The organism is Saccharopolyspora indica (assembly GCF_027853965.1).
Lineage (GTDB): Bacteria > Actinomycetota > Actinomycetes > Mycobacteriales > Pseudonocardiaceae > Saccharopolyspora > Saccharopolyspora indica.
In genome coordinates this window covers 1-94,519 of sequence record NZ_JAQGLB010000028.1, presented here as the reverse complement: position 1 = coordinate 94,519, position 94,519 = coordinate 1, and the positions used below count along the sequence as shown (strand labels likewise).

At 70.7% G+C, this 94,519-nt stretch carries 95 protein-coding genes and 1 pseudogene; 50 read left to right on the top strand and 46 right to left on the bottom strand.

Annotation, left to right across the window (positions count from 1 at the left end; genetic code table 11):
• Positions 1-148 precede the first annotated feature (148 nt).
• Positions 149-1,672, bottom strand: a complete 1,524-nt coding sequence (locus OU416_RS36715; RefSeq protein ID WP_270931687.1) for an FAD-dependent monooxygenase — start codon at positions 1,670-1,672, stop codon at positions 149-151.
• Between the two features lie 73 nt (positions 1,673-1,745).
• Here OU416_RS36715 and OU416_RS36710 point away from each other — a divergent pair, with 73 nt between their 5' ends.
• Complete coding sequence (locus OU416_RS36710) at positions 1,746-2,453, top strand: TetR/AcrR family transcriptional regulator (RefSeq protein ID WP_270931686.1); 708 nt, start codon at positions 1,746-1,748, stop codon at positions 2,451-2,453.
• Here the strand turns inward: OU416_RS36710 and OU416_RS36705 are convergent.
• From OU416_RS36705 to edd, 4 genes are all read right to left on the bottom strand, one after another.
• The gene (locus OU416_RS36705) at positions 2,446-2,919 is read right to left on the bottom strand and encodes a GNAT family N-acetyltransferase (protein ID WP_270931685.1); all 474 of its coding nucleotides are present in this window, start codon (positions 2,917-2,919) and stop codon (positions 2,446-2,448) included. The genes OU416_RS36710 and OU416_RS36705 overlap by 8 nt on opposite strands.
• A gap of 35 nt (positions 2,920-2,954) precedes the next feature.
• Positions 2,955-4,301: a polysaccharide deacetylase family protein gene (locus OU416_RS36700; protein WP_270931684.1), complete on the bottom strand. Its 1,347-nt coding sequence runs from the start codon at positions 4,299-4,301 to the stop codon at positions 2,955-2,957.
• A gap of 137 nt (positions 4,302-4,438) precedes the next feature.
• Positions 4,439-5,062: a bifunctional 4-hydroxy-2-oxoglutarate aldolase/2-dehydro-3-deoxy-phosphogluconate aldolase gene (gene eda / locus OU416_RS36695; protein ID WP_270931694.1), complete on the bottom strand. Its 624-nt coding sequence runs from the start codon at positions 5,060-5,062 to the stop codon at positions 4,439-4,441.
• A gap of 138 nt (positions 5,063-5,200) precedes the next feature.
• Positions 5,201-7,033, bottom strand: a complete 1,833-nt coding sequence (edd, locus tag OU416_RS36690; RefSeq protein ID WP_270931683.1) for a phosphogluconate dehydratase — start codon at positions 7,031-7,033, stop codon at positions 5,201-5,203.
• 176 nt (positions 7,034-7,209) lie between these two features.
• Between edd and OU416_RS36685 the strand changes: the two genes are divergently transcribed.
• Together OU416_RS36685 and OU416_RS36680 are read left to right on the top strand one after the other, a co-directional pair.
• Positions 7,210-7,827, top strand: coding sequence for a transporter substrate-binding domain-containing protein (locus OU416_RS36685; protein WP_270931682.1), 618 nt, complete (start codon positions 7,210-7,212; stop codon positions 7,825-7,827).
• A 160-nt stretch (positions 7,828-7,987) separates the two neighbouring features.
• Positions 7,988-9,457 carry an MDR family MFS transporter gene (locus OU416_RS36680; RefSeq protein WP_270931681.1) on the top strand — a complete coding sequence of 490 codons (1,470 nt, stop codon included), beginning with the start codon at positions 7,988-7,990 and terminating at the stop codon, positions 9,455-9,457.
• 61 nt (positions 9,458-9,518) lie between these two features.
• Here the strand turns inward: OU416_RS36680 and OU416_RS36675 are convergent, their stop codons facing one another.
• Positions 9,519-10,244 (bottom strand): TetR/AcrR family transcriptional regulator C-terminal domain-containing protein, encoded by a 726-nt coding sequence (locus OU416_RS36675; RefSeq protein WP_270931680.1) that lies wholly within the window; start codon positions 10,242-10,244, stop codon positions 9,519-9,521.
• A gap of 36 nt (positions 10,245-10,280) precedes the next feature.
• On the opposite strand from OU416_RS36675, the gene OU416_RS36670 reads away from it, so the two are divergent.
• Positions 10,281-11,750 (top strand): FAD-dependent oxidoreductase, encoded by a 1,470-nt coding sequence (locus tag OU416_RS36670; RefSeq protein WP_270931679.1) that lies wholly within the window; start codon positions 10,281-10,283, stop codon positions 11,748-11,750.
• A 6-nt stretch (positions 11,751-11,756) separates the two neighbouring features.
• Here OU416_RS36670 and OU416_RS36665 read toward each other — a convergent pair whose 3' ends face one another.
• Entirely contained in the window at positions 11,757-13,265 is a 1,509-nt protein-coding gene (locus tag OU416_RS36665) for an MFS transporter (protein ID WP_270931678.1), read from the bottom strand.
• A 134-nt stretch (positions 13,266-13,399) separates the two neighbouring features.
• On the opposite strand from OU416_RS36665, the gene OU416_RS36660 reads away from it, so the two are divergent.
• The 4 genes and pseudogenes from OU416_RS36660 to OU416_RS36645 form a co-directional block, all read left to right on the top strand.
• Entirely contained in the window at positions 13,400-14,515 is a 1,116-nt protein-coding gene (locus OU416_RS36660; protein WP_270931677.1) for a questin oxidase family protein, read from the top strand.
• A 9-nt stretch (positions 14,516-14,524) separates the two neighbouring features.
• Positions 14,525-17,164, top strand: coding sequence for a LuxR family transcriptional regulator (locus OU416_RS36655; RefSeq protein ID WP_270931676.1), 2,640 nt, complete (start codon positions 14,525-14,527; stop codon positions 17,162-17,164).
• 66 nt (positions 17,165-17,230) lie between these two features.
• Positions 17,231-17,776, top strand: coding sequence for a hypothetical protein (locus OU416_RS36650; RefSeq protein WP_270931675.1), 546 nt, complete (start codon positions 17,231-17,233; stop codon positions 17,774-17,776).
• Positions 17,777-17,796: 20 nt separating this feature from the next.
• Positions 17,797-17,967, top strand: a pseudogene (locus tag OU416_RS36645) (helix-turn-helix domain-containing protein); the annotation flags it as partial.
• 364 nt (positions 17,968-18,331) lie between these two features.
• Here OU416_RS36645 and OU416_RS36640 read toward each other — a convergent pair.
• The 3 genes from OU416_RS36640 to OU416_RS36630 are packed head-to-tail and all read right to left on the bottom strand — an operon-like array spanning position 18,332 to position 19,097.
• Entirely contained in the window at positions 18,332-18,661 is a 330-nt protein-coding gene (locus OU416_RS36640; RefSeq protein ID WP_270931674.1) for a hypothetical protein, read from the bottom strand.
• Positions 18,658-18,930: a hypothetical protein gene (locus tag OU416_RS36635; protein WP_270931695.1), complete on the bottom strand. Its 273-nt coding sequence runs from the start codon at positions 18,928-18,930 to the stop codon at positions 18,658-18,660. Before OU416_RS36635 ends, OU416_RS36640 begins: the two co-directional genes overlap by 4 nt.
• Positions 18,855-19,097 (bottom strand): zinc finger protein, encoded by a 243-nt coding sequence (locus OU416_RS36630; RefSeq protein ID WP_270931673.1) that lies wholly within the window; start codon positions 19,095-19,097, stop codon positions 18,855-18,857. The genes OU416_RS36635 and OU416_RS36630 overlap by 76 nt, the downstream gene beginning before the upstream one ends.
• 142 nt (positions 19,098-19,239) lie before the next feature.
• Here OU416_RS36630 and OU416_RS36625 point away from each other — a divergent pair, with 142 nt between their 5' ends.
• Both OU416_RS36625 and OU416_RS36620 read left to right on the top strand, forming a co-directional pair.
• Positions 19,240-20,112: a helix-turn-helix domain-containing protein gene (locus OU416_RS36625; RefSeq protein ID WP_270931672.1), complete on the top strand. Its 873-nt coding sequence runs from the start codon at positions 19,240-19,242 to the stop codon at positions 20,110-20,112.
• The gene (locus tag OU416_RS36620) at positions 20,087-20,287 is read left to right on the top strand and encodes a DUF397 domain-containing protein (RefSeq protein WP_270931671.1); all 201 of its coding nucleotides are present in this window, start codon (positions 20,087-20,089) and stop codon (positions 20,285-20,287) included. Before OU416_RS36625 ends, OU416_RS36620 begins: the two co-directional genes overlap by 26 nt.
• Before the next feature lie 50 nt (positions 20,288-20,337).
• Here OU416_RS36620 and OU416_RS36615 read toward each other — a convergent pair whose 3' ends face one another.
• The 4 genes from OU416_RS36615 to OU416_RS36600 form a co-directional block, all read right to left on the bottom strand.
• Complete coding sequence (locus OU416_RS36615) at positions 20,338-21,201, bottom strand: amino acid ABC transporter permease (protein ID WP_270931670.1); 864 nt, start codon at positions 21,199-21,201, stop codon at positions 20,338-20,340.
• A complete protein-coding gene (locus OU416_RS36610; RefSeq protein WP_270931669.1) occupies positions 21,198-21,848 on the bottom strand; it encodes an amino acid ABC transporter permease in 651 nt (216 codons plus the stop codon). The genes OU416_RS36615 and OU416_RS36610 overlap by 4 nt, the downstream gene beginning before the upstream one ends.
• Positions 21,849-21,911: 63 nt before the next feature.
• A complete protein-coding gene (locus OU416_RS36605; protein WP_270931668.1) occupies positions 21,912-22,811 on the bottom strand; it encodes a glutamate ABC transporter substrate-binding protein in 900 nt (299 codons plus the stop codon).
• Positions 22,812-22,839: 28 nt separating this feature from the next.
• Positions 22,840-23,568: an amino acid ABC transporter ATP-binding protein gene (locus OU416_RS36600; protein ID WP_270931693.1), complete on the bottom strand. Its 729-nt coding sequence runs from the start codon at positions 23,566-23,568 to the stop codon at positions 22,840-22,842.
• 242 nt (positions 23,569-23,810) lie between these two features.
• On the opposite strand from OU416_RS36600, the gene miaB reads away from it, so the two are divergent.
• Both miaB and OU416_RS36590 read left to right on the top strand, forming a co-directional pair.
• On the top strand, positions 23,811-25,286 hold the full coding sequence (gene miaB, locus OU416_RS36595; protein WP_270931667.1) for a tRNA (N6-isopentenyl adenosine(37)-C2)-methylthiotransferase MiaB: 1,476 nt from the start codon (positions 23,811-23,813) through the stop codon (positions 25,284-25,286).
• A 5-nt stretch (positions 25,287-25,291) separates the two neighbouring features.
• Positions 25,292-25,750 (top strand): Rv2732c family membrane protein, encoded by a 459-nt coding sequence (locus OU416_RS36590; RefSeq protein ID WP_270931692.1) that lies wholly within the window; start codon positions 25,292-25,294, stop codon positions 25,748-25,750.
• A gap of 52 nt (positions 25,751-25,802) precedes the next feature.
• Here OU416_RS36590 and OU416_RS36585 read toward each other — a convergent pair whose 3' ends face one another.
• Complete coding sequence (locus tag OU416_RS36585) at positions 25,803-27,128, bottom strand: DUF349 domain-containing protein (RefSeq protein WP_270931666.1); 1,326 nt, start codon at positions 27,126-27,128, stop codon at positions 25,803-25,805.
• A gap of 494 nt (positions 27,129-27,622) precedes the next feature.
• On the opposite strand from OU416_RS36585, the gene OU416_RS36580 reads away from it, so the two are divergent.
• From OU416_RS36580 to OU416_RS36560, 5 genes are all read left to right on the top strand, one after another.
• Entirely contained in the window at positions 27,623-28,153 is a 531-nt protein-coding gene (locus tag OU416_RS36580) for a class III extradiol ring-cleavage dioxygenase family protein (protein ID WP_333779678.1), read from the top strand.
• An 83-nt stretch (positions 28,154-28,236) separates the two neighbouring features.
• Positions 28,237-29,148 (top strand): tRNA (adenosine(37)-N6)-dimethylallyltransferase MiaA, encoded by a 912-nt coding sequence (gene miaA, locus OU416_RS36575; protein WP_270931664.1) that lies wholly within the window; start codon positions 28,237-28,239, stop codon positions 29,146-29,148.
• A 10-nt stretch (positions 29,149-29,158) separates the two neighbouring features.
• Complete coding sequence (gene dapF, locus OU416_RS36570) at positions 29,159-30,001, top strand: diaminopimelate epimerase (protein ID WP_270931663.1); 843 nt, start codon at positions 29,159-29,161, stop codon at positions 29,999-30,001.
• Positions 30,002-30,137: 136 nt separating this feature from the next.
• Positions 30,138-31,604, top strand: coding sequence for a GTPase HflX (gene hflX, locus OU416_RS36565; RefSeq protein WP_372907137.1), 1,467 nt, complete (start codon positions 30,138-30,140; stop codon positions 31,602-31,604).
• Complete coding sequence (locus OU416_RS36560) at positions 31,601-32,626, top strand: NHL repeat-containing protein (RefSeq protein ID WP_270931662.1); 1,026 nt, start codon at positions 31,601-31,603, stop codon at positions 32,624-32,626. Before hflX ends, OU416_RS36560 begins: the two co-directional genes overlap by 4 nt.
• Before the next feature lie 71 nt (positions 32,627-32,697).
• Here OU416_RS36560 and lexA read toward each other — a convergent pair whose 3' ends face one another.
• Complete coding sequence (gene lexA / locus OU416_RS36555) at positions 32,698-33,414, bottom strand: transcriptional repressor LexA (RefSeq protein ID WP_270931661.1); 717 nt, start codon at positions 33,412-33,414, stop codon at positions 32,698-32,700.
• 213 nt (positions 33,415-33,627) lie between these two features.
• On the opposite strand from lexA, the gene OU416_RS36550 reads away from it, so the two are divergent.
• The 5 genes from OU416_RS36550 (at position 33,628) to OU416_RS36530 (ending at position 39,438) form a co-directional block, all read left to right on the top strand.
• A complete protein-coding gene (locus OU416_RS36550; protein WP_270931660.1) occupies positions 33,628-34,065 on the top strand; it encodes a LysM peptidoglycan-binding domain-containing protein in 438 nt (145 codons plus the stop codon).
• Between the two features lie 276 nt (positions 34,066-34,341).
• Positions 34,342-34,824, top strand: a complete 483-nt coding sequence (gene nrdR / locus OU416_RS36545; protein WP_270931659.1) for a transcriptional regulator NrdR — start codon at positions 34,342-34,344, stop codon at positions 34,822-34,824.
• Between the two features lie 163 nt (positions 34,825-34,987).
• On the top strand, positions 34,988-37,810 hold the full coding sequence (locus OU416_RS36540; RefSeq protein ID WP_270931658.1) for a vitamin B12-dependent ribonucleotide reductase: 2,823 nt from the start codon (positions 34,988-34,990) through the stop codon (positions 37,808-37,810).
• 194 nt (positions 37,811-38,004) lie between these two features.
• A complete protein-coding gene (locus tag OU416_RS36535; RefSeq protein WP_270931657.1) occupies positions 38,005-38,733 on the top strand; it encodes a hypothetical protein in 729 nt (242 codons plus the stop codon).
• A 123-nt stretch (positions 38,734-38,856) separates the two neighbouring features.
• Positions 38,857-39,438 carry a hypothetical protein gene (locus OU416_RS36530; RefSeq protein WP_270931656.1) on the top strand — a complete coding sequence of 194 codons (582 nt, stop codon included), beginning with the start codon at positions 38,857-38,859 and terminating at the stop codon, positions 39,436-39,438.
• Positions 39,439-39,473: 35 nt separating this feature from the next.
• Here the strand turns inward: OU416_RS36530 and OU416_RS36525 are convergent, their stop codons facing one another.
• Positions 39,474-40,433 carry an oxidoreductase gene (locus tag OU416_RS36525; RefSeq protein ID WP_270931655.1) on the bottom strand — a complete coding sequence of 320 codons (960 nt, stop codon included), beginning with the start codon at positions 40,431-40,433 and terminating at the stop codon, positions 39,474-39,476.
• Positions 40,434-40,526: 93 nt separating this feature from the next.
• Between OU416_RS36525 and OU416_RS36520 the strand changes: the two genes are divergently transcribed.
• Positions 40,527-41,135 (top strand): TetR/AcrR family transcriptional regulator, encoded by a 609-nt coding sequence (locus OU416_RS36520; RefSeq protein ID WP_270931654.1) that lies wholly within the window; start codon positions 40,527-40,529, stop codon positions 41,133-41,135.
• Between the two features lie 78 nt (positions 41,136-41,213).
• Here the strand turns inward: OU416_RS36520 and OU416_RS36515 are convergent, their stop codons facing one another.
• The 4 genes from OU416_RS36515 to OU416_RS36500 form a co-directional block, all read right to left on the bottom strand.
• On the bottom strand, positions 41,214-42,212 hold the full coding sequence (locus tag OU416_RS36515; RefSeq protein ID WP_270931653.1) for a hypothetical protein: 999 nt from the start codon (positions 42,210-42,212) through the stop codon (positions 41,214-41,216).
• A 12-nt stretch (positions 42,213-42,224) separates the two neighbouring features.
• Positions 42,225-43,505 carry an aminotransferase class I/II-fold pyridoxal phosphate-dependent enzyme gene (locus tag OU416_RS36510; RefSeq protein ID WP_270931652.1) on the bottom strand — a complete coding sequence of 427 codons (1,281 nt, stop codon included), beginning with the start codon at positions 43,503-43,505 and terminating at the stop codon, positions 42,225-42,227.
• A gap of 289 nt (positions 43,506-43,794) precedes the next feature.
• Positions 43,795-44,208, bottom strand: coding sequence for a hypothetical protein (locus OU416_RS36505; RefSeq protein WP_270931651.1), 414 nt, complete (start codon positions 44,206-44,208; stop codon positions 43,795-43,797).
• 128 nt (positions 44,209-44,336) lie between these two features.
• A complete protein-coding gene (locus tag OU416_RS36500; protein ID WP_270931650.1) occupies positions 44,337-45,263 on the bottom strand; it encodes an NAD-dependent epimerase/dehydratase family protein in 927 nt (308 codons plus the stop codon).
• A gap of 195 nt (positions 45,264-45,458) precedes the next feature.
• Here OU416_RS36500 and OU416_RS36495 point away from each other — a divergent pair, with 195 nt between their 5' ends.
• From OU416_RS36495 to OU416_RS36475, 5 genes are all read left to right on the top strand, one after another.
• A complete protein-coding gene (locus OU416_RS36495; RefSeq protein WP_270931649.1) occupies positions 45,459-46,055 on the top strand; it encodes a TetR/AcrR family transcriptional regulator in 597 nt (198 codons plus the stop codon).
• 70 nt (positions 46,056-46,125) lie between these two features.
• Positions 46,126-47,307: an MFS transporter gene (locus tag OU416_RS36490; protein WP_270931648.1), complete on the top strand. Its 1,182-nt coding sequence runs from the start codon at positions 46,126-46,128 to the stop codon at positions 47,305-47,307.
• 268 nt (positions 47,308-47,575) lie between these two features.
• Positions 47,576-48,661 (top strand): class I SAM-dependent methyltransferase, encoded by a 1,086-nt coding sequence (locus tag OU416_RS36485; RefSeq protein WP_270931690.1) that lies wholly within the window; start codon positions 47,576-47,578, stop codon positions 48,659-48,661.
• Between the two features lie 96 nt (positions 48,662-48,757).
• Positions 48,758-49,519, top strand: coding sequence for an SDR family oxidoreductase (locus tag OU416_RS36480; protein ID WP_270931647.1), 762 nt, complete (start codon positions 48,758-48,760; stop codon positions 49,517-49,519).
• A 44-nt stretch (positions 49,520-49,563) separates the two neighbouring features.
• Positions 49,564-49,917: a hypothetical protein gene (locus OU416_RS36475; RefSeq protein WP_270931646.1), complete on the top strand. Its 354-nt coding sequence runs from the start codon at positions 49,564-49,566 to the stop codon at positions 49,915-49,917.
• Here OU416_RS36475 and OU416_RS36470 read toward each other — a convergent pair.
• The gene (locus tag OU416_RS36470) at positions 49,883-50,182 is read right to left on the bottom strand and encodes a hypothetical protein (RefSeq protein ID WP_270931645.1); all 300 of its coding nucleotides are present in this window, start codon (positions 50,180-50,182) and stop codon (positions 49,883-49,885) included. The genes OU416_RS36475 and OU416_RS36470 overlap by 35 nt on opposite strands.
• Positions 50,183-50,339: 157 nt before the next feature.
• Between OU416_RS36470 and OU416_RS36465 the strand changes: the two genes are divergently transcribed.
• Together OU416_RS36465 and OU416_RS36460 are read left to right on the top strand one after the other, a co-directional pair.
• Entirely contained in the window at positions 50,340-52,121 is a 1,782-nt protein-coding gene (locus tag OU416_RS36465; protein WP_270931644.1) for a Xaa-Pro dipeptidyl-peptidase, read from the top strand.
• Between the two features lie 244 nt (positions 52,122-52,365).
• A complete protein-coding gene (locus tag OU416_RS36460; protein ID WP_270931643.1) occupies positions 52,366-53,481 on the top strand; it encodes a DUF4192 domain-containing protein in 1,116 nt (371 codons plus the stop codon).
• A 41-nt stretch (positions 53,482-53,522) separates the two neighbouring features.
• On the opposite strand, the gene galE is transcribed toward OU416_RS36460, so the two are convergent.
• The 3 genes from galE to OU416_RS36445 form a co-directional block, all read right to left on the bottom strand.
• Positions 53,523-54,485, bottom strand: coding sequence for a UDP-glucose 4-epimerase GalE (galE, locus tag OU416_RS36455; RefSeq protein ID WP_270931642.1), 963 nt, complete (start codon positions 54,483-54,485; stop codon positions 53,523-53,525).
• Positions 54,486-54,557: 72 nt separating this feature from the next.
• Entirely contained in the window at positions 54,558-55,736 is a 1,179-nt protein-coding gene (gene galK, locus OU416_RS36450; protein ID WP_270931641.1) for a galactokinase, read from the bottom strand.
• The gene (locus OU416_RS36445; RefSeq protein ID WP_270931640.1) at positions 55,733-56,428 is read right to left on the bottom strand and encodes a metal-dependent transcriptional regulator; all 696 of its coding nucleotides are present in this window, start codon (positions 56,426-56,428) and stop codon (positions 55,733-55,735) included. Before OU416_RS36445 ends, galK begins: the two co-directional genes overlap by 4 nt.
• A 123-nt stretch (positions 56,429-56,551) precedes the next feature.
• Between OU416_RS36445 and OU416_RS36440 the strand changes: the two genes are divergently transcribed.
• Genes OU416_RS36440 through OU416_RS36425 form a run of 4 tightly spaced genes read left to right on the top strand, consistent with a single transcriptional unit; the run spans position 56,552 to position 62,281 of the window.
• Complete coding sequence (locus tag OU416_RS36440) at positions 56,552-57,403, top strand: sulfurtransferase (protein ID WP_270931639.1); 852 nt, start codon at positions 56,552-56,554, stop codon at positions 57,401-57,403.
• A gap of 60 nt (positions 57,404-57,463) precedes the next feature.
• Entirely contained in the window at positions 57,464-58,639 is a 1,176-nt protein-coding gene (locus OU416_RS36435) for an acetoin utilization protein AcuC (RefSeq protein WP_270931638.1), read from the top strand.
• A complete protein-coding gene (locus OU416_RS36430) occupies positions 58,608-61,328 on the top strand; it encodes a bifunctional acetate--CoA ligase family protein/GNAT family N-acetyltransferase (RefSeq protein WP_270931637.1) in 2,721 nt (906 codons plus the stop codon). Before OU416_RS36435 ends, OU416_RS36430 begins: the two co-directional genes overlap by 32 nt.
• A gap of 41 nt (positions 61,329-61,369) precedes the next feature.
• Positions 61,370-62,281: an alpha/beta hydrolase family protein gene (locus OU416_RS36425; RefSeq protein ID WP_270931636.1), complete on the top strand. Its 912-nt coding sequence runs from the start codon at positions 61,370-61,372 to the stop codon at positions 62,279-62,281.
• An 84-nt stretch (positions 62,282-62,365) separates the two neighbouring features.
• Here the strand turns inward: OU416_RS36425 and OU416_RS36420 are convergent, their stop codons facing one another.
• The gene (locus OU416_RS36420; RefSeq protein ID WP_270931635.1) at positions 62,366-63,613 is read right to left on the bottom strand and encodes a YeeE/YedE family protein; all 1,248 of its coding nucleotides are present in this window, start codon (positions 63,611-63,613) and stop codon (positions 62,366-62,368) included.
• Positions 63,614-63,883: 270 nt separating this feature from the next.
• Between OU416_RS36420 and OU416_RS36415 the strand changes: the two genes are divergently transcribed.
• On the top strand, positions 63,884-64,219 hold the full coding sequence (locus OU416_RS36415; protein WP_270931634.1) for a hypothetical protein: 336 nt from the start codon (positions 63,884-63,886) through the stop codon (positions 64,217-64,219).
• Between the two features lie 123 nt (positions 64,220-64,342).
• Here OU416_RS36415 and OU416_RS36410 read toward each other — a convergent pair whose 3' ends face one another.
• Entirely contained in the window at positions 64,343-65,998 is a 1,656-nt protein-coding gene (locus OU416_RS36410) for a fumarate hydratase (protein WP_270931633.1), read from the bottom strand.
• A 199-nt stretch (positions 65,999-66,197) separates the two neighbouring features.
• Here OU416_RS36410 and OU416_RS36405 point away from each other — a divergent pair, with 199 nt between their 5' ends.
• Positions 66,198-66,926 (top strand): tyrosine-protein phosphatase, encoded by a 729-nt coding sequence (locus OU416_RS36405; RefSeq protein WP_270931632.1) that lies wholly within the window; start codon positions 66,198-66,200, stop codon positions 66,924-66,926.
• A 552-nt stretch (positions 66,927-67,478) separates the two neighbouring features.
• On the opposite strand, the gene OU416_RS36400 is transcribed toward OU416_RS36405, so the two are convergent.
• From OU416_RS36400 to OU416_RS36385, 4 genes are all read right to left on the bottom strand, one after another.
• On the bottom strand, positions 67,479-68,450 hold the full coding sequence (locus OU416_RS36400; RefSeq protein WP_270931631.1) for a sigma-70 family RNA polymerase sigma factor: 972 nt from the start codon (positions 68,448-68,450) through the stop codon (positions 67,479-67,481).
• Between the two features lie 289 nt (positions 68,451-68,739).
• Positions 68,740-69,165 carry a D-aminoacyl-tRNA deacylase gene (gene dtd / locus OU416_RS36395; RefSeq protein WP_270931630.1) on the bottom strand — a complete coding sequence of 142 codons (426 nt, stop codon included), beginning with the start codon at positions 69,163-69,165 and terminating at the stop codon, positions 68,740-68,742.
• Positions 69,162-70,679 carry a DUF7782 domain-containing protein gene (locus tag OU416_RS36390; RefSeq protein ID WP_270931629.1) on the bottom strand — a complete coding sequence of 506 codons (1,518 nt, stop codon included), beginning with the start codon at positions 70,677-70,679 and terminating at the stop codon, positions 69,162-69,164. Before OU416_RS36390 ends, dtd begins: the two co-directional genes overlap by 4 nt.
• A gap of 50 nt (positions 70,680-70,729) precedes the next feature.
• Positions 70,730-71,260, bottom strand: coding sequence for a GNAT family N-acetyltransferase (locus OU416_RS36385; protein ID WP_270931628.1), 531 nt, complete (start codon positions 71,258-71,260; stop codon positions 70,730-70,732).
• A 98-nt stretch (positions 71,261-71,358) separates the two neighbouring features.
• On the opposite strand from OU416_RS36385, the gene OU416_RS36380 reads away from it, so the two are divergent.
• Positions 71,359-71,916: a GNAT family N-acetyltransferase gene (locus OU416_RS36380; RefSeq protein ID WP_270931627.1), complete on the top strand. Its 558-nt coding sequence runs from the start codon at positions 71,359-71,361 to the stop codon at positions 71,914-71,916.
• 8 nt (positions 71,917-71,924) lie between these two features.
• Here OU416_RS36380 and OU416_RS36375 read toward each other — a convergent pair whose 3' ends face one another.
• The 7 genes from OU416_RS36375 to OU416_RS36345 form a co-directional block, all read right to left on the bottom strand.
• Positions 71,925-72,830, bottom strand: a complete 906-nt coding sequence (locus OU416_RS36375) for an aminoglycoside phosphotransferase family protein (RefSeq protein WP_270931626.1) — start codon at positions 72,828-72,830, stop codon at positions 71,925-71,927.
• A gap of 29 nt (positions 72,831-72,859) precedes the next feature.
• Positions 72,860-73,474, bottom strand: coding sequence for an SRPBCC family protein (locus OU416_RS36370; RefSeq protein WP_270931625.1), 615 nt, complete (start codon positions 73,472-73,474; stop codon positions 72,860-72,862).
• The gene (locus tag OU416_RS36365) at positions 73,471-73,833 is read right to left on the bottom strand and encodes an ArsR/SmtB family transcription factor (protein ID WP_270931624.1); all 363 of its coding nucleotides are present in this window, start codon (positions 73,831-73,833) and stop codon (positions 73,471-73,473) included. The genes OU416_RS36370 and OU416_RS36365 overlap by 4 nt, the downstream gene beginning before the upstream one ends.
• Before the next feature lie 43 nt (positions 73,834-73,876).
• Positions 73,877-74,599 (bottom strand): hypothetical protein, encoded by a 723-nt coding sequence (locus OU416_RS36360; RefSeq protein WP_270931623.1) that lies wholly within the window; start codon positions 74,597-74,599, stop codon positions 73,877-73,879.
• 178 nt (positions 74,600-74,777) lie between these two features.
• The gene (locus OU416_RS36355) at positions 74,778-75,662 is read right to left on the bottom strand and encodes an NAD(P)-dependent oxidoreductase (protein WP_270931622.1); all 885 of its coding nucleotides are present in this window, start codon (positions 75,660-75,662) and stop codon (positions 74,778-74,780) included.
• 198 nt (positions 75,663-75,860) lie between these two features.
• Positions 75,861-76,178 (bottom strand): helix-turn-helix domain-containing protein, encoded by a 318-nt coding sequence (locus OU416_RS36350; protein WP_270931621.1) that lies wholly within the window; start codon positions 76,176-76,178, stop codon positions 75,861-75,863.
• Positions 76,175-76,537: a type II toxin-antitoxin system RelE/ParE family toxin gene (locus OU416_RS36345; protein WP_270931620.1), complete on the bottom strand. Its 363-nt coding sequence runs from the start codon at positions 76,535-76,537 to the stop codon at positions 76,175-76,177. The genes OU416_RS36350 and OU416_RS36345 overlap by 4 nt, the downstream gene beginning before the upstream one ends.
• Positions 76,538-76,615: 78 nt before the next feature.
• Here OU416_RS36345 and OU416_RS36340 point away from each other — a divergent pair, with 78 nt between their 5' ends.
• Positions 76,616-77,197, top strand: coding sequence for an HhH-GPD-type base excision DNA repair protein (locus OU416_RS36340; protein ID WP_270931619.1), 582 nt, complete (start codon positions 76,616-76,618; stop codon positions 77,195-77,197).
• A 50-nt stretch (positions 77,198-77,247) separates the two neighbouring features.
• The gene (locus tag OU416_RS36335; RefSeq protein ID WP_270931689.1) at positions 77,248-77,793 is read left to right on the top strand and encodes an RNA 2'-phosphotransferase; all 546 of its coding nucleotides are present in this window, start codon (positions 77,248-77,250) and stop codon (positions 77,791-77,793) included.
• A gap of 7 nt (positions 77,794-77,800) precedes the next feature.
• Here the strand turns inward: OU416_RS36335 and OU416_RS36330 are convergent, their stop codons facing one another.
• Positions 77,801-78,472, bottom strand: coding sequence for a lysophospholipid acyltransferase family protein (locus OU416_RS36330; RefSeq protein WP_270931618.1), 672 nt, complete (start codon positions 78,470-78,472; stop codon positions 77,801-77,803).
• A 157-nt stretch (positions 78,473-78,629) separates the two neighbouring features.
• On the opposite strand from OU416_RS36330, the gene OU416_RS36325 reads away from it, so the two are divergent.
• Both OU416_RS36325 and OU416_RS36320 read left to right on the top strand, forming a co-directional pair.
• Positions 78,630-78,956, top strand: coding sequence for a DUF3099 domain-containing protein (locus OU416_RS36325; protein ID WP_270931617.1), 327 nt, complete (start codon positions 78,630-78,632; stop codon positions 78,954-78,956).
• 49 nt (positions 78,957-79,005) lie between these two features.
• On the top strand, positions 79,006-79,254 hold the full coding sequence (locus OU416_RS36320; protein ID WP_093157479.1) for a DUF3039 domain-containing protein: 249 nt from the start codon (positions 79,006-79,008) through the stop codon (positions 79,252-79,254).
• 38 nt (positions 79,255-79,292) lie between these two features.
• On the opposite strand, the gene OU416_RS36315 is transcribed toward OU416_RS36320, so the two are convergent.
• Positions 79,293-80,429: a YihY/virulence factor BrkB family protein gene (locus tag OU416_RS36315; RefSeq protein ID WP_372907136.1), complete on the bottom strand. Its 1,137-nt coding sequence runs from the start codon at positions 80,427-80,429 to the stop codon at positions 79,293-79,295.
• A 228-nt stretch (positions 80,430-80,657) separates the two neighbouring features.
• Here OU416_RS36315 and OU416_RS36310 point away from each other — a divergent pair, with 228 nt between their 5' ends.
• Positions 80,658-82,433, top strand: a complete 1,776-nt coding sequence (locus tag OU416_RS36310; RefSeq protein ID WP_270931615.1) for a DEAD/DEAH box helicase — start codon at positions 80,658-80,660, stop codon at positions 82,431-82,433.
• 3 nt (positions 82,434-82,436) lie between these two features.
• On the opposite strand, the gene OU416_RS36305 is transcribed toward OU416_RS36310, so the two are convergent.
• The gene (locus OU416_RS36305) at positions 82,437-83,648 is read right to left on the bottom strand and encodes an MFS transporter (RefSeq protein WP_270931614.1); all 1,212 of its coding nucleotides are present in this window, start codon (positions 83,646-83,648) and stop codon (positions 82,437-82,439) included.
• A 72-nt stretch (positions 83,649-83,720) separates the two neighbouring features.
• On the opposite strand from OU416_RS36305, the gene OU416_RS36300 reads away from it, so the two are divergent.
• The gene (locus OU416_RS36300; protein ID WP_270931613.1) at positions 83,721-84,533 is read left to right on the top strand and encodes a TetR/AcrR family transcriptional regulator; all 813 of its coding nucleotides are present in this window, start codon (positions 83,721-83,723) and stop codon (positions 84,531-84,533) included.
• 96 nt (positions 84,534-84,629) lie between these two features.
• Positions 84,630-85,838, top strand: a complete 1,209-nt coding sequence (locus OU416_RS36295) for a cysteine desulfurase-like protein (RefSeq protein WP_270931612.1) — start codon at positions 84,630-84,632, stop codon at positions 85,836-85,838.
• 65 nt (positions 85,839-85,903) lie between these two features.
• Here OU416_RS36295 and OU416_RS36290 read toward each other — a convergent pair whose 3' ends face one another.
• The 3 genes from OU416_RS36290 to ppgK form a co-directional block, all read right to left on the bottom strand.
• Entirely contained in the window at positions 85,904-86,089 is a 186-nt protein-coding gene (locus OU416_RS36290; RefSeq protein WP_093157581.1) for a DUF7455 domain-containing protein, read from the bottom strand.
• 467 nt (positions 86,090-86,556) lie between these two features.
• Complete coding sequence (locus OU416_RS36285) at positions 86,557-87,942, bottom strand: RNA polymerase sigma factor (protein ID WP_372907135.1); 1,386 nt, start codon at positions 87,940-87,942, stop codon at positions 86,557-86,559.
• A gap of 252 nt (positions 87,943-88,194) precedes the next feature.
• Complete coding sequence (gene ppgK, locus OU416_RS36280) at positions 88,195-88,953, bottom strand: polyphosphate--glucose phosphotransferase (RefSeq protein ID WP_270931611.1); 759 nt, start codon at positions 88,951-88,953, stop codon at positions 88,195-88,197.
• An 87-nt stretch (positions 88,954-89,040) separates the two neighbouring features.
• Here ppgK and OU416_RS36275 point away from each other — a divergent pair, with 87 nt between their 5' ends.
• Positions 89,041-89,844 (top strand): inositol monophosphatase family protein, encoded by an 804-nt coding sequence (locus OU416_RS36275; protein WP_270931610.1) that lies wholly within the window; start codon positions 89,041-89,043, stop codon positions 89,842-89,844.
• A 51-nt stretch (positions 89,845-89,895) separates the two neighbouring features.
• Here the strand turns inward: OU416_RS36275 and cei are convergent, their stop codons facing one another.
• Positions 89,896-90,600 carry an envelope integrity protein Cei gene (cei, locus tag OU416_RS36270; RefSeq protein ID WP_270931609.1) on the bottom strand — a complete coding sequence of 235 codons (705 nt, stop codon included), beginning with the start codon at positions 90,598-90,600 and terminating at the stop codon, positions 89,896-89,898.
• Between the two features lie 461 nt (positions 90,601-91,061).
• Here cei and OU416_RS36265 point away from each other — a divergent pair, with 461 nt between their 5' ends.
• Positions 91,062-91,361, top strand: a complete 300-nt coding sequence (locus tag OU416_RS36265) for a DUF4193 domain-containing protein (protein WP_270931608.1) — start codon at positions 91,062-91,064, stop codon at positions 91,359-91,361.
• A gap of 85 nt (positions 91,362-91,446) precedes the next feature.
• On the opposite strand, the gene OU416_RS36260 is transcribed toward OU416_RS36265, so the two are convergent.
• On the bottom strand, positions 91,447-91,953 hold the full coding sequence (locus OU416_RS36260) for a DUF3093 domain-containing protein (RefSeq protein WP_270931607.1): 507 nt from the start codon (positions 91,951-91,953) through the stop codon (positions 91,447-91,449).
• Positions 91,954-91,977: 24 nt separating this feature from the next.
• Here OU416_RS36260 and dut point away from each other — a divergent pair, with 24 nt between their 5' ends.
• From dut to OU416_RS36240, 4 genes are all read left to right on the top strand, one after another.
• Entirely contained in the window at positions 91,978-92,469 is a 492-nt protein-coding gene (gene dut / locus OU416_RS36255; protein ID WP_270931606.1) for a dUTP diphosphatase, read from the top strand.
• A 4-nt stretch (positions 92,470-92,473) separates the two neighbouring features.
• Positions 92,474-93,106, top strand: a complete 633-nt coding sequence (locus tag OU416_RS36250; RefSeq protein WP_270931605.1) for a DUF3710 domain-containing protein — start codon at positions 92,474-92,476, stop codon at positions 93,104-93,106.
• 205 nt (positions 93,107-93,311) lie between these two features.
• Positions 93,312-93,689 carry an OB-fold nucleic acid binding domain-containing protein gene (locus OU416_RS36245; RefSeq protein WP_093355104.1) on the top strand — a complete coding sequence of 126 codons (378 nt, stop codon included), beginning with the start codon at positions 93,312-93,314 and terminating at the stop codon, positions 93,687-93,689.
• Positions 93,686-94,423 carry a DUF3159 domain-containing protein gene (locus OU416_RS36240; RefSeq protein ID WP_270931604.1) on the top strand — a complete coding sequence of 246 codons (738 nt, stop codon included), beginning with the start codon at positions 93,686-93,688 and terminating at the stop codon, positions 94,421-94,423. The genes OU416_RS36245 and OU416_RS36240 overlap by 4 nt, the downstream gene beginning before the upstream one ends.
• The last annotated feature ends 96 nt before the right edge of the window (positions 94,424-94,519 follow it).

Sequence of the window (94,519 nt, the reverse complement as noted above, 5' to 3'; positions counted from 1 at the left end):
CGCAGGCTTAGACAACCTCAGCGATAACAAGAACCCGCCCTGCATTTCAGCACCTGAACCCCACCCGTGATGATCTTGAGCCCATATCACAACCACCCAACCCAAGATCCAAAACAGCCTCTATAGCACCACAAAGCACTCACGGGCATCAGCGGCCGGTGACCGCGGCGAGCACCTTGTCCAGCACCGCGTCGTCGGCGTTCTGATCGGTGCGCCAGGCGATGAAGCCGTCCGGGCGCACCAGCAGCGCTCCGCCGTCGTCGAGCCCCACCGAACGCGCCCACTCCGCGTCGAGCCGAGCGGTGCGCACCTCTAGTCCCCGGGCTGCCGCCACGCGCTGCGCCGCTTCGCACCACGGTTCACCGGCCGGGCCGGTGAGCACCGCGAACCGGGACTCGGGGAGGTCGAGCGTGGAGGTGTTGTCGTCCAGCCACCGGTGCGGCAGCAGGGATCCGGGTGCCCCGTCCCGGCTCGCCACGACGTCCTCTGTGGACGGAACTGCGGTGATCGGGTCGACGACCGCCGATGAGTCGTAGCGGTAGCCCATGAGCACCACCGGTGCGTTCCACATGCCCGCCGCGGCGCGTTCGGCCGCCGCCGCCGGATTCCAGTGCGGCGCGGGGTTCTCGCGGCGCAGCAGCGCCTGCTGCGTCACCAGCTCGGCGACGGCGTGGCGTTCCTCGTGGTAGCTGTCCAGCAGCCGGTCGCCTGCCTGCTCGCGAAGCACCATGGCGAGCTTCCAGGCCAGGTTGTGCGCGTCGGCGAGGCCGGTGTTCAGGCCGAACGCGCCCAGCGGGGAGATGGTGCGCGCGGCGTCGCCGACGAGGAAGGCCCGCCCCGCCCGGAATTCGTCTGCCATGCGCACGTTCGCCCGCCAGGGCAGCGGGTTGACGATCTCGACCGGTACGTCCGCACCGATGGCCGTGCGGACCAAGGTGGCGCAACGCTCCTTGGAGAAGTTCTCCCCGGTGGGGGAGACCACGTGCAGCACCCACCGCTGCTCGCCGACGGACAGCAGCATCCCCGATGCTTCGGGGTGGCTGATCTCGGTCATCACCGGCATCGAACCGAAGTAGCCCACCAGGTCGGCGTTGAACAGGATGTTGATCGTGGTGTCGCCGATCTCGCCGGGCCCGGTCGTGCTGATGCCCAGCAGGCCCCGGACCGCGCTGCGCGCCCCGTCGGCGCCCACCAGGTAGTCGGTCCGGACGACTCGGCCGTCGGAGAGCGCGACGGAAACACCATCGTCGTCCTGCTCGACACCGGTGACTTCGACGCCGAACTCGATGGTCGCGCCGCGTTCCCGCGCAGCAGGGAGGAGGACCGAATCCAGCAGGTCCTGCGGGTAGTGCCCGCGGGTGGCTTCCGGCGAGGCGGTGCGGTCGAGGTGCGGCTCCGGGCGGGGGACGCTGCGGTCGATCTCGGCGACGGTGCGGACGTCGGCCTTCCACAGCTCGGTCGAGCGCACCGCGACCGCGTCCACCGCGTCGCGAATCCCGGCCTCGCGGAAGAACTCCAGCGTGCGCGGGCTGATCCCGAGCGCTCTCGGGTGGTTCGACGGCTCGGCTCGGCGTTCGACGACCAGCGACGGGACGCCGTGGTGTCCGAGGAACACCGCGGTGGCCAGGCCGACGGTGCCGCCGCCCGCGATGACGACCGGGTACTGGTTCATGGCTGCCTCCGCTCAAAATTGGGAACACTGTTCCCGCTATAGGAACACCGTACCCGATGGGTACAGTGTGCCCATGTCTGCTCGATCACAGCCCCCGGCGCTGGTCTGGATGCGCGACCGGCCGCGCGGCAGCCGCCCGGCGCTCACCGAGGAGAGGATCGTGCGCACCGCGATCGACCTCGCCGACGCCGAAGGCATCGACGCGTTGTCCATGCGGCGCATCGCCTCTGAGCTGGGATCCGGCACGACATCGCTGTACCGGCACATCACCAGCAAGGACGAGCTGATCGAGCTCATGGCCAACGCCGCGTTCGGCGAGATGGAGATCCCGGAACCCTCGGGCGACTGGCTGGCCGAGCTGGCCGCCCTCGCCCGCGGTTTCCGGGCCGCGCTGCTGCGTCATCCCTGGCTCGCCCAGCAGGCGATGCGGCGCCAAGCGCTCGGCCCCGACGTCATCAGGCGAACCGACCACATGCTCGGAGTGGTGAGCAGGGCGACCGATGACGCCTCCCGGGTCGCCATGGTGGTGGACTCCGTCAACACCTTCGTGCTCGGTTCGGTGTCGGCGGAGCTGTCGGAGCTGGAGGCGCAACGCCGGACCGGGATGACCGAGGTCGACTGGCAGCACGCCGTCGGCGAGTACGTCCAGCAGGTGATCGACACCGGGCAGTACCCGCACTTCAACCGGCGGATCCTGGAAGCCGACGACCGCGACTACGAGGCCCGCTTCGAGTTCGGCCTCGGCTGCCTGCTCGGCGGTATCGCCGCCGAGCTCACCTGAGGCTCGAGCCGCGGGGCCGGACGGTTTCGAGGTAGCGCCGGAAACCTTGCGCCCGCGATTCGAACCCGCAGGACTCGTAGAAGGTGTGGACGTACTCGTCGTCGGCGGCCAGCAGCTGCATCTTGTAGCAACCGGCCGTGCGCCCCAGGTCCGCGGCGGCGTCCAGCAGTCGCCTGCCGACGCCGAGCCGCTGGTGGGAGCCGGAGACCACGACGTTCTCCACGAACATGACGGACCGGCCGCCGCGGGTGAGGTTCGGCAGGACGATGCAGTCGGCGGTGCCGGCGACCGCGCCGTCCGCCTCGGCGACCAGCACGGTGCGCCCCTGCTGCGCCGAGATCTCCGCCCAGATCGCGGCCGCGGATTCGCGGGGAATCCGCTCCTCTCCGGGGTAGAACTCGTCGTAGAGCAGGACGAGCAGCGCGGGCAGATCGGTCTCGACAGCGGGCCGCACGGTGATCTCCACGCGCCGGAGTCTAGGAGAACGCGGCCGCGAGGACCTCAGCACAGCCAGCGCAGCAGCGGCGTCCACGGCAGGCGCTCGCACAGCCGCTCGTGGCGGACCTGGGGATGCTCCTGCAGCCCGTAGTCGTCGGTGGTCAGCGATCCCGGTGCCGACAGCGCGAGCCCGAAGCTGAGCCCGGTCGTGCCGGGTGGAGCCGCGGGGGTCGTCCACGTCGCCGCGGTCCACTCGTCGGCCGGGGCGAAGAACGGGCTGGTGGTCCAGTAGCGCCAGAACCCGGACCGGTCGCGGTGGTAGACGGCGAACTGCGCCGGTGCGGTCGACCTGTACCAGGCGCTGAGCGTGTAGGTGTTGTCCTCGTGCGCGAGCGGCGCGAACTCGCCCATGTCCATCCGCTGCAGGAGCTTCGCATCGCCGCTGACCTCGCCCGCCAGGTCGAGCCGCTGCGCCCACCGGCCGCTGCGGGCGTCCGGCACCAGCGTCCACTTCGGACTGCCCTGCCCGGAGCTGCTGGTCGTCCAGCCGCGCGGCCCGGGTTCCTCCAGCGAGGGGTTCACCAGCCCGGCGCGCGGTTCCGGGGCCGGCGGCCGGACCAGCGGCCTGGATTCCCCGCGCACCACCTGATCGACGGTGCGCACCACGGTGCCGTTGGCCTCCCTGGTGGCCAGCCAGGACGCGAACTGGTCCAGCACCCGCGGGCTGATGGACAGCGAGCCGCAGAAGTCGCAGGTCTGGTGCAGCACCAGCGGAACCCAGCCCCCGCCGTCGGCTTCCGCGTCGCGCACCAGCTGCTTGAGCTCGTCGAGCGTCCAGCTCGGGTCGATCATGCCGGTGCCGCGCACCGCCATCGGGTTCGGCGGCGGGATGACCTCGGCCGGCGGGCAGGTGTCGCAGCCCCGCGCGGTCCGGATGCTGCCGGTGATGCGGGCGCTGTTGTAGCCGCAGTCCTGCGCGGCCCGCTGAGCGCTGCGGTCGGCGGTGCCGAAGGGGTAGGCGAAGGACGTGACGCGGAATCCCCAGCCGGTGAGGTTGGCGCGGTCCTGGCAGATCTCGCGCCGGAGCTCGTCCGGGCCGACGGTGCCGATGTCGGGGTGGTTGACCGTGTGCCCGCCGATCTCGTGCCCCGCCGCGGCCATCCGGCGCAGGTCGTCCATGCCCAGGTAACCGGGCTGGCCGATGGAGCCGGAGACCACGTAGAACGTGCCGCGCATCCGGTGCTCGCTGAGGATGCGGGCGCCCGCGGACTGCGAGGCGGTGCCGTCGTCGACGGTGAAGCTCACGACCGTCCGCGGCGGCGCTGCCCCGGCCGGCGGGCTCGACAACAACACCAGCAGCACGACCCCGGCGCAGGTGAGGGCCCGGTCCAGCAGCTTCCGCGCATCCATCACCTGACCACCAACCGGAGTTGATCCATCCGACTCCCGGCACGCTACGGCGGGTGGAGGAGGCGGTGGATCCAGCGCGTGAGGTGCGCTTGATACCCCGTTGTGCGGAGGTGGCGGGCGGCCACCTCCGCAGCCGATCAGCGCAGCGCGGCGGCCTCGCGGGCCAGCTGCTCGACCTTCGCCCAGTCGCCCGCGGCGAGCAGGTTCTTCGGCGCGAGCCAGGAACCGCCGACGCAGCCCACGTTCGGCAGCGCGAGGTAGTCCGGCGCGGTCTGCGGGCTGATGCCGCCGGTGGGGCAGAACCGCAGCTGCGGCAGCGGCCCGGCGATCGCCTTGAGGAACGGCACTCCGCCGCTGGGCTCGGCGGGGAAGAACTTCATCGCGCTGGCCCCGCGCTCGGCCAGCCGCATCGCCTCGGACACCGTGCCCGCCCCGGCCAGGAACGGCACGCCGGAGGCCTCGACGTCGTCGAGCAGCCGGTCGGTGGTGCCCGGGGTGACCAGGTAGCGCGCCCCGGCGTCGGCGGCCCGCTTGGCCTGGCCGGGCTCGGTGATGGTGCCCGCCCCGGCGACCATCTCGGGGACCTCGGCGGCGATCCGCTCGATCGCGGGCAGCCCGGCCGGGGTGCGCAGGGTGACTTCGATGGTCCGGATGCCGCCGCGCAGCAGCGCTTCGGCCAGCGGAACGGCGTGCGCGACGTCGTCCAGGGCGACGACCGGCACCACCGGGGAGAGGTCGAGCACGTCAGCTGCAGTGTTGATCAAGGTCGTTCATCCGTTCCGGGTGCGCGATTTCAAGGGAAATCAGGCGTCTGACTTCCCTTGAAATCGCGTCTCCTTGCCTGGGTGCGTGCGGGGCCGTGAGCGCGCAGCAGTACTCGAACACCGCTGCGCGCCCCCTCATGCTGGCACGTCGCTGGGCTGGGGCTGAAGCTGCGCGAAGACGCTGGCGCCGCGGTCGGCCCGGCCGACCGCCTGGCGGAAGGCGGAGAACAGCTCGCGGCCGGTGCCGAACGGCGCCCGGTCGGCACCGGCCGCGGGTTCCCGCGCGGCCAGCTCGTCGTCGGGCACCAGCAGCTCCAGCGTTCCGCGGTCGGCGTCGAGGCGGACCACGTCGCCGTCGCGCACCCGCGCCAGCGGGCCGCCCGCGCTGGCCTCCGGGGTCAGCTGGATCGCCGCCGGGATCTTGCCGGAGGCACCGGACATGCGGCCGTCGGTGACCAGCGCGACCTGGTGGCCGCGGTCCATCAGCACGCCCAGCGCCGGGGTGAGGCCGTGCAGCTCGGGCATCCCGTTGGCCTGCGGGCCCTGGTTGCGGATCACCACCACGACGTCGTGGTCGATCTCGCCGGCCTGGAACGCGGCGGTGAACGCGTGCTGGTCGTCGAACACCCGCGCCGGAGCGGTGACCGAGCGGTGCTCGGCGGCGACCGCGGACACCTTGATCACCGAGCGACCCAGGTTGCCCTCCAGCACCCGCAGCCCGCCATCGGGCGCGAACGGCTCGTCGACACCGCGCAGCACGTCCGGGTCCAGGCTCTTGCGGGGCGCATCCCGCCACACCAGCTCGCCGTCGACCAGGAACGGCTGCTGGCGGTAGCGGTCCAGACCGGGCCCGGCGACGGTCTTGACGTCGGCGTGCAGCAGGCCCGCGTCCAGCAGCTCGCCGACCAGCGTCTGCACGCCGCCCGCCGCGGCGAAGTGGTTGATGTCCGCCGCGCCGTTCGGGTACACCTTCGCCAGCGATGGCACGACGGCCGACAGCTCGGCGAAGTCGTCCCAGGTCAGCTCGATGCCTGCGGCGGCGGCGATGGCCGGGAGGTGCAGCGTGTGGTTGGTCGAGCCGCCGGTGGCCAGCAGCGCGACCACGGCGTTGACGATCGCGCGCTCGTCCACGACCTCGCCGATCGGGGCGTCGAGCGAGACCACGCGCCGCGCGGCCTCCTCGGTGAGCGCCTTGCGCAGCGGAGTGCCCGGCGGCACGAAGCTCGACCCGGGCAGGTGCAGGCCCATGACCTCCACCACGAGCTGGTTGGAGTTCGCGGTGCCGTAGAAGGTGCAGGTGCCGGGGGAGTGGTAGGACGCGGACTCGGCCTCCAGCAGGTCTTCGCGGGTGGCCTTGCCCTCCGCGAACAGCTGCCGGATGCGGCTCTTCTCCCGGTTCGGCAGCCCGGAGGGCATCGGCCCGGCGGGCACCAGCACGGTCGGCAGGTGCCCGAAGGCCAGCGCGCCGATGAGCAGCCCCGGCACGATCTTGTCGCACACCCCGAGCAGCAGCGCCCCGTCGAACATCTCGTGGGAGAGCGCGACGCCGGTGGCCATCGCGATCACGTCGCGGGAGAACAGCGACAGCTCCATGCCGGTGCGGCCCTGGGTGATCCCGTCGCACATCGCGGGCACCCCGCCTGCGAACTGCGCGACGCCACCGGCCTCGCGCACCGCGTCCTTGATCCAGGCCGGGAACTCGGCGTAGGGCTGGTGCGCGGAGAGCATGTCGTTGTAGGCCGACACGATCGCCACCCCGGGCTTCACGGCACCGCGCACGGCGATCCGGTCGGGGCCGCTGCAGGCCGCGAACCCGTGCGCGAGGTTGCTGCACGGGAGCTCGGTGCGGGCCGGGCCGACGGCGGCCGCGGCGCGGATGCGTTCTAAGTACGCGGAGCGGGTCGGCGCGCTTCGCTCGGTGATGCGCTGGGTGACCTGCTGGACGACGTGCTGCACTGACCGCGCCATGGATCGCCTCCGGATGAGAGCTCGAAACCGGGCGGCAACGCTGGCGCCACATGACTGCCATCACACTAACGGGTGTGTTCTGGATTTCACAATCGATCCAGCTTCCGCGGAATCGGCCCCCGCTCTGTCGGACCGGTGCGCGATCATCGGGCAGTATCGGGTGAGCGGGAGGAGTGATGATGCGGATTCGGGTGCTCGCACTGGTGTCGCTGACCGCCGTGCTCGCGGCGTGCGGTCAGAACCCGGAGGTCTCGCAGAACCTGCTGCCTCCGCTGCCGCCCGCCCCGGCCACGTCCGCCGCGCCACCGGTGCCGTCGGCGGGCACCTCGGTGGAGCTGTCCACCTCGCCGACCCTGGTGCGCGTCCAGCAGCGCCGCAAGCTGCTGGCCGGCGTGAGCATCGACACCCCGCCCGCCTACGTCAGCCGCGATCCGGCGGGCGGCGGCTACCAGGGCTTCGACGTGGAGATCGCGCGCGAGCTGGCCCAGCGCATCGGCCTGCGGCCGGAGGACGTGCAGTTCCGGCGCCTGCCGCCGACCCAGCTGCGGAGCGCGGTGCTCTCCGGTGACGTGGACCTGCTGCTCGGCGGCACGGCCGACATCCCGTCGCTGACCGCGGTCGGGCCGTACGCGATCACCGATTCCGAGCGGAACCTGGTGATCAAGGCCGACGACCGGCTGCTGGCCGGGGAGCTGCAGCGCATGCTCGACGCGGCCGTCGCCGACGGATCCTGGCAGCGCGCCTACGAGAAGACCCTCGGTGCGGCCGGAATCGAGGCCCGGCCGGGCTCCTGATCGCTCGCGCCGAAGTGAGCTTGCCTGCTCTCGGCGAAAAGAACGTGCCGATTCCGCGGCTGATGCGCAGACTTGAAACCACGTCGCGTTCGACGGTGCGCGGCCCCGCTCGGGCCGCGCCGGCCGGACCGATCGATCACTTGCGAGGTGCAACCCAACCATGACCGATTCCGCGACAGCGGACGTCGCCCGCAGCACCACACCACTGCGGGCGCCAGTGCTGATAGGTGTGCTGGTCGTCTCTGCGTTCGTGATGATCCTCAACGAGACGATCCTGAGCGTCGCGCTGCGCGACCTCACCATCGACCTCGAGGTCAGCACCACGACCGTGCAGTGGCTGACCAGCGGTTTCCTGCTGACCATGGCGGTGGTCATCCCGACCACCGGTTTCCTGCTGGAGCGCTTCACCCCGCGCCAGATCTTCCTGGCCGCCCAGACGCTGTTCAGCGCGGGAACCCTGTTCAGCGCGCTCGCGCCGGGCTTCGAACTGCTGCTGGTCGGCCGCGTCGTGCAGGCCTGCGGCACCGCGGTGATGATCCCGCTGCTGATGACCTCGGTGATGCGCCTGGTCCCGGCGGACAAGCGCGGCGCGACGATGGGCACGATCACCATCGTCATCGCCGTCGCCCCGGCGATCGGCCCGACGATCGGCGGCGCCGTGCTCGGTTCGCTGGGCTGGCGCTGGATGTTCTGGATCGTGCTGCCGCTGGCGCTGATCGCGCTGGGCATCGGCGCGGCCTGGATGCGGCTGGACAGCGACACCCGGTCGGTCCCGCTGGACCTGTTCTCGGTGCTGCTGTCGGCGCTGGGCTTCGGCGGCCTGCTCTACGGCCTGTCCTCGATCGGTGAGTCCAGCGGTGAGCACCAGGTGTCGCCGTGGATCCCGATCGTGGTCGGGGTGATCTCGCTGGCCGGGTTCGGGGCGCGGCAGGTCCGCCTGCAGCGCCAGGACCGGGCCCTGCTGGACCTGCGGCCGCTGGCCAACCGGTCCTTCAGCGTGGCCCTGCTGCTGAGCGCGCTGCTGTTCATGTGCCTGCTCGGCGCCGGTGCGATCCTGCTGCCGCTGTACCTGCAGACGGTCCTGCACGAGTCGACGTTCGTCAGCGGTCTGGCGGTGCTGCCGGGCGGTCTGGTCCTGGGTCTGCTCGGGCGGCCGGTGGGCCGGTTGTTCGACCGGGTCGGCGCGCGGCCGCTGGTGATCCCGGGCGCGGCTGCGATGGCGGTGTCGCTGTGCCTGTTCGCCACCCTGGGCCCGGACTCGTCGCTGGCGGCGGTCATCGCGATCCACGTGGTGCTCATGTGCGGTCTCGGGTTGATGATGACCCCGCTGATGACCGCGTCCCTGAGCGCGCTGCCCGATCACCTGTACTCGCACGGCAGCGCGATCCTGGCGACCCTCCAGCAGGTCGCGGGCGCCTTCGGCACGGCGGTGTTCGTCACCGTCTCCGCCCTGGCCAGCACCGGCACGTCCGGTGCTCCGGACGCGGCCGGGCTGCGCACGGCGTTCATCGTCGCGGGCGGCATCGGCGTGCTGGCGTTCCTCACGTCGCTGTTCATCCGGACGCCTGCCAAGGCCGCCGCGGACGAGGAGGCGGAGGAAACCGGCAGGGAGCCGGCCCCGGTGCACTGACCGCGTTCCAGGAAGCGGCCCGGCCGTCTCGTCCGACGAGGCGGCCGGGCCGCTTTCGCGTTCAGGCCCGGCGTTCTTCGGCGAGGCGCTGCAGGCCGTCGAGCTGCCACTCCAGCTGCTGCTCGAAGGTCACCATCTCGGCCATCGGGTCCGGTTCGGCCAGCCAGCGGATGTAGTGCGGGTACCGGCCCTCCGCCTTGATCCGCTCCAGGTAGGGCCGGGCGGCGTCCGCCAGCTCGTCGTCGGAGGCGAGTCCGGTCCGCCTGCGCATCGCGAGCTCTTCCAGCAGCGCGAGGCCGGAGCTGAAGACCTGCCCGAGCACCGTGTTGATGAAGCCGACTCGGGCGGCTGCTTCCAGGCCGAGCTCGTCGACCGCGGCGAAGGCGGAGTCGTAGAGGTGCAGCGCGTTCGGGCCCAGCGGCGGACGGCTGAACGACATCCGCGCGAACCACGGGTGCCGCTGCACCGCGGCCCACGCGGACAGCCCCATCCCGCGCAGGCAGGCGCGCCAGTCGCCGGGCGGCGGCACGGTGATCTCGCCGTACACCTCGTCGACCATCAGGTCGGTCAGGCCGTCCTTGCTGCCGACGTAGCGGTACAGCGCCATCGGGCTGCGGGTGCCGAGGCGGCTCGCGATCGCCCGCATGGTGATCTCGCCCGACGAGCTCTCGTCGGCCAGTGCGATCGCGGCGGCGACGACTCGTTCCCGGCTGAGCTGGTCGGTGGCGGGCGGGGGTGGCGGCTCGTCGAACCAGACCAGGCCGCCCGGTGGTTTAGCGGTACTCATTTGCCACGGATGGTAGCTGCGTGTACAACGTACATCGTGAATGTACAACGTACACTCGATGGTCAGGTGCTCGTGGTGGGCGGCGGCCTGGTCGGCCTGACGACCGCGCTCGTCCTGCGTCACCACGGCGTCGAGGTGACTCTCGTGGAGAAGCGCGCGACGACGTCGCCGCAACCGAAAGCCCGCCGCTTCCACGTGCGCAGCCTGGAGATCTTCCGCGAGCTCGGGCTCGCGGCGGTGGTCCGCGAAGCCGCGCGCGACCTCGCCGAGCACCACCACATGGCGACCGGGCGCACCCTCGCCGAAGCCCGGCAGCTGCCGCTGTGGCAGCCCCCGGGACCGGACGATCCGATGGAGATCAGCCCGGAGCTGCCGTGCCTGGTCGCCCAGGACGTGCTGGAACCGGTCCTGCGGCAGGCGGCCGATGACGCCGGTGCGCGGGTGCGGTTCCAGACCGAGCTGATCTCGTTCGCCCAGGACGCGGACGGCGTGCTCGCCGAGCTGCACGACCACCGGACCGGCCAGGACACCAAGCTCCGGGCGGCTCACGTCGTCGCCGCGGATGGTGCGCGCAGCCCGGTGCGGTCCGCGCTGGGGATCGGCCGCTCCGGGCGCGGCGCCGTCGGCGAGCCCAGCGTCAACGTCTACTTCCACGCCGACCTGTCCGACGTGGTCCGCGACCGGGAGTTCAACCTGTGCAGGCTGGAGCACCCGGCGCTGCCCGGCGCGCTGGCCTCGGTGGACGGGCGGTCCCGCTGGGTGTTCATGACCGGTGGCGAGGTCGAGCAGGACTGGCCCGCGCTGCTGCGCACCGTGCTCGGCGTGCCCGCGCCGGATCTCGAAGTCCGCAGCGTCCTGCCCTGGCAGGCGGAGATGCTGGTCGCCGACCGCTATTCGGACGGGCGGGTGCACCTCGCCGGAGACGCCGCGCACGTGATGCCGCCGTTCGCCGCGCTCGGCGCGAACACCGGCATCGCCGACGCGCACAACCTCGGCTGGAAGCTCGCCGCGGTGCTCTCCGGTGCGGCCGCGCCCGCGCTGCTGGACAGCTACGACGCCGAGCGGCGCCCGGCCGGGTGGTTCACCGCCGACCAGTCGAGCCGCCGGACGTGGGACGTGACGACCGCGCCCGATCCGGGGCTGGCCGATCCGCTCGTGCTGGCCGCAGGCGCGTTCCAGTACCCGGCAGGGGCCTTCGCGGACGGCGCTGACGATGCCGAACCGGTCACCGAGTTCGCCCCGGCCGGGCGGGTCGCCACCCGGGTCCCGCACCGCTGGCTCGGCACCGGTCTGTCCACACTGGACCTAGCTGGGCCGGGATGGGCGCTCGCGGTGGCCGACGATCCGCAGCGCTGGGCGGCCGGGGGAATCCCGGCCCACCGCCTGGACGCCGACTTCCTGGTGCCCGGAGAGGGACTCCTGATCCGCCCCGACGACGTGATCGCCTGGCGCGGCACCGATCCCGCGGCACCGGCCGCGGTCCGCGAGAAGCTGCTGGCGGGTTGAGGATCTTCACCGCTTGCGCTGGGCGGCTCTCCACACCAGGAGCGCCGCCCCGATCAGGACCGCGGTGCCGACCGCGGTGCTGACGTGCAGCGCTGCGGTCCAGGCCTCGCGTGCTCGGTCGAGGAGCTCGCCGCCTTCCGCGCGAGGTAATCGGGCGGCGAGCTCGACCGCTGCACCGATGCCGCCGCGTGCGGCTTCAGCGGCTTCCGCGCCCGCCGTGCCGGGCACCGCGTCGCCCAAGCCGCTCCGGTAGGCGGCGGCGCCGATGCTGCCCAGAACGGTCACGCCGAGTGCGATTCCGAGCTCGCCGCAGGTCTCCTTGAGAGCGGTCGCCGAACCCGCGCGCTCCGCGGGCACCGCGTCGATGATCGCGCTCGTGCTGGCCGTCATGACCGGCACCGCTCCGAGGCGGAGCACGATCATGCCGATCACCAGGAGCACCGGCGCGGCCGGGCCGTCGGCAACGGCGAGCAGCCCGGTTCCGGCGGCCGCGACGAGCAACCCGGCCGTCAGCAGAACGGTCGGGCGGAATCGGCGCGTCAACGCCGAGGAAGCGGCGGACAGCGCGATTCCGGCCACAGTGGACGGCAGCAGCCAGATCGCCGCCTGCAGCGGCGGCAGGCCCAGCACGCCCTGCAGGTGCTGTGCGAGGAGCAGCGTCGTGCCCGCCGTGGTGAAGACCATGAGGGTGACCGCCAGCAGCGGCGCGGTGAACGCCCGGTCGCCGAGCAGCGAGAGGTCGAGCATCGGCTGCGGAGATCTGCGCTGGCGGCGGACGAAGGCCCAGCCGAGGACGAGCCCGCCGAGGATCGCGAGCCCGGGCACCAGCCGCCCGGATCCGGTCGACAGCTCCTTCAAGCCGTAGACGAACAGCACCACGGTGGCGGCCGACAGCAGCGAGCTCGTGAAGTCCGGCTTCCCGCCCGTGCGGTCGCGCTGCTCCGGCAGCAGGAACGGGCCGGTGACCAGCAGCAGCGCCAGCACCGGAACGCCCAGCAGGAACACCGACCGCCAGCCGGCGAGCTCCAGCAGCAGCCCGCCGGCCACCGGGCCGAGCACGTTGCCCGCGATGAAGCCGGTCACCCACCAGCTGATCGCGGCCGCGCGCTGCTCGGGCACCTGGAACATCGCGCGCAGCAGCGCGAGCGTCGTGGGCATCAGCGCCGCACCTGCCGCACCGGCCAGCGCCCGCGTCAGGACCAGCACCTCGGCGCTGGGCGCGAACGCGGCGAGCACGGTGGCGGTGCCGAACGCCGCCGTCCCCGCCAGCAGCAGCCCGCGGTGCCCGATCCGGTCGCCGAGCGATCCCATGGTGATCAGCAGCGCCGCCGTGGCGAAGCCGTGCGCGTCGACGATCCAGAGCAGCTGCGGGCCGGTGGCGGCGAGGTCCGCGCTCAGCGTCGGCAGCACCAGGTGCAGCGCGGAGTTGTTGATCGACAGCAGCAGCATCGGGAGGGAGAGCACGGCCAGACCGGCCCACTCCCGCCGTCCGGCACGGGATCGCGTGGTTCGCACAGCCGCCGACGCTAGGCAGCCGCGGCGGCCGGTCGCCTCCGTCGGGCGACCTGGTCGCCCGGAACCCGGTCGGTCGACGGAGGCGAGGTGGCGCTGGGACTTCCTAGCGTTGGCGGAGGTGGAAGGAGCGGCCGATGAGCGGATACGAAGCGACCGTCAACGAAGCGCTGGACCGGGTGGCGAACCTCGGCTACGAGCGCACCGGGGGAGAGCTGGCGAACCACGCGCCGATGGGTGCGGAGACCATCGCGGTGCTCGGCTACTACGACGCGGTGGGGCCGTGGATCGAGAACTACCGCCGGGGGCAGGAGCACTACGATCCGCCGGAGTCGTCGAACCGCATCGACGCGGCGGACGAGTCCTCGTGGCGCTCCGCGCTCGGCGTGTTCGGCCGGGCCGGGGACTGGGAGCGGCTGTTCCGCCGCGAGCTGGCCGACGAGCCGTGGCGCGCGGTGCTCGCCCGCTGGTGGCCGCGGCTGATCACGGGCGTCTTCGCCGGTATGACGCACGGGGTGATCCGCACCGCGCACGCCGTGCGCGGCCTGGCCGCGGTCGCCGAACCGAGCCCGCTGCAGCTCGACGAACTCGCCCGCGGCATGGCCTACTGGGCCGCTCGGTTCGTGCACCTGCCCGGCAACGCGACTTTCGAGGCGTCGGGCGGATTCGTCGCGGCCGTCGCGGCGTTGCCCAGGGAAGGCCTCGCCGAGGCGAACAACATCGACGAGCTCCGGCAGGCGTGGTCCCGGATGGACGAGGTCCCCGGCTACGCGGAGGCGCTGAGCGCGCCGGGACCGGCCGAGGCGCAGTGGCTGCTCGGTGAGATGACCGCCGAGTTCGCCGGGGTCTTCCTCGCGCACCCCGAGTTCGTCCCGGCTCCGGCGCTGGTCCACGCGGTCACCGCACCGGCGGCCGTGCGGCTCGTGCTGCCGCACCTCCCGGCCGAGCAGCACCTGGCTTCGGTGGGCGAGCTGTGGAAGATGCAGGCAGCGCTGCTGACGACGTTCACCGTCGGCCGCCAGGGCGAGGACGCCGCGCGCACGCTCGCCGGTGAAGCGGAGCAGCTGGGCTTCGCCGAACTCGTGGCGCGGGCCGTGGAGCACGGCGACGAGCACGTCATCAAGTTCACCGAGGCCTGCATGCGCGAGCACGCGCTGCGTCCGGACGCGCGCTACGCCGCCGCGGTTCTCTCGGCGCAGCAACGGATTCCGCGAGGTGCCGGGACGAACGCCCGCCGCCTGGTCTCCGGCTAGCCTTGCGACGTGATCAGCGGGCGGGTGGACGAGTTGGCGGCCATCACCGGAGTGCTGCGCGCTGCTCGTTCCGGGAGCGGCGGTGCGCTCGTGATCCGCGGTGAGGCCGGGATCGGGAAGAGCGCACTGCTGCACCACCTCGACGACGACGGGATGCGGCTGCTGCGGGGGAGCGGCGTCGAGGCCGAGTCCGAACTGCCCTATGCGGGACTGCACCTGCTGCTGCGCACCGCCGCGCACCGCTTCGACGAGCTCCCGGCCGAGCAGGCCGGGGCGCTGCGCACTGCGTTCGGGGCGGGCGACGCCGACCGCTTCCTGGTCGGCCTGGCGGTGTTGACGCTGTTCGGCATGCTGGCCGCCGAGCGACCGCTGCTGTGCGTGGTCGACGACGCGCACTGGCTCGACGCGGCATCGGCGGAGGCCTTGCTGTTCGCCGCGCGCAGGCTGGACACCGAGCCGGTGGCGCTGCTCTTCGCCGTCCGAGAGCCGCACGCGCCGGAATTCCCGGCACCGGGCGTGCCCGAGCTGCACCTCGACGGGCTCGACGACGCGGCCGCGGATGCACTGCTGCCCGCTGATCTGCTCGACGACATCCGCACCCGGATCCTGGGCGAGGCGCGCGGAAACCCGCTGGCGCTGCTCGAACTCCCCGCGTTCCGGACCGCCCTCGGCTACGAGCCCGCTCCGCTGCGCACCCCGGTCCAGCGGATGCTCGCGGCCCGGATCGCCGGACAACCGCCGCGCACCAGGACGTTGCTGCTGGTCGCAGCCCTGGTCGACACCGGAGAAGCAGCGGTGGTGCTCGACGCCGCCGAATCGCTCGGAGCCTCCATCGAGGACCTCGCCCCAGCAGAGCGCGCAGGCCTGCTCCACCTGGTCGGCGGCACGTTCGTCTTCGGCCACCCGCTTCTCCAGAGCACTGCCTGCTGCGGGGCCGAGGTGGCGCGCCGACTCGAAGCGCACCGGGCGCTCGCCGACCGGCTGGACCGGGGCAGGCGGGCCTGGCACCTGGCCGCCGCGACCGTCCAGCCGGACGAGGAGATCGCGGCCGAACTCGAGGAGAGCGCGGCAGAAGTGCGCCGCCGCGGCGGATACGCCGCTGTCGCCGCGCTCTGCGAACGCGCGGCCGCACTCACCCCGGACCGGCGGCAGCGGGGTCGGCGGCTCATCGCGGCGGCGAAGGCGGCCGCCGACGCCGGACGGCCGGAACGCGCCGCCGGATTCGTCGCGGACACGGCCGGATTCCTCACCGACCCCGTCGACCTGGCCGAAGCCGCCGGCGTCGACGCGCTCCTCGCCCAAGAACGGGGCGGCCAGCCCTACCGGGCGTTGATCGAGGAGGCGGCGGACGTCGCGGCACGGGCTCCGGAACTGGCCGGGCGCCTGCTCTTCCGGGCGGCCAAGAACGCCTGGGAATCCGGCGATCTGGCCGCCGTCGTCGACGCCGCGCGCAGCGCGGACGCGCTCGGCCGGACCAACTCGGACCTGGTCGCCGCGCTGGCCCGCGCCGCGACCGGCTTCCACCGGCTCACCAGCGGCGGCGCCACCGACGGCGTCGCGGCGGTGCGGGAGATGCGCAGCGCGCTGGGACCGCCGGCGGGCCCGCCGCGCAAGCGCGTGATGATCGTGTGGTCGCACGTCTGGCTCGGCGATTTCCGGACCGCCCACAGCCTCGCCTCGGCCCTGGCCGACAGCTGTCGCGCCGAAGGCGCGCTGGGGGCGCTGCCCGACGCCGTGGCGGTTCTCGCCCTGACGCAGATGCAACTCGGGATGCACGGCGAGGCCTGGACCAGCGGGACGGAAGGACTGCGCCTGGCCGAAGAACTCGGCCACGCGTCGGCAACCGGAGTGCTGACGGTCGTCCTCGCCCACCTGGCCGCCATCGAAGGCGACGACGAGCGGTGCCGCAGCCTGCTGTCCGAGGCGCGGAAGCACGGTGTGCCGCCGGTCGCGCTCCGGGCCACGCGCGCGCTGAACCTGGCCGACCTGGCCGCCGGACGTCCGGAGGCCGTCGTGGCCAGGGCCGACGACATCGCGGCCGGCCTGACCAGGATGGATGCCCGAAACGGTCTGCCGGACCTGGTCGAGGCGGCGGTCCGAACCGGCCGACCGGAACGCGCGCAGGAACCGTGCGACTGGTACGTGGACTGGGCAACGCACATCGGCCGCCCCTGGGCCGCCGCGATCGCCCAGCGCTGCCGAGCGCTGCTCAGCGAGGACCCCGAGCCGCACTACGCGGCGGCCGTGCGACTGCACCGGGACGGCGACGAGGTGCCGTTCGAACGCGCTCGCACCGAACTGCTCTACGGCGAGTGGCTGCGCCGCCGACAGCGCCGCGTCGACGCCCGCGTGCAGCTGCGCTCAGCACTGGAGAGCTTCGAGCGGCTGAGCGCGCGTCCCTGGGCGGAGCGCGCCCGCGAAGAACTGCGCGCCACCGGGGAAAGTCGCCCGCCCACCGAGCAACCCCGGCTGACGCCGCAAGAACGCCAGGTGGTCCGCCTAGCAGCGACCGGCCTGACCAACCGCGACATCGGCGCCCAGCTGTTCCTCAGCCCGCGAACGGTCGGCTACCACCTGTCCAACGCCTACGCGAAGCTCGGCGTCACCTCCCGCCTCGAACTCGCCCACCTGCCCGGCCTCGCGGGCTGACCAGCCCGACCACGTTTTCACCGGCTCGCGTCCAGGGACGGGTTCAGCGGTGCGAAACTGTTCGTTGTGACCGGTGACGTTCGGCTTGAGGCCGATGAACTCCTCCAGGCGCGTGGTCTGCTGGCCCTGGCCAGTGATGTCGGAGAGACGTTCGTCGGCGGAAGCTACCACTCCGACTTGATGATCTGGCGTGACTTGGACATCTACATCAGGGCGCCTGAGCTGAGCGTTGCCGAGTACTTCGAGTTCGGCGGCCGGGTTGCGCAGCTCGTGGACGCGCGCAGCGCCTCGTTCCGGGACAACTGGGCAGGCGCTGTCCCTGATCTGCCGCACGGCCTCTACTTCGGTATCAAGCAGGGCGATCCGCGGCGAGGCGCGTGGAAGCTCGACCTGTGGGCCTTGGACGACGCCGACTTTGAACGTACCCGCGCAACGGCACGCGCGTTCACCGCGCGGCTGACACCAGAATCACGGGCCGCCATCCTGGACATCAAGGCTGCCTACTGGGTGGATCCCCGCTACCGAGATACCGTCACCAGCACCATGATCTACGAAGCGGTGCTCACGGCCGGCGTGAACACCCCTGAAGAGTTCAGGCGCTGGCTCGGCTGACTCCGTAGGAACGTCAGGTCGTCCGGCTGGCGGCGACCGGCCTGACCAACCGGGACATCGGCGCCCAGCTGTTCCTCGGCCCGCGAACGGTCGGCTACCACCTGTCCAACGCCTACGCGAAGCTCGGCGTCACCTCCCGCCTCGAACTCGCCCGCCTACCGGAGCGAATCACCGGGTCAGGGGAGAGGTGAAGGGCACCTTTCACCCACTTACTTGGTGAAAGGTGCCCTTCACGCGGAAAAACTCACCCGCGCTCGCGCCGCGCGGGGCGGTGCTGCGCTCGGATGGGTGGTAGGTGAAGGGCACCTTTAGGCAAGTAACTTGCTAAAAGGTGCCCTTCACCTCGAAAAGTTCGCTCCGTCGTGGTGCGCCCCCGGCGCGAGCCGGTCGGGATCGGCGTCGCGCCGGGGGCGGGTGGATGGCCGGGCAGTGTCGGGGAGGGCGCTGCTGCCCGGCCATCCGCGTGCCCGGCCGTCCGGGGGCCGACGGCGTGCGGGCACGGGGGCGGCGAGGACACCGGGGCTGGGAGGGGGACCTCGGTGCTCTCGCCGAGCTTCACAACCGTTGGAGTTCGGCGAGAATCCGGCGCAGCGTCCACGGATGCCTCGCCATCGCAGCGGTGTCGTCGAACGGCAATCCCGCCTCGGCCCGGGGAAGCACTTGCGTCACCGAGTCATCGAATGGATCGCCCCGGTTTTCGGGTTCGCGGAGCCGATGCCTGCCACCGCGCGTGGCCTCGGCTCGGGCTTGGGCCAGCAGCTGGTGCACGGTCAACGCGCCAGCGCCCGATCCGGCGTGCTTGCCCTGCTCGGCGAACTGCCGCACCGAGAACCAGGCGACGAGAGCAACGACGGCGACTGCGGAGGAAACCAGCACGATGATCAACGATCTGCCCTCTCGGCTCGAATGGTGATGACTGCGTTGTCCGTGCGCAGCGCCCCGGCCAGCCGTTCCAGGCAGCTCGCCAGCCGCTCGCGCTCAAAAGCCGTGCACTCGCCCGATTCCAGGTCCGCAACCGCACCGTCCAGCGCGAAGATCGCCCCACGAGCCAGGTAAGCGAGCTGCGGACGCCCGGCACTCATCGCCCACCGGCCAACGGCGGAAGCCCGGCCAGCACCCGCGCCGCCGCGTCGCAGTCCGGGCACGTCGGCCACAACCAAGCCATATCGCCGGTTTCGGCCTTGACGACCTGATCGCACAACGTCGTCAACTCGGTGCCATCGGGATAGACCAACGCACCCGGCGGATGCGCATCAGCGCTCGCATGCCGCTGACCGCCTGCGGGACTCCAGTGGAACGGGTGGGGGCTGTATCCGGGCATGGCGACCTCCGTCCGATAGGTTGCTGCCAGATGGAACCGTGGTGCCAACTGGACCCATTAAGAATGATCGACGGTGCCGATTGGCACAATGCACCTTTGTGGTGAACTCATCGCTACCGTGGGCGTCGCTATCCTGTGGCACATGGCTGGCACCACCCCGAAAGCAGTGGCGATCGGCTCCGAACTCCGCCGCGCCCGCGAAGACGCTGGACTCAGCGCCCGGCAACTCGCCGACAAACTCGGGCTCTCGCACACGACCATCGGCCGCTGGGAGAAGGGCGAGCGCTCGCCACGACCCGTCGACGTCGCGACCGTGCTCAGCGCTCTCGGAGCGGACAACGCGATACGCGAGGAACTCGTAGAGCTGGCACGCGACACCGATGGATCACATTGGGTGGCCACCAGCCTGCCCGAGCAGCAGCGACAAACCGCCGCGCTGCTGGAGATCGAGCGCGATGCAACAGCGATCACCGCCGTTTCGGCGATGCTGATCCCTGGCCTGCTGCAAACCGGGAACTACGTGCGGGCGATCATGACCGCTGGCGGTGTTCCTGACGCCGACATCGAGACGCGCGTAGCGGTCCGCCTCGGCAGGCGGGATGCCATTACGCGCACCAGCAAGCCAGCCATTCTGTCCGCCTTCGTCGACGAGAGCGCGCTCTACCGCCTGATCGGCGGCCACCAGGTGATGCATGAGCAGCTGCAATGGCTGCTCCACGTCATGGAATGGCCCACTGTTGACCTACGCGTAGTGCCGATGGGCGTGGGCTGGCATCCAGGACTCGAGGGCGCATTCGACCTGGTCGAGCGCGGCGTAGATCACGCACCAGTGGTCCAACTGGAAACAAGGCGGTCTTCCTTGTTCCTTCACGAAACCGCCGATGTCGCCACGTACCAGGAAGCGGCTGCGAAGGTGAAAGAGGTTGCGCTGAGCCCGGACGCCACATCCGAGCTCATCGCCGATGTGATCAACAGAATGGATGCGAAACATGACGGTACAGCAGGAACCGACTAACTGGCGGAAGTCCAGCCGATCGGTGAACGGCTCCAACTGTGTCGAGGTCGGGCGCGTTGAGGGTGGCGCTGCGGTGCGCGACACCAAGGATCGTGCAGCCGGGTACTTCACCACGACTTCTGGTCAGTGGGCCTCGTTCATCGCAGCGTTAAAGAACGACCGCTTCGACGGCTGAAGACGAAGGAGGGCACCGCCGTCGGCGATGCCCTCCTCGTGCAGCAGTGCTCAGTCGCCGACGGCGGTTTCCGCCAGCGGCTTGGCGGCCGGGGCCAGCTGCTTGGTCTTCTTGGTCCGGCGGTTGCGCCGGTCCAGGTAGGTGGCGAACCACGTCAGCAGCAGGCACATCGAGATGTAGATCGCCGCCACCACCAGGCTGACCGGGATGATCGGCCGGTCCAGCGTCGGGATGCCGCCGAGGTAGCGCGCGTAGTACAGCAGCTCCTGGTAGGTGATCAGGAAGCCGAGCGCGCTGTCCTTGAGCAGCACCACCAGCTGGCTGACGATCGCGGGCAGCATCATGCGCACCGCCTGCGGCAGCACCACGGTCCGCATGACCTGGTTCTTGCGCATGCCGATGGAGTAGGCGGCCTCCATCTGCCCCTTCGGCAGGGCGGCCACGCCGGCCCGGAACACCTCGGCCAGCACCGAGCCGTTGTACAGCGTCAGACCGAGCACGACCGACCAGTACTGGCCGAAGCTCACGCCCAGCTGCGGCGCCGCGTAGTACAGGAAGAAGATCAGCACGACCAGCGGGATCGCGCGGAAGAGCTCCACGACCGCGGCGGAGGGCAGCCGGATCCACTTGTGGTCGGAGAGCCTGCCGAGCGCGAACACCGCGCCGAAGACCAGCGCCAGCACCGCACCCGTGAGGAACGCACGAACGGTGTTCCACAGCGCGCCGAGCAGCTCCACCTGGATCTGCTCGTAGAGCAGCCACTCCCACTTGCTGGCGTCGAACTGCCCGGTGGCGTAGAAGCGCAGCACCACGTATCCCAGCAGGCCCAGCACCACGAGGGCGCTGATGATGCTGATCAGCCGGTTGCGCGCGCGGGCGCGCGGACCGGGGGTGTCGAACAGGACGCTGCTCATCGGGACACGCTCCACCGTTTCTCGAAGCTGCGCTGCACCAGGGTCAGCGGGATGACCAGGATCAGGAACCCGACGGCGATCCACACGAAGGCGTTCAGCGTCGGCTCACCCTGCTCGTTGAGGTACGGGATGACCGCGCCGACCTCGTTCACGCTGAACCCGGCCGCGACCGTGGTGTTCTTCAGCAGCGCGATCAGCACGCTGACCAGCGGCGGAACCGTGGCGCGGAACGCCTGCGGCAGGATCACGTTGGTCAGCGACTGGCCGAAGCCCAACCCGATGGAGCGGGCCGCCTCGGCCTGCCCGACCGGAACGGTGTTGATCCCCGCGCGCAGCACCTCGCAGACGAAGGCCGAGGTGTAGATCGTCAGCGCGATCACCGCGGCGGTGAAGAACGGGAACTGGACGAGCTCCAGCTTGGGGTAGGCGAAGACGAAGAAGAAGAACACCAGCGTCAGCGGGGTGTTGCGCAGCAGCGTCACGTACCCGGTGCCGACCGCCCGCAGCGCCGGGATCGGGCTGACCCGCATCGTGGCCAGGAGCGTGCCCAGCACCAGCGACCCCACCGCGGACAGCAGGAAGAGCTCGATGGTGCTGAGGAAACCCCTGGCGAGGACGTCGCCGTACTCCACCAAGATGTCGAACAATGCGTACTCCAGGAGGAATCGGGTGCCCGGGACCGCGCACGGCCCCGGGCACCCGATGACGGATCAGTAGCGGTCGACCTTGGGCGGCTCAGCGGTGCTGCCCGACTTGCCGAGGGTCGCGTCGTAGACGCGCTTCCACTCGCCGCTGGTCGCGGCCTGCTCCAGGATGTCGTTGACCTTGGCGCGCAGCGCGTTGTCCTCGCGGGACAGGCCGACGCCGTAGGGCTCCTCGGAGAAGACCTGGCCGACGACCTTCAGCTTGTCCGGGTCCTGGGCCGCGTAGCCCTTCAGGATCGCGTCGTCGGTGGTGACGGCGTCGATCTGGCCGTCGAGCAGCTGCTGGACGCACTCGGAGTAGCGCTGGAACTCGACGATGTTCTGCGGCTCGGTCAGCTGGTCGGCCTTGACCTTCTGGATCGGGGTCGATCCGGTCGCCGAGCAGACCTTCTTGCCCTTGAGCGAGTCCTTGCCGGTGATGTCGGTGTTGTCCGAGCGCACCAGCAGGTCCTGGCCCGCCATGTAGTACGGCCCGGCGAAGCCGACCTGCTCCTTGCGCTTGTCGTTGATGGTGTAGGTGCCGACGTAGTAGTCGACCTCACCGGTGGAGATCGCCTGCTCGCGCGCGGTCGACGGGATCGGCTTGTACTCGATCTTGGTGTTCGGGTCGAAGCCGAGCTGCGCGGCGATCAGCCGGGCGATCTCGATGTCGAAGCCGGAGTACTGGTTGGTCACCGGGTCGCGGAAGCCCAGCCCCGGCTGGTCCTCCTTGACGCCGATCACGACGCGGTCCTTCTGCTTCATCCGGTCGAACGTCGGCGATCCCTCGACCTGCACGTTCTGGGCGATGTCCTGCTGGACCTGCGGTTCGCCGCCGCCGGGGGCGCCTTCCCGGCCGCAGCCGGTCAGGGCCAGCGCCAGCGAGGCGGCCAGCACGGTCACCAACCGCATCTTCTTGGCTCGCATTACCTCTGCCTTTCTACGCAGTGGGCACTCAGTGGGTGAGGATCTTGCCGAGGAAGTCCTTGGCGCGGTCGCTCTTCGGGTCGTCGAAGAACGCGTCCGGCGCGGCGTCCTCGACCACCTCGCCGTCGGCCATGAAGAGCACCCGGTGCGCGGCGCGGCGCGCGAAGCCCATCTCGTGCGTGACGACCAGCATGGTCATCCCCTCGGCCGCGAGGTCGGTCATGACGTCCAGCACCTCGTTGACCATCTCCGGGTCCAGCGCCGAGGTGGGTTCGTCGAACAGCATCACCTTCGGCTTCATCGCCAGCGCCCGCGCGATCGCGACGCGCTGCTGCTGGCCACCGGAGAGCTGCGCCGGGTACTTGTCCGCCTGGTTGGCGATGCCGACCCGCTCCAGCAGCTGCAGCGCGGTCTCCCGAGCCGCTTCCTTGCTCTGCTTGCGGACCTTGACCGGCCCCAGCGTGACGTTCTCCAGGATCGTCTTGTGCGCGAACAGGTTGAACTGCTGGAACACCATGCCGACGTCGGAGCGCAGCTCGGCCAGCGCCCGGCCCTCGGCGGGCAGCGGGACGCCGTCGATCTCGATGCTGCCGGAGTTGATCGGCTCCAGCCGGTTGATCGCCCGGCACAACGTCGACTTGCCGGACCCGGACGGCCCGAGCACCACCACGACCTGCCCGCGGGGGACTTCCAGGTCGATCTCCCGCAGCACGTGCAAGGAACCGAAGTACTTGTCGACCGCGGACATCCGGATCATCGGAGCGTCCGTGGAAGCTGCCGTCATTCGAACTCCTGAACGCGTCAAAGTGGATTCGTTGGCCGAAACTTAAGCCTCATTCGGGGGATAGTCCAGACGGAACGGACCAAGCGATGTTGCAACTAGGTTACGCTCCGCAGTCGCTTTTCGTGGGTGATCACTGACGCTCGGTAGCCGAGCTGAGCGCGACCTGCTCGCCGGGCGGGTGAATCCGCGATCTGACCAGGAGCTACCGTGGAGCGGTGAGCACGAGGACGTACGAGATCCGCACCTTCGGCTGCCAGATGAACGTGCACGATTCGGAGCGGCTCGCGGGCATGCTGGAGGACGCCGGGTACGAGCGCGCCGGATCGGGTGACGCCGATGTGGTCGTGTTCAACACCTGCGCGGTGCGGGAGAACGCGGACAACCGCCTCTACGGCACCCTCGGCCACATGCGCCCGGCCAAGGACCGCAACCCGAACATGCAGATCGCGGTGGGCGGCTGCCTGGCGCAGAAGGACCGCGACACGATCGTCAAGCGGGCCCCGTGGGTGGACGTCGTCTTCGGCACCCACAACCTCGGTTCGCTGCCGACGCTGCTGGAGCGCGCCCGGCACAACGAAGAGGCCGAGGTCGAGATCCTCGAAGCGCTCGACGTCTTCCCCTCCACGCTCCCGGCGCGCCGCGAATCGGCCTACTCCGGCTGGGTGTCGGTGTCGGTCGGCTGCAACAACACCTGCACGTTCTGCATCGTGCCCGCGCTGCGCGGCAAGGAGAAGGACCGTCGGCCGGGCGAGATCCTCGCCGAGGTGCAGGCGCTGGTCTCCGAGGGCGTGCTCGAGGTGACGCTGCTCGGCCAGAACGTCAACGCCTACGGCGTCGAGTTCGGCGACCGCTTCGCGTTCGGCAAGCTGCTGCGCTCCTGCGGGCAGATCGAGGGCCTGGAGCGGGTCCGCTTCACCTCGCCGCACCCGCGCGACTTCACCGACGACGTGATCGAGGCGATGGCCGCGACGCCGAACGTGTGCCCGCAGCTGCACATGCCGCTGCAGTCCGGCTCCGACCGGATCCTCAAGGCGATGCGCCGCTCCTACCGCTCCGAGCGATACCTGAACATCCTGCGCAACGTGCGCGAGGCGATGCCGGACGCGGCCATCACCACCGACATCATCGTCGGCTTCCCCGGTGAGACCGAGGAGGACTTCGAGGCGACGATGGAGGTCGTCCGGCAGGCCCGGTTCTCCAGCGCCTTCACCTTCCAGTACTCCAAGCGCCCCGGCACGCCCGCCGCCGAGCTGCCCGACCAGCTGCCGAAGGAGGTCGTGCAGCAGCGCTACGACCGGCTGATCGAGCTGCAGAACGAGATCTCCTGGGCGGAGAACAAGAACCTCGTCGGCCGCCCGGTGGAACTGCTGGTCGCCGAGGGCGAGGGCCGCAAGGACGCGGAGACCCACCGGCTCTCCGGCCGCGCCCGCGACGGGCGGCTGGTGCACTTCACGCCGACCGGCGCCATCGACCGCGAGATCCGGCCCGGCGACGTCGTGCACACCACCATCACCCGCGCCGCCCCGCACCACCTGGTCGCCGACACCGACATCAGCTCGCACCGGCGCACCCGGGCGGGCGACCACTGGGAGGAGGGCGTGCGGCCGAAGACCTCGGGCGTCACGCTCGGCCTGCCGTCCTTCGGGGCCCCGGCCCCGCAGCCGAACGCCGAACAGGGATGTGCGTGTTGAGCGGAGTGCAGGAAGCGATGATGAGCGAGGCCGAGGACCAGCGCCAGCAGCGGGCCTGGCTGCGCCGAATCGACCCGGGCGCCCGGGCGATGGTGATCGCGCCGGTGATGCTGGTGCTGGTCGTCTCCGCGATGCTGCCCTGGGCCGGTGACGCCGCGGGCTGGGAGGTGCTGACCGGTCAGGCGGACCCGGCGCTCAAGATCGGCCTGCTGCCGTGGCTGTTCGCGGTGAACTCCACCGTCGTCGGCCTCGGCTTCGGCACGCTGGCGCTGATCACCCGCCGCTGGCTGTTCGCCTTCGTGGCAGGCCTGGCCGGGCTCGTGGTGGCCTTCGAAGGGGTGATCGCGATCTGGTCCCGCCAGACCAGCGGTCAGCACGGCCCGGCGTTCGGCCTGGTCATCGCGGCGGTCTGCATGGTCGTCCTGGCCATCCAGTGGATCAAGGTCATCTGGTCCAGGGACTGACGTCCAACGCGCGAAAGGGCCCCTCCAGCCGGAGGGGCCCTTCGCACATCCGCTACCTGCTGGCGATCGCCTGCTCGGCGGCCGACAGCCACTCCCGCCACTGGTCGGCCTGCTCCTGCGCCTTCTTGGCGCGGCGCTCGTCGCCCGCGGCGCGCGCCTTCTCGGCCTGCGCCTCGAACTGCTCGACCCGCTCGCGGAACTGCTCGACCCTGGCCTGCGCCTCCGGGTCGGTGCGCCGCCACTGCGCGTCGGCGGCGTTGCGGACCTTGTCGCCCACCGCCCGCAGCCGGCCCTCCAGATCGCGCATCCGCTCGCGCGGCACCTTGCCGATCTCGTCCCACCGCTCCTGGATCCGGTGCAGGTGCGCCTGAGCGGCCTTGAGGTCGGCCGACGGATCGATCTGCTCGGCCTCGACGAGCAGCTCCTCCTTCAGCTTCGCGTTCGCGGCGAACTCGGCGTCGCGCTCGGAGAACGCCTCCGAGCGGCGGCTGAAGAACCGGTCCTGCGCGGCGCGGAACCGCTGCCACAGCGCGTCATCGCTGTCCTTGGGCGCCCGCCCGGCCGCCTTCCACTCCGCCATCAGCTGCTTGTAGCGGTTCGCCGTGTCGCCCCAGTCGGTGGACTCGGTCAGCGACTCCGCTTCCTCGACGAGCTCCTGCTTGTGGGCCTTGGACGCCGCGCGCTGCCGGTCGAGCTCGGCGAAGTGCGAACCCCGGCGGCGGCTGAACGCGTCGCGCGCCTTGGAGAACCGCCGCCACAGCTGCTCGTCGGTCTTGCGGTCGACGCCGCGGACCTTCTTCCACTCCTCCAGGATCTCCCGCAGCCGGTCGCCGGCGCTCTTCCAGTGGGTGGCCTCGGCCGCGATCTGCTCGGCCTCGGCGACCAGCGCTTCCTTGCGCGCGATCGCGTCCGCGCGGGCCTGCTCCTTCTCGTGCTTGGCGCCTTCGACGGCCTGCTCGGCCCGCACCAGCAGGTGCTCGATCCGGGTGTTGAGCGCCGCGAGGTCACCGATGACCGCGGCCTCGGCCAGCGATTCGTGCAGGTGCTTGGCGTTGGTCAGGGTGTGCTTCGGGTCGCCGGCGTGGGTGCGCAGCCGGGTCTCCAGCAGCTCGACCTCGGTGAGCAGGTCGTCGAACTTGCGGGCGTAGAGGGCCAGGCCCTCGGCGGCGTCACCGGCCTGCCAGGAGCCGATCGCCCGCTCGCCGTCGGCGGTGCGGACGTACACCGTGCCGTCGGCGTCCACCCGCCCCCACTTGGTGGGATCGGTGGACGCGGTCGGCACCGCGGGCGCGACCGCGGCTGACCCGGTGGTGCCGGTGGTCGAGTCCTCGGTCGCCTTGTCAGCGACCGGCTCGGGGGTCGTGTCCTGGTGCGTCATGGCCGGCTTCCTCCTTGCGTGCCCGCTCCGATGCCCGTGCCGGGCACGGGCGCCCCGCATGCACGGGGCCCAGCAAGCGGCGACCCGGACCCATCGGCGGTCCGGCCTCCGCTGGCGCATTCAAACAGGTCAGGGCGCGAATCGGTACTCCGTCGCGAAATCGACGCGCCGGAGCAGCGGTTGACCACCCGCAGCGATCCGGTGACCTGCACGGCTTCATTGTCATCAAGCACCTGTTCGGGCGCAGCGGGCAGGGGTGGGCAAGCCCGCGTCGCCGCCGGTCTCGGTGCCATTCGCCAGTGCCTCTACCGTGCACGGATGTGATCGCCTGTATCGCTGTGGTGCCGTACCCGCCGTTGCTGGTTCCCGCGCTGACCGTGCGTGCCGATGCGGAAACCGCGCGCTTGCGGGGCGCCTGTTCGCGCGCCGTGTCCAGTCTGACTGAACGTGCAGCCGAATGGGTGGCCGTTGGCGTAGATCGGACGGGTCCGACCGTGCTGGGACCCGACACGGCGGGCACGTTCGCGGGCTTCGGCCGGGACGTCCGGGTGACGCTGGGCGGCACCGCCGCCACGGACCCGGAACTCCCGCTACCGGCCCTGATCACCGGTCTGCTGCGCGAGCAGGCCGGTGCCGGTTCCGCATCGGTGCGCCTGCTCGCGCCGGACACCCCGGCGGAGGAGAGCTGGCGGCTGGGGGAGTCGCTGGCGGCGGAAACCGACGGCCTGCTCGTGCTGGCGGACGGCTCGAACTGCACCGACGAGCGCTCGCCGCACCCGCCGGACGAGCGCGCGAGCGGGCTCGACGAGCAGATCCGCACGGCCCTGGCCGAGGTCGACACCGCACAGCTGCAAGCCCTGGACCCGCAGCTGTGCGCTGAACTCGGCGTCGAAGGCCGCGCCGCGCTCCAGGTCCTGCCGGGAGCGGTGGCGGCCAGCGGCGGAACCTGGCGCGGCGAGCTCCTCTACTCGGCGACCCCGTACGGCGTCACCTACCACGTAGCGACCTGGACCAGGCAGCCCTGACCTGGGCGGCCGGTCCCGTCCAGTTCGCCGCCCGCACCACGGCCTGATCCGGCAGGTCGGAGGCCAGGAACTAGGGTCGGGGTGTGCAGTGCCTTCCCCACCTGGTGGCGATCATCGGTCCCACCGCAACCGGCAAGTCGGACCTGGCCGTGGAACTCGCGCAGGACCTCGGCGGCGAAGTGGTCAACGCCGATGCCATGCAGCTCTACCGGGGGATGGACATCGGCACCGCCAAGCTCACCGAGGCCGAGCGCCAAGGCGTCCCGCACCACCAGCTCGACGTCCTCCAGGTCACCGAGACCGCATCGGTGGCGGCCTACCAGCGGCACGCCCGCGCCGCCGTGGAGGACGTCCTGGCCAGGCGCCGCACCCCGATCCTGGTCGGCGGCTCCGGCCTCTACGTGCAGGCCGTGATCGACGACCTCACCTTCCCGGGCACGGATGCGGAGGTCCGGCGCAAGTACGAAGCGGAGCTGGAGCAGGTCGGCCCCGCGGTGCTGCACCAGCGGTTGGCCGAGCTCGACCCGGCGGCCGCGCTGGCCATCCTGACCAGCAACGGGCGGCGCATCGTGCGGGCGCTGGAGGTCATCGAGATCACCGGGAAACCGTTCTCGGCGAACCTGCCGAAACCCGGTCCGCCGCGCTACGGCGCGGTGCTGCTCGGCCTGGACCGCCCGGTCGAAGACCTCGACGAGCGCGTCGACCGCCGGGTGACCCGCATGTTCGACGCCGGTCTGGTCGAGGAGGTCCGGCGGCTGGAGGAGATCGGACTGCGCTCGGGGCGCACCGCCAGCCGTGCCCTCGGCTACCAGCAGGTCCTCGCCGAACTCGACGGCGAGGAGGACATGGCGGCCGCCGCTGCGGAGACCGCGAAGCTCACCCGCCGCTTCGTCCGGCGCCAGCGCTCCTGGTTCCGCCGGGACGCGCGGATCCGCTGGTTCGACGCCGCCGACCCGGCCCTGGTCGCCGACGTCCGGGCCGCGCTCGCTCCGTAGACTCGTCGACGTGCGCACTTCTCAGGGACCCGAGTTCATCAAGGGGCACGGCACCCAGAACGACTTCGTCATCCTGCCCGACCCGGACGGCGCGCTGGAGCTGACCGGCGAACGCGTGCGGGCGCTGTGCGATCGCCGCCGCGGTCTCGGCGCGGACGGCGTGCTGCGGGTGGTCCGAGCCGGTGCGCTGCCGGACGCTCCCGCCGACGTCCCGGCGGACGTGTGGTTCATGGACTACCGCAACGCCGACGGTTCGATCGCTGAGATGTGCGGCAACGGCGTGCGCGTGTTCGCCCGCTACCTCGCCGACTCCGGGCTGGCCACCACCGGTGAGCTGCCGGTGGGCACCCGTGCGGGCGTGCGACCGGTCCGGATCCGCGAGGACGGGCAGGTGACCGTCGACATGGGTGCGGCGAAGATCTTCGGGGAGTCCACCACCAGCGCTTCGGGCCGCACCTTCAGCGGAGTCGCCGTCGACGTCGGCAACCCGCACCTGGCCTGCGTGAGCGATGCCGAGCTCGAAGACCTCGACCTGGAGACCCGGCCGCCGCACGACCCCGACCTGTTCCCGAACGGCGTGAACGTCGAGTTCGTCCGCCCGCTGGAGGGCGACCACGTGCAGATGCGCGTGTACGAGCGCGGCGTCGGGGAGACCCGCTCCTGCGGGACCGGCACGGTCGCCGCGGCGGTGGCGGCGCTGCGCGCGGCCGGTGCGGACACCGGGCGTCGAGTGGTGCACATCCCCGGCGGCACCGTCGAGGTGGAGGTCACGCCGACGACCGCCACGCTCACCGGACCCGCGGTCCTGGTCGCCCGCGGGCACCTCGACCTGGACTGGTGGCAGACCGCTTGACCGCTGCCGGTGACTGCCGCCAGCGTGCTGGCGCCCCTCAGCGGCGGCCGCTGGCGCCCCTCGCGCGAGCGCAAACGGGTCACCGCGGGTTCGAGGCGTGAAAATGGGTCGCGAGCCGTGGGACAATGGCCTTGATATGAAAAATTCTTTGACCCGATCCGCCGAGCTCGACCACGACGTGGTCGAAGCCGACGAATACGAACCCATTCCCTCCGTCGAGCCGTCCACGGGTGAGATGGAGCTCGCCGAGCGCGCGTCGCTGCGGCGGATCGCGGGGTTGTCCACCGAGCTCGCGGACATCACCGAGGTCGAATACCGCCAGCTCCGCCTGGAACGCGTGGTGCTGGTCGGCGTCTGGACCGACGGCGATGCCGCGCACGCCGATGCCTCGCTGACCGAGCTGGGCCGACTGGCCGAGACGGCCGGTTCGGAGGTGCTGGAGGGACTCATCCAGCGCCGCGACAAGCCGGATCCCGGTACCTACATCGGCTCCGGCAAGGTGCTCGAACTCCGCGACATCGTCGTCTCGACCGGTGCCGACACCGTGATCTGCGACGGTGAGCTCTCACCCGGCCAGCTGCGCCAGCTGGAGGAGAAGCTCAAGGTCAAGGTGGTCGACCGGACCGCGTTGATCCTGGACATCTTCGCCCAGCACGCCCGCTCCAAGGAGGGTAAGGCGCAGGTGGAGCTGGCCCAGCTGCAGTACTTCCTGCCGCGCCTGCGCGGTTGGGGCGAGACGATGTCCCGGCAGGCCGGTGGCCGCGCCGGGGCCAACGGCGGCGTCGGCACCCGAGGTCCCGGTGAGACCAAGCTGGAGACCGACCGGCGGCGCATCCACAAGCGCATCAGCAAGCTGCGCAAGGACCTGGCCGCGATGCGCACGGTGCGCGGCACCAAGCGCGGGCGCCGGGAGGCCAACGAGGTGCCGGGCGTGGCCATCGCCGGCTACACCAACGCGGGCAAGTCCAGCCTGCTCAACGCGTTGACCGGTGCCGGTGTGCTGGTGGAGGACGCGCTGTTCGCCACCCTGGATCCCACCACCCGGCGGTCCACCACCCCGGACGGGCGCGCCTACACGCTGACCGACACCGTCGGTTTCGTGCGCCACCTGCCGCACCAGCTGGTCGAGGCCTTCCGCTCCACGCTGGAGGAGGTCAGCGGTGCGGATCTGCTGGTGCACGTCGTGGACGGCTCCGAGGCCGCGCCGCACGACCAGGTCGCGGCGGTGCGCGAGGTGCTCAACGACATCGGTGATGAGCACGAGTCGGGGATGCCGCCGGAACTGCTGGTGGTGAACAAGATCGACGCGGTGGACGAGACGCGCATCGCCGAGCTGCGCAGGCTGATGCCGGACGCGGTGTTCGTCTCCGCGCACAGCGGTGTGGGCGTGTCCGAACTGCGCGAGGTCATCGCCGATCGGCTGCCCCGACCGGACGTCCTCGTCGACGCGCTGGTGCCCTACACCCGCGGCGAGCTCGTCGCGCGCGTCCACGCCGATGGCGAGGTCGTCGAGGAGGAGCACACCCCGGACGGCACCCGCCTGCGGGCCAAGGTCCGACCCGACCTGGCCAGCGCGCTGGAGCCGTTCACCGGGAAGGAGTGAGCGCTGCCGGTGCGGTTGCCGCCGCACTGCTGCTGGTGACGCCGGGCGCCGCTGCGGCGGCACCAGCAGTCGCGCCACAACCGGTCGAGCAGTGCCGGATCCAGGACGAACGCCTGGACGAGCTCTCGGGCCTGGCCTCCGACGGCCGGGCCTGGTACGCCGTCAACGACGGTGGCCGCTCGCTGCGGGTCCACGTCCTGGATCCGGCCGACTGCTCGGTCCGCGACGTCCGCACGGAGTCGAACGATCCGTACGACGTGGAAGATCTCGCGCTGGGCCGCGACGGTTCCCTCTGGCTGGCCGACATCGGCGACAACCGTCGCCGCCGCGACACCATCGCGCTGCACGTGATGGCGCCGGGCGGTGGTCTCACGCTGCACCGGCTGGCCTACCCGGACGGCGCGCACGATGCGGAAGCGCTGCTGCTCGACCGGGCGGGCGTGCCCTTCATCGTCACCAAGGAACCACTGGGGCGGGCGGGCGTCTACCGGCCCGCCGAACCGCTGGACGCCGAGCGGACCGTGCCGCTGGAGCGAGTCGGCTCGGTGACGGTGCGCTCGACCAAGACGCCGGGCGGCCCGCTCTCCGGGAGCTTCGGCTCGACGCTGGTGACCGGAGGCTCGGTCAGCCACGACGGCACGGCCATCGCGATCCGCACCTACACCGATGTCTACCTCTACAGCGCACCGGACGGCGACGTGGCGGCCGCGCTCCAGCGGGAACCGCTGCACATCCCGCTGCCGAACGAGCCGCAGGGCGAGGCGATCGCCTGGGACCCCGACGGCACCCTGCTGTCCGCGTCCGAAGGCCAGGAACCCGTCCGCCGCATCCCGGGAGCGGCGGGGCTGCTGGCCGAAAGCACCACTGCACCGGCCGAGGACGCTGAACAGCCCTCGAAGCCCGCCGACGGAACCGAGCCCGCCACCGGGGCCGGCACGTCGACCGGCCAGGCGCTGCTGTTCGCCGCCGTGCTGGCCGGGCTGCTCGTCTTCCTCGCGGGCCGACTGCGCCGCAACCGCTGACCGGGTTTCCCCGAACCCGGTACCAGGGCTGCTCGGCGCCGCGGGAAGCTCCGCGGCCGCGGCGACCTGCGTCAGAGCCGGCGCAGGACCGCGACCACCTTGCCGAGGATCGCCGCGTCGTCGCCCAGGATCGGCTCGTAGGCGGTGTTGTGCGGCAGCAGCCAGACGTGCTCGTCGGTGCGCTTGAAGGTCTTCACCGTCGCTTCGCCGTCGATCATCGCGGCCACCACGTCGCCGTTCTCGGCGTCCGGCTGCTGGCGCACCGCGACCCAGTCGCCGTCGGTGATGGCCAGGTCCACCATCGAATCGCCGACGACCTTGAGCAGGAACAACGTCCCGTCGCCGACGATCTCCTTCGGCAGCGGGAAGACGTCCTCGATCGACTCCTCGGCCAGGATCGGGCCGCCGGCCGCGATGCGGCCCACCACCGGCACGTAGGCCGGCTTGACCTGCCCGGAGCCCTCCAGCTCCGGTTCGCCGCCGACCAGCACCCCCACGGTGCGCGGCCGGTGCGGGTCCCGGCGGAGGTAGCCCTTCCGCTCCAGCACGCGGAGCTGGTAGGCGACCGAGGAGGTCGAGGTGAGCCCGACGGCGTCCCCGATCTCCCGGACGCTCGGCGGATAGCCGTGCTCGCGCATCCACTTGCGGATGGCCTCCAGCACCCGGAGCTGCCGATCGCTGAGCTCCTCGGTTCCGCGGGCCTGTTCGGGCAGGGTGTGCACGTCGGCCTGGGAATCCTTGACGTCGTGTACCCGGCCCTTGATCGAGCCGGTCGCATTGCTCGCCACCGCTGCCTCCTGTCCGTCTGAACTGCGGTGCTGATCACGGGGGCCGTTCGGTCCGCCCGCTTTCCACAGTAGACGCGCAAAACTCGGAGATCAAACACCTGTTCGAGTTAATTTTGGCCCCGGGTATCGCGCTGCGGCGCACTCTTGGTACACAATCGCACGCAGGTTCGATCGAACATCTATTCGATCATGGTTTCCGGTGCGGGAGGCGGCATGACCACGTTCATCGATGCGGCGGGGCGGACGCGCCAGGTCGAGCGGCGGTCGGCCGCCCGGCGGCGGGTGGATGATCCGGCCGAGGTGAGCCGGCCTCGCGACGGCGAGCAGCGGCTGGTCAGCGGGGCTGCGGCGCGGCCGGCCGCCCGCGTCCGGGCGCGCCGGAGCGGCGAATGGCTTTGGCTGACCTCGGTGGCGATCTTCACTTTCCTCATTGTCATGCTGGTGGGGTTGTTCGGCGTTCGCGACGCGCCGACGACCAGTGGTACGGCCCTGGTTGAGGTACGACCGGGTGACACTCTGTGGGGGATCGCCGACCGGGTGGCGCCGAACAGCGACCCGCGGGCGGTGGTCGCCCGGATCGCGGAGCTCAACGGTCTCGACGCCACGTCCGTCCGGACCGGGCGGCTGCTGGTGGTTCCGGTGTCCGGCTGACCCGTCCGGCACGGCGGTCCTGATCACCCGGGCGCGGCGACCTGGGGGTTTCCGCGGGGGTTCCGCGAGGGGGTCGGCCACGCCGCTCCGAAGGCCCTCCCGGGTTTGCGTCGCGATGGGGCGCGGTTTAGAGTCGACCACAACATCTAGTAGTTACGTCCGTGTATTTAGTCCACAGGTTGGGCTTGTAAGGTGTTCGCGCACCCACGGAGCGTGAGTGGTCGTCGACTGCCGCGGGGCGGGCGGCGGCGAACTGGGGAAGGGGGGTGAGTGCCGGTGCGGTGCCCATTCTGTCGCGGGGAGGACTCCAGGGTCGTCGACTCGCGCGAGGTCGAGGAAGGCCAGGCGATCCGGCGCAGGCGGTCGTGCTCGACGTGCGGTCGGCGCTTCACGACCATCGAGGAGCTGGTGCTCTCGGTGGTCAAGCGCTCCGGTGTCACCGAGCCCTTCAGCCGGGAGAAGGTGGTGCGCGGCGTGCGCCGCGCGTGCCAGGGCCGTCCCGTCGAGGAGGACGCGCTGCAGCAGCTGGCGCACCAGGTGGAGGAGACCGTCCGGTCCCTCGGCGTGGCCGAACTGCCCAGCCACGAGGTCGGCCTGGCGATCCTCGGACCGCTGCGCGAGCTGGACGAGGTCGCCTACCTGCGCTTCGCCAGCGTGTACCGGGCGTACTCCTCGGTGGAGGACTTCGAGAAGGAGATCGCCGACCTGCGCGCGGCGCGCGAAGCCGCGCAGGCCGGTGTGGAGAGCGACCGTGAGTAAGGCCCGTCGGCGTGCGGTTCGCCGCAGTGCCGGAAACGCAAGACGCCAGCCGGCGCCCCAGCCAGGGGAGCGGCTGGAAGGACAGCCACGACCGAACCGGACGGGGAGCCCGGACGGGGCCGACCAAGCACGACGAGCGAGTGACAAGGAAGAGGGTCAGGTCATGACAGAGACCGTCGGTAGCCCGGCCGGCGCAGCGGGGGAGCCGGAAGCAGGTGCTCGCGAGGGCATCCGGGTGCAGCGCGTCTACACCACCGAGGGGGTGCACCCGTACGACGAGGTCAAGTGGGAGCACCGCGATGTGGTGATGACCAACTGGCGGGACGGGTCGGTCAACTTCGAGCAGCGCGGCGTCGAGTTCCCCGACTTCTGGTCGCTGAACGCGGTCAACATCGTCACCAGCAAGTACTTCCGCGGTGCGGTGGGCACCGACGAGCGGGAGAGCAGCCTCCGGCAGCTCATCGACCGGGTCGTGAAGACCTACGTCGCCGCCGGTGTCGAGCACGGCTACTTCGCCAGCGACGAGGACGCGGAGATCTTCGAGCACGAGCTGACCTGGATGCTGATGCACCAGGTGTTCAGCTTCAACTCCCCGGTGTGGTTCAACGTCGGCACCAGCTCGCGCCAGCAGGTCTCCGCCTGCTTCATCCTGTCCGTCGACGACACGATGGAGTCGATCCTCGACTGGTACAAGGAAGAGGGCCTGATCTTCAAGGGCGGTTCCGGCGCCGGGCTGAACCTGTCCCGCATCCGCTCCTCGCGCGAGCTGCTGTCCTCGGGCGGCACCGCTTCCGGTCCGGTCTCGTTCATGCGCGGTGCGGACGCCTCGGCGGGCACCATCAAGTCCGGCGGTGCGACCCGCCGCGCGGCGAAGATGGTCGTGCTGGACGTCGACCACCCGGACATCGAGGAGTTCATCGAGACCAAGGCGCGCGAGGAGCACAAGATCCGCGCGCTGCGCGACGCCGGTTTCGACATGGACCTCGGCGGTGCGGACTCCAACTCGGTGCAGTACCAGAACGCGAACAACTCGGTGCGCGTCTCCGACGAGTTCATGCGCGCGGTGGAGAGCGACGGCAAGTTCGGGCTGCGCGCCCGGATGACCGGTGAGGTGCTCGACACGGTCCAGGCCCGCGACCTGTTCCACAAGCTGGCGCACGCGGCCTGGGAGTGCGCCGACCCGGGCATCCAGTACGACGACACGATCAACGACTGGCACACCTCGCCGGAGACCGGCCGGATCACCGCGTCCAACCCGTGCTCGGAGTACATGCACCTGGACAACTCCAGCTGCAACCTGGCCTCGCTGAACCTGCTGAAGTTCCTGCGCGACGACCTGACCTTCGACGCGGAGCTGTTCGAGAAGGCCGTCGAGTTCGTCATCACCGCGATGGACATCTCGATCTCCTTCGCGGACTTCCCGACCGAGTCCATCGGCATCACCACCCGCAAGTTCCGCCAGCTGGGCATCGGCTACGCGAACCTGGGCGCGCTGCTGATGGCCACCGGCCACGCCTACGACTCGGACAGCGGCCGGGCCTTGGCGGCGGCGATCACCTCGCTGATGACCGGTACCGCCTACAAGCGGTCGGCCGAGCTGGCCGGTGTGGTCGGCCCGTACGAGGGCTACGCCCGCAACGCCGAGGCGCACCAGCGCGTGATGCGCAAGCACGCGGCGGCCAACGACCTGGTCCGCACCTACCACCGCAACGACGCCACCGTGCACAAGCTGGCGACGAAGGTGTGGCAGGACGGCCTGGAGATCGGTGCCCGCAACGGCTGGCGCAACGCGCAGGCGTCGGTGCTGGCCCCGACCGGGACCATCGGCCTGATGATGGACTGCGACACCACCGGTGTCGAGCCGGACCTGGCGCTGGTCAAGTTCAAGAAGCTGGTCGGCGGCGGCTCCATGCAGATCGTCAACCAGACGGTGCCGCGGGCGCTGCAGGCGCTGGGCTACCAGGACGAGCAGATCGAGGCGGTCGTCGAGTACATCGCCGAGCACGGCCACGTGGTCGACGCGCCGGGTCTGCGCCCGGAGCACTACGAGGTCTTCGACTGCGCGATGGGCGAGCGTTCGATCGCCCCGATGGGCCACGTGCGGATGATGGCCGCGGTGCAGCCGTTCATCTCGGGCGCCATCTCCAAGACGGTGAACATGCCGGAGGCGGCGACCGTCGAAGAGGTCGAGCAGCTCTACTTCGAGGGCTGGAAGCTGGGCCTGAAGGCGCTGGCGATCTACCGCGACAACTGCAAGGTGGGTCAGCCGCTGTCCGCGGGCAAGGGTGGCAAGGCCGAGAAGGAGAAGGAGGTCGAGAAGCAGATCGAGTACCGCCCGGTCCGCAAGCGGCTTCCGAAGAAGCGGCCGAGCCAGACGGTCTCCTTCACCGTGGGCGGTGCCGAGGGCTACCTGCACGCCGGTTCGTACCCGGACGACGGCCTGGGCGAGATCTTCGTCAAGCTCGGCAAGCAGGGCTCGACCCTGGCGGGCGTCATGGACGCCTTCTCGATGTCGATCTCGGTGGGCCTGCAGTACGGCATCCCGCTGGAGTTCTACGTCTCCAAGTTCCAGAACCTGCGGTTCGAGCCGGCCGGGATGACCGATGACCCGGACGTCCGGATGGCCAGCAGCGTGCTGGACTACCTGTTCCGCCGCCTGGCGCTGGACTACCTGCCCTACGAGAAGCGCGCCCAGCTGGGCATCTTCACCGTCGACGAGCGGGAAGCGCAGGTCAACGGCACCGAGGTGGTCCCGGCCGAGCAGCCGAACGAGGTCCACCTGGACACGTTGCGCTCCACTGTGGACTACTCGAAGGCGGAGAAGTCCGAGGACGCGCCGCGCGCGGGCAGCTCGACCGAGCTGCTGGAGCTCCGCCTGGGCAAGGCGGCGGACGCCCCGCTGTGCATGACCTGCGGGACGAAGATGCGCCCGTCGGGCTCGTGCTACCTCTGCGAGGGCTGCGGTTCCACCTCCGGCTGCAGCTGAGCCGGAAGACGCTGAGCACAGCGGAAGAGTGAGCACCTGAAGCGAAGGTGCAGCGGGAAGGGGAGTCGGCCACTCGGCCGGCTCCCCTTCCCGCACCTCCGGGTTCGCCGTGCGGGGCTGGGGCCCGGGAAGGTATCTGGGGCGCCGGTGAAACTCGGTGGCGCTGCCGGTGTCGCGGCGTGGATGCTGGTGGCGTGGCAAGTGATCTCAATCAGCTCGTGCTGCGGATCGTCGTCCCCGAGCTCGGTTCGGACGGAACGGTCGAGGTGCGGCCGATCGTCGACGGTGTGGACGTCGTCGCAACCGGTTTGCCGAGGGAGCCGGCTGAGTCTCCGCGGACACTGCTGGGGTCGGACGGCCCTCTCGTGGCGACCGCTGAGCCACGAGAGGTGCGGCTGGCTGAGGCCGAGTGCACCGAGGGGTGCTGTGGTGCGTTGTACGTGACGATTCGGCGCGCTGGCGAGCACGTCGTCTGGTCCGGTTGGCGCGATCCCGGCGATCCGGAAACCGGCCTGTCCGAGTTCCGGTTCGATGCGAAGCAGTACGCGGCAGAGGTCGAACGGGCCAGCTCGGACCGGAGTTGGGAGTGGCGTGCCTACACCGTCGCGCGGCTGTTGCAACAGGAGCTCGAGCGTCAGGACGAGTGGTTCGAGCGGTGGGATTGCCGACTCGGCGGGGTGCATTCCTACCCCTTGAGCAGGGCCTGGTTCACCTTCTACTCCCCCCATCCGCGGCAGGTGGGCAGGGATGATCCGTGGTTGCAGTTCCGGATGGTGCGCCGAGTCTCCCCAGCGGATCCGGAAACGGAGGCGGCAGAGATCTTGGCGCGCCTGCTGACGAGAGACCCCCGCGAAATCGCCGAGGTGTGCGGTGGTACGCCGGAGTGGGCCGAACAGCTCGGGTACCGCTGGACGCGCTGGTGAGCTCTTCTTCGGCGGCGTCGAGCCTCGGCTGACGACGGGTTCTCGGATAGATTAGTCCACATCAGACCGACGAACTTCGTGCGGTAGCCGGAATTCGCTTGTCCTGCATGGGAAACTGGTTCCATGGTCATCGATTACGCACTGGCGGGATACCGCGTCGCATCACGGGATGTCCGGCAGGACTGGCAGGACTGCAGTCTGCCGGACACCGAGCTGGTGTCGATGAGCAGCTGCGTGGCGGACCTGCTCGACGTCGACGCGGAGGGCTGGGACGACTGGTTCGAGGACGTGGAATCGGCCAGGCGCGGACGTGCTCGGGAGGCGCGGCCCGACCTGCACGTGCTCGAGGTGGGTTTCGCGGTGCCGGACCTCCCGGAACTGCTGACCGATATCACGGCCGGTGGCTGGGAGCGCGCAGCTGGCAGCTTGCCCGAGCGGCTGACCAGGCGCGAAGCCGTGTCCGGTGGCCAGGTGCTCGGATTCGAACTCGTCGGGTACGACAGCGGTATTTGGCACACCTGGACCTGCCTCGGCGGCCTGGTCCGCGATGTCGGCCGGGCCACCGGTGTCGGTCCTGGGCGCTGGGGCCTGATCCAGGACGAGCAGGAGGCCAGGCTGGCGGCCGACTGGCTCACGGAATCCGGACTCGGTGACCCGAAGGTCTTCTTCTGGGTCGCGGCGAAGGTGGCCGAAGTCCCGGCATAGCGCGGAACGGATCGATCGACCGGCGCGTGCTCGCGCTACGAGAGGTCGGCGACGCCGTAGTGGACGCCGGTCAGTTCCGCGGAGATCTCCCAGAGACGGCGCGCGGTTTCGGTGTCGTGCAGGGCGCGGTGGTGGCTGCGCGAGATCGGGTCACCGCGCAGTTCCAGGAATCCTGATGGGGCGATGTAGCTACCGCTGGCCGCGTCCAGGGACGTTGCGGCGAACAGGGACGTCCTGGCGCCTCCGGGCGTGGGTTGGAACGCGGTCCGGACGAGCAGGCGCATGGCGGTTCGGTAGAACGCACCGCGCCCGGCGTTTCCGCCTCCGGTGAGCACGTTGCTGCGGGTGAGTCCCGGTGCGACGGCGAGGCTTCGGAGGTGCGGGAACGATTCCGCCGCCCGGCGGTGCAGCTCTCGGGCGAAGTAGAGGTTGGCGCGCTTGGATTGCACGTAGGCGTAGGCCGCCCGGTATCCGCGTTCGGCGTTGAGGTTGGCCAGGTCGAACCGCGCGAAGCGCTGGCCTTCGCTGCTGACGGTCACCACCCGCGGCTCGGGTGCGGCGAGGAGCCGGGGGAGCAGCTGCCCGGTGAGCGCGAACGTGCCGAGGTGGTTGATGCCGAACTGGGCCTCGAAACCGTCGGTGGTGCGGGCGAACGGGATCATGGCGACACCGGCGTTGTTGACCAGCACGTCGATCCTGTCGTGGCCGAAGGTCGCGGCGAACTCGGCGATCGACCGCAGGCTGCCGAGGTCGACCTGCCGCAGTTCGACCTGTGCGTCCGGCAGCTCGGTGCGCAGGCTTTCGAGCGCTGCCCGGCCGCGCTCGGCGCTGCGGCAGGCCAGCACGACGTGCGCGCCGCGGCGGGCGAGTTCGCGCGCGGTCACCCGGCCGATTCCGCTGTTGGCCCCGGTGACCACGGCCAAGCGGCCCGACTGGTCGGGAATGGAGTGGATGGTCCATGCCCGGACGTCCTGTCCGGACCTGAGCGTCGTCACTGCTCGATCTCCTAAGCATCCGCTATTGCAACTCTGAGTTGCGATATTCTGATGCTGGCACGGAATGGCGATCTAACGCAACTCGGAGTTGCAATGACATCTGATGATCAACAACGGGTTCGAGCTGTCGGGCGCGGTCCGAAGGTGCGCGCGGCGGTCCACGCGGCGACGCTCGCGGAGCTGGTGGACAAGGGCTACGCCGCGCTCACAGTGGACAACGTCGCGCAGCGGGCCGGGGTGCACAAGACGACCGTCTACCGCCGGTGGGAGGACCGGGAGAGCCTCGTCGTGGACGCGTTGACCGAGCACGTCGCCGCCGACATACCCGTGCCCGACACCGGTGCGATCGACACCGATCTCCGCGAGCTCGCCGCCGCGCTCGTGCGCTGGCTGACGAGCCCCGCTGGCCAGGCCGTCCTCGCGGCGATGTTCTCCGACGCGGCGCGACTGCCGGAGATCGCCGAGGCCAGGACCCGCGTCCTCGACGACCGGCTCCGCCGCGCCGAACCGGTGATCAGCCGGGCGGTCGAGCGCGGTGATCTCCCCGCCGAAACCGATCCGCACGAGCTGCTCAAGGCGCTCGCCGCGCCGATCTACTTCCGCCTCCTGGTGCACGCCGAACCGGTTGACGACGCGACCGCCGAGCACGCGGCAGAACTCGCGCTCGCAGCGGCACACGCCGGCGTGCTGCGGAGGAGGTGAACGGCCGACCGGCCTGCACTGCGTCGCACCCGAGCCGCGGGCTGGCCGACCCGGTCGGAGTGATGGTTCCCCGACCCGCTACTGCATGTTCTCCAGGACCGGGTGGTCTGAGGATTCCGGGCAGCGGTAGATCTGCATGCTGTAGCCGCGGCCGATCAGCACCATCGGCGGGTTGGACGGCTCGCGGAGCCCCATCGGCCCGGCGTGCGGTGTCCGGTCCTCGACGGGAACCCAGCTTCCGCTGCCGCCATCCCACTCACCCGAGCTGATGGTCAGCAGCGGCTCGAGTTCCGCGTCGCAGGCGGTGCAGCGCATGGGCTGGGGATCGCAGAAGCTCCAGGGCGCCCAGCCGCCGACCTTCCAGCCAGGAGCGACGGACAACTCGTGCTGGTAGTGGCTGTTCGCGGTGCTGCTCCACTCGTGGAGCCGGTCCGCCAGCCCTGCCGGGAGTTCCAGCGGGCTCGGGTGCTCGGTGACGACCTCCGGGTGCACGGCGCAGGGCTCCGGGACGTAGCTGCCGTCGCGATCCACGTCGGCGGGCTCGGGCGGCACGTCGAGCGGATCGACCACGTCCGCGGAAGCTCGCCACACGAGGTGGGCAGCGGGCATCGATGTTTCGACGTGATCGAGCGGGCACCACAGGACCTGCAGCACGTCGGCACCCTCGGGGCCGGTCAGACCAGGCACGTCGCGCAGGTACAGCTGGGCGACGGGAAGCAGCGCGTTCGGCCCGGCGTGCCGGGTGTGGCCTTCCTCCAGTGACGCCAGGAGGGCCGCTTCCTCGGCGGACAGCAGGTTCTGACCGGGCGGTCGTGGGCGGAGCCAGGCCTGCTCCAGCAGAGCGCGGCGCCTGCGGACGTCCTCCAGTGATACAGGTTTGTCCCAGCCGCCGTGCGTTGCGGTGCAGACCGGCCAGTCCTCGTCGACCGGCCAGAGCAGCGGACCGCCGACCGAGCTTTCGGAGCGCGTCGGCCGACCGCGGCGGGGGTGCAAGCGCACCGCCCGCCGGGCCAGCGGACGTAGCTCGGGGAACGCCGAAGCGACGTCGAGCGGCCGTGGCGGCGTCGTTCTCGTCACGGCCGCTGCCGGTCAGCCCCGCCGGTCGGCGAGGAGCTTCTCCGTGCCGACGAGGCGGACGCAGGTGGTCAGGCCGGTGATGGCCTCTTCGAGCTCCGCCTGGTCCGGGAACGTCGGCGCGATGCGGATCACGCTGTCGGTCGGGTCGTCGCCGTAGGGGTGGGTCGCCCCGGCCGGAGTGAGGGCGATGCCCGCTTCCTTGGCCTTCGCGACCACCGCGCGGGCGCAGCCCTCGGGGACCTGCAGGCTGATGAAGTAGCCACCCGCCGGCTTGGTCCACGAGGCGAGGCCGGTGCCGCCCAGCTCGGCGGTGAGGATCTTGTCGACCGCGTCGAACTTCGGGCGGATCAGCGCCGCGTGCTTGCGCATGTGCTCGCGCAGGCCCTCGGCGTCGCGGAGGAAGCGCACGTGCCGGAGCTGATTGATCTTGTCCGGGCCGATGCTGCGCTTGGCGGTGCAGGCCAGCCACCACTCGATGTTGGCCGGGGAGGAGCCGAAGAAGGCGACGCCACCGCCGGCGAAGGTGATCTTCGAGGTGGAGCCGAAGACGAACGCCCGGTCCGGGTTGCCGTGCTCGGTGCACAGCGCGAGCAGGTCGGCGATCTCAGCGGTCTCGTCGGTGAGGTGGTGCACCGCGTAGGCGTTGTCCCAGAAGATCCGGAAGTCCGGGGCAGCCGTGGTCATGGCGGCCAAGCGGCGCACGGTCTCGTCGGAGTAGACGGTGCCGTCCGGGTTGCTGTACTTGGGCACGCACCAGATGCCCTTCACCGTCGGGTCCTCGGCGACGAGACGCTCGACGACGTCCATGTCCGGGCCGTCCGGCGTCATCGGGACCGGGATCATCTTGATGCCGAACCGCTCGCAGAGCGCGAAGTGCCGGTCGTAGCCGGGCACCGGGCACAGGAAGGCGATCTCGGGCTCGTCCACCCAGCGGCGCTGGCCACCGGGGAGGGTGCCGAGCTGCGCGAAGACCAGCGCGTCGTGCATGAGTTCGAGGCTGGAGTTGCCCGCCGCCAGAAGTTGCTCCACCGGCACCTGCAGCTCGTCGCTGAAGATCGCCCGCAGCTCGGGCAGGCCCTGCAGCCCGCCGTAGTTGCGCAGGTCGGTGCCGGCGGCGGAGGTCAGCGGCCCCTGCAGGTCCACCAGGTCGTTGGCGAGGTCGAGCTGGCGCGGCGACGGCTTGCCCCGGGTGAGGTCCAGCTTCAGCCCGCGCGCGACCAGGGCCGCGTGGTCCTGCTGGGCGCGATCGCGCTGGGTGGTCAGCTCTTCGACGGTCGATGCTGGAGCGTTCACCGGAGTCCCTTCGCCGTGAATGGTGGAACGGGCCACCTGCACAGCCTAATGACCTGCTCGCAGCGCCTCGGACGGCACCGGGTCGCGTCCGGCGCGCGCACGCCGTCGCACCCGCGGAATCTCAGTGCTGCCAACTGATCTCGCAGAGCTCGGTGCGTTCGTGTTCCTGCACACATGTGCACTGCGAGTCCACAGAGCAGCGGAGCCGCGACCTGCGGGCGTCCGCGCCGGTTCTGGCCAGGGGCTCCGGAGCGCGAGCCAGTGCCACCGGTGGTGAGTCGCTGGTCGGTCAGCTCCGGAGCAGGTGCCCGTACCGCTGGTTCCCGGCTGCCTCGGAGCTGGCTGACCAGGGAATCGGGCAAGGGCTCGTGTGCTCGGGGTCCGGGCAGATGACGCGGGTGAGCGCGTCGCGGATCGGGGCTGTCTCCGGGTGGGCGGTCACCAGGCCGATGCGGATCTCGTGGATGCGCCGCGAGCCCGGATCGGTGGCCGGGTGCTGGAGCCGCCACTGCTCGGGCAGCTCGTCGTAGACCTCGGTGAGCGGCATGTGCCCGCCTGCTGGCGTCCGCTCAGGTCCGACGAGCGAAAGCTCGTGCACCACAGCGCTCTCGCGCAGCACCGCGCCGCATTCTTCGGTGATCCTGGAGGCATCGTCCGGGGTCGCGTAGATGCCGATTCGGATCTCGGCGAGGTGTTCGGGCATGGCGTGCTCCGCGGGGGCTGTGGTCGGCGGTGTGCAGACCGTAGCGCGATGTCGGTGCCCGGCGCACGTCGTTTTCCGCGCGCTCCTCCCGGATTCGGGCGAGTGGTTCCGAATCCGGGAGAGGTGTTTCAGCGGTCCACTGTCGACGGAAGGCCGTCCCGGTAGGTCGGGTACTCCGGAGTCCAGGCCAGCTCGCGCTTGGCCTTGCTGTTGTCGAGGCCGATGCGGGTTCCGACCAGCAGGGAGTGCAGGTAGGGCGTGACCCGGAGCAGCCAGCCGGGGACGCGGCGCGGCGGCGGTGCCCCTGCGGTCTCGGCGAGCGCGGCGAGGTAGTCGCCCATGTCCACCGGCTCGTCGTCGACGATGTTGTACGCCTGGCCGGCCCGGCCGCGCTCGAGGGCGGCGACCGTGGCGGAGGCGGCGTCGGCGATGTGGATCGGGTGCAGGGTCGCGGCCGGGCGGGGAATGGGGAGCTGCCTCTTCCTGGCCAGGTCCAGCATCTTCCGGGTGGCCGGCTCGGGTCCGTAGAACAGGCCGTAGCGCAGGGCGATCCCTTCCAGGTCCGGAGACCCGAGCACCTGGTCCTCATTGGACCGCAGCGACCTCAGGTGGTGCCCGAAGGGGCCGCGCTCCGGCTCGGCGTACGGGTGCTCTTCGGTGAGGAGCCCAGGACCGTGGTCGCGCCATCCGTAGCCGAGGAAGAACGACTGCGTGATGAACCTGCGCGCGCCGAGCTGCTTCGCGGCGCGCAGCAGGTTCCGGGTGCCGACGTCGCGCAGCGCATCGGTGGGGTGCAGGTCTCGGTGGAACGCGGGCGTCCGGGCGATGGCGGTGGCCTGGTGGATCACCGCGTCCCCGGAATGCCCGTCGAGCGCGGCGAGGAGGGCGTCGGCGGCCAGCACGTCGGTGACCACGGGGGTGACCCCGGCGGCGCGGAGCCGCTGCGCTCCGGAAGCCGTCCTGGTGAGTCCGACGACGTCGTGACCTGCGGCGAGCAGCTGGGGCACCAGTTCGGAGCTGACCGTCCCGGTCGCCCCGGCGAGCACGATCCTCATCGCCGGGCCTCCTGGTGGATCGAACACCGCTGGAAACCGGTCGCCGTCGAGGTGACGGCGTTCCGCGGGAGTTGCGCACGCGTTGTCATCGGGTCCTTCCCTTCGGTCTCGGTCGCTGGGAGGACGAGCGGGGGCTCGGGGATGTGACAGACGGGTTATTGGACAGTTCATTTCAGAACCTGTTACGGTCGTCGCGTGGCGCGACCGAGGCTGTTCGACGAGGACCGTGCGCTGGAAGCCGCGATGCGGACTTTCTGGGCGAACGGCTACGAGGCGACGTCGACGCAAGATCTGTGCGAGGCGACCGGCCTCGGACGCAGCAGCATCTACAACACCTTCAGCAGCAAGCACGACCTGTTCATGCGAGCGCTCGTCCGCTACATCGACACCACGACGGCGAGGCAGCTGGAGATCCTGGACGATGCCGGGCATTCCGAGCTGGAGCGGATTCGCGCGCTGCTCGGGGTGGTCGTCGAGTCGGAGCTGGAGAATCGGCGGGACGGGCGCAGCCCCGGCTGCCTGACGGTGAACACGGTCGTGGAGCTCGCCGGGCGGGATGCGGAAGCGGCCCAGGTCCTGGATCGTGACGGGGAGCGCCGCCTGAACGCGCTCCGGATGGTGATCGAGTCCGGGCAGCGCAGCGGCAGCATCACGTCCACGCGCGATGCGGCCGCGCTCGCCGCGTTCGTCAACGCCGTGATCGGCGGAATGCGGATCGCCAGCCAGGCGGGTGCTGGCCAGGCCGCCCTGGCCTCCATCGCGGAAACGGCAGTGGACGCCCTGACCTGCTGAGTTGATGCGGGTCGGCGGTGGCTGAACTCCGCATCAATTTTGTACTGATCTATCTAAAACAAGGAGAGCAATGCCTCGCGCGGTCTACATCCTCGCCCTGGGCATCTTCGCCATGGTGACCAGCGAGTTCGTGGTGGCCGGGTTGATGCCGCAGATGGCCACCGGGCTCGGTGCCACCATTCCGCAGATCGGGTACCTGATCACCGCCTTCGCCGCGGCGATGGCCTTCGGCGGGCCGCTCCTCAACGTCGTCCTGCTGCGGATCCGGCCGAGAACGGCGCTGCTGTCCCTCTTCGCGATCTTCCTCGCCGGCAACGTGCTGGCGGCCACCGCGGTGGGCTACGGCGTGATGGTGGTGGCCCGCGTCATCACCGGTGTGGCGTCGCAGGCGTTCTTCGGGGTCGCGCTGTCGCTGTGCGCGCAGCTGACCCGCCCGGAGGTGCGCGGCCGGGCCATCGCGGTGGTGATGAACGGACTGATGCTGGGCACTCTGCTCGGCATGCCGCTGTCCACACTGGTCGGTGAGCGGTTCGGTTGGCGCGCGGCCTTCTGGACGATCTCGGCGCTGGCCGTCGTCGCCGCGCTGTGCACCCTCGCAGGTGTGCCCAAACTGGACATCGCGAGCGGAGCGGGGAACTTCCGCCGGGAACTGGGAGCCTTCCGCAAGCCGAAGCTGTGGTTGGTCCTGCTCACCAGCATGCTCATCATCGGTGCCACGTTCTCGGCGTTCAGCTACTTCAACCCGATCCTCACCGAGGTGAGCGGTTTCCAGACCGGGACCGTCCCGCTGCTGCTCGTCGCCTACGGTGCCGCGACGGTCATCGGGAACACCGTCGTCGGCCGGTTGGCCGACCGGAATCCGGTCGCGGTCATGTTCACCGGACTGGTGCTCAACGCGGGCTTCCTGGCCGGATTCGCGATTCTGGCGCACCTCAGCGTTCCCGCGGTGGTGTTCATGCTGGGCATCGGCCTGGTCGGGGTGACGATGAACCCGGCGATGATCACCCGCGTGCACCGCACCGCCAATGCGCGGCCGCTGGTGAACACGGTGCACTCGTCGTTCATCACCATCGGCGTGATGATCGGGTCCTGGGGCGGGGGAGTGGCCATCGGCCACTTCGGCCTGACCGCCCCGTTGTGGCTGGGTGCAGCGCTCGCGGTGATCGGAGTCCTGACGCTGCTCCCCGACCTGGTGCGTCGTCGCGCAGCACGGGTCGACAGTGCCGTCCAACCGGTCGAAGCGACGGTGTAGCTGCGCGCGGAGTCCTGCGGCGTGCCTGGTTCCCGTTCCCGGCGCGCCGCAGGTGCACTAGCCTTCACGACGTGACGACACCTGCTCATGCTGCTGTGGTCGGCTAGCTCCGGACCTCGCCCGGCCTCTCGACGGGTCGGGACCTGAGCGCCCACCTTCCTCTTCGTACGGCTCGAAGCGCGATTCGCGACCGAGCCGCATCTCACCGCATCAGCAGGAGCGGTTCGTGCACCTTCCAGAAAACGATGCTGCCTGCGCGCAGCAGATCATGCCCGGAACCGGCCGGTGGCTCTCGGCGAACGGCGCGGAACCGCCGGCCCGGCACGTCGACGCCGACGACCGGATGTCGGCCCGCCGGGCGTGCGAATTGGTATCCCGGGGAACCGGTTTGCTGTGGCGAGGAGACTTCCACCAGGCCCGCCAACTGCTCGCCGCGCTCTCCCGCAGACTGCGTCGGCCGCCGAAGCGCACGTCCTCGGCCGCCGAAGCGTTCACCCGCCACCGGCAGGAGCAATCGCGCAGGGCACGAGCGTTGTCGCTCCTCCTGGTGAGAGTCGAGCCCGGCCACGTGCTGGCGCTGCGTCGCGCACCAGACATCGGCGCTGCTTGCCGAGACGTCTACGGAACAGCCGACGAACCGTACGTCGTTCCGCTGCGCGAGCTGCTCGGTGTGTTCAGCGCGCGGGAATGGCGGAAGAGAGGCGTCCTGGTACCGGCCCTCGGCACGCGCATCCACCCGCACTACGGAGTGTTCGCCCCGACTCGGAACGAGTACGTCGACCTGGTCGCGGACGCTCCGCTGCCGCCGACCGGGACCGCATTCGACATCGGTACCGGAACCGGCGTGCTGGCAGCCGTTCTCGCCCGCCGCGGCGTACCGCGGGTGGTGGGCACGGACAGCTCCGCGCGGGCGATCCGTTGTGCGGAGGACAACGCACGCCGACTCGGACTCACCGGCCAGGTCGAAGCCATCCGGACGGACCTCTTCCCGCCGGGACGTGCGCAGCTGATCGTGTGCAACCCGCCGTGGATCCCTGCCGAGCCGCATTCGTCGCTCGACCACGCGGTCTACGACCCGGGGAACCGGATGCTGCTGGGCTTCCTCGACGGGCTGGCCGATCACCTGGGACCAGGCGGTGAAGGATGGCTGATCCTCTCCGATCTGGCTGAACGCCTCGGCCTGCGCACCCGGGCGGACCTGCTGAACGCGGTTCGCGGAGCGGGGCTCCGCGTCCTCGCCAGATCGGACACCGCGGCTCGCCACCCGAAGGCGGCAGCTCCCGGCGATCCGTTCCACGCCGCGCGCGCAGGAGAGACCATCTCCCTGTGGCGGCTCGCACGGCTGGAGAACTGACCGGACATCCGCGGGTGTCGTCCGGCACGACATCCGCGGATGTCACGTTCCACGCCGCCGACCCGTCTCATCCGAACCGACGGGAAGGACGGACGAGTGCGGAATCCGATCTTGGTGACTGGTGGGACGGGCACGCTGGGCAGCGTCGTCGTGCGCCGGCTGCTCGATGCCGGGCAGGACGTGCGGGTGCTCAGCCGCCGTCCCGGCTCGACCGGTGCCGACCGCGAATGGGCGACCGGGGACCTGCGAACCGGCGAGGGCATCGACGCGGCGACGTCGGGTGTCGACGTGATCGTGCACTGCGCGACGACGCTGAGCAGCAAGGACGTCGCCGCGACGGAACGGTTGATCGGCGCGGCGCGGCGCAACGGCGAACCGCACCTGATCTACATCTCGATCGTCGGCGTCGACCGGGTGCCGCTCTTCTACTACCGGGCGAAGCTCGAAGCCGAAGAAAGCGTGATGGATTCGGGGCTGCCCTGGACGATCCTGCGGACCACCCAGTTCCACGACCTGGTGGCCCGCACGATCTCGGTGCAGCGCCGGTCGCCGGTGATCGCGACCCTCGCGGGCGTGAATTTCCAGCCGATCGACGTCCGGGACGTCGCGGCCCGCCTGGCCGAGCTCGCGACCGGTGGTCCGGCGGGCCGCGTTCCGGACATGGGCGGGCCGGAGGTCCGCAGCCACGGCGATCTCGCCCGCGCCTACCTGGCCGCGACCGGCCGCCGCCGGCCGGTCCTGCCGATCCGGTTGCCGGGTGCGGTCGTCGCCGGCTACCGCCGCGGCGGTCACCTCGCCCCGGACCGAGCGGTCGGACGAGTCACCTTCAGCGACTTCCTCGCCGAGCGGGGGCCGTGATGGTGCGCGCTCGGCTCCGCGCGGGACTCGTCGCCCTGACTTCCGTGCACGTGACGACGGGTATCTGGACGTGGTGCTTCCCGCGGTCGTTCTACGACGATGTGCCGACCGTGAGCGACTACCCGCCGTTCAACGAGCACTCGTTCCGCGACTTCGGCGCGATGAACCTCGCCATGGCGGTGGTTCTCGGCGCGGCAGCCGTGCGCCTGGACCGAACGCTGGTTCAGGTCGGGCTGACGGCGAACCTCGTCTGGGCGGTGCCGCACCTGGTCTTCCACGCCGCACACCCACCGCACGCGACAGGCCTGGCGCTGATCGCGGCACTGGCGGCGGTAGTCGTGATCCCGTTGGTGCTGCTCGTGCTCAGCCGCGGCGCTTCGACAACAGGTGCGCGGTGACCGCGGTCGCGCCGGTGACGGTGAAAACCGCAGGCCAAGCGCCGATTTCCTTGGCCAGCGGATGCGATCCGGTCAGGGCTGCCGCATACGTGGTGCCCAGCGCGAGGGCCCGTCCGATCCCGGTCCGTCGGCGGCAGGTCTCCATCGCGGCGAGGCCTGCGCCCGCCGCTACCACCCCGCCCCAATGCCGGTGCTTGGTCGCGCGGGCGACCGCGAAGCCGCCGATCAATCCGGCCGAGGTCAGCAGGCTGGACGGGATGGACATGCGCACTCCTTGCAGCTGGCTGCGGGCTTGCTCCCGCGACTCTACCGGGCCGTGACCGGGAGGTTCTGGCGCAAACCCGCCCGGAAGGTGCCCTGCCGGGCATTTCGCGCTAAGAAATGTGCTGGTGTCTTGTCCCTTCGGTGTTCCGGGAGCCTGCATGCGGCGCGTTCGGATGGGTCTGCTGGCTGCGTTGTGCGTTCTACCGCTGAGCGGGTCGCCCGCGGTGGCGCAACCACCGCAAGGCCCGGTCTTCGAGGACGGGGAGGCGCAGCCGGTGTTCGACCCGGCGCAGGCGGTGCGCGAGGACCTCTTCGTGACCGCGCCGGTGGACAGCGACCGGGACGGGCAGGACGACCGGGTGCACGTCCAGGTGGTGCGGCCGAAGGAAACCGACCAGGGCCTGCGCGTACCGGTCGTCTACCAGGCCAGTCCCTACTTCTCCGGCGGCAACGACGTGCCCAACCACAACGTCGACACCGAGCTGCACGTGCCCGAGCAGCCGGGCCACCGGTCGTTGCGCACCGCGGCCGGCGACCAGCGGGTGGCGGCGGCCGCCGACATCCAGTGGGCCTACGAGGAATACCTGCTGTCCCGGGGATATGCCGTGGTCTACGGGGAATCCCTGGGCACCGGGGAGTCCACCGGGTGCCCGACCACCGGTGCCGAGAACGAGACGATCGGTGCGAAGTCGGTCGTCGACTGGCTGAACTCGCGAGCTCCCGGCCACGACGCCGGTGGTGCGCCCGCGACGGCGGACTGGGCGACCGGCAAGGTCGGGATGATCGGCGTGTCCTACAACGGCACGCTGCCCAACGCGGTGGCCAGCACCGGGGTCGACGGGCTGGAGGCGATCGTGCCGATCGGCGCGATCTCCAACTGGTACGACTACTACCGCAGCGCGGGAGCCGTCGTCGCGCCGGGCGGCTACCAGGGCGAAGACGCCGACGTGCTCGCGAAGTTCGTGCACACCCGCGCCGACCGCGAACCGTGCCGGGCGGTCCTCGACCAGATCACGGCAGATCAGGACCGGATCACCGGCGACTACAGCCCGTTCTGGGACGAGCGCAACTACCTCAACGATGTGGACGACGTCCGCGCCGCGGTGCTCTCCGTGCACGGCCTCAACGACTGGAACGTGAAGACCGGGCAGGCCGCCCAGTGGTACGAGGCGCTGCGGGAGCGCGACGTGCCGCACAAGATCTGGTGGCACCAGTCCGGGCACACCGACCCGCTCGGACTCCGCGAGGAGGAGTGGCTGCGGGAGCTGAACCGCTGGTTCACCCGCTACCTGTACCAGGTGCCCAACGGGGTGGAGGACGAACCGCGGGCCACTCTGCAGCGCGAGGACGGCAGCTGGGTCGAGGAAGCCGAGTGGCCGGCGCCGCAGGCCGAAGACGTGACCTTGCGTCCCACCCCGGGCGGCTCGGAGCGGGGCGGGCTGACGACGGCGAGCGATTCCCGCCGGGCCGTCGAATCGCTGCGCGATGACGCCACCCGGACGGCCGAGGACCTCGCGGCGGCACCGAGTTCGCCGAACCGGCTGGCCTACTTCGGCGAACCGCTCGCGGAGCAGGCCCGGGTCAGCGGGACGGTGCGCGCATCGCTCGCCCTGGCCTTCGACCGGCCGGCGGCGAACGTGACCGCGCTGCTGGTGGACCAGGCTCCCGACGGCTCGGTGTCGGTGGTGACCAGGGGCTGGGCCGACCCGCAGAACCGGGACGCGATCGACCGGACTTCGCCGATCGAGCCGGGGCGGACCTACCAGATCGAGGTGGCGATGCAGCCGGACGACTACGTGTTCGCCCCGGGGCACCGCCTCGGCATCGTCGTGCTGTCCAGCGACCACGACTTCACCTTGCGCCCCAAGCCGGGAACCGGGCTGGCGCTGGACCTGTCCCGGACCGCGATCACGCTGCCGCTGGTCGGGTCCATCGGGTAGCGGGACGATCGTTCGACGGGCAGTCGGAGCGCTGGCTCCGGCTGCCCGTTTTTGATACTTGCTCGCGTTGTTGGCCGGTCGCGGAGCGCATTCATCGGTCAGGCGATCGCCTTCACCCTTGCAGTCGTCACACCACAGTGGACTTCGTGGGATTTGAGTGCTGAGCTGTCCACAGCGGACCGGTTAGTCAACAGATTCCGGAAAACCCCTTTCGGCAACGGGTTTCGGCGTCGATCGTAGTGGCATGACAACGCGACTCAACACCACCGTTTCGCTGACCGAGCCGGCCGACGTGCTGGCCGCCGTTCCGCACATGCTCGGCTTCCACCCGACGGATTCGCTCGTGGTGCTGGCGCTGCACGACCTCGCGTTCACACCGAGGTTCGGCGTCACGCTGCGCACGGACCTGCCCTGCTCGATGCAGATCTGCGGGTTCGGCGAGCACCTGCTGTCCGGCCCGCTCGGGAGCCAGCGGATAGAAGCCGTCATGCTCGTCGTCGTCGGTGCCGAGCCGAACGTCGCAGCCTGCGACGACAACTGCGGCGGCGCTTGCGGCAGGTCACTGCTCAACGGCCCTGACGTGGCCGAGAACGACACCGGTCCGCCGCACGCGGACCTGGTCGACATGCTGCGCGATTCGTTCCACCGGGCCGGAATCGCGACGGTCCACGCCATGTGGGCGCCGGAGATCCAGGCCGGTGCGCGGTGGCGCTGCTACTCCGACCCGAGGTGCTCCGGCGAGATTCCCGACCCGAAGGCCTCGCCCGTCGCGGCGGCGATGGCCGCTGCGGGGTCGGTGACCTTCGGCAGCCGGGACGAGCTCCGCGCGCTGGTGGAGCCCGAATCGGCCGAAGCCGTTGCGCGCTGGTCGGCCAAGCTCGACGTGCTGGCCGAAGAACGCATGGCGGACGACACCCGGAACCGGGTGGCACGGGACGTGCAGCTCGTGCTCGCGGCGGTCCAGCGCGCGGCCAGCGGTTCCGCGCTGACCGAGGACGACCGGCTGCGGGTGCTGCTGGCGGTGTCGGACACCAGGGTGCGCGACATCGCTCTGGGCACCGCGCTGGGCGAAACGGCCAGGGCGGCCGAGGAGCTCTGGCTCGCCCTGGTCCGCAACGCCCCGGCTCCGGAACTGCCCGAGGTCGCCGCGCTGCTCGCCTTCTCCGCTTACCTGCGGGGCGAAGGAGCGCTCGCCGGTGTCGCGCTGGAGCGGATCGAGCAGACCCGGCCGGACCACCAGCTGGGCGTCCTGCTGCGGCAGGCCGTGGAAGCGGGCCTGCCGCCAGCCGAACTGGCCATCATCGCCCGGGACGCCGCCGAGGACGCCCGGATCGTGCTCGAAGAGGAAGGAACCTGGTGATGCACGACAACGCGAAGAACAGCCTGCCCGGGAAGGGCGGCTCAGGCGCCCCGGCGCTGCTGGGTGAAGTCCCAGGCGTCCCGCACGATGACCTCGAGGTCGGCTCGCTGCGGCTGCCACCCCAGCTCGTCCCGCGCGCGCTGGCTCGACGCCACCAGCGTCGCCGGGTCACCGGCACGGCGCGGCGCCACCTCCGCGGGGATCGGGTGACCGGTCACCTGGCGGCAGGTGTCGATCACCTGCTTGACCGAGAACCCGGTGCCGTTGCCGAGGTTGTAGATCCGGTGCTGGCCGGCGACGGCGTTCTCCAGCGCCAGCAGGTGGGCGTCGGCCAGATCGGTGACGTGGATGTAGTCGCGGACGCAGGTGCCGTCGGCGGTGGGCCAGTCCTCGCCGAAGATCTGCACCTGCTCCCGCTGGCCGAGGGCGACCTGCAGCACGATCGGGATGAGGTGCGTCTCGACGGTGTGCCGCTCGCCGAAGGCCCCGTGCGCGCCGGCCACGTTGAAGTACCGCAGGCTCACCGCGCCGATGCCGTGGGCGTTCGCGTAGGAGGTGATCGCGTGATCGATGGCCAGCTTCGTCGCGCCGTAGGTGTTCGTCGGTCGCGTCGCGGTGTCCTCGGTGATCGGCGAGACCTCGGGCTCGCCGTAGGTCGCCGCGGTGGAGGAGAACACCAGGCGGGGCGTGCCGTGCTCGCGCATCGCGTCCAGCAGGCTCAGCGAGGTGACGACGTTGCCCTGCCAGTACTTCTGCGGATCCTGCATGGATTCGCCGACCAGCGACTTGGCCGCGAAGTGCAGCACGCCGTCGTACGGCTCCGCGAGCAGCTCGCTCGCCGCCGCGGCGATGTCGGCCTCGACGAACTTGCAGCCGTCCGGGACCGCGTCGGCGTGCCCGGTGGACAGGTCGTCGACCACGACGACCTCGTGACCGGCCTCCACCAAGCGCGCGGCGCACACGCTTCCGACGTATCCGGCGCCGCCTGTGACGAGGAGCTTCAAGTGGGTACTGCCTTCCGTGCGTGTTCTAGTTCGGCCGCCGTCGACCGGCGAGCGGTAGCGGTCGCCCGGTGGTCACCGGTCCCGCCCCGCACCGGCGGAGGGTACCGAGGTGAACAACCGGGGTGCGGTCAGGTGCGCCCGGGCGAAGGCGTCCAGGACGGCCTGCTCGATCTTCGGCCGGTCGGCGACGGGCACCAGCGCGATCGCGGAACCGCCGAAACCACCGCCGATCATCCGGGAACCCAGCGCGCCTGCCGCCAGCGCGGAGTCGACCGCGAGGTCCAGCTCCGGGCTGGAGATCCGGTAGTCGTCGCGGAGACTGGCGTGCGAGGCGTTCAGCAGCGGGCCGATCTCGGCGTACCGGCCGGCGCGGAGCTCGTCCACTGTGGCCAGCACCCGGTCGTTCTCGGTGACGACGTGCCGCACCAGCGGCCGGAGTTCTTCCGGAAGCTGCGGCAGCACCGTCGGCAGTTCCGCCGCGACCACGTCGCGGAGCGCCTTGCGCTCGAGCAGTTCCGCTGCGCGCTCGCAGCCCCGGCGGCGTTCTCCGTAACCGGATTCGTTGTGCGAATGCTTCACGCGGGTATCGATCACGAGCACTTCGAGCCCGGCGCTGACCGGGTCGAACGGAATCTGCTCGCCGACGCCGGTGCGCACGTCGAAGAACAGCGCGTGCGCTTCGGTGCACGACAGCGAGGCGGTCTGGTCGAGCAGGCCCGTCGGCGCCCCGGCGAAGTCGTTCTCCGCCCGTTGCACCAGGCGCGCGATCTCACCGAGGGACGGCGCGCCCGGCTGCCCTGGCGCGGCGTCCGCGGTGTCGAGCAGTGCCAGCACCGTCGCGCACTCCAGAGCGTGGGACGAGGACAGGCCAGCACCGGTCGGCACCTCGCCGACGATCATCAGGTCCGCACCGCGGAGCGGGAAACCGGCCTCGCGCAGTGCCCAGGCGACTCCGGCCGGATAGGCGGCCCAGCCGCCGGGGGAGCCGGGGCGCAGCTCGTCGATGGCGAGCTCGGGGCTGCGGTGCAGCCGCCCGTCGCTGCCGAAGGTCGCCGTGGACAACCGGCCGTCGGTGCGCGGCCGGATCGCGACCGCGGTCCGGTGCGGCAGGGCGAAGGGGAGCACGAAGCCGTCGTTGTAGTCGGTGTGCTCCCCGATGAGGTTCACCCGCCCAGGGGCCGACCAGACCGCGCTGGCGGCATTGCCGTGTTCCTCGGCGAACAATGCCGCCGCGCGCTGAGCCGAGGTCACTTGGCGTGCACCATGACCGCGTGCGCGATGCTGGAGGTCAGCTCGGTGCTGCCGTTCTCGCCCCGCACCTCGATCGGCTTGTTCGGCCCCACGACCGACATGATCTCCACCTCGTTGCCCGGCACGACACCGACGTCCTTCAGCTCGGTCATCAGATCCGGGTCGAGCTGGACGTGCTCGGCGATGCGGCGGATGACCGCGCGGCCCCCGCCGTTGCGGGCGATCTCGTCGACCCGCTGCAGGTCGCCGTCGACCGAGCCCTCGGCGTGGTCGACGCCGAGCTCGTCCAGGCCGGGGATCGGGTTGCCGTAGGGGGACGTGGTGGGACTGCCCAGCAGTTTGACGAGCTTGCGCTCGACGGCTTCGCTCATCACGTGCTCCCAGCGGCACGCTTCGTTGTGCACGTGCTCCCACTCGAGCCCGATCACGTCGACGAGGAGCCGCTCGGCGAGGCGATGCTTGCGCATCACGCTGATGGCGCGCGCGCGGCCGGTCTTGGTGAGCTCGAGGTGCCGGTCTTCGGCGACGGTCAGCAGTCCGTCGCGCTCCATGCGGGCAACCGTCTGGCTCACCGTGGGGCCGCTCTGCTCCAATCGTTCGGCAATTCGGGCACGGAGTGGAACAACGCCCTCTTCTTCGAGGTCGTAGATGGTGCGGAGGTACATCTCAGTGGTATCGATGAGATCGTTCACGTCGGCTCCCCATTCAGTCCCAACCACGATGCTAGTCGCCCCGGGCGACAGCGGTCAGCGGTCGGGGAGTTGACTGCCAGGATTTTCGACCGACCTCGTCGCCGGGCTACGAAAGGCCGTCCTGTGGATCCTTTGATCAGTACCGATGATCTCATGACCGCGTTGCGGGGGCAGGCACCCCCGACCCTGCTCGACGTCCGCTGGTCCTTGCTCGGGCCGCCCGGGCGCGAGGCCTACGCGGAGGGCCACCTGCCGGGCGCGGTGTTCGTCGACCTGGATGCCGAGCTGGCCGCCGCGCCGGGCCCCGCCGGCCGCCATCCGCTGCCGGAACCGGCGGACCTCGAAGCGGTCCTGCGGCGTGCCGGGGTGGACTCGGACCGGCCGGTGGTCGTCTACGACGCGGACAACGGTTCGGCGGCGTCCCGTGCCTGGTGGTTGCTGCGCTGGGCCGGGCACCAGGACGTGGCCGTGCTCGACGGCGGCTACGCGGTGTGGGTCGCGGAGGGGCTGCCGACCACGACGGAGCAGCCGCAGCCGAGCGAGGGTGACTTCCGGGTCCGCGCGGGGTCGATGCCGGTCCTGGACGCCGACGGTGCAGCCGAGCTGGCTCGCGAGGGCACGCTGCTGGACGCTCGCGCGCCCGAGCGCTACCGCGGCGAGGTCGAACCGATGGATCCGAGGGCCGGGCACGTCCCGGGTGCGCTGAACGCGCCGTTCGCCGCGCACGTGACCGGCTCCGGGCGGTGGCGGTCAGCTGAAGAGCTGGCCGAGCACTTCAGCACCCTCGGCGTCGATGCCGGCGGGCCGATCGGGGCCTACTGCGGCTCGGGTGTGACGGCGTGCTCGGTGCTGCTCGCTCTGGAGCACGCCGGTGTGACCGATCCGCAGCACCCGGCCGCGCTCTACGCGGGCTCGTGGTCGAACTGGTCGGCGGACCCGGACCGTCCGGCCGCAACCGGAGAGGAGGCGGGCTGAACGAAGCGCAGTGGCCTGGAACACAGTGTCGGCGGACACAGGGCAGGTAGCGTCCGGGGCATGGGTTCTCAGTGCGCGGTGGTGTGGGACGAGTCGGTGCTCGACTACGACCTCGGTGGTCATCACCCGCTGCATCCGATCCGGCTGGACCTGACCATGCGGCTGGCCCGCTCGCTCGGCGTTCTCGACGGCGTCGAGGTGCTCGCACCGCGGCCGGCCGCCGAGGAGGACCTGCTGCGGGTGCACACCCCGGAGTTCCTCGAAGCCGTCCGCGCCGCGCCGTTGGCCGGAGCCGAGGTGGGCCACGGGCTGGGCACCGAGGACAACCCGATCTTCGACCGGATGCACGAAGCCGCGGCGTTGATCTCGGGCGCGTCGATCCGGGCCGCCGAGCAGATCGTGTCGGGCAAGGCGGACCGGGCGGTCAACATCGCGGGCGGACTGCACCACGCGATGGCCGACCGCGCGGCGGGGTTCTGCATCTACAACGATTGCTCGGTGGCCATCGCGTGGATGCTGGAGCAAGGGGTGGAGCGCATCGCTTACCTGGACATCGACGTGCACCACGGCGATGGTGTCCAGGCCGCGTTCTACGACGACCCCAGGGTGATGACCATCTCCCTGCACCAGCACCCGCTCACGCTGTGGCCGGGCACCGGCTTCAGCGCGGAGATCGGCAGCGGGGCGGCGGACGGCACCGCGGTCAACATCCCGCTGCCGCCGGGAACCGGTGACGCCGACTGGCGGCGCGCGTTCCACGCGGTGGTGCCCTCGGTGCTGGCTGCGTTCCGGCCGCAGGTGCTGGTGACGCAGTGCGGGGCCGACGCGCACCGGGAAGACCCGCTGGCCGACCTGTCGAAGACCGTGGACGGGCAGCGCGCCACCTACCAGGACCTGCGGGAGCTGGCCGACAGCTGCGCCGGAGGCAAGTGGCTGGCCCTCGGCGGCGGGGGCTACTCGCTGTTCCGAGTGGTGCCGCGCGCCTGGACCCACCTGCTGGCGACCCTGCTGGACCGGGACATCGCTCCGGAGACCACCATCCCGGATGACTGGATGGCGCACGCGGTGCGGGTCGCCGAGAACGTGCCGCTGCCGACATCGATGACCGACGGGGCCGACCCGTCGTTCGAGCGCTGGACCGGAGTGACCGCGTCCTCGGTGGACACCTCGATTCGCGATACCCGGCACGCGGTGTTTCCGTTGCATGGTCTCGACCCGGTCGACAGCCGCGACTGAGGAGTCCGAAGTGGACGGAACGGATCAGGAGCAGACCCCGGAGCAGGCGGGCTACCCGCGGCAGTGGGAGGCCGACGTGGTGCTCTCCGACGGCGGCACGGTGCACATCCGGCCGATCGCGGCTGCGGACGCCGAGAAGCTGATCGCCTTCCACGGGCGGCTCAGCGACCGGACCCGCTACTACCGCTACTTCGGGCCGTACCCGCGCATGCCCCAGCGCGACGTGGAGCGCTTCACGCACGTCGACTACGTCAACCGGGTCGCGCTGGTCGCGCTGCTCGGCGACGACATCGTGGCGGTGGGCCGCTACGACCGCCTGGGCGAGCAGAAGTCGGCCGAAGTGGCGTTCGTGGTGGAGGACTCGCACCAGGGCCGCGGTCTGGGGTCGATCCTGCTGGAGCACCTAGCGGCCGCCGCCCGGGAGCGCGGGCTGCAGCGATTCGTGGCCGAGGTGCTGGCGGAGAACTCGACGATGGTGCGGGTGTTCCGCGATGCCGGCTACCAGGTGAGCCGCGCCATGGAGGAAGGCGTCGTGCACCTGGAGTTCGACATCGACCTCACCGAGGAGTCGGTGGCGGTGGCCCGCGCCCGGGAGCAGGCCGCCGAAGCGCGCAGCGTGCACAACCTGCTGCGGCCGCGCTCGGTGGCGGTGATCGGGGCCTCCACCGACCACCGCAAGATCGGCCACGCGGTGCTGACGAACATGCTCACCGCGGACTTCACCGGCCCGGTCTACCCGGTCAACCCGGAGCACCGCTCGGTGCGCGGCGTGCGCGCCTACGCATCGGTGCTCGCCATCCCGGACGAGGTGGACCTGGCCGTGGTCGCGATCCCGGCCGCCAGCGTGACCGAGGTGCTCGACGACTGCCTGGCCAAGGGCGTCAAGACGCTGGTCATCGTCAGCTCCGGGTTCAGCGAGAGCGGACCTGCCGGGCGCGAGGTCGAGCGCGAGATGGTGCGCGAGGCCCGCGTGCACGGCATGCGGGTGGTCGGCCCGAACGCGCTGGGCGTGGTCAACACCGATCCGGACTTCAGGCTGAACGCGAGCCTCGCCCCGCAGCTGCCGGGGCGCGGGCGCACCGGGTTCTTCTGCCAGTCCGGTGCGCTGGGCGTGGCGATCCTGGCCACCGCCACCGAGCGCGGGCTCGGCCTGTCGACGTTCGTCTCGGCGGGGAACCGGGCCGACGTGTCCGGCAACGACCTGCTGCAGTACTGGCAGACCGACCCGGCCACCGATGTCGTGCTGCTGTACCTGGAGTCGTTCGGCAACCCGCGCAAGTTCGGGCGGCTGGCGCGCCGGCTGGCCCGCAGCAAACCGGTCGTGGTGGTGAAGTCGGGGCGCAACGCGGTGCGTCCGGGCCTGGCGGCGACCTCGGTGCAGATCGACGAGACCAGCGTGCAGGCGCTGTTCGAGCAGTCCGGCGTCATCCGGGTGGAGTCGGTGGCGCAGATGTTCGACACCGCGCTGCTGCTCGCGCACCAGCCGCTGCCGCAGGGCGATCGCGTTGCGATCGTGGGCAACTCCTCGGCGCTGGGGATGCTCGCGGCGGACGTGGCGCAGGCCCAAGGGCTGGAGCTGGCCGGCGAACCGGTCGACGTCGGTGCCTCGGCGGAGCCGGAGGTGTTCGCCGCCGCGGTTCGCGACGCCGCTCTGCGCCCGGACGTCGACGCGCTGGTGACGGTGTTCGCGCCTCCCGTGGCGGTTCCCGGGACCGCGTACGCCAGAGCCATGCGGGAGGCGCTGCAAGAGGCCGATGTCGCGCGCTCCAAGCCGGTGGTGACCACGTTCCTGGCCGCCGAAGGAGTGCCGGACGAGCTGGTGGTGCCGGGGCCGGACGGGCTCGCGGGCAAGGGCTCCGTGCCGTCGTACCCGAGCCCGGAGCGTTCGGTGCTGGCGCTGGCCAGGGTGACCCGCTACGCCCAGTGGCGGGCCGCTCCGCAAGGTCACTTCGTGCGGCCGCCGGGCGTCGACGCGGAGGGAGCGCGGGCGCTGGTCGAGGACTGGCTGGCGGAGGGCATCACCAAGCTCGACGACGAGCGCGCGTTGCGACTGCTCGGCTGCTACGGCATCGACGTGGTGCCCTTCCGCCGGGTGGACGGTGTGGCGGCGGCAGTGGCCGCCGCCGAGGAGCTGGGCTTCCCGGTCGCCTTGAAGTCCGTCAGCGACCAGCTCCGGCACCGCAACGATCTGGTCGGCGTCCGGCTCGACCTGGGCAGCGCGGACGCGGTGCGGGCGGCTTACGCCGACATTCGCCGGGTGTCCGGGCTGGACGAGGTCTACGTGCAGCGGATGGCGGTGCGCGGGACGTCGTGCGTCATCGATCTGATGGACGACCCGTCGTTCGGCACGTTGGTGTCCTTCGGGCTTTCCGGGGTGGCCAGCGAACTGCTGGGCGACAAGGCCTACCGGGCGCTGCCGCTGTCCGATGTGGATGTTTCGGCGCTGGTCAGGGCGCCGCGGGCGGCCCCGCTGCTGGCGGGGTACCGGGGTGGCGAACCCGCTGACCTCGCGGCCCTGGAGGACCTGGTGCTGCGGGTGGCGACGTTGGCCGAGGACTTGCCGGAAGTGCGCGACCTGGCGCTGCGCCCGGTGCTCGCCTCGGCGGTGGGGGCCGTGGTCACCGGTGCCGAGGTGGTGCTCGGCGCATCCCCGGTGGTGCTGGACACCGGCCCGCGGCGGCTGCGCTGAGGCCGTGCCCGAGACGGACCCGTTCCGTTAATCTGTGCGACGTGGACACCGATACCGCCGCCCGAAGCCCCGAGCCCGACGCGCCTGCCTCGGTCGTGCTCGGACTGGTCCCGGCCGGGCAGCACCGGATCAAGGTCCGCGCGGCGCAGCAGGACGACCCGAGCAGCCCGGTCGTCGTGCTGGTCCCCGCGATGGGCGTGCCCGCGCGGTACTACCGGCCGTTCGTGGCCGATCTGCACCGCCAGGGCCTGACCGTGGTGACGTTCGACCTGCGCGGCCAGGGGGAGAGCAAACCGCTCGCGGCCCGTGGCGTGCGCTTCGGCTACCAGAGCCTGATCGACGACCTGAACGGCGTCCTCGACCTGATCGAGGACGTGTTCCCGCAGGCGCCGCGCTTCCTGCTGGGGCACAGCCTCGGCGGCCAGATCGCGTTGCTGCACACGGCCCGCCACCCGGGCCGGGTGCGGGGTGTCGCGCTGGTGGCCTCGGGATCGGTGTGGTTCCGGAGCTTCCCCGGCATCTACAAGCTGCGCACGCTGGTCGGAACGCAAGCCGTGGCGAGCGCGTCGACGCTGCTCGGCTACTGGCCCGGGCACAGGTTCGGCTTCGGCGGTCGGCAGGCGACCGGTCTGATGCGGGACTGGGCGCGTCAAGCCCGCACCAGCGAGTACCGCCTCAACGGTTCGACGACCGACTACGAAGCGGCGCTGCGCGAGGTGCAGGTGCCGCTGCTGACGGTCAGCGTCGCGGGAGACCGGTTGGCTCCGCAGTCCTCAGTGGACCACCTGGCGGCGAAGGCGCGGCACGCGCTGCGCACGTCAAAGCACTACACGAGAGCGGAGTCCGGGGCGGAGGACCTCGGTCACTTCAGCTGGGTGCGCAACGGCGCTGCGCTGTCGCAGTGGGTCCGGGACTGGATCGCGTCCGCGCACGAGCCGTCCGTCCACTCCTGACAACGCAGCAGGCCCAACGCCCGGACCGTCGCGTTCACGACGATCCGGGACGTCGACCAGGCCGTCGCGGGCACCGGCGCCGGGTCAGCAGACCGAGTCGCTCGGCTTGGGCACTCCGAGCCCGAACAGCGGGCGCAGCTTCAGACCCACCCAGGTGCCGACCAGGGCCAGCAGGCCCCAGAGCCAGCCGTGCAGGGAGAACGAGGCGATTCCCGAGAAGTAGGCGCCGATGTTGCAGCCGTAAGCGAGACGGGCGCCGTAGCCCATCAGCAGCCCGCCGATCACCGCCGCCAGCACCACCTTCGCGGGCATGCGCTTGGCCAGCACGAACGCACCCGAGGCGGCCGAGGCGACCAGTGCCCCGACGATGATCCCGAAGTCGAGCACCGAGGTGGAGTCGGCCAGCACCGGGCCCGCCAGCGAGGCGGCCCGCTCGCCCTGCCAGTAGGGCCAGCTCGCCACGTCGACGCCGACCGCCTGCAGCGCCTTCGAACCCCACAGGACGAATGCCGAGGTGATGCCCCACGGAGTGCCGCGGGTCAGCAGGACGACGGCGTTGAGCCCGGCCAGCAGGAGCGCGCCGACCCACAGCGGCCACGCACCGCGCAGCACCCGCCACAGCCCGCGCGACGTCGGCGGCCGACCGGCCGGGGGAGCGTCGTGCCGGCGAGCCCACCGGATCGCGATGAAACCGATCGCACCGAGCACGGCCAGCTGGACGACCAGCGCACCGAAGTAGCCCAGGCCGGTGTCCTCGGCCAGCGAGAAGGAACCGAGGGTGATCGCCTCGGAGGTCCACAGCGGAAAGTGCAGGGCGCCCAGCACGGAACCGCAGATGAAGAAGAACAGCGTGATGACCATCAGGGTGTTGCCGCCGCCGACGGCGAACAGCGTGCCCGAGGCGCACGCACCACCCAGCTGCATGCCGATCCCGAACAGCAGCGCGCCGACGACCAGGCCGAGTCCGACGGGGGAGACGTTGCCCTCCGCCTCACCGCCGAAGAAGGTCACGCCGCCGGCCAGGATCGGGGCGAACAGGATCGAGGCCACGCCGAGCATCAGCAGGTGCGCCCGGATGCCCTCGGTCTGCCCGACGGAGACGAGCTGCCGCCAGGCGGAGGTGAACCCGAAGCGGGAGTGGAACAAGGTCAGTCCGAGGGCGAGCCCGAGCGCGGCCAGCACAGCTGACTTCACCCCGACCACGACGGCCGCGGCGGCCACCAGGGCCACGGCTGCGAGCACGCCGGCGGTCAGCGGAACCCACTGCGGCTTTCCCTGCGGTTCTTGCGGGGGCGCGGTTCGCTGCGGGGCGGATGTGGCTGTGGTCGACATTCTCGTCACTCCAAGGCTGGAAGTGGATCGCACCGACGAAACCACGTCCAGGCGACCGATCACCACCAGTTCCGGACTGTGGGAAAGCTGGGGATCGATCTGATGCGAATACCGCGCAACCCGGTGCGGCACCGACTCCGTCTGTAGGGCATGAGACGCCTACACACCGCAATGGGTGCGGGGGCTCTGCTCCTTGCGCTGGCAGCCTGCGCCCAACAGCCGACCGATGACGTGGGTTTCGGCGGTCAGCCGCCGGCACCGCCCGGACCGGTGCAGCCGAAGCCGGAGAACGAACGGACCGCCGTCGCGGAGAGCTCCCTCGACACCACGGCGTTGCCGAAGGGCTACCCGGCGAAGGTCTGGACCCAGGAGGACGGGACCGCCCTGGTGGCCACCGGTCAGGAAGGCGGCTGCAGCAAGGTGCACGCCGAACTGGCGGAGCAGACCGCCGAGCACGTCAAGCTCGTCCTGGTCGAGGAAACCCCGGAGCCACCGGGGATCTGCACGATGGACCTGCGCTACCCGCCGGTGGCGGTCCGCCTGGACGCGCCGCTGGACGCCAGGAAGGTCGTGCTGGAACAGCGCGACGTCAAGGTCCCGCGCTGATCAGCGGTACCTGAAGGAAGGCCTGCCGTGACCACGAGTTGAACGGACAACCGGAAACACCGCGTTTCCCGCAGGAGGTGGGGCTCCTGCGGGAAACGTGGCGTTTCAGCGTCTGCGCCCGGTTCAGCGGCCGAAGGAGATCTGCAGGGTCGGTTTCGTGGCCTCGGCGAAGAAGTCCTCGCCCTTGTCGTCCACCACGATGAACGCCGGGAAGTCCTCGACCTCGATGCGCCAGACCGCTTCCATGCCGAGCTCCGGGTACTCCAGCACCTCGACCTTGCGGATGCAGTCCTGCGCCAGCCGGGCCGCGGGACCGCCGATGGAACCGAGGTAGAAGCCGCCGTGGGTGCGGCACGACTCGGTGACCTTGGCCGACCGGTTGCCCTTGGCCAGCATGACCAGCGAGCCGCCCGCGGCCTGGAACTGCTCGACGTAGGCGTCCATGCGTCCGGCCGTGGTGGGGCCGAAGGAACCGGAGGCGTAACCGTCCGGCGTCTTGGCCGGTCCCGCGTAGTAGACCGGGTGGTCGCGCAGGTAGCCGGGCATCGGCTCGCCGGCGTCGAGCCGCTCGGCGATCTTGGCGTGCGCGATGTCGCGCGCCACCACCAGCGGCCCGGTCAGCGACACCCGGGTCTTGACCGGAAGCTTGGACAGCTCGGCGCGGATCTCGCTCATCGGGCGGTTCAGGTCGATCTTGACGACCTCGTCGGAGAGCTGGTCGTCGACCACGTCCGGCAGGTAGCGGGCCGGGTCGCGCTCCAGCTGCTCCAGGAACACGCCCTCCGGGGTGATCTTGGCCTTGGCCTGGCGGTCCGCGGAGCAGGACACCGCGACGCCCACCGGGAGCGAGGCGCCGTGCCGCGGCAACCGGATCACCCGGACGTCGTGGCAGAAGTACTTGCCGCCGAACTGCGCGCCGATGCCGAACTGCCGGGTCATCTCCAGCACCTGCTGCTCCATCTCGACATCGCGCAGCGCGTGCCCGGAGGCCGAGCCCTCGCGCGGCAGTTCGTCGAGGTAGCGGGCGGAGGCCAGCTTGGCGACCTTGAGGTTGAACTCGGCGGACATGCCGCCGACCACGATCGCCAGGTGGTAGGGCGGGCAGGCCGCGGTGCCCAGCGAGCGCAGCTTCTCCTCCAGGAACCGGCCGAGCCGCGTCGGGTTCAGCAGCGCCTTGGTCTCCTGGTACAGGAACGTCTTGTTCGCGCTGCCGCCGCCCTTGGCCATGAACAGGAAGTCGTAGTGCGGATCGGTGCCGCCCTTGGAGTAGAGCTCGATCTGCGCGGGCAGGTTGCTGCCCGTGTTGCGCTCGTCCCAGAAGTTCAGCGGAGCCATCTGGGAGTAGCGCAGGTTCAGGTCCTGGTAGGCGTCGAAGATGCCGCGGGCGAGCGCCTGCTCGTCCTGGCCGCCGGTGAGCACGGACTCGGTGCGCTTGCCGATCACGATCGCGGTGCCGGTGTCCTGGCACATGGGCAGCACGCCGCCCGCCGAGACGCACGCGTTGCGCAGCAGGTCGGTCGCCACGAACCGGTCGTTCGGGCTGGCCTCCGGGTCGTCGATGATCGCACGCAGCTGGGCCAGGTGCGACGGGCGCAGCAGGTGCTGGATGTCCTTGATCGCCTCGGTGGCCAGGGCGGTGAGCGTGCTCGGCTCGACTTCGAGGAAGCGCCGGCCGGCCGCCTCGACGACGCGAACGCCTTCGGTGGTGACCAGGCGGTACTCGGTGTCGTCGGGACCGAGCGGCAGTACCTCGGTGAAATCGAACTTCGTGGTGGTCACGTCGCGGCTCCTTTGCGCGCGTTCGGGTTACGCGATGCCCCATGTAACCGCGTGGTGGATCAGCGCGTCCACGGGGGTGGCTCAGGTGTGACGGATCGCCAATCAGGCGGGTGGCGGTGCGCGGCGTCGCACCTGCGAGGCTTGCGGCCGGACTTGTCGCCGCACTTCGGGAGCGGTGCGTGGAGCTACGGAGGTCACTTTGTCGACGACCGATCCGCTGAACGAGCTGGTCAACCTTCGCGATCTGGGCGGACAGCCGCTCGGGGACGGCGTGCTGACACGAGCGGGTGTGGTCTACCGCAGTGACGCTCCGCACATCGGTGACCGGAACCCGGAGAGCATGCCGAGCTGGCCGCCGAGCGTGGTGGTGGACCTGCGGGGCTCCTGGGAGACGAAGGACGAGGAGCACCCGCTGGCCGGTGTCGCCGAGGTGCACCACGTCTCACTGCTGGAGGACCTCCAGGACGTCGAGATCGAGCTCGACGATGCGGCGCACGACCTGACCAAGCTCTACCAGACGATCCTCCAGGGAGCTTCGAAGAAGCTGGTCGAGGTCTTCCGCATCGTGCTGGAAGCGGACGGCCCGGCCCTGATCCACTGCTCGGCGGGCAAGGACCGGACGGGGGTGTCGGCGGCGTTGCTGCTGAGCTCCGCGGGAGTGCGCGACGACGCGATCGTGGCCGACTACTCCCGCACCGACCAGAACATGCTCCGGGTCTTGCAGCGGCTCGACAGGGCTCCCGTCTTTCCGCCCGGTGTGGACGAGGAGATGGTCCGCGAACTGATGTCGACGCCGGCGGAAGCGATCGAGAGCGTCTTGGAGACCTTCGCCGCCTACGAGGACCGGGCAGCGGGCTGGCTCCGAACCCACGGCGCGACGGACGAGGAGCTGATCCGCTGGCGCCAGAAGTTCAACGCCCGACCCTGACCGGACGGCGAACGGCGAACGGCCTGCTCACCTCGCGGAACGAGGTGAGCTGGCCGTTCGCCGCTACGAACCAGCACCCGTGGAGGGCGCCGAGTAAGGGTCGGGAGGTCGGACCCGTCCGAACGACGACCCCGGCCTCCCGGAGAAGGCGGCAGGAGAACCCACCGCGAAGCCAATCACCCGGAAACCAAAACCTTGACCCCCCACCCAAAAAAATCAAAGAGCCAACCGGGTAAAACCCAACACCAACACCCCACGAACCAGCACCCACGACCAACCCAACCGAAACATCGCAGGCAGGTCCGCGACGCCAGGACAGCCGAGGAACTCTCTCGGAGCACTACCGCACCGTGGAGAGAACCCCGACTGACCATTCCGCAGACATGGATGGCTAGTCCGTGAGCAGGCCGGGGACGGCCAGGAGGGCGAGGAGCTCTCCTGAACGTCACCACCGCACCGTGGGGGTCTGCGGGGGCTCGGCCCCCGCAAAATCATCTAAAGGGGCGAACGGTCTGCGCTTTCCGCAGACACACCTCTCCCATCGACGCCCCTTTAGCTCGCGTAAGCCCGCAGCCGGTCGGCGCGGTCGCCCTGCCGGAGCTTGGACATGACCTCGCGCTCGATCTGCCGGACCCGCTCGCGGGACAGGCCGAACGACTTGCCGATCTGGTCCAGGGTGCGCGGCTGGCCGTCGTCGAGGCCGTAGCGCATCCGGATCACCGACTGCTCCCGCTCCTCCAGGGTGGCCAGCACGCGGCGCAGGTCGTCCTGCAGGAAGCCGGAGATCACCGCGTTCTCCGCGTCCGCGGATTCGGCGTCCTCGATGAAGTCGCCGAGCGGCGCGTCCTCCTCGGCGCCGACCGGCATGTCCAGGCTCACCGGGTCGCGGGAGTGGTCCATCAGGTCGAGGATCTTCTCCACCGGGATGCCGGCCTCTTCGGACAGCTCCTCGTCGGTGGCCTCCCGGCCGAGCTTCTGGTGCAGGTCGCGCTTGATGCGGGCCAGCTTGTTGACCTGCTCGACCAGGTGGACGGGCAGCCGGATGGTGCGGCTCTGGTCGGCCATGCCTCGGGTGATGGCCTGCCGGATCCACCAGGTGGCGTACGTGGAGAACTTGAAGCCCTTGGTGTAGTCGAACTTCTCCACCGCGCGGATCAGGCCCAGGTTGCCCTCCTGGATCAGGTCCAGCAGCGGCATGCCGCGGCCGGTGTAGCGCTTGGCCAGGCTGACCACCAGGCGGAGGTTGGCCTCCATCAGGTGGTTCTTGGCTCGGCGGCCGTCGCGGACCACGGCGTTGAGGTCGGAGCGCCGCTCCGGGGAGAGGTTGTTGCTGGTCTCCACCAGGTGCTTGGCGAACACCCCGGCCTCGATGCGCTTGGCGAGGTCGACCTCTTCCTGTGCGGTGAGCAGCGCGGTGCGCCCGATGCCGTTGAGGTAGACGCGCACCAGGTCTGCCGATGGACCCTGGGTGTCCAGGTCTTCGGTGACTGCGACGTCTGGCTTGGTGGTCTGCGGGACGGTCATGAGCTCCCTCCCTGACGGGCTGGCTTGGCGGGCGCAATTCACACCTGCGCGCCGTTGCGCGGTGTGTTGGACGCGTACGCTCGTTGGTACGGGCTTGCGCGTCGACGTCTCCTCCGGGTGTTGTCGATCGGTGCCCCCGGCACCTCTCGGCACGGCCGTCGAAGCTTCGTTACCTGGAAAACGACCGGCGTGCCGAATTCGTTCCCGAAGTTCTCGATTGGGAGACGTCATGGCGGTCACATCGGTTGCGCCACCAAGTCTGAGGATTTCCTGAGAACCCCCGTTACATTTACACCTCAACCAAAAGGGTGAATGGCCCGTCGTTGACGCTCTCCACCGACATCATCGCCCCGAACACCCCGGTGGAGACCCGCGCGCCCCGCTCGCGCAGCTCCGACACGACCGCCTCGACCAGCGGTTCGGCGTGTTCCGGGCGGGCCGCCTCGGTCCACGACGGGCGCCGCCCCTTGCGGGTCGAGCCGTAGAGCGTGAACTGGCTGACGACGAGCAGCGGTGCCCCGGTCGTGGCGCAGGACTCCTCGTCGCGCAGCGCGCGAATCTCGTGCAGTTTGCGTGCCATTTTGACGACTTCTTCACGCCCGTCGGAATGCGTCACACCCAATAGCACTAACAGCCCGGGCTCTTCGATCTTGCCCGCGACGACACCGTCGACGGTTACCGAGGCGCGAGTGACCCGAGTGGCGATTGCTCTCATTGCGCACCATCCGCCCATTCCGCCGGAACGACCATTCCGTGCCGGACGAGCTCCCGGACCACGGGCACCGCGGCGCGCGTCAGCTCCTCGGCGTCCTCGCCGAATCCCATCGCGAGCAGTTCGAGGAGCTCGCCGAGCGGCAGCGCACCGCGGCACCCGGCGAGCAGCCGGACGCCGAGCTCGTCGACCTCGTGCTGCCAGCCCGGGCCGTCCGTGCGGTGCAGCCGGTGCACCAGCGGGGCCCAGCCCTCGTCACCGGGCTCGGACACCTGCTCCAGCACCGTGCTGTCCGCGGTGACCAGCCTGGTCGCCAGCAGCGCCTCGGCCGATCCGTTGGCGCGCAGCCAGTCGACGCGGCGCAGCCACTGGTCGGACTCGGGGCCGAGCGGGTCGTTGAAGGCGTGCCGCAGGTCCTCGCACACGACCTCGCCGCGCGCGGCGTCGGTGCGGCGCAGGGTGACGAACCCGAACCCGATGCCGAGCACGTCGTTGGCCTCGAACCAGTCCAGCCACTCGCCGGCCTTCTGCAGGCCCTGCGGGGAGCGCAGGTCGTAGCCCGCGTCGCGCAGCCAGGTCCCGACGTACAGGGCCGGGTCGGCGACGTCGCGCTGGACGAACCACGCGTCGACCCCGGCGCCCGGCGGCAGCCACCGGGAGACCCGGTCCTCCCAGTCCTCGCCCTCGCGGTGCACCCAGGACGCCAGCAGCTGCCCGGTGCCGCCCTCGTTGAGGAACGAGGGCAGCTGGCGCACCACCAGCGCGCTCGCGTCGTCACCGGCCAGGCCGGAGTCGCGGTAGGTGAAGTCGGTGCGCGGTGGCCCGACGACGAACGGCGGGTTGCACACCACCATGTCGAACCGGCGACCGCGCACCGGGTCGAACCACTCGCCCTCGCCCAGCTCCACGTCGATCTCGTTGAGCCGGAACGTCGCGTCGGCCAGCGCCAGCGCCCGCTTGGAGACATCGGTCGCGGTGACGCGCTGCGCGTGCGTGCTCGCGTGCAGCGCCTGCACGCCGCAGCCGGTGCCCAGGTCCAGCACCGAGCCGACCGGCCGTCGCGAGGTCGCCTGCACCAGGCTCAGCGAGGCGTGCCCGACGCCGAGCACGTGGTCGGGCTCGACCGGCCGGCCGCCGCGCAGGTCGGAGTCGAGGTCCGACACGACCCACCACGAGTCGTCGCCGACGCCGTGCGGGCGGACGTCGAGCCCGGCGCGCAGCCGGTCGCCGTCGGCGACGACGAGCCCGGCGGCCTGCGCATCGGACAGCGGCAGCGGGGCGAGCGCGGCCTCGACGGCGGCCTGCGGCTCGGCCAGCCCGAGCAGGAACAGCCGGATGAGCGTGCCGAGCGGACCGGCGTCGGTCGTGGCTCGCAGCGCGGGGACGGGTTCGCCGCGGCCCAAGGCGATGTGCGCTTCCGGGCCGAGCAGCTCGACGACGCCATCGGCGTCGTACCCGGCGGCGCGGAAGGCGTCGCGAAGTCGGTCGGTGCGGTCGTGGGACAGATCTGGAATCACGCCCCGATCCTCACACGTCCGCCGAATCCCGCATCCGCCCGCCGTCGTGGTCAGGGGTGGTTCGCGGGCCTCTCGTAGATGATCTCCAAGCCGTCCTCGTCGTCCCACTGCTCGCCGACCTCGGCGAAGCCGTACTGCGCCGCCAGCCGGTAGGACGCTGTGTTGTCCGGGCTGATGGTGACCCGGACCGTGCGCACCCGCGGTTCCCGGGCGGCGCGCTGGAGCAGTGCCTCCAGAGCTGCGCGCGCGTAACCGCGCCGGCGGTGCGCGGGATCGACCGCGTAGCCGATCTCCACCATCCCGGAGTCATCGGGCGGCCCGTGGTACCCCGCCCGGCCGGTGGCCAGCTCGCGCCGCACGTCCCAGATGACTCCGGTGACCCAAGCCGCGCTGCCGGGATCTTCCTCGACCTGCCTGCTGCGCCGGAGCCACACCCCGCGCCAGTCCGGCCCGGCGAAGTAGGCCGGGAGGGGCACCGGGCTCGCGGTGTTCGCCGCAGCCAGGTCACCAGCGGCGAGCGCCTGGAACGCGGGCCCGTCCAGGTGCACGATGCGCACCGCGGGCGATTCGGTTCGGTCCATCTGACCTCTCTGCCGACGGGCGGAAAACCGCTTTACTCCGCCGTCCGGGTGGGGGATCCTTCGCGCGGTCTGCTTGATCGGGTTGCGGAAGGTTGCGAATGTTCTCGATTTCCCTCGGTGGTGACAACGCGGAGCTCCGCCCGCTGGAGCCGTGGCGCGCGGCGGAGTTCCTGGCGCACATGGACCGGGGGAGGGAGCTCGTCGGGCAGCACATCGGGCTGGCCGACGCGGTCACCGACCTGGCCTCGAGCCGCGCCTTCCTCCAGCAGTACGCGGAGAAGGCGGCGGCCGACACCGGGCGGATCTTCGGGATCTGGGTCGCTGACGAGCTGGTCGGCGGTGTTCTCTTCCGGACCATGGACGTCCCGCGCGGCAACGCGGAGGCGGGCTGCTGGCTGGAACCGGCGGCCGTGGGCAAGGGCCTGGTCACGAGGGCGGCGCGGGTGATCATCGACTGGGCCTTCGAGGAACGCGGCATTCACCGGGTGGAGTGGCTCGTCTCGGCGGCGAACCGGCCCAGCATCGCGGTGGCCCAGCGGCTGGGGATGGTCAGGGACGGCGTGCTGCGGGAGAGCGGCGTGCACCGGGGCGAACGGCAGGACCTGGAGGTCTGGTCGGTGCTGGCACCGGAGTGGCGGAGCCGGAAGTCCGGCTGACCGAGGGCTCACGCGTCCGCCAGGACGCGGTCCAAGGTGCGCCGCCCCAGCAGGCTCATGCCCGGGTTGCTCTCGGCGTAGTACCAGACCAGCCCCATCGCCTGCTGGAAGGCCCACGCCCTGCCGCGCTCCCATTCGAGAGGGCTGCACCCGAGTTCGGCGCGGAACACCTGCCGCGGTTCCGCGTCGAGCAGGTGCCAGGCGGCGACCAGGTCCAGCGCCGGATCGGCCGGGCCGAGCCCGCCGATGTCGATGACCCCGGTCAGCCGCCTGCCGGACACGAGCAGGTTGCCGGGGATCAGGTCGCTGTGCGCCATCACATCACCGGTCGAGCCGCGGGGGAGCTCGCGCATGGTCTGCCACGTCCGGCGGAGCCGCGGGACGTCCAGGAGCTGCTCGCTGTTGTCGAAGCAGGTCTCCATCCAGGCGTCGTGGGAGCGGAGCTCACCGCCGCGTCCTGCGCCGGAGAACGTCCGGCCGCGGGTGTCGATGGTGCGCACACCGCGGATGAACTCGGCGAGGTCGCTCGCGAACGCCGCGGACTCGCCCACTCCCTCGGCCACGACCCCGGGAACCCAGGTCTGCACCGACCACGGCAGCGGGTACCCGGCGCCGGGCTCGCCCAGCGCGATCGGCTCAGGCGTGCGGAACCGCGTGCGCCCCAGCAGCTCCCGAGCCGCTGCCGCCTCGGCTTCGAGCTCGTCCCGCTTCGCCCCGGCTTCTCCCGGTTCCAGCGGGAACCGAGCGGTGAACCGCTCACCGATGCGGAAGATGGCGTGCACCGTTCCCCGCGAGTCGACCCTGCTGACGGGAAGTCCCCGCCATTCGGGGAACTGCCCGTCCACCAGAGCGCGCACCATCTCGGGTGACACGGTCAACTGCCCGGCGTGCATGTCCACACCGGCCAGCCTCACACGCCCCGATCACCACCCGCAAAGCATTTTCAGCCCTCGGTGCCCGTGTAAGCGGCGATCGTGCGGTCCGCGGCGGCTCGGGCTGCTCCTGGATCGGCCCCGGAAGCGATGTCGGCTTCGCACCACCGCCGTCCGCTGAGCGTCATGAACTCGATGCCCTGTTCCGACGCGGCCCACGTCTCCTCCGGGGGCACGGCTTCCCCGGCGAGGTGGACCGCCAGACCGCGGAGGGTGATGTCCCAGCCGATGCCGACCGCGCCGGGGCCGTACCGCTCCCAGTGGTCGTCGACGTGGGTCGTGTGCTCCAGTTCGAATCGCGTGCCACCGGCCGGATCGCCGGTCAGCCGGACCGAGATCCAGCTGACGCTTCCGCCGTACTCCCAGGTGGCGGCGAAGCTCCGCGGCGGATCGCACTGCTCGATCACGCCGCCCGCGTTGCCCTCGAGCTGGTAGCGGCCACCGAGGCGCAGCTCGCCGGTGACGGGCAGCAACCACCGCTGGATGCGTTCGGGATCGGTGCACGCGTCCCACACGTCATCGAGCTCGGCGGCGTAGGTCCGGCTGATCGTGAGCACCCGGGCCGTGCCCGAGTCGAGGTCCCGCGCGCCGATCCGGCGGTGCGCGGCGTCGATCTGATCGTTCATGCGCTCTCCTTGTCCTCTCCGCGGCTTCGCCGGGTGCGGCGCATCCGCTTTCCCCGGGCCAGCTCGGTTTCCAGGGCGTCCAGGCGTTGGGACCAGACGTGGCGGAACTGCTCCAGCCACTGGTCGACGTCGCGCAGCGGAGCGGTGTCCACGGTGTAGAAGCGGCGGGTCCCCTCGGCGCGAACCGAGGCGAAGCCGTTCTCGCGCAGCACGCGGAGGTGCTGCGACACCGCGGGTTGGGAGAGGCCGAACTCCTGCTGGATCACCGAGGTGACCGCCCCGGAGGTCTGCTCCCCGCTCGCGAGGAGCTCCAGGATCCGGCGGCGGACCGGATCGCCGAGTACGTCGAACGCGTGCACCCGAGCAATGATAAGCAGCAGATTATATAAGTCAAACGCGAAATTATTCGACCGGGTCGAGCTTGTAGTGGAGGCGGACCACCTGGGCGGACCACAGGCGGAGCGTGTGGTCGGTTCGGAGGGTGCCTTCGTCGTCGAGGTAGACGCGGAACGTCTCGTGGATCGGGATGCGGGCGGCGAAGGTGCGCCCCTTGTCCTCGACGACCGCGTAGGCGCCGTTCTGGCCGAACCCGCCGTCCGGGGATCGCAGCTCCAGCGCGCCGTCCGGCAGTGCGACCGGTTCGAGGAAGACCTGGATGTTGCCCGATTCGAGCGGGAACGCCACGTGCACGCTCGGGTTCCGCGAGCCCGGCAGCAGCTTCGTCGAGTAGCAGCCGCTGTAGACGTACTCGCCGGTCGACCGCAGCGTCCGGATCCACGCCGCGGCCTGCTGTTCCCCGCCGGGACCGAGGATCGGCACGACCCTGCTGTCCATGCCGCGGGCGACGTCGAGCGGGCGGGTGGGCAGCGCGAGCTGCTGCACGCGGCGCCCGAACAGCCGGGAGACGAGTTCACCGCCAGGCTGGAACACCGCGTTCCACTGGGTCCACACCTCCATGCGCCACCGGGAGGTGCACTCGTAGAAGTCCCGGATCTCCGGCCGCAGGTCGGCCGCCTCGAAGGTCGGCCCGTCCAGCTGCGACATGTCCGCGAGCAGTCCCGCGCCGTCGACGGAGCCACTACCTGCGGGCAGCCACCCCTCACCGACCTGCGAGCTGTCGTGCATGGGCGCGTCCAACCACTGCTCCGGACCACCGAGGTCGACGGCCCGGCCACGGAACCGCCAATAGGCCCGAGTGCCACGATCCAGCCACGACATCAACGAACTCACGAACCCGAGCGTGCCAAAGCCCCTCGCTGAGCCCGGTGCCCCGTCCGGTCGGCGAGGCACCGGGCGAGTGGCCCTACCGGCGCTTCAGCAGTTCGAAGAGGCTTGAGAAGCCCTGGTCACCGTGGCCGTCGGCGATGCGGCGGTCCATCAGCTCCTTCACCTCCCGCATCCGCACGGCTTCCACGCCGAGGGAGTCCCGGTGGCTGATCATGTCGTCCATCAGCGCGGCCTGGACGTTGAGCGGGCCGAGGTCCGGCGCGTACTCGCCGCTCTTGATCGCCTTGCTCATCGAGGCCAGCAGCGGCGGGAACGCGGCCAGCGAGCCGGCGAAGCGGTCGGCGAACTCCACGACGTCGACCCCTTCGGCCTGGACCAGCCGGAGCGTGTGGAGGAATCCGATGAGCAGCTCGTAGGACGCCGCCACCTGGGCCATGAACTCCACGGCCGCCGCACCGGCGTCCTCGCCGTGGTAGGCGATGGTGCCCAGCTCCTGGAGCGCGGACTCGTGCGCGGCGAAGGCCTGCCGGGAACCGCTGAACGGGAACATGATGTTCGGCGTTCCGACGTAGGGCGGGTCGCCCATGATCTTGCCGTCGACGTACTCCGCGCCGCGCTCGCTCGCCCACTGCTCGTTCGCCCGGGCCTGGGCTGGTGAACCGCTGGTGACGTTCACCAGCACCTTGCCCGCGACCGCCCCCTCGACAGTGCTCAGCACCTCGTCGACCGCAGTGCTGTCGAGCAAGCAGATCACCACGAGCGGACTCGCCGCGACCGCCTCCGCCGCGGTCGCGGCCGCGGTGGCACCGGCATCGACCAGCGGTGCGGCCTTGCTCGCGGTCCGGTTCCAGACCGTCGTGCGGTACCCGCGGTCGACGAAGGTCCTGGCGATCGCCGAACCCATATCACCGAGGCCGAGCACCGTGACCTGGCCGGCGGCACCTTCGGCAGTCGTTGTCATGTCGTTCCTTCCCGAACCACGATCGAGCTTCTCCTCGAAGCGACTGCAGACAACCTCCAACTTCCAGTAATGTCGAAGTCAAGGAGAAAGTTGATCGAGTTTCCGGCTCCGGTGCAGCGGCGGTCCTCGGCCGGGTAGCGGCTGGTCGTCGTGGAGCCGCGGCGATCGGGAGGAACGCCCATCCGCAAGGCCGCGTGCCTATGCAATCGCCGCGATGTCCCCGTCGTCGAAGTAGATCGACTGGTGCAGGCGACCGCCGAGGGCGTGGGCGTAGCGGGCGAGGACTTCCTGGCCGGACAGTTTGCCCTGTTCGATCTGCGAAATTCGCCCCTTCGTCACGCCCATCCGGTCGGCGACCTCCTGCTGGGTGAGGCCGCGGTTGCGCCGGATTTCGGCGAGTCGATGGCCGCGGACTTCCGCGAGCATCGCTTCTTTGCCAGCGGCCACGGCTTCCTCGCCGCCAGCTCGTTCGACGAATTCGCTGCGGACATCTCGCCAATTCGTGTACCCGGTCATCGCCGCCCCTCCTCGGCTTCACGTTCCTTCAAGTAGCGCTCGTACCGCTCCTCTGCGATCGGAATCGCCTCGCGATACCAAGCCTGCCACTGCCCGGCTTTGTCTCCCGCGACCAACAAGATGCTGCATCGCCACGGATCGAAGGCGAACAGGATCCGTACTGTCCCCGGCCGGAGTTCCTTCAGGTTCTTGATGCTCGAACCCGTGATCGTGTCAACGAGTGGGCGGCCGAGTCCCGGGCCTCCGGCAGCAAGCGCATCGAGCGCTTCTGTGACCCGGTTACGTGCCTCGTCGTCGAGACGGTAGATCCAGTCGAGGACTTCGTCGACGACGTAGATGCTCCACTCATTGGAGCTCACAGCCTGAAGTATAGCAATAGCTAAACCTGAATCTCCTTGCGAAAGTGGTGTCGTGGAGTGGCGTGCGACGATGTGCCCATGCCGAAGAAGCTCAACCTCACCGGTGACGCCGACGCCGACAAGCTGCTCAGCGATGACCCGTTCGCCCTGCTCACCGGGATGTTGCTCGATCAGCAGGTCGCGATGGAGATCGCCTTCGCCGGGCCGAAGAAGATCGCCGAGCGGATGGGCGGGTTCAGCGTCACCCGGATCGCCGAGTCCGATCTGGACGAGTTCGTCGAGCTGTGCGTGCAGAAGCCCGCCATCCACCGCTACGGCGGGTCGATGGGACGTCGGGTGCACGCGCTCGCGCAGTACGTCGTCGAGCACTACGACGGGCGGACCGAGGCGATCTGGACCGAGGGCGACCCGGACGGCAAGGAAGTCCTCAAGCGGCTCAAGGCGCTGCCCGGTTACGGCGATCAGAAGGCGCGGATCTTCCTCGCGCTGCTGGGCAAGCAGCGCGGCGTCGAGCCGTCCGGGTGGCGCGAGGCAGCCGGTGCCTACGGCGAGGACGGCTCGCGCCGGTCGATCGCCGACGTCGTCGACGAGCAGACCCTCAGCGAGGTCCGGGCCTGGAAGAAGGAGCAGAAGGCGGCCGCCAAGGCCGCCAAGGGCTGACGGAAATGCCGTCGACGTCGTTTCGCCCGCGCGGCTAGCGTTGGCCCGTGATGGACGAGCGGCGGAATGTGCGGATCTCGAAGTACCTGGCCAAGCACCTGAGGCACCAGCCGGAGCGGATCGGCGTCGAGCTCGACGCGAACGGCTGGGTGGACGTCGAGGTGCTGCTGGCCGCCGCTGCCGCGCACCGGTTCCCGATCTCGCGGGCGGAACTGGCCGAGGTCGTCGCGAGCAACGACAAGCAGCGCTACGTCATCGACGGTGACCGGATCCGGGCCAGCCAGGGGCACTCGGTCCCGGTCGACCTCGGCCTGCCGGTCGCCGAGCCGCCCGCGTTGCTGTTCCACGGCACCGTCGGCCGCAACCTCGCCGCGATCATGCAGGAGGGGTTGCGGCCGATGGGCCGCCAGCACGTCCACCTCTCCACCGACCGCGAGACCGCGCAGCGGGTGGGTGCGCGTCGCGGCCGACCGGTGATCCTGGCGGTGCGGGCAGGTGCGATGCACGAGGCCGGGCACGAGTTCCGGGTCAGCGCGAACGGGGTCTGGCTGACGGCGCACGTCGCACCGTCCTTCATCAACTTCCGGACCCCGTGAGCGCAGCTCAGGCCGCCGCCGCGCCGGGGCGCTGGTAGCGGTCGACGTACTCCTGGTCGGAGAGCTCGGCGATGGCGTACATGATCTCGTCGGTGATCGACCGCAGCACCGGCAGCGAGCTGTCCAGCCCCGAGTAGCGGTTGAAGTCCAGCGGGTCGCCGAAGCGCACCGAGACCGGGTGCAGGCGCGGGATCTTCTTGCCGCGCGGCTGGAGCTTGTCGGTGCCGGTCAGCGCCACCGGCACGACCGGTGCGCCGGTGCTCAGCGCGAGCCGCGCGACGCCGGTGCGGCCCCGGTACAGGCGGCCGTCGGGGGAGCGGGTGCCCTCCGGGTGGATGCCGAACGCGCCACCGTCGCGCAGCACCTTCTCCGCGGCTTCCAGCGACTCCTTCGCGGCGCGCCCCTTGCCCCGGTCCACCGGGATCGCGCCCCAGGTGCTGAACAGCCACTTCATCAGCGCGCCCTTGGGACCGGAGCCCGTGAAGTACTCGGCCTTGGCCAGGAACGCGACCGGGCGGGGCAGCACCAGCGGGACGATGAAGCTGTCGAGCACGGCGAGGTGGTTCGGCGCCAGGATCACCGGACCGGTGGTCGGCACCTTGTCCGCGTCGATCACAGTCGGCCGGTAGATCGTCCGCGCCACCGCGCCGACGACCCGCTTGCTCACCGCGTACAGCATTCGACCTCCACGAATTGATCCCGTCCGAATCTAACCGGTCGAGGTTTCGCGCGTGCGTCCTGCCGGTCAACCTCGGAGCCGGAGCCCCGAACTCCGCGCGGCCCCCAGGGTGTTGGCGGCGGCGATCGAGTGGGAGCATGGAAGTGGAGGTGGCGTCGTGAACAGCTCACATCGTGACGACTCCCCGGTGCTGATCACCGAGGCCCAGCCGTCCTTGGACGATCAGCAGGCGCTGCGTCGCCGCAAGTACGCGATCATGATGGCCAGCCGGGTTCCGTGCCTGGTGCTGGCGGCCGTGGTGTTCCAGATGTGGCCGTACCTGTGGTGGTTGTCACTGGTCATCCTGGCCATCTCGATCCCGCTGCCGTGGATGGCGGTGCTCATCGCCAACGACCGGCCGGTGCGCAGGAGCGAGAAGGTGAACCGGTTCCGGCACTCGCACCGAGCGCTGGAATCGCGCGAGCACCAGGTCATCGAGAACTGACCGGCGCGGGGCGGAACCGCCCCAGCCGGTCGTGCGGCATCATTGGGACATGAGCACGATGACGCTGCCGGAGACCGATACCCGGACCGAGACCACTGATCAGACCAGTGACGACCGTCCGGAGATGTTCCACTACGTGCAGAAGGACAAGATCGCCGAGAGCGCGGTCATGGGCACGCACGTGGTGGCGCTGTGCGGTGAGGTGTTCCCCGTCACCAAGTCGCCGAAGCCGGGTTCGCCGGTCTGCCCGGACTGCAAGGAGATCTTCAACTCGCTGCCGCCCGGCGGCAAGGACTGACTCCGCGCCGCGACCGCGCGGTGGCCCCGGGCAGCCCCTCAGCCACCGCGCGGTTCGGTCTGCTTGTGCGGCGGTTCCGGCAGCGGCACGCCGTTGCGCGGTAGCGCCGCCGCGTCGTCGACCGGCTCCTCGCGCTCTTCCGGCGCGGTGTCCTCCGCCTGGCCGTTGCGCCACGCCCGGTAGCCCTCTTCGGTGTGCATGCGCTGTTCGAGGCGCCGCATCTCCAGCCGCCGCCACCGGCGCCGCTCCCGGCGGGTCATCTTCGCCGGGTACATCTCCTGGATCGCGTTGTTGAACTGCGCGCCCATGATGATCGCCAAGCCGATGAAGAACGCGAACAGCAGGAACGCGATCGGGGTGGCCAGCGCGCCGTAGGTGTAGCCGGTGCCGGTCACCCACGTGATGTAGAGCCGCAGGCCGATGCTCGAGCACAGGAACAGCACCATCGCCAGCAGCGCGCCGGGCAGCCCGCGGTGCCAGGGCAGCTTCCGCGGCACCGCCACCTTGTACAGCGTGGCCAGCGCGACGACCAGCCCGAGCGCGGTCGCCGGGTAGTAGAAGATCTGGATCAGCCAGGCGATGTCGTCCTGGTAGTCCCGCGGGAACACCGTCGGCAGCCAGTCCGGGCCGAGCGCGATCACCGGCAGCCCGAACACCGCCAGCACCAGGCACACCAGGTACAGCAGCAGCGCGAAGATCCGCTGCCACACACTGTTGCGCACCAGGTACTGGTTGTAGGCCATGGTGATCGAGTCGACCAGCGACGCCAGCGCCGACGAACCCGCCCACAGCGACAGCAGGAAGCCCACCGAGACGATCTCGCCCTTGCCCTTGGTCAGGATGTCGCCCACCGTCGGGCCGATGATCTCCCGCACCACGTTCTCCGTGAACACGGTGCGGGAGAAGGCCAGGATCTTGTCGTGCACCGCGTCGACGACCGACGGGCCGAACCAGTCCCCGAGGAAGCCCAGGCTGCCCAGCAGCCCGAGCAGCAGCGGCGGCATGGACAGCGTCTGCCAGAAGGCGGCGGCCGCCGACTCGGAGAAGATGTTGTCCCACCACGCCTTGTCCAGGGTGCGCGCGATCAGGCGCAGTGGCCCTCGTCGCACCGGGGCGTCCCGTGGTGCGGCGGCTGCACTGCGCCCCCGGCTGTCTGGCGAACTCGGCGAACCCATGGCACCCATAAGGATGCTGCATCGGTCCCGGCGGTGAGCGTCGACCCGGAAAAACGGTGTGTCGCATTCGTCTCCACGGCCTTGCCGGTGGAGATCGAAGCGCGGAGGTAAGCTGCACGGCGGCCCGCAGCGAGTCGACCGATGACGGAGTGGGCGTTCGCAGGGCGGTGCAGCGACTCGCCCTCGCCATTCAGGTAGGGGAGACCCAGGAAGGAGCGGCGAGCCGGCGTGTCCGAAGCGCAACTCGACAATCCCGTCCGATCAGTGCTCAGCGAAGCCCCGCAGACTGCTTCCCGACCGCTCCGCGCGTGGCAGCGCAGAGCGCTCACCAAGTACCTGTCGACCAGGCCGCAGGACTTCCTGGCCGTGGCGACGCCGGGCGCGGGCAAGACCACCTTCGGACTCCGGATCGCCGCGGAGCTGCTGGCCGACCGCACGGTCGAGGCGGTGACCGTCGTCGCGCCGACCGAGCACCTGAAGCACCAGTGGGCGTTAGCGGCCGCCGGCGCGGGCATCGCGCTGGACCCGAACTTCCGCAACGCCGACGGCATCACCTCCAGCGACTACCAGGGCGTCGTCGTCACCTACGCGCAGGTCGCGGCGCACGAGGCCCTGCACCGGGTGCGCACCGAGCGCCGCAAGACGCTGGTGATCCTCGACGAGGTGCACCACGCCGGTGACGCGAAGTCCTGGGGCGATGCGATCCGGGAGGCCTTCACGCCCGCCGTGCGGCGGCTGTCGCTGACCGGTACGCCGTTCCGCAGCGACGACTCGCCGATCCCGTTCATCGGCTACGAGCCCGACGCCGACGGCTCGCTGCGCAGCCGCCCCGACCACTCCTACGGCTACTCCGACGCGCTCAACGACGGCGTGGTCCGGCCGGTGGTCTTCCTGGCCTACTCCGGTGAGGCCCGGTGGCGCACCAGTGCGGGCGACGAGTTCAGCGCCCGCCTCGGCGAGCCGCTGACGGCCGAGCAGACCGCCCGGGCCTGGCGCACCGCCCTGGACCCGTCGGGCGACTGGATCCCGGCGGTGCTGCGGGCCGCGGACACGCGGTTGGCGCAGCTGCGCAAGGGCGGCATGCCCGACGCCGGCGGTCTGGTGATCGCCACCGACCACGTCACCGCCAAGGCCTACGCCAAGGCATTGCTGCAGATCACCGGCACCGAGCCGGTGGTGGTGCTCTCCGACGACCCGCAGGCGTCCGGGCGGATCGCCGAGTTCTCCGAGTCCGACGACCGGTGGATGGTCGCGGTCCGGATGGTCAGCGAAGGCGTCGACGTGCCGCGGCTGGCCGTCGGCGTGTACGCCACCAGCGCCTCGACCCCGCTGTTCTTCGCGCAGGCCATCGGCCGCTTCGTGCGGTCGCGGCGGCCGGGGGAGACGGCCAGCGTCTTCCTGCCGAGCGTGCCGGTGCTGCTGGAGCTGGCCAGCCAGCTGGAGACCCAGCGCGACCACGTGCTGGGCAAGCCGCACCGGGAGAAGGACGGCTGGGACGACGAGCTGCTCGCCCAGGCCAACCGCAAGGAGGACGAGCCCGGCGAGGAGGAGAAGGCGTTCACCTCGCTGGGCGCCGAGGCCGAGCTGGACCAGGTGATCTACGACGGCTCGTCGTTCGGCACCGCGGCCTTCAGCACCTCCGAGGAGGAGCAGGACTACCTCGGTCTGCCTGGTCTGCTGGAACCCGACCAGGTGCGGGCGCTGCTGCGGCAGCGGCAGTCCCAGCAGCTCGACGACGTCGCCAAGCGGGAGGCCGACGCGAAGGCGGCCAAGGCCGCCGAGCAGGCCGAGCAGCGCGCGAACGCCAAGCCGCAGAGCGTCCAGGAGCGGTTGCAGAAGCTCCGCAAGGAGCTGAACACCCTGGTCTCGCTGCACCACCACCGGACCCGCAAGCCGCACGGCAAGATCTACAACGAGCTGCAGAAGTCCTGCGGCGGCCCGCCGACCGCGATGGCCACGATCGAGCAGCTCGAAGAGCGCATCGCCACCCTCCGCTCCTGGTGACGCTCAGGCGTGCCGGCGTGCGGTGATCAGGACCAGGACCGCACCGCCGGCCAGCGCGGCCGCGAGCACGTGCAGCAGCGTGCTGAAGCCGTAGCCGGTCAGAGCTCCTGCGAGCAGCGGGCCGAGGCCGGCGCCGACGAAGAACCAGAACGTCGACAGCGAGATCGCCGTGGAGCGGGCTCGGTCGGCGCGCGCCCCGACGGTTTCGATCATCGCCGGTGCGGCGATGGCGATGCCCGCGACGAACGCCATGAGCAGGATCGAGAGCCAGGCGGTGCCGGGTGCCAGCAGCGCGGTCAACAGGTTGACCACGGCGGCGAGCAGCAGGGCGAGCGCGATCCGGAACGCGCTGGTGATCCGCCGCAGCCACGGGGTCAGGAACGGGATCGCCAGCATCACCGGCAGCGCACTCGCTCGCAGCGTCAGCAGCGCCTGGGGGCTCCCGGCGATGCCGGTGAGCTGGAGCCCGGTGTAGACGGCGACGAACGAGCCGAACACGGCGGGCGTGGCGGCGTAGAGCAACCGGAGGCGAGGACTGCGTAGCAGCGCGGGGACGGCCCGGTACGCGTCCAGCGGTGAGCTGTTGGGCGCGGGCCGATCGGGCAGCATCGCGGTGCGCAGCGCGAGTGCCATGACGGCGAAGGCCAGCGCACCTGCGGTGAACACCATCCGCCAGCCGAGCGCATCCGCGATGAGCTGGGCGGCGATCTGGGCGACCACGGCCGAGGCCAGGAACGCCGTGGTGACCGCGGTGGTCTTCACCGTGCGGTGCTGCGGTGCCGAGCGCTCGGCGATGTAGGCCAGGACGCACGGCGGGAACGCGGCGATCATGAGGCCTTGGAGCACCCGTGCGGCGATCGCCGCTGCGATTCCCGGGACGGTGGCCACCAGGGCGGTCGCGAGTGCGGCGGCCAGCACGCCCGCCACGACGATCCGCCGGTGGCCGCAGCGATCGGCCAGCGGCCCGAAGAGCACGAAACCACCGGCGTAGCCGAAGCCGAATGCGCTGACCAGCCAGGTCATCGATGCGGTGTCGACGTTCCACTCGGATGCCATTTCGCCCATCAGCGGGATCACCGCGTACATCTGGCCGGTGGCCAGCAGGGCGGTCAGCACGAACACCACCAGGCTGCGGCCCAGCGGCGCGTGCTGGACGGAGGAGGTCGATGTCGGCCCGGTGGAGTTGCCGACGACCTGTGGAGCAGTTGTTGCCATGGCGGGACCGTATTCGTTCGCGGCCCTCAATGCAAACCAACTGGTTGGCTTGTTGGGTGCTAAGGTGATCGCGTGGCACGGAGTTCAGCAGGCACCAGGAAGGCGCTGCTCGTCGCGGCCCGCGAGGAGTTCGCCGAACACGGCGTGGCCGGTGCGCGGGTCGATCGCATCGCCGACCAGGCCGGGGTCAACAAGGAACGGCTCTACAAGCACTTCGGCAGCAAGGACGGGCTGTTCGACGCGGTGATGGCCGAGGTGCTGGACGAGTTCGACGAGACGGTCGCGCTGCCCGCGCGGGACGTCGGTGACTACGTGATCAACCTGTACGACTACCACCGGGAACACCCTCAGATGCTGAGGTTGCTGCTCTGGGAGGGGTTGCGCGGGCGTGGTCGGCCGGATCGGCGCCATGCGGAGCACTACCGCAAGCGGATGGAATCCCTCGCCCGGCTCCTCGGGTGCGAGCCGGGTCCTGAAGTCGCACGTGCGCTGCTCACCCTGTGCGGCGTGGCGAGCTGGCCCCACGCGGTGCCGCAGGTGGCCGAGCTGCTGCTGGGGGAGGACGACGGAGCTCTGCGGGGGTTCCTGGCGACCTTCGCCCGCGCGCACGTCGAAGGGTCACCTGGTGGTCAAGGTGTTGACCAGACATCACCGGTCAAGGGATTGACCGACTCCTCGCCATCACGCGTGGACGAGGCTGCCGAGCAGCTCCGCGCAGCGCTCGCAGCCGCGGACCTCGCTCGGGCGGAGCTCGTCGATGCGTTGCGGGCGGAGCACGACTCCGGAGCCAGCGCCAACCAGCTCGCCCAACGCGTCCACGGCCTGATGTCCAGGCCGCTCGTGCTGCGCGCGTTGGCAGGCGGTCGGAGCGGGGTGGCCGACTGACCACCTGGGCTTGGTCCCCTCCGGAACCGCAACCCGCCCCGAACGGCGCAGCGCGAGCGGTTCTGCCGACCCGTCCGGTCTCCTAGGGTCGGGGCCATGGCTTTCGACGTGGAGAAGGTCCGGGCGCAGTACCCGGCGCTGGCCGACGGCAGGGCGTGGCTGGACGGAGCGGCAGGCACCCAGGTGCCGCAGCCGGTGATCGATGCCGTCACCGACGCCTATCGGGTCGGGATGTCGAACGTGGGCGGCCCGTACGCCTCCAGCCGCCGGGCCGGCGGGATCGTCGCCGAGGCGCGTGCGGCGGTGGCCGACCTGGTCGGGGCGCCCGATCCGGCCGGCGTCGTGTTCGGCCCGAGCATGACCGCGCTGACCTACCGGTTCGCCGCGGTGCTGGCCGACGGCTGGCGGCCCGGCGACGAGGTCGTGGTGACCCAGCTGGACCACGACGCCAACGTCCGGCCGTGGATCCAGCACGCGCAGCGCGCGGGCGCGACGGTGCGGGTGGCGGAGCTGGACCCGGCGACCGGCGAGCTGCCCGCGCAGCGCGTCACCGACCTCATCGGCGAGCGCACCAAGCTGGTCGCGGTCACCGCGGCGTCGAACGTGCTGGGCACCATGCCCGACCTGCGGACGATCACCGGCCGGGCCCGCCAGGTGGGCGCGCTCTCCTACGTCGACGGCGTGCAGCACTGCCCGCACGCGCACGTGCGGCTCGCGGAGCTGGGCGCCGACTTCTACGCGACCAGCGCCTACAAGTGGGCGGGACCGCACCTGGCCGCGGTGGTCGCGGGGGATCCGTGGTCGCTGGAGAACCTGCACCCGGACAAGCTCAAACCGTCGCCGGACACCTCACCGGACCGCTTCGAGCTCGGCACCAACCCGTTCGCCGCCATGGCCGGAGTCGTGGCGGCGGTGGAGCACCTGGCCGGGCTGGACTCCGATGCCGACGGCAGCCGCGCCGACCGCCTGGCGGTCTCCCGGCGCGCGGTGCTCGCCCACGAGGAAGCACTCGCCGGCGTGCTGTTCGACGGCATCGCGGCGCTGGACGGCGTGGTGCGCTACGGCGCTCCGCGAGGCCGGTGCACTCCTACGGCGTTCTTCGGGATTCCCGGCGCGGAACCCCGGCAGGTGGCCGAACGGCTGGCAGAACGGGGCCTCAACGTCTCCCACGGCCATTCCTACGCCTGGGAGGCGGTGCACGCGCTCGGCATCGGCCCGCAGGGCGGGGTGCGCGCGAGCCTGTCGCACTACACCGACGAGTCCGACGTCCGCCGCCTCCTCGAAGCCCTCGCCGACCTGACGTGAGCCGGAAAAGGACCGTGCCCCCGCAGGAAGCCTGCGGGGGCACGGTCGTCTCGTCTTACGGGTGTTTACTGCTCGTCCTGCTGGAGGTCGGCCTGCACGTCGCGCAGCCCGGCCTCGTACGCGCGGGCGTGGTGCCCGCAGAACAGAAGCTCCCCACCGGATGGCAATACGGCGCGAAGCTTGGCAGCGGCCCCGCAGCGGTCGCAGCGGTCGGCGGCGGTCAGCTCGGGGCGGGTGAGCGTTCCCGGCATAGTGATCTCCCTCCGTCCCGGCGTCGGAAAGATCCGACGCCCTCGATCCTGCTACGACCACCGGTGGCCCACTGGCTGCGGGGTCGGTGCTCGTGGCTCCACTCTTCCAGACGCTTGAGCCGTAGTCAGTGTTCCCGCGCCGACCGGCGACGGTCGTCACCATGAAGCACCCGGTTGCAGCAGCGTCGTGCGCGGAACGTGATCAAATCCGCGAAAACCCTTGTGACTAGGGAAAATGTCGAAGCGGCCGGAATCTTCGCGGAGTCCGGAGTTGATCTGATTCCGGACATTCGGTGTCTCAGATCACAGAACGGGCGGTGTCCGGCGAACGCCGTTTCCGCTGGAAGCGAACAGCGAATCCCACCAGGCGGACCGCCCGAGCCGCCGAATGGACGCCTCGAGCTGACGTCGAACAGCAGCGAGGGCCGTCGACCGGGTGGTCGACGGCCCTCGTCGGGTTCTGCCGCTCAGTCCAGGTAGTCGCGGAGCACCTGGGAGCGCGACGGGTGGCGCAGCTTCGACATCGTCTTCGACTCGATCTGCCGGATCCGCTCGCGGGTCACGCCGTAGACCTGGCCGATCTCGTCCAGCGTCCGCGGCTGGCCGTCGGTGAGGCCGAAGCGCAGCCGGACCACGCCCGCCTCGCGCTCGGACAGCGTCGCCAGCACCGACTGCAGCTGGTCCTGCAGCAGCGTGAACGACACCGCGTCGACCGCGACCACGGCCTCGGAGTCCTCGATGAAGTCGCCGAGCTGGCTGTCGCCCTCGTCGCCGATCGTCTGGTCCAGGGAAATCGGCTCCCGGGCGTACTGCTGGATCTCCAGCACCTTCTCCGGGGTGATGTCCATTTCCTTGGCGAGCTCCTCGGGCGTGGGCTCGCGGCCCAGGTCCTGGAGCAGCTCGCGCTGGATGCGGCCGAGCTTGTTGATGACCTCGACCATGTGCACCGGGATGCGGATGGTGCGGGCCTGGTCGGCCATGGCGCGGGTGATGGCCTGCCGGATCCACCAGGTGGCGTACGTGGAGAACTTGTAGCCCTTGGTGTAGTCGAACTTCTCCACCGCGCGGATCAGGCCCAGGTTGCCCTCCTGGATCAGGTCCAGGAACGCCATGCCGCGGCCGGTGTAGCGCTTGGCGAGGCTGACCACGAGCCGGAGGTTGGCCTCCAGCAGGTGGTTCTTGGCGCGCTCACCATCCCGCACGATCCAGCGCAGGTCGCGCCGCATCTGGGTGGTCAGCTGCTCGCCGGACTCCTCGATCTGGCGGATGCGCTCGGCGCCGTAGAGGCCGGCCTCGATGCGCTTGGCCAGCTCGACCTCCTCCTCGGCGTTGAGCAGCGCGACCTTGCCGATCTGCTTCAGGTACGCGCGCACCGAGTCGGCGGAGGCGGTCAGCTCGGCGTCCTTGCGCGCCTGGCGCAGCGCCTCGGACTCCTCCTCGTCCCAGACGAAGTCACCGGACTCCTTGGAGTCCTCGTCCGGAACCGGCTCCTCCGGGATCTCCACTTCGACCTCGGCCAGGTCGCCGACGTCCGGGGAGGTCAGGTCGGTCTCGATCGGTTCGTCGATCTCCATGCCCTCGCCGCTGCCCTTGGCCGAAGCCGACTTGGTCGTCTTCTTGGCCGGGGCCTTGGCGCCCTTCTTGGCCGCCGCGGGCTTCGTGGCGGTCTTGCGGGTCGTCGACTTCGCACCCGTCGAGCTCTTGGTGCTCTTCCGCGCGGCGGTGGTCTTCGGCTGCTCGGACGAAGCAGCCGCCTCCGAAGCTGGGGTGGCCTGGGACTGGCCCGACTCGGACTGGGCACCGCCGGCTGCGGCGGAGCTGGAGCGTCGGGTTGCGGTTTCTGCGGCTGCCACGTACGCCCTTTCGCGACGGTCGATCAGGGCTGGCCGGAGGGCGCGAAACCTCGGCCGCCAAAGGTCGGGGAACAACCCACCGGATTCCAGTCCCTCCGGAAAGGGGAGAACACCAGGTGAAATCGGTGTTTTCGCCTTGTCGAAGGGCCTCGATCCGAGCGGGCCGTGTTCCATTGTAACTGCGATGCGGGGGTGCGGTTCCGCTGCAAGGCGGAGTCCGCGCGCCCCATCGTGTGCTAGGTGCCTGCCGGGTCAGGCGTTGCCGCTGGTCGCAGCGGTGGCGGCGCCGACGATTCCCGCGTCGTTGCGCAGCGCGGCGGCGACGACCGGAGTTCGCGTCTCCAGCAGCGGAATCCACTTGTGACCCTTCTTGCTGACCCCGCCGCCGGCGATGATCAGGTCCGGCCACAGGAACTGCTCCAGCGCCTGGACGTAGCGGGTGACCCGCGGGGCCCACTCCGGGTACGACAGGTCCAGCTCGTCCTTGACCGACGCCGCGGCCTGCGTCTCCGCGTCGTGGCCGTCGACCTCGATGTGGCCGAACTCGGTGTTGGGCACCAGCCGGCCGTCGATGAACATCGCGCTGCCGATGCCGGTGCCGAAGGTCAGCACCACGACCAGCCCGCGGTGCCCGGCACCCGCGCCCACGCGCATCTCGGCGATCCCGGCCGCGTCGGCGTCGTTGAGCACCACGACGTCCTCGCGGGCGCGGCCGAGCCGCTCGGCGAACAGCGCCTGCGCGTCGGTGCCGATCCAGCCCTTGTCGATGTTCGCCGCGGTCAGCGCGGTGCCGTCCTTGACGACGCAGGGCAGCGTGACGCCGACCGGCCCGGTCCAGGAGAACTTGTCGACGATCTCGGCCACCGCATCGGCCACCGCCGACGGCGTCGACGGCTGCGGGGTGGGAATCCGCATCCGCTCCTCGGCCAGCACGCCGCCTTCGATGTCGACCGGACATCCCTTGATGCCGGACCCGCCGATATCCACGCCGAAACCGCGGGCAGTCCCCATGGCCGATCCTTCCTATTCGATTCAGATCGAGGTGTGCAGACCTTAACCGGGTTGTGTTGCGATGTGGGCGTGGGATTGGCAACTGAGATGGATGCAAAGGCGTTGCGCGAGGTCGCGGTGCAGATCGCGCGCGAAGCCGCACAACTGGCACGCACCGTGCGTGACGAAGCAGTCACTGATGGTGTTGACACGAAGAGTACCGAAACCGATGTCGTGACGGCCGGTGATCGCGCGGTGGAGCGCTTGGTCCGCGAGCGGCTGGCCGAGTTGCGGCCCGGCGAGTCGGTGCTCGGCGAGGAGGAGGGCGGCGAGCGGGCGCTCGAAGGGCTGCGCTGGGTCGTCGACCCGATCGACGGCACGGTCAACTACCTGTACGGATTCCCCTGGTACTCGGTGTCGCTGGCCGCGCAGCTCGACGGGCGTTCGGTGGCCGGTGCGGTCGTCGAGCCGGCCTCCGGGCGGGTCTGGAGCGCGGCCGCCGGGCACGGCGCGTTCCTGGACGGTCAGCGCCTGCGCGTCTCGGCCGCCGACCGGCTGGACCTGGCGTTGATCGGCACCGGCTTCGCCTACGACGTCGACCGCCGCAAGGCGCAGGCCGCGGTGGTGAGCCGGGTGCTGGGGCAGGTCCGCGACATCCGCCGCGCCGGGGTGGCGTCGCTGGACCTGTGCGCGGTGGCCGCCGGCTGGCTGGACGGCGTGTACGAGGTCGGCCTGAAGCGGTGGGACTGGGCGGCAGGCGTCCTGATCGCCGAGGAGGCCGGTGCCCGGCTGCGACTGCCGGAGCGCGGCAGCGCGGACGGCTTGGGCGACGAGATGCTGGTCTGCGCCACGCCGGGCATCGCCGAGGCGCTCACCGACGCGCTCCACGAGGCCGACGCGGGCCGGGTCTGACCGGCGGGTGGTGCGCGCGGGCCGGTGGACGCCGGGCCGCGCCCACGCCGCTCAGCAGTGCACGTCGCGGGCCTTGGTCAGCAGGTCCTCGTCGATCTTCGGCGGCGTGACCTCCTGGTTCGCGCCGCCCTGCTGATCGCGCTGCGGCACCCAGTTCTCCAGCTCCTGGAGCACCTGCTTGGCCGCCGAGGTGGTCTTGATGTCGTCGAACTTCGAGCCCAGCGCGAAGTCGACGGTGGCGTCCGACCGCTCGTCGCGGACCAGCTGCGCGCACGGCGCGATCAGGCTCAGCGTGCGCGCCGCGCTCACCCCGGCGCCGCCGAAGCGGATCTGGCCGTGGCACTTCAGGTCGTAGTTGACGTAGACCGGGTCGTTGTCCGCGCCGCCCTCGGCGAAGCCGAGGCTGCTCAGCTCGTCGCTGACCAGCGTGGCCTGCCTGCTCTCCCCGTTGCCGTTGAGCACCCGAACCTGCACGTCCTGCGGCGGGATGGGGCCGGTCGAGTCCAGCGCGTCGCGCGCGAGCATCTCGCCCAGCGGCACCTGCTCGGGCACCTCCTCGCCGGCGGCCGGTGCGGCGGTCGGCGGGGTCGGCGGATTGCAGGTGGTGGCCGTTTCGATGTCCTGCACGGAATCGAAGACGCGGGTCCACAGGAAGCCGGCCGCCACCACGAGGCAGGCCAGCACCAGCAGAGCGGGCAGTGGCCGACGGCGCCGGTACCCGGCTCGTCGTCCCCCCCTTGCACCAACGGCTGCCACGTCCCGCCCCTCCCTGGAAGCTCCTCATCCGTGCACTCCGATCAAGCCTATGCGCAGAAGTGCCGCTGTGCGGTGCCGGACGGCCTTGCTGTGTCGCGACCGACGTCGCACCGGTGCTGAATCGATGTGGTCCGCGCGAACCGCCAGCGCACGGCATCGCGGGCCCGGTGAACGGGCAACCGGTGGCATCGCCGAGGGGCCGCACCGGTTTGATCTTCGGGAAGCCGCGGATGCAGTGAACACCACACCTATGGGTGACCTGATGCATGTGCGGATTCGCCATGAGCTACCCTCTCGGCGCCTCACGGAGTGCCGGATGAGGCAAGTCGCTCATAACGGGGGAACTGAACACGTTGCAGGGCGAGACCACGATCACTGCGCCGCCGGGCACAAATCCTGGTCCTGGAACGTTTACCAGCGGCACACCATTGCAGTCTCCACAAACGCAGGGGTGAATCAGGATGGCGACCGACTACGACGCTCCGCGCCGGGAGTCCGAGGACTTGGCAGAGGACTCGCTGGAGGAGCTGAAGGCGCGACGCAACGATGCGCAATCGGGCGTCGTCGACGAGGACGAAGGGGCGATCCAGGAGAACTTCGAACTCCCGGGTGCGGACCTGTCCGGCGAGGAGATGACCGTCAAGGTCCTCCCGAAGCAGGCGGACGAGTTCACGTGCTCGAGCTGCTTCCTCGTCCACCACCGCAGCCGGCTGGCCGAGACGAAGAACGGCCAGCTGATCTGCCGCGACTGCGCGGCCTGAGCTCGGGCGGACGTCGACGAAACCGGGGAGTGGCTGGGCACACGCAGGGCGTGTGCCCAGTTGTCTTTCCACCGCCCGGCCCCGGTCAGCCCTTGCCCAGCGCCTCGACGAGCTCCGCGGGCCGCCGGGTGCTGACCACCCAGTACGGGGTCGGGTCGTCCGGATCGTCCAGCCAGATCCGCACCGAGGTGCGGATCGAGGAGCGGTGCACCATGAACGCGGCCGGATCCAGGTCCGGTCCCAGCGCCCGGCGCTGCTCCTGCGGGGTGATGATCTCGACCTCGTCGACGAACCGCAGCGGCAGGTGGGCATCGCCCACCCACAGCTCGCCGCCGTTGACCTCGACCTTGGTCCGGCCCAGCCACAGCGGGATGGCGATCGCCAGCGGCACCAGCACCGCGTACGGCAGCCACGCCCGGACGCCCGGGTAGCCCATGTGCACCTGCGCGGCCATCAGCACGGCGCCGATCAACGGCAGCGGCCAGGACCACCAGGCCGCGTACAGCCGCTCCCGGAACACCGGGCGCTCCGTCGAGTTCGCCTGACCGGGCAAGTCACCGGTCGTGCTGGCCGCTTCTACGCTTTCCGACACCTCTTCAGGGTAGTCTCGCCGCCCGTGTCGAACGTGAAGGTCCTGCTGACCCGACTTGACCCCGATGTGCCGCTGCCGTCCTACGCCAAGCCGGGCGACGCCGGTGCGGACCTGGTGACGACCACCGACGTGGTGCTCGAACCCGGCGAACGCGCGGTGGTGGGCACCGGCATCGCGCTGGCGCTGCCCGAGGGCTACGCCGGTTTCGTGCACCCGCGTTCCGGGCTGGCCGCCAGGGCCGGGCTGAGCGTGGTCAACGCGCCGGGGACGGTCGATTCCGGGTACCGCGGTGAGATCAAGGTCTGCCTGATCAACCATGATCGGGAAGACTCGCTGTCGTTGCGGCGCGGCGACCGGATCGCGCAGCTCGTCGTGCAGCGCGTCGAGCACGCGGTGTTCCAGGAGGTCGACGAGCTGCCAGCGTCGCAGCGGGGCGCCGGGGGCTACGGCTCCACCGGCGGGCACGAGGTGCTGGCGGTCTCGGGAACCGAGGCCGGTCACAGGACGGAGGGCTGAGGGGATGTTCGGATTTGGCCGCGGTCGGGGCAAGCGCGCCGACGAGGTGGTTGACGAGTCGGCTGCGGAGGACGTCCCGGAGAGCGGGCCGTTCGACGAGAGCGAGGCGCCGCAGGACGAGGTGGAGCGCCTCGACCTGGGCTCGGTGCGGTTGCCGGTGCCCGAGGGCGGTCAGCTGCAGGTCGAGGTGGACCCGGCCGGTCCGGTGCGCGCGGTGCACGTGGTCACCCCGGTCGGCCGGCTGACCGTGAGCGCGTTCGCCGCGCCGCGCAGCGACGGCCTGTGGCGCGAGGTCAGCGGTGAGCTCGCCGAGCAGCTGCGCAAGGACGGCGCGCGGGTGCACACCGAGGACGGTGACTGGGGCGCGGAGCTGGTGGCCGATTCGCCGAAGGCCGCGCTGCGGTTCATCGGCGTGGACGGCCCGCGCTGGCTGCTGCGCGGGGTCGCGGCCGGGCCCGCGGAGACCGCCGAGGAGTGCGCGAAGCTGCTGTACGCGGTGCTCGAGGAGACGATCGTGGTGCGCGGCACCGACCCGATGCCGGTGCGCACCCCGCTGCCCATCCAGCTGCCGGAGGCGATCCTGCGGCACATCCAGCAGGCGCAGCAGGCCCAGGGCAACGGTCAGGCGGCGCAGTGACCGGACTCGGACGCCGTCCCGGTGGCGGGACGACGTCCGAGCCTCCGCCGGGAGCGGGTGATCGGCGGCCGGACCCGGTCGAGTTGATCCGATCGAGCGATCATGTTCTCAAACGCGCCGGGGGCGCGACCCTGCGCCGATCGGCCGCTACGCTGGTGGTGCACGGGCTGCGCGAGTCGAGCCCCGAGGGCGCACAGGAGCGCTAATGAGCAAGAGCGAGGGCGGCTACTGGCGTCGCCTCGTGCGGCGCTTGACCAGCGACGTCGCCGAGCTGGACGCCGACGACCTCTCGGAGCGTTCGCAGGCGGGCGGAGCTCAGCGGGCCAGCGACTGCAAGTGCGGTCAGGAGGCCGTGGTGCTCGGCCGGGTTCGCAGCGTCGGGCTGTGCCCCAAGGCGTCGGCACCGACGCTGGAGGCCGAGCTCTTCGACGGCACCGAGGACGTCACGCTGGTGTGGCTGGGCCGCCGCCGGATCGCGGGCATCGAACCGGGCCGCACCATCAAGGCCCGTGGCCGGATCGCGGATCGCGACGGTCGCAAGGTGCTTTACAACCCCTACTACGAGTTGCAGAACACCGCATGAGCGAACGCGACGCAGCGGCCGCCGGGCTCTCCGCCCAGGACGCGGCCGAGAAGCAGGCGGACACCGGCGAGCAGCGCGCCGCCGGTGCCGAGAACACCTTGCTGGAGCAGATGGGCGGGGTCAGCGGACTGGCCTACTCCGCGGTGCCCATCGTGGTCTTCGTGCTGGTCAGCTCCTTCACCAGCCTGATGCCGGCGATCTGGTCGGCGATCGGGGTGGCGGTGGCCATCGCGATCTTCCGGATGGTGCGCAAGGAGCCGCTGCAGCCGGCCGTCTCCGGCGTGATCGGGGTGGCGGTGTGCTCGTTCATCGCCTACCGCTCCGGGGACGCCAAGGGGTTCTTCCTGCTGGGCATCTGGACGAGCCTGATCTACGGCGGGCTGTTCCTGGTCTCGGTGCTGGCCCGCTGGCCGCTGGTGGGCGTCGCCTGGTCGGCGCTGAACGGGCTGGGCTTCTCCTGGCGCAAGCAGCGCCGCGCGCTGCGCGGGTACGACCTGGCCACGCTGGCGTGGGTCGCGGTGTTCGGCGCGAAGTACGTGGTGCAGCAGTGGCTCTACGACGCCGACCAGACCGGCTGGCTGGCGTTCGCCCGCATCGCGATGGGCTACCCGCTGACCGGCCTGGCGCTGATCGTCACGGTGTGGGCGATCCGGCGCGCGGCGAAGGTCGCGGAGCAGGAGAGGGCCATCGCCGAGGAATCGCCCGCGGTGCGCCCCAACCCGTCGGTCGGCTGAACCGACTTCTTCCCGGAACCTCCCGACACGCCGATGCCGTGTCGGGAGGTTCTGCGGTTTCACGGGAACTCGCGCGGATCGTCGGCGGGGGGGGGG

Coding starts and splice junctions, on each gene's coding strand:
- OU416_RS36500 (WP_270931650.1), bottom strand. CDS start 45,263: ATGAGGATCGTGCTCGCCGGGGCGACCGGGACGGTCAGCTCCGAACTG.
- OU416_RS36240 (WP_270931604.1), top strand. CDS start 93,686: ATGAGCGAACGCGACGCAGCGGCCGCCGGGCTCTCCGCCCAGGACGCG.
- OU416_RS36530 (WP_270931656.1), top strand. CDS start 38,857: ATGGTCATCGATTACGCACTGGCGGGATACCGCGTCGCATCACGGGAT.
- dtd (WP_270931630.1), bottom strand. CDS start 69,165: ATGAGAGCAATCGCCACTCGGGTCACTCGCGCCTCGGTAACCGTCGAC.
- OU416_RS36305 (WP_270931614.1), bottom strand. CDS start 83,648: ATGGCAACAACTGCTCCACAGGTCGTCGGCAACTCCACCGGGCCGACA.
- OU416_RS36465 (WP_270931644.1), top strand. CDS start 50,340: ATGCGGCGCGTTCGGATGGGTCTGCTGGCTGCGTTGTGCGTTCTACCG.
- OU416_RS36295 (WP_270931612.1), top strand. CDS start 84,630: ATGGCTTTCGACGTGGAGAAGGTCCGGGCGCAGTACCCGGCGCTGGCC.
- OU416_RS36505 (WP_270931651.1), bottom strand. CDS start 44,208: ATGCCCGAACACCTCGCCGAGATCCGAATCGGCATCTACGCGACCCCG.
- OU416_RS36335 (WP_270931689.1), top strand. CDS start 77,248: ATGGACGAGCGGCGGAATGTGCGGATCTCGAAGTACCTGGCCAAGCAC.
- OU416_RS36320 (WP_093157479.1), top strand. CDS start 79,006: ATGAGCACGATGACGCTGCCGGAGACCGATACCCGGACCGAGACCACT.
- OU416_RS36620 (WP_270931671.1), top strand. CDS start 20,087: ATGACGGTACAGCAGGAACCGACTAACTGGCGGAAGTCCAGCCGATCG.
- OU416_RS36290 (WP_093157581.1), bottom strand. CDS start 86,089: ATGCCGGGAACGCTCACCCGCCCCGAGCTGACCGCCGCCGACCGCTGC.
- OU416_RS36660 (WP_270931677.1), top strand. CDS start 13,400: ATGAGCGGATACGAAGCGACCGTCAACGAAGCGCTGGACCGGGTGGCG.
- OU416_RS36380 (WP_270931627.1), top strand. CDS start 71,359: ATGTTCTCGATTTCCCTCGGTGGTGACAACGCGGAGCTCCGCCCGCTG.
- OU416_RS36550 (WP_270931660.1), top strand. CDS start 33,628: ATGACCACGTTCATCGATGCGGCGGGGCGGACGCGCCAGGTCGAGCGG.
- OU416_RS36615 (WP_270931670.1), bottom strand. CDS start 21,201: ATGAGCAGCGTCCTGTTCGACACCCCCGGTCCGCGCGCCCGCGCGCGC.
- OU416_RS36600 (WP_270931693.1), bottom strand. CDS start 23,568: ATGATCCGGATGTCCGCGGTCGACAAGTACTTCGGTTCCTTGCACGTG.
- OU416_RS36675 (WP_270931680.1), bottom strand. CDS start 10,244: ATGAGTACCGCTAAACCACCGGGCGGCCTGGTCTGGTTCGACGAGCCG.
- OU416_RS36435 (WP_270931638.1), top strand. CDS start 57,464: ATGGGTTCTCAGTGCGCGGTGGTGTGGGACGAGTCGGTGCTCGACTAC.
- OU416_RS36250 (WP_270931605.1), top strand. CDS start 92,474: ATGTTCGGATTTGGCCGCGGTCGGGGCAAGCGCGCCGACGAGGTGGTT.
- OU416_RS36685 (WP_270931682.1), top strand. CDS start 7,210: ATGATGCGGATTCGGGTGCTCGCACTGGTGTCGCTGACCGCCGTGCTC.
- OU416_RS36245 (WP_093355104.1), top strand. CDS start 93,312: ATGAGCAAGAGCGAGGGCGGCTACTGGCGTCGCCTCGTGCGGCGCTTG.
- OU416_RS36680 (WP_270931681.1), top strand. CDS start 7,988: ATGACCGATTCCGCGACAGCGGACGTCGCCCGCAGCACCACACCACTG.
- OU416_RS36265 (WP_270931608.1), top strand. CDS start 91,062: ATGGCGACCGACTACGACGCTCCGCGCCGGGAGTCCGAGGACTTGGCA.
- ppgK (WP_270931611.1), bottom strand. CDS start 88,953: ATGGGGACTGCCCGCGGTTTCGGCGTGGATATCGGCGGGTCCGGCATC.
- OU416_RS36315 (WP_372907136.1), bottom strand. CDS start 80,429: ATGGGTTCGCCGAGTTCGCCAGACAGCCGGGGGCGCAGTGCAGCCGCC.
- edd (WP_270931683.1), bottom strand. CDS start 7,033: ATGGCGCGGTCAGTGCAGCACGTCGTCCAGCAGGTCACCCAGCGCATC.
- OU416_RS36540 (WP_270931658.1), top strand. CDS start 34,988: ATGACAGAGACCGTCGGTAGCCCGGCCGGCGCAGCGGGGGAGCCGGAA.
- OU416_RS36340 (WP_270931619.1), top strand. CDS start 76,616: ATGCCGAAGAAGCTCAACCTCACCGGTGACGCCGACGCCGACAAGCTG.
- OU416_RS36275 (WP_270931610.1), top strand. CDS start 89,041: ATGGATGCAAAGGCGTTGCGCGAGGTCGCGGTGCAGATCGCGCGCGAA.
- OU416_RS36355 (WP_270931622.1), bottom strand. CDS start 75,662: ATGACAACGACTGCCGAAGGTGCCGCCGGCCAGGTCACGGTGCTCGGC.
- OU416_RS36400 (WP_270931631.1), bottom strand. CDS start 68,450: ATGACCGTCCCGCAGACCACCAAGCCAGACGTCGCAGTCACCGAAGAC.
- OU416_RS36485 (WP_270931690.1), top strand. CDS start 47,576: ATGCCCGGAACCGGCCGGTGGCTCTCGGCGAACGGCGCGGAACCGCCG.
- OU416_RS36385 (WP_270931628.1), bottom strand. CDS start 71,260: ATGGACCGAACCGAATCGCCCGCGGTGCGCATCGTGCACCTGGACGGG.
- OU416_RS36630 (WP_270931673.1), bottom strand. CDS start 19,097: ATGCCCGGATACAGCCCCCACCCGTTCCACTGGAGTCCCGCAGGCGGT.
- OU416_RS36430 (WP_270931637.1), top strand. CDS start 58,608: ATGGTCTCGACCCGGTCGACAGCCGCGACTGAGGAGTCCGAAGTGGAC.
- OU416_RS36520 (WP_270931654.1), top strand. CDS start 40,527: ATGACATCTGATGATCAACAACGGGTTCGAGCTGTCGGGCGCGGTCCG.
- OU416_RS36585 (WP_270931666.1), bottom strand. CDS start 27,128: ATGACGCACCAGGACACGACCCCCGAGCCGGTCGCTGACAAGGCGACC.
- OU416_RS36420 (WP_270931635.1), bottom strand. CDS start 63,613: ATGTCGACCACAGCCACATCCGCCCCGCAGCGAACCGCGCCCCCGCAA.
- OU416_RS36625 (WP_270931672.1), top strand. CDS start 19,240: ATGGCTGGCACCACCCCGAAAGCAGTGGCGATCGGCTCCGAACTCCGC.
- OU416_RS36605 (WP_270931668.1), bottom strand. CDS start 22,811: ATGCGAGCCAAGAAGATGCGGTTGGTGACCGTGCTGGCCGCCTCGCTG.
- OU416_RS36715 (WP_270931687.1), bottom strand. CDS start 1,672: ATGAACCAGTACCCGGTCGTCATCGCGGGCGGCGGCACCGTCGGCCTG.
- OU416_RS36460 (WP_270931643.1), top strand. CDS start 52,366: ATGACAACGCGACTCAACACCACCGTTTCGCTGACCGAGCCGGCCGAC.
- OU416_RS36490 (WP_270931648.1), top strand. CDS start 46,126: ATGCCTCGCGCGGTCTACATCCTCGCCCTGGGCATCTTCGCCATGGTG.
- hflX (WP_372907137.1), top strand. CDS start 30,138: ATGAAAAATTCTTTGACCCGATCCGCCGAGCTCGACCACGACGTGGTC.
- OU416_RS36330 (WP_270931618.1), bottom strand. CDS start 78,472: ATGCTGTACGCGGTGAGCAAGCGGGTCGTCGGCGCGGTGGCGCGGACG.
- OU416_RS36700 (WP_270931684.1), bottom strand. CDS start 4,301: ATGGATGCGCGGAAGCTGCTGGACCGGGCCCTCACCTGCGCCGGGGTC.
- OU416_RS36360 (WP_270931623.1), bottom strand. CDS start 74,599: ATGCACGACAGCTCGCAGGTCGGTGAGGGGTGGCTGCCCGCAGGTAGT.
- OU416_RS36370 (WP_270931625.1), bottom strand. CDS start 73,474: ATGAACGATCAGATCGACGCCGCGCACCGCCGGATCGGCGCGCGGGAC.
- OU416_RS36470 (WP_270931645.1), bottom strand. CDS start 50,182: ATGTCCATCCCGTCCAGCCTGCTGACCTCGGCCGGATTGATCGGCGGC.
- OU416_RS36350 (WP_270931621.1), bottom strand. CDS start 76,178: ATGACCGGGTACACGAATTGGCGAGATGTCCGCAGCGAATTCGTCGAA.
- OU416_RS36710 (WP_270931686.1), top strand. CDS start 1,746: ATGTCTGCTCGATCACAGCCCCCGGCGCTGGTCTGGATGCGCGACCGG.